We start from the raw sequence: 114,410 nt of genomic DNA on the forward strand, positions 1-114,410 counted from the left end.
GCACGCGGGATGTTCTCGCCCTTCACGATCGCCTCGTAGGTCTTCGCGCGGCCGATGATGTCATCCGACTTAATCGTGAGCAGCTCCTGCAGGATGTTGGCAGCACCGTACGCCTCGAGTGCCCACACCTCCATCTCACCGAAACGCTGACCACCGAACTGGGCTTTACCACCGAGCGGCTGCTGCGTAATGAGGGAGTAGGGTCCGATCGAACGGGCGTGCATCTTGTCGTCCACCATGTGGTGCAGCTTGATCACGTAGATGATACCCACGGTAGCCTTCTGGTGGAAGCGCTCACCGGTTTCACCGTCGTACAGGTGCGTGTGACCGAAGGTCGGGAGGCCAGCCTGCTCGATGTATCCGGCGATGTCGTCTGTCGACGCACCGTCGAAGATCGGCGTGGCAAAGCGCAGCCCCAGCTTCTCACCGGCCCAGCCGAGAACGGTCTCGTAGATCTGGCCCAGGTTCATACGCGAGGGTACACCCAGCGGGTTCAGCACGATGTCCACCGGTGTGCCGTCTTCGAGGAACGGCATGTCTTCGTGGCGAACGATCTTGGCAACGATACCCTTGTTACCGTGGCGACCGGCCATCTTATCACCCACCTTCAGCTTGCGCTTCACGGCGATGTATACCTTGGCCAGCTTCAGTACGCCCGCGGGCAGTTCGTCACCGATGCTGATATTGAATTTCTCGCGCTTGTAGCGACCGAGTTCTTCGTTGTACTTGATGCTGTAGTTGTGCAGCAGGATGTTGATCTGCTCGTCTACCTTGGCGTCGCCGGTCCAGCCGAGCGGGTTCACGTTCTGGTAGTCGAGGCCGCTCAGGTTCTTTTGCGTGAACTTGGCGCCTTTGCCGATCAGCATTTCACCGAAGTTGTTGCTGACACCCGTCGACGGGCGGTCTTTCAGCAGCGTCAGGAGCTTATCCATCAGCACTTCCTTCAGGTCGCTCTCGTTCTTCTCGTGAACTTTCTCAAGCTTCTCGAGGGCGGCCTTCTCGCGCACCTTGGCGTTCTTGTCTTTCTTGGCGCGCTGGAACAGCTTCTTGCCGATCACCACACCTTCCACACCGTTGGGTGCTTTCAGCGAGGCGTCTTTCGCATCACCGGCCTTGTCGCCGAAGATGGCGCGGAGGAGCTTCTCTTCCGGCGTCGGGTCGCTCTCGCCTTTCGGCGTGATCTTACCGATCAGGATGTCGCCTTCTTTGATGTGGGCGCCGATGCGGATGATACCGTTCTCGTCGAGGTCTTTGGTGGCCTCTTCCGATACGTTCGGGATATCCGGCGTCAGCTCTTCCTCACCCAGCTTGGTGTCGCGCACTTCGAGCTCGTATTCGGAGATGTGCACCGAGGTGAACATGTCTTCTTTTACTACGCGCTCGGAGATTACGATGGCATCCTCGAAGTTGTAACCCTTCCAAGGCATGAAGGCCACCTTCAGGTTTTTACCGAGTGCCAGCTCACCATTCTTGGTGGCGTAGCCTTCGGTGAGGAAGTCGCCCTCTTTCACCTTCTGGCCTTTCTTTACGGCGGGCTTCAGGTTGATTGAAGTCTCCTGGTTGGTCTTGATGAACTTCGTGAGGTTGTATACTTTGAGATCTTCTTCAAACGAAACAAGACGCTGGTCTTCGTTACGGTTGTAGCGAACGTGGATCTCGTTGGCATCCACGAATTCGACAACACCGTCACCCTCGGAGTGGATCTGGATCCGCGCGTCGCGGGCGGCCTTGCCTTCGAGACCCGTACCTACGGTCGGGACGTCGGGGCGCAGCAGCGGTACGGCCTGGCGTTGCATGTTCGATCCCATGAGCGCACGGTTGGCGTCATCGTGCTCAAGGAACGGAATGAGCGATGCGGACAGACCCACGATCTGGTTCGGGGCCACGTCCATGTATTGTACTTCGTTGCGGTCGAGGATCGGGAAGTCACCAGTTTCGCGGCTCACGATACGCTCCTCGGCGAAGTGGTTGTTCTTGTCGAGGGGCACGTTGGCCTGGGCGATCTTGGCGCTGTCTTCTTCTTCGGCGCTCAGGAAGGTCAGTTCCTTCATGTTCACCTTGCCATTATCCACCTTGCGGTAGGGCGTTTCGATAAAGCCCATCTCGTTGATCTTCGCGTGAACGCAAAGCGTCGAGATAAGACCGATGTTCGGACCTTCCGGCGTTTCGATCGTGCAAAGACGACCGTAGTGCGAGTAGTGTACGTCACGAACTTCGAAGCCGGCGCGCTCGCGGCTCAGGCCACCAGGTCCAAGTGCCGAGATACGACGCTTGTGCGTGATCTCCGACAGCGGGTTGGTCTGGTCGAGGAACTGCGACAGCTGCGAGGTACCGAAGAAGGAGTTAATAACCGAGGAGAGCGTACGGGCATTGATAAGATCCACCGGGGTGAACACTTCATTGTCACGCACGTTCATACGCTCGCGGATGGTGCGGGCCATACGGGCCAGGCCCACGCCGAACTGGGCGTAGAGCTGCTCACCCACGGTACGCACACGGCGGTTCGACAGGTGATCGATGTCATCGATCTCGGCCTTGCCGTTGGTAAGACGCACGAGGTACTTGATGATCTCGATGATGTCTTCCTTCGTCAGGGTCTTCTGCTCCATCGACGCATTCAGACCAAGCTTGCGGTTGATCTTGTAGCGGCCAACCTCGCCGAGGTCGTAGCGCTTGTCGGAGAAGAACAGCTTGTCGATGATACCGCGGGCGGTCTCGTTGTCCGGCGCATCGGCACCACGCAGCTGACGGTAGATCACCTGCACGGCCTCGAGCTCGGAGTTCGAGGTATCCTTGTTAAGCGTGTTGTAGATAATTGCGTAATCGCCACCTACGTCTTCCTTCTGAACGAACACCGACTTGATGTCCATTTCAGAGATGGTGTCGATGGCTTCTTCGTCGAGGATGGAGTCGCGCTCGAGGATCACCTCGTTACGCTCGATGGAGACCACCTCACCGGTGTCCTCGTCAACGAAGTCTTCCACCCAGCTGCGGAGTACACGGGCGGCCAGGCGGCGGCCCAGGTAACCGGCGAGGGCTTTCTTCTCACCCTTCACCTCGTCGGCCATGCCGAAGAGCTCAAGGATGTCTTTATCGGTTTCAAAGCCGATCGAGCGAAGAAGGGTCGTTACAGGGAACTTCTTCTTACGGTCGATGTAGGCATACATCACGTTGTTGATGTCGGTGGCGAATTCCATCCACGCACCCTTGAAGGGGATCACGCGGGCGGAGTAGATCTTCGTGCCGTTGGGGTGAACCGACTGGCCGAAGAATACGCCGGGGGAGCGGTGCAGCTGGGATACCACGACGCGCTCGGCACCATTGATTACAAAGGTGCCGCGGGGGGTCATGTAGGGGATGTTGCCCAGGAACACATCCTGCACAATGGTCTGGAAGTCGATATGCTCCTCGTCGTTACAGGAAAGGCGCAGCTTGGCCTTCAGCGGAACGGCATAGGTGAGGCCGCGCTCCATACATTCTTCGATCGTGTAGCGCGGGGGATCAATAAAATAATCCAGGAATTCCAGTACGAAAATGTTGCGGGTGTCTGTGATCGGGAAATTTTCCTTGAACACGCGGAAGAGGCCTTCTACGTTACGCTTGTCCGGCGTGGTCTCTAACTGGAAAAACTCTTTGAACGACTGGATCTGAACGGCGAGCAAATCCGGGGTATCGGCCAGGTTGCCAATTTTCCCGAAATTGATCCGTTGATTCGTTGTTGCTGCGGGCATAGGTAAATAACCGGTTTAATGAGTTTTAGACGCGGGCAATGAGCTACCAGGCCTCTTTCTTGGAAAAGAAAAAAGCGATGATTTTCAATGAATTAAGCTCGAATTACCGACGTCAAAATTGTTTTTGGCCAAAACTTAAGGAGGGCAAAAGTACGGAAAAAGCGTTTAAGAAAAAGTTTTTCGCGTCCGCAAAGAGTGTGCCTGAGTTTTTTTTGACTATTTTGTGAGAATCGTTCCAGCCGGGGAAAAAACCAGCGATTCCTGTTCTTTTTCCCATGGCCGCTCCGGGCGGCCCGGCTAGCTTTCCGGGATGAACCCGAAGCGCGTCCTTGCCGACTATTTTACCTTCGCCAAAAAAGACCGCCTGGCGGCGATCCTGCTCGCCGCGGTCGTGGGTGCCCTGCTGGCAGCCCCTTCCTTTTTCCCGGATCGTCCCCTGTCGCTGCAGCCCCTTCCTGACTCCTTATTGCGTCGCCCGGCCGACAGTCTCCGCTCCGACGGTTACCGGCAGGATGATCCGGAGCGACGGTACCGGTCCCGGTACCCGAAAACGGAGGGGGACCGTGACGCCTGGCAACGGGCGCCGCTTTTTGCCTTCGACCCCAACAGCCTCGATGCCGCCGGCTGGGCCCGGCTCGGTTTGCCCGCCCGGACCGTGCAGACCATCCTGAAGTACCGGGATCGGGGTGGACGCTTCCGCCAGCCCGACGACCTCCGGAAGATCTGGAGCCTGCCGCCCGGCTTCGTCGACCGGGTGCTGCCCTTTATCCGGCTGCCGGAAAAAGACGCCGCCGGGTTTGCCGCCACCGCCGGCGGCCCCCGGTCCTACCCCCAAGCCGGCGACCGGGCCGGGCCCCGGAAGCGCTGGGCGCCTGCCCCCATTTCCATCAACGAAGCCGACTCGGCTGCCTGGGAAGCCCTCCCCGGAATAGGTGCCAAACTGGCAGGCAGGATCGTCCGATACCGGGAACGGCTCGGTGGTTTCGGGTCGGTGGAACAGGTGGGGGAGACCTGGGGTGTACCCGACTCCACTTTTCAGAAAATAAAACCGCTTCTCAAAGCAGATGGAGGTGCTGCCGGCGTCCGCAAGTTAAACTTGAACAGCGCGAGCAAGGACGAACTCAAAAATCACCCATACATCCGCTGGAAGTACGCCAATGCCATTGTGGAATACCGCGAGCGGCACGGAAAATTCGGATCGGTGGAGGAGCTGCGCCGCCTGCTCATTTTGCCCGATTCAACCCTAAAAAGGCTTCTTCCGTATCTAAGCGTAGAATGACACCTATTATTTGGCTTTCAATTAAATATAAGGACCAACTAAACCATTTTCTAGCACTTTTCCGATGGGTCGTGGAACATTTTTTGTCATTTTGTCATTTATTTTCTGTAGTACCATCATTTATAATTGATTATTGTATTTTCCTTACATTAATTGGCTAAGAGTAGGATGATGTTCGTACTCTAATAAAAGTTGAGATGTTTTCCACATCGTTGATGGGCAGCTTCAGCTTCGTTACTGGATCGTCGCTCAGTACCAGGTCCGAGGAGCCAAGGACGTGTCTTTACATTTATCTATTCTATAATTTGACGTACTACCATATTGGTTTCTTGTTGATTATCTATTTAGACGAGAATGTTAGAAGATGTTTCACGTTCATCCTTTTATTTTCGAAATAGTGTCTATAATATCCTAACTAATATTACGTTACGTGGTTTTAAGGACAATTATGGCTCTTCTTCGGCACCTTGCTCCACTTAAAGTTGAAAACCCATGTTGGATTACCCGAAAATTGCTTCTAAGCGCTCCCCTACCCCACCTTCGGCAAGGAGGTTTAGATGCGCAATACAGCCCTCTGTCGGCCGGGCAGCTCTTGCTATTCGGGCTGATCAGACCGCCTAAAACAGGCTGTAAATGCCGTTCAAAGCGATCGCCCGGGATCGCCAGTTCGCCTGCAATATTGGCACTTTTTGCTGCCTGGACGAGTTTAATTTCACTGGGAAGACCCGATCCCAACAGCTCATTACCCTTACTTTTTACCTGGGTTATTCATGGCTGCCCGTGACCAATCCGGGTCAAAAAGCCTTTTCTGAAGCCGCCCCTCCTCCTGGAAATGCGGGTTTTTTATCACCTGGAGGGATGTTGGCTACCGCCCCGGTACCGGGCAAAAACGCGAAGACTCCTACCTCCTTCCGACGCGTTTTCGGGCACTTTTTCCAGGCCCGTCCGGGACGGAGCCGACATGCCCGGGAGCCTGTTTTAGGGGGCAGGCGGGAAGCAGGTACCCCGCACAAATCCGGTTGATCCGGGTTGAGAAACTGCGGAAACCGGGCGGCCACTTCCCTTTTTTCTGAGCCCGACCAGGTAGTTTGGGTGCGCTGCTTCCGATCCCGTTGTTCCTAAAAAGCAGCCCTCCGAGGTACGTTCGTGACGATGGAAGTCGCAGCCGATCCGGGCAGTCGGGCCACCTTTTTGTGATAGTGATGCTGCGAATCGTCGTGAAAATATGGGGGCACCGGAGCCCGGGGGGCGTGAAAAACCGCCGGCAAATTGGAAGGAATGGAACCTGGGTAGCCCGATGCAGGTCGAAGCTTATGCTGCGGAATTGGGGGGCGCTGGACGGCTTATTTTCCATTTGTTGGAGACGCAGCTCCTGCAGGAGACAGGACATATTAGCCCCGGATGGCACGCTTGGGAACAAACGATCCTGCTGTTCGCCGGGCGGACGGCAGAGGGAATTCGGTGGGTCCGGTGGGCCGCAAGAGGATCGTTCCGGGGTTGCGAACGGCAGCTCCGACGACCGGGCCCGCCCCTACCGGACCCCGGGGCGTTCGTCACGCCAGGTGCTGGTTGTAGCGGGGTAAGCGTCGTAGAGAGACTCCGGATCAGGGGATGGGTGGTGCCTGTCTGGTGAACCGGCCATTCCCCCCGCCGCCTCCCGATGGGATGCAAGCTTGGTGGCCGGGAAGCTGCTCTATGTGGTTGCTGGCCTTCAGGGACACAAAAAAGCCCCCACCTTACGGCGGGGGCCCTTTATCGTTACGATGCAGGATGCAATTAAGCGATCTCTACGTCGGCACCAGCTTCTTTCAGCTTGGCGGCGATGTCTTCGGCAGTAGCCTTGTCAACGCCTTCTTTAACGGGCTTCGGAGCGCCGTCTACGAGGTCTTTGGCTTCTTTCAGACCGAGACCGGTGAGGTCTTTAACGATCTTAACCACGTTGAGCTTGGAAGCACCACCGCTCTTCAGGATTACGTTGAAGGAAGTCTTCTCTTCAACAGCTGCAGCGCCACCACCAGCGTCGCCGCTTACTACGACAGCAGCAGCTGCGGGCTCAATGCCGTACTCGGATTTCAGGAAATCAGCCAGCTCTTGAACCTCTTTAACGGTCAGGCCAACCAGTTGCTCTGCAAGATTTTTTACGTCTGCCATGTTGTTTAAATTTTTTCCGGCTTCATCTCCCCGGTTTAAGGAGGGGATCCGTCGGAGGATTAAAAAAATTTGCCTCTGTTGAACCCCAGAGACAGGGGACCCCTCCCCGGCCCTCCCCGGAGCGGGGAGGGAGCGGTTCAGGAGTTATGTGCGCCCCTCTCCGTTGCGGAGAGGGGTTGGGGGTAAGGTTTACTCAGCGGCCGGAGCTTCACCTTCGGCAGCGGGTGCCTCGGGAGCGGAAGCTTCGGGAGCGGCGGGCGCTTCAGCAGCAGGAGCGGCTTCAGCTGCGGGGGCAGCGGCTTCCGTACCAGGCTTGTTGATCACGCCACCTTGCTCGTGGAAGTTCTGCAGGGCAGCCAGCACGCGCGAAGCGGGCGACTGCAGCAGGCCGATAACCTCGCCAATGAGCTCGTTCTTGGTCTTGATCTTCGTGAGGGCCTTCAGGTTGTTGTCGCCGGTGTAGATGTCACCGTTGATGAAGGCAGCCTTCAGCTCCGGCTTCTCGCCTTTGGCGGCGTCGCGGAACGAGGAGATGATCAGGGCCGGCTCCTTGGGGTTCTCGGAGAACAGGAGGGCGGTTACGTTGTTGAGGGACTCGAACATGCCGCTGTAACGCTGCTCGTCGAGACCTTCGAGGGCCTTGCGGATGAGGGTGTTCTTGGCCACCTTCATTTCCACGTTCTTGTTGAAGCAAGCACGGCGCAGGTTCGAAACCTGGGCCACGGACAGGCTCTCGGTATTGGTTACATAGAAGTTGTCGTACTGGGAGAATTTCTCCTTCAGTGCGGCAATGACTTCATTTTTTTGCTCTTTGGTCATGTTAAACGCTTTTGAGTGTTATGGATTACACTCCTCAAAGCCCCCATCCTTTCGGCTGAGGCCTGCGGAGGGGCTTTTAGTGAACGAACGATTTGGTGTCGACGGGGATACCGGGGCTCATCGTGGACGCCATGGTGAGGCCTTTCAGGTAGGTACCTTTTGCCGTGGCGGGCTTGGCCTTGATGATGGCGTTGATCAGCTCCTGGGCGTTTCCGGCGATCTTGTCGGCGGAGAACGACACACGGCCGATCGAAGCGTGGATGATACCGGCCTTGTCAACCTTGAAGGCGATCTTACCACCTTTAACCTCGTTCACCGCGCCGGCTACGTCGTTGGTAACGGTACCGGTCTTGGGGTTGGGCATCAGGTTGCGGGGGCCGAGGATCTTACCGAGACGACCGATCTTGGGCATTACCGCGGGGGTAGCCACGATCACGTCTACGTCGGTCCAGCCGCCGTCGATCTTCTGGATGAACTCGTCGAGACCTACGTAGTCAGCGCCGGCTGCCTTGGCAGCAGCTTCCTGGTCGGGGCCGCAGAGAACGAGAACGCGCTTCGTTTTACCGGTGCCGTGGGGCAGGGTAACGGTACCGCGGATAGCCTGGTCGGCTTTCTTGGGGTCAACGCCGAGACGGATGTGGATGTCCACGGAAGCGTCGAACTTGCAGGTGCTTACTTCTTTCACCAGCGTAGAGGCCGCCTGGAGCGAGTAGGCTTTATTGGCGTCAACTTTACCGTTGACGGCTTTTCTTTTCTTGGGAACAAATGCCATTGTAAATTCTTTTAAGTAGTTCGGACTTTAGATTACTTCTCCCAGGGGGCGGTACCTTCTACGGTGAGGCCCATCGAGCGGGCCGTACCGGCCACCATGCTCATGGCGCTGTCGAGGGTGAAGGCGTTCAGGTCGGCCATCTTGTCTTCGGCGATGGCTTTCACCTGGTCCCAGGTTACTTTACCCACCTTCTGGCGGTTCGGCTCTTTGGAACCGCTCTGGATCTTGGCGGCGTCCTTCAGCTGAACGGCTGCGGGAGGAGTCTTGATGATAAAGTCGAACGACTTGTCGGAGTAAACGGTCAGCAGGACGGGGAGTACCTTGCCTTGCTTGTCCTGGGTGCGCGCATTGAACTGCTTGCAGAATTCCATGATGTTGACACCTTTGGAACCCAGGGCCGGACCGATCGGGGGAGCAGGGTTGGCCTGGCCACCCTTGCACTGGAGCTTTACATAGCCCGTGATTTCTTTTGCCATTTTTCTTGTGATTTATTGGTTCAAGCGACCCGTCCATCTCCGCGACGGAAGGGTCTCCCAAGTTGATCATTCCTGCTGCCTCGGGAGGCAGCGCTTCAATTTTCCCGCGTTAGCCTGGCAGCTGCGGCGGTCGATAGAAAGAACTTTTGGGAGCGCAAAGGTATGGATTCAGGCGGAATGTGGCGTTGTTGAACGCAACTTTTTTGTTAAGCCCCCGATGGTCAGCGCCCACATAGATCGTCATCGGGTCCGGGGACCCTGAATCCCTTCGGGGCGCGGGGCAAGGCCCCTCCTTTTGCCTGCGGGCGTGCCGCCCGCAGGCTACCAAACGGGCATCCCTGCGGGATGCGTCCGTACAGGATGGAATGGTAGCGATGCTGTTGCGTGCTACAAGGATGGAAACCCGATTGACCTGGTTTGCTACACGTTTCACCTCCCGCGACGCCCCGGGCGATCCGTTTCAATGCCGCCTGGCCAAATCATTCGGTAGCTCCGCATCCCCAAGGGAGGCCCGCTTGGTTGAATGGGCAATTCGAAAATACCCCCCGCATCCCGGAGGGATGCCACACTCCCCTTCCCACCGGGAAGGAGCCGGGGGATGGGTCTCCCTTCCCTTAGGGAAGGGCCGGGGATGGGTCAACAACCCGTTTCTGCAACCCGACGCTCTGTTTCTGCAACATGACAAGCTGTTTCTGCAACATGACAAGCTGTTTCTGCAACGGGACAACCCGTTTCTGCAACAGGACAACCCGTTTCTGCAACCATACAAGCTGTTTCCGACAGCCTACAACCCGTTTCCGCCAGCCGGCAAGCTGTTTTTGCATCAGGACGACTTGTTTTTGCAACGGGCCCTGCTGTATGTCAATACGTTCCGGGGCGCGGCAGGCCCGGGCGGCGGCGAGGAGCGACCCTACCTCTTGCAGGCGGGTTGGCCCTGCCGTAACTTAATGTCTTACCAAATCCTTTGCTATATGTCCCTACGTCTACGCAATCGTTACAACATGCAGATGGCCGTGAAGAGCTGTATGCAAAAGTTCAGGTCCAAATGGGAAGGCAATGAGCACATCGCCGAGTCCATGAACTACATCGAGCCCCGCCTGCAGCGGGCACAGGGGCTTTTCGATGCCCGCGAAAGCACCTACACCGAAGGGCACACCGACGCCAAGAACGCGCTGCTCGACAGCATCAGTGCCCGCGCGGCCCTCATGTCGAAACGCCTGACCGTCTTTGCGCGCAAGCGCGGCCTGCGTGTGCTGCTCGTGGAGGTCGATCACCCGAAACGCTACTACGAGAACGGCCCCGAGCTGGAGCGCATCAGCCGCTGCGCCGCCATCACCGAGCGCGCCGAGCATTACCTCCCCCAGCTCGAGCCCTACAAGATCCGCCTCGCCGATGTGGCCGCCCTCAACGCCGACATCGAGGAGCTGCGCCCGCTGTCCAGCCAGCGCGACGCCCTGGGCGATGAAAAACAAACCATCACCCAATCGCTTCCGCGCCTGCTCCAGGAGATCCAGGAAAAGCTCTACGAGCTCGACGACGAGATCTCGGCCTTCATGGACGATGACCCCGACTTCCAGGAGACCTACTTCAACGCCCGCAAGATCACCGACCGCAAAGCCACCCGCAGCGAGCAGGAGTAGCGCGATGAACAATGAGTAATGAGTAATTAGTAATGAGTAAGGCCGCTGCGATGCAGCGGCCTTTTACGTCGAGACGTTCTTACATCATCGTCTCACCTATGCATGAAAAAGGCGGCCAACCGGCCGCCCCTTCGCTCTTCGTTATTCGATATTCGATATTCGTTATTCGATATTCGCTATTCGATATTCTCCCTACTTCTTCCCCCACTTCCGGAACGTCAGGTAATCCAGGTAGTAGATCACTTTCACCGAGAAGTTGTTCAGCATCGGCGCATCGAGCGTGCGCGTCAGGTTCTTGCCGTAGCGGCTCATGTAGTCCTGGTAGTCGAAATCCTGCGTCTGGTTCTTCCACATGATGTTGAGGAAGGAGCCCGGCGCAAACTGCAGCGTATACGTGGCATCGACATTGAAGAAGTTGATGTTCTGGTTATTGAGCGCCATGCCCGTGTGCTTCGTCGGTGCCAGCGTGCCGTCCGATTGCAGGTCGTAGAGCTCTTTCACCTCCACATCGGTCCAGTAGTGACGCGCCCGGAGGTTGATGAAGGCACGGTTGGAGAAGCTGTACTTCACGCTGAACGTGTTCTCGATCGTGTTGCGGTTGCGGCGCGAGAGGAGCACGTCGGTGTAAGGACCATTCGCCACGGGACGGAAGTAGTCGTAGAATCCGGCGTTGTCGATCCAAGGGCTGTAATAGATATTGTAATCCACCGACACCTTGTCGTTGAAGCGGTAGCGCTGGTACACGGAGAAGTCGTAGCGGTGGCCGGCGAACTGTTCGTTGAAGTCGACACCGGCGTTGATGTTGACCTTGTACTTCTTGGCGTTGTTGGTCTCCACCCAGAAGTTGGTCATCAGCTTGCTCTGCGCAACGAAGTACTGCGGGTTGGCGCCGCCCTGGTAGTCGCGGGCTTCGTAGTAGTCGTGGCCATCGGCATTGTAGCCCACGTAGAAACCGGCATACCAAAGGTTCTTCAACTGGCCGTTGGCATTCACGTTCACCCAGTACTGCTGGTACGACATCGGCTTGAAGCGCATGCTGTAGCCCTGGTTGAAGTTCAGGTAGAGGCTGTTGAAATGCTTCGTGGGGCTCGTCCACTTGTACCCGACCCACATGTAGTGATCGAGGTAGTTGTTGTTGTTCATGAACCCGAGGTCGGTCTTGTCGTACTTGTCGTCGTACAGTTCCTCGCTGACGTTGAAGTTGAACCGGCCGCCGGTCTTGCCGAAGCCAAGTACGTGCGCATAGCCCGTCGTGTTCTTGCCGCCGGCGAAGATCTGGCTTACCGATACGTTGCCGTTCCAGTTGTACGTATTCTTCTTGTTGTTGATGTCGAAGAGGAAGGCGCTCACGTTGGCATCGGGGTCTTCGCCGTCGCGGAGCACGTTGGTGTTGATGAACGACACCGACGAATTGTTCTTCATTGTCTGGTCGAACACCAGCACGTTGTAGTTGGTGAGGTTGCCCGTCTTCACCTTCTCACGGTACTTGCCTGAGGAGTCGGACACGGTAGCGTACATAGCACGCTGCACGGCGTTGAATACACCGATGCCGAGGCCTTTGGTGGTGCGGCCGGAGAACTTGGTGGCGTTAATCAGTTTCGCCTGCGCGGGGTTGTCGATCACTTCGCCCTTCAGTTCGGCGGCGCGGGCGTAGGCGGCACCCATGTGCATCGGCGCATCGAGGCCGATACGGCGCGAGTAAAAGAGGTTGCCCTTGTTGAACAGCTCGGTGCCCTCGGTAAAGAAGGGGCGGTTTTCCTGGTAGCGCTGCTCAAACGGGGAGAGATTGAGCACGAGGTTGTCGGAGCGCACCTGGCCGAAGTCGGGGATCAGCGTCATGTCGAGCGTGAACGCATCCGACACGCCCCACTTCACGTCCATACCACCGGTAACCGAGCTGTTCCAGGCTTTCTTGCCGGCTTCGGGCTTCGAGTTGTTGGTGGCGTATACACCGAGGTAGGGCGAGAGCGAGAGACGCAGCGGCGGCTCGATCTTTTCGATCCCGGTCCACTCCCCTTCCTGGTTGATGAATCCGTTCTTCTGCGGGTCGACCGGGTTCCACATAAACTGCTGGCCGGTCTTGTTGCGGCGGCGCGTGATGTTGATGCCCCAGGTTTGGTTGGGCTTGCTCACGAAGCGCAGCGCCGAGTACGGGATCTCCATCTCGAAGCTCCAGCCGTCGTTGTGAATTTTCGCGGCACTGTTCCAGACGCCGCTCCAGGATCCGTCTTCACCGTTGGTGCTCGAGTACTTCGCATCAAACTGCTCGCCATGCGGCGTTACGTAAAAGCCGAAGGCGTTGATCTTGTCGTTGTAGGTATCGAAGATGACGCCTACGAAATCGTTCACGCCCACCACGTCGCGGCCTACGAGCTCGCGCGACACCGAATCACGTGTCCGCTCGTGGCAGTAGCCGCCAATGTAGATGGAAGTATTGCTGTAGAGGATGTACACTTCAGTGCCGGTGGCAGGATTCTCGGGCTTGCCGGAGGTAGGGCGCCACTCGATAAAATTGCTGGCGGGCTGCGCTTCCTTCCAGGCGGCCTCGCTCAGCTCACCATCGATTTTGAAGGCGGCCGTTGTGCGTTTCGCGGGAAGTTGCCGGGCTGTTTGAGCGGTAGCGGCAAGCGAGGAAAGGGTCAGGAGGAAAGCAAACGCGTGTCTGAGCATTGGTGTTCGGTTTGGTTCTGATCAGGAAAAACAGTTTGACGAAATTAGATGCTACGAATCCGTTCGGAGTTACCGCTTATCACAGCGGGCCGTCTTTTGGATTTCGTTAACGAATGTTATGCATTGTTACTGAACCTATACGTGCTGGGTTGCGCGAACGTTACAGGGAGCTTCGGATTTTGTTTGAGCGGCAGCGTTGTACATGCTACTTGTCGAGGTAATCCTGGTAGGTCAGCTGCTGCAGGGCCTGACCCGCGCGGATCATCCGCGGCGATGCGCCGGCGCTTTGCTCGAGCAGCTGCCGGCCAACGTTGTCGTAGAGAATGTAGCTACTGTCCTGGACATATCCGAAGCCGTTGTTGAACGAGAAGAAGGCCCGGCCGGAGGGACGGAGCAACGTGTGGCTGAACGGGAAGGCCGTTGAAGCGGTTCCGGGTGGTGCGAGCGTAGCGGCGATATCGAGCTGCGATACGTTTTGCAACACGGTTTGCGGTTGGATGCTGCCGCCAAGAAATAGTATGGGAATACGGAAGTTGTTGATCCGGCGGTCGCCCTCGGGGAGCGGGTGGCCGTGGTCGGCAACAATCACGAGTACCGTGTTCGCCCACCAGGGCTGTGCCTGGCAGCGGCGCACAAAGTGGTACAGCACGCTGTCGGTATAGTGCAGCGAGTTGAGAAACTGGTGCGTGTCGTCGTTGCCCGCGATCACCGTGGGCACGGGTGTTTCGAAGGGCTCGTGCGAGCTCAGCGTCAGCCAGGTGCGGAAGAAGGGATGGCCGCCCGCCGCGGTCTTCGTCACTTCATCGAACAATCGGTCGGCAACGACGCCGTCGTGCGCGCCCCACTTCGAGTTCTGGTCCTTCGCGGCGAAGTCGCTCTTCTCGATCAGCGGGTCGAAGCCTGCAGCCAGGAGGTACGATTTGATGTTGGCAAACTCGGGCTCGCCGCCGTAGTAAAATGAGGTACCGTAGCCAGCCGCCTTGTAAAGCGCGGGCAGGCTTTGCAGCTTGCGGGCCTTGTTGGGCAGTCGGATCACCGACGACTGCGGAAGGGCCGGGTAGCCACTGAGGACGGCGGGCAATCCTTTGTCGGTGCGGTCGCCGGAGGCCCAGGCGTTGGCGAACCAGAGTCCCTCCTGCTTCAATTGGTTGATGCCGGGTGTAACGGTTGTGCCCTCAAACACCTTGTCGATCACTTTCGCCGTACCGCTTTCCCAGATCACGACGAGCACATTGGGCCGGTTGCCAAGGTTGACGGGTAGATGGAGAGTGCCGGCCTGCGGCAGGCTGTCGACAACGCGCTGCGCTTCCGCCGCGGGCATATAGTTGTACGGGTTGACTTCGGAGCCGGCGGCCGTTTCGCTCAGCACGCCGAAGAGGAAGTTCCAGGGCACGTTGAGCGCTGCCTGGTTGGCGAAGTTGTTGGACGAAAAGTAAACCGAGCTTTGGTTGAGCGGGGTTTGCTGCAGGCCGCCGCGGGCGGGGATGATGAGCAGCGCCGTTGCGAGCAGCAGCAGCGGTACTCCGATGTACCAGCGCTCGGGGCGCTGCAGCCGCGTACAGAGGCGGCGGAGCAGCTTCACAGCACCGATACCGAGCAGCACGCAAAGCAGCAGGAACAGCAGCGTGTAGCGTACCACCGGCAGGTGGGAGATCGAAGCCCAGGCTTCGGCCGGTGCCGATAGGTACTTGAGCGGGGTGGCGTCGAGGCGGAAGCCCCACTGCCTGTACACCTCGATATCGCACACGATGAGCAGCAGTGCGGGTACGGCAACAACGATCGTGTAGACCTGGTAGATGAGTGGCTTTCGGAAGAAGGGCACAAAAAACGAAAGCAGTAGAAATACGGTCAGCGGGAGCGAGAGGTAGGCGGCCATCGAAGCGTCCATCCGCGCGCCGTACCAGAAGCTGGCGAGCGCCGTGGCCCCGGGCGTGTGCCGGAGCGCCCCCCATTGCCCGAGCAGGAAGAGCGCGCGCCCCGCTTCGAAGAAGAGGAGCCAGAGCAGGAAATACTGCAGGAGAAAGCGGAGGCGGGCGGGCATGGGGGCAAAAGTAAAAAAGCCACTCCGGAGAATGGCTTTTGAAAAATATTATGGCTTGATCTTAACCGATCTTCTCGACCTGCATGTAGTTGAGCTCGACCGGAGTGGAGCGACCGAAGATCTTTACCGTCACCTTGAGTTTCTTCTTCTCGTCGTTCACTTCCTCGATCGTACCGTTGAAGTCGTTGAACGGACCTTCGATGATCTTGATGGTTTCGCCTACGATAAACGGCTCGCTCATGGAGGCGCCACCGGCTTCGGCCATCTCGTCCATCTTGCCCAGCATCTTGTTCACTTCCGACTTGCGGAGGGCGATCGGGTTGTCCTTGCCCAGGAAGTGAATGACATTGGTGATGCCGGAGATCGTTTCGCGGAGCTCGTCGTGGAGCTTGCCGTCGGCCACTTCGATCATAACGTAGCCAGGATAGTAGTTGCGCTCGCGCATTACCTTCTTGCCGTTCTGGACCTTGTATACCTTTTCTACGGGGAGGAACACCTGCTTGACCACATTGCCCCATCCGCCGCGCGATACTTCCTTATCGAGGTATTCCTTGACCTTGCGCTCTTTACCGCTTACCACGCGCAGCACGTACCATTTGGTTTCGGGCTGGGGGGCGGATTCCGTTTCGGTCGTATTCGTCTTATTTTCTTCCATGGTAGTTCCGCTCGGTTATTTGTAGATAAAGCCCAGGCCGGTGCCGGCGATGAGGTCCATCAGGGCCACGAGGGCGGTGATGAGCAGGGTAGCAACCAGGACGATCATCGTGGACTGCTGGAGCTGCTGCCAGGTGGGCCAGGTTACCTTCTGCGTCAGTTCGCGGAAGGACTCGCTGAAGTAGTTGGATACTTTGTTCATAGAATCTTTTTAAAACGGCGAATGGCCCGGGGGAGCCATTTTGCCTCTGTTGGCACGGGCGGAGAGATTCGAACTCCCATCAAAGGTTTTGGAGACCTCTATTCTGCCATTGAACTACGCCCGTAGAAAGCTAAGAGCTATTAGCGCGGGGGCTAATAGCTCTTAGCATTATGTTGCGAAGATAAGAAATCTTGCGAATCAACAAGCTAAAAGCGGGAAGCTTACTTGATGATTTCCGTAACCTGACCGGCACCTACGGTACGGCCACCTTCACGGATAGCGAACTTGAGACCTTTTTCCATGGCGATCGGCTGAATCAGCTTCACGGTGATGGAGGTGTTGTCGCCAGGCATGATCATCTCGGTTCCTTCGGGGAGTACGCACTCGCCGGTTACGTCCGTAGTACGGAAGTAGAACTGGGGGCGGTACTTGTTGAAGAACGGCGTGTGACGGCCACCTTCCTCTTTCGAAAGAACGTAAACTTCGGCCTTGAATTCGGTGTGCGGCGTGATCGAACCGGGCTTGCAGATTACCATACCACGACGGATCTGGGTCTTTTCAATACCACGGAGGAGCAGACCGGCGTTGTCACCAGCTTCACCTTCGTCGAGGAGCTTGCGGAACATTTCAACACCTGTGCAGGTAGAAGTCAGGGGGTGCTCGATGAGACCTACGATCTCTACGGGCTCACCAACCTTGATACGACCGCGCTCGATACGACCGGTAGCAACCGTACCACGACCTGTGATCGAGAATACGTCTTCCACCGACATGAGGAACGGCTGGTCAACGGGGCGGGGAGGCAGGGGGATATAGCTATCCACGGCGTCCATCAGCTCGTTGATCTTGGCCACCCACTTCTCGTCACCAGCAAGAGCGCCGGTAGCCGAACCCTGGATGATGGGTGTATTGTCGCCGTCGAAGCCATAGGAGCTCAGGAGGTCGCGGACTTCCATCTCAACGAGTTCCAGCAGCTCGGGGTCTTCCACGAGGTCAACTTTGTTCATGAAAACAACGAGACGGGGAACACCTACCTGGCGGGCGAGCAGGATGTGCTCTTTCGTCTGGGGCATCGGACCGTCGGTTGCAGCCACAACTAGGATAGCACCGTCCATCTGGGCGGCACCGGTGATCATGTTCTTAACGTAGTCGGCGTGACCAGGGCAATCCACGTGCGCATAGTGACGGGTAGCCGTTTGGTATTCAACGTGAGCCGTGTTGATGGTGATACCGCGCTCTTTTTCTTCGGGAGCACCGTCGATATCATCATAGTTCTTTTTTTCCGCCAGACCTCTTTTTGACAAAACGTCGGTGATGGCGGCCGTCAAGGTTGTCTTACCGTGGTCAACGTGACCAATGGTACCAACGTTAACGTGGGGTTTATCCCGCTTAAAGTTCTCTTTTGCCATTGTATTTGTTTTTAGTTGTGGACTACAAATTTACGATTCCAAAAAAACCTTCGCTCTAATCAGAGGAAGGGACTCATACCAGGGCGCCCGCAACTTCCGGAAAAGCTGTTCCGCCTCAACATCATCGACCAGCCGGAGCCAGTTGTTTTGGTTGAGCCGTTGATGAGAATTGAACTCACGACCTCTTCCTTACCAAGGAAGTGCTCTACCCCTGAGCTACAACGGCTTGCTCTCTTCTGCCCGGGGGCTTACGAGAAAAACGTTCGGAGCGCCTTCGCCGAAGCTACGGCGCTCAGTGAGCGGGAGACGAGGCTCGAACTCGCCACCTATAGCTTGGAAGGCTATCGCTCTACCAAATGAGCTACTCCCGCAATTCCAATGTGCTAATGTGCTGGCCTGCTAATCTGCTAATAAACGCAGGCAACACGTAAGAACATCATCAAAGAACAGACTCAATCAGCAGACTAGCAGACTTACTAATCAGCAGATTAAGTTTGTGGGCAGGAGTGGATTCGAACCACTGAAGTCGAAGACAGCGGATTTACAGTCCGCCCCATTTGGCCGCTCTGGAACCTGCCCGTTTAACTAGGAGCCGCTTGTCGGAGTCGAACCAACGACCTACTGATTACAAATCAGTTGCTCTACCAACTGAGCTAAAGCGGCTTATTTCCTGATCGCAGGTGATGCAATCCGGCAGCCCTTCAGCCGTTCGGAGACGCGTTGACACTCAGCAATCTAGTTTTAAAAGAACTCCCTTTGTTTTCGGGATGGCAAAGGTAACGGAATTACCCATTCCACAAAAAAAAGCAGAATTTTTTATTTAGGATTTTTTTGAGCTTGCCTCCCCTTTACCGATGCCTTTGCCAAAGGCGCCATGTCCGCTGCCGTATGGGCAAAAAAAAGACCTCCCGCGGGAGGTCTCTGAATTCAGTGGGCAGGGCTAAGCAGCGAGCTTTTCTTTTTTACGCTTTATCTGGTTAACGAGCGACTCAAAAGCTTCGTCGAATGAGGCTTCGAACGACTTGCTGGTGGCCTTCACGAAAAAGTCGGCTTTCGGAACATGCACCCGTATCTCGGCGACCTTGTCTTTGATGTTATGGACGATATTATCCAGTTTCAGAAAGACATCCACTTTGATGATGCGGTCGTGAAACTGGGGGAGCTTCTCAATCTTAGCTTGTACGAATTCGATCAGTTTCCGATCAGCATCAAAGTGCACCGTTTGGATGTGAAGGTTCATAGAATCAGTATTTAGACGATGAAACAATATGTAAAAGAGCAGTTGTAACTACACCCGGGGGCTTGCCATGAAGTTAGGGCAAATGCATTGTACCCGAAAGCAATTTTTCCTGAAAATAATCAGCTCCGCAGCAGAGTTTTAACACTTCCCCCCGCGCGCCGCCTCAGGCCTTCGGATGAAAATTTTTGTGGACGTTTTTGAGCTTTTCGATGGTATTGTGCGTATACACCTGCGTCGCCGCCAGCGAACTGTGTCCCAGCAACTCCTTTACGGCGTTGAGCTCCGCGCCGGCACCCGTCAGGTGCGTGGCGAAGCTATGGCGCAGCACGTGCGGGCTTCGCTTGTCAATGGTGGTGACAAGGGTCAGGTACTGCCGCACAAAGCGGTAGACGTAGCGGGGTTGCAGCGGCGCGCCCTTTTCGCTCACGAGCAGCACGTTGCGGTCGGCAGCGGGTTGCGAGGCCTTTTCGCCGAGGTAGGCACTGATCTGCGCCAGCACAGCGTCGCTGATGGGGATGATCCGCTCCTTGTTGCCCTTACCCAGCACCTTGAGCGAGTAGGCCGACGCGTTGACGGCGCTTTCCCTGAGCCCGGTGAGCTCGCTGAGACGCATCCCGGTGTTGTAGAAAAGCAGCAGGGCCAGGCGCTCCGTGCGGCCGCGGAAGGAATCGGGAAACTCCACGTAGTCGAACAGCGTGCGGATGTCTTTTTCGGCCACGAATTGCGGGAGACGCTTTTCATTCTTGGGCGCTACCACCTTCGCCATCGGGCTTTGAGTGATGAGTCCCGTTTTCTGGCAATGCTTGAAAAAAGACCGCAGCGCGGAGATCTTCCGGTTGAGGGTCTTGGCGCTGAGGCCGGCGTCTTTGAGGGAGGCGAGCCAGCTGCGGATAAAGCTGTGGGTGATCTCGCCGGTCGGTACGGGCCCGAACTGCATTTCGAGAAAGTCGAGAAAGCCGGTCAGGTCGTTTTCGTACGACAGGAGGGTATGCCGCGAGTAGCGCTTCTCGAACTTGAGGTAATCCAGGAACGGCTGGAGCCGGGGGTGGGCTACGGGCATAAAAAAAGAATAGCTGCAAGGTACGAAACCCTGCAGCTATAAAGTATCGGCTCCAGTAGAGGTATTAAGCTTCGATCTTGCCGCTGGCAATCTGTTGCTTGTAGACAGCCTTCAGCACCTGGCCACGACGGCGAACCGACGGCTTGGTGAAGGACTGGCGCTCCCGAAGCTGCAATAAGATCTTGGCCTTTTCGAATTTCTTCTTGTACTTCTTAAGGGCCTTGTCGATGTTCTCGCAGTCTTTAGAATCGATGATTAACATGCGTTATACCTCCTTTAGTGTTTTTTAATTTCGAAGCGCGAAGATAGCCTCTTTTGGAGTTACCGGCCAAAATAAATTGCAAAAAGACGAAGTTTGCGGCATGTTTACAGGGATCATCGAAGCTTTTGGCACCGTCCGCGACGTGGCCCAGCAGGGCGCGAACAAGACTTTCTGGCTCCAATCGCCGCTCGCCGGTGAGCTGAAGGTAGACCAGAGCCTGGCCCACAACGGTGTTTGCCTGACCGTGGAAGAGGTGCACAACGAGCACTACCGCGTAACGGCCGTGGAAGAAACCCTTGAAAAGACCAACCTCCACGAGTGGGGCCCGGGCACCCTGGTGAACCTCGAGCGCTCGCTCCTCCCCTCCAGCCGCCTCGACGGGCACTTCGTGCAGGGCCATGTAGACAGCACCGGCATCTGCGAGCAGATCGACGACCGCGAAGGCTCCTGGGAAATGCGCTTCTGGTTTCCGAAGAAATTTGCGCCGCTGGTGATCGAAAAAGGCTCCATTGCGCTCAACGGCGTCAGCCTTACCATATTTGACGTCCGCAAAAAGCATTTTACGGTGGCCGTCATTCCCTACACCTTCTCGCATACCAACCTCCACGCGCTCAACGAAGGCTCGCTTGTCAACCTGGAGTTTGACCTGCTCGGCAAATACCTGCAGCGCCGCGCGTCCCTGAAAACGTCGGGCCGATGAGCGGGCGCCGCCGCGACGGCCTCCTGCTCCTCCTGCTCTTCGTGGCAGCGCACGTGCTGCTCTACCGGTCGTCGGGTATCGTGTCGACGCTTGAGGCGGAGAAATATGTACGCCAGGCTGACCTGCTGCTCAAGGGCAGTTTCCCCGGCTCTCCCAAATATTATTACTACCTGCCGATCATTTACCTGATCGCCTTTGCGCAGAAGTTCGGCCTGGGCTACTCCTTTGTTGTCGGCGTGCAAACCGCGCTGTCGCTCGCTTCGCTGCTGGCCTTCTACCGCGCCACAGAGCGGATCTTCTCCCGCGCCGCCGCGCTGGTTGGTGGTATCCTGCTGTGCGTGTTCCTCCCCTATTTCTCCTGGGACTTTTACCTCTATTCCGAGTCGCTTTTTTTCAGCGGGGCGATGCTCCTGTACTACTGCATCGCGCGGCTCGACGTGCTCCGCGCCCGCCAGGTGCTCCCTGTTTTCGGGCTGCTGGCTGCGCTGCTTTTTACGCGGCCTTTCGGGGTGCTGTTCATCCCGCCGGTATTCGTGTACCTGCTCGCCGCCCGCTACCGGAGCCGCGCCGACCGGTTTATCGCCTGGGGTTTTTCACTGGCCTTCGGGCTCGTGATGCTGCTGGTAATCAACCGGATCTTTCACGGCGGCGAAGACATGGATGCGATGAAGCCGTTTGTAGAGGAGCACGTCGTTTGCTTTGTGCCGCAGAAGCCCCAGGGCGCCGCGCTCGACCTGCACTACTACGACAACGGCCTGCGCGACATCGGCTATTATATCGTTCATAACCCCGGCCATTTTGCCCGTCTTATGGCGCTGCGCCTCTGGTCGTTTTTCAGCATGACCCGGCCCTGGTATTCGCGCGCGCACAACGTGGCGCTGGCGGCTTTTCTCATACCGGTCTATGCGTTCTTTTTCGTTGGGATCGCCCTGGCCATCAAGCGCTGGAAACGGGCCTATAACTACCTCGTGGCCCTGCTGATCCTCTACCCGCTTGCCGTTACCTTCCAGTGCGACGACTGGCATGCCCGCTTTACGATGCCGGTTCTCGTTCCGGTGTTTGCGTTTGCTGCGTTTGCGGCGACGGAGTGCTTCCGGAAGCTTCGGCAACGGCCTGTTGCGGGTTGATCCGCTTGAAGCGGTCTTTTAATCGCAAGAAAGGTGTTTCCACCCAGCGATACGACAGCCAGCCAAGGCCGGTAGCATAGCCTGCCGCCAGCAGCAGCAGTACGCCGAAGCGAATCGATCCGCTGAGCGGCAACAGCGCCACCGTGCGGACTGCCAGAAGCAGCGCAATAATGTGAAAGAGGTAAATCCCGTACGACCGGTTACCCAGGTACACAAGCCAGCGGCTATGGTACCGGACAAGGCTTCTTGCCGGGAAAGAGGCGACGAGCATAAGCCCGCCGGCAAGTAGCGCCAGTAGCTCCAGGTGCACAACGGGCAGCACAACCTGCGTTGCCACGACGGCAAGCAGCAGCGCATAAAGCAACAGCTGCACATCGGTACGCTTGAAGATGCCGAGCCAGCGTCTCCCGCAGAAATACGAGTATCCCAAAAAGGACCCGATCGCGAAAGTCGAGAAGCGGCTGTATTGCAGGTAGGTGATCGCTTTCAGTGCATAGGCGAACGCGGTGCCCGAGTACTGGAGCGCCGGGTTGCGGGCATAAGCCCAATCGTGCAGAAGCCCGAGCAGCGGCATGCCGATGGCGATGGCCAGGAAGACCCCGGCCCGCCGGCGACGCACGAGCAGGAAGAGCAGGCCCCAGAGGAAGTAGAATTGCTCTTCAATCCCGATCGTGTAGGTGTGGTGCAGGTAAGGCACCATCGCGTGGTAGAAGGGAACGATGTGCGGCAGAAAGGAAAAGTAAAGCGCGTAGCAGCGGGCCGGGTCTGCGGCAAAAAAGGCGTCGCTGACATGCGGGATGTTGAAGAAGGCCGTGCGGTTGACGAAGCCCCAGACGATCAGCAGAAGGAGGAAGTAGGCCGGCCAGATCCGCAGAATACGGCGGAGAAAGAAGTTGCGCAGGCTGAGCCGCCCGAGCTTGCGCTCCTCGGCGAGCAGCAGGAAGGTGATGAGGAAGCTGCTTGCCACGAAGAAAAACTGCAGCGCCACGTTGCCGAGCGCCTGCAGGTAGCCATAGCCGGCGTGGCATTGGCCGAAATCGCAGTCCGTCATGAACAGGTGCGCCAGCAGGATCACAAGGATACTGAGGTAGCGCAGCCCGTAGAAGCCATCGAAATCGCGTTCGTGGGAATTGGAGGTCGGCATGGTGCCCGATGAAGTTACCGGTTTTGGACGCAACCTCAGATCTTCTTCCCTTTCATCGCCTCACCGATGGCGTTGTCCATCAGGCGCTCGGCATAGGGCCGCGAAATGTTATTGAGGGCCTCGATGCCGCCCTGGATCGCATCCTTGTCGGTGCCGGCGATACGGGTTTCGAGTTCCTGCATGGCGCTGCGTGTCGCAGCCAGTTCCTCCGCCGTTACAAAGCCTTCATTTTTCCGTAAAAAGTTTTCCGTGGTTTCGAGCAGCAGGCGGGCTTCGGTCTGGGCCTCCACCAGCGCGCGTGTTTCCATGTCGGCACGCGCATTCTGCAGCGAATCGAGCAGCATCGACTCCACCTCGCTGTCGGTAAGGCCGTACTGCGGGCGCACTTCCACCGATTGCTCCACGCCGCTGCGCAGCTCGCGTGCTTTCACGAGCAGGATGCCGTCGGCGTTGATCAGGAAGGACACCTCCACTTTCGGCAACCCCGCCGGCATCGATGGAATGCCGGTCAGGTTGAACTCGGCGAGCTTGCGGTTGTCCTGCACGAGGTCGCGCTCGCCCTGGTATACGGAGATGCGCATCCCGCTCTGCCCGTCTTTCTGTGTCGTGTACTGGCGGCCGGCCTTCGTGGGGATTTTTGCGTTACGCGGAATCAGCACGTCCATCAGACCTCCCATCGTTTCGATGCCGAGCGACAGCGGCGTTACATCGAGCAGGAGCACATCCTTGTTTTTACCGGCAAGGATATCGGCCTGGATCGCGGCGCCGAGGGCCACCACTTCGTCGGGATCCACTTCGTCGTGTACGGCACGCCCGAAAAAGGAAGCGACACTGTTCTTCACCAGCGGCACGCGCGTGGAACCGCCTACGAGCACTACTTCCTGGATATCGCCCACCGTCAGTTCCGCGTCGGCAAGTGCCTGGCGGCAGGAAGCGATGGTACGGTCAACAAGCGGCTGAACAAGGCTCTCAAAGCGGGCGCGGCTCAGCGTCAGAGTATGCCCGGCTATGCTGCGGGTGAAGCTGTCCTCGCTGCCCAATGCCTTCTTGGCTTCTTCGGCCAGCAGGCGCAGCTCCTGCGCAAGCGATTTGTCCTTTTCAAGCTGTGCGTCGCTGATGCCGGCCTCTCCCATCCAATGCTGCAGGATCGCGCGGTCGAAGTCGTCGCCGCCGAGGTAGGTATCGCCATTGGTGGAAAGCACTTCAAATACGCCACCTGAAATGCGCAGGATAGAAATATCGAAGGTGCCGCCACCGAGATCGTACACGGCTACCGTTTTTTCCTCGTTGCGGTCGATGCCGATGCCATAGGCGAGCGAGGCCGCCGTGGGCTCGTTGACGATCCGCAGCACGTCGAGACCGGCGAGGCGGCCCGCATCGCGTGTTGCCTGGCGCTGGGCGTCGTTGAAATAAGCCGGCACGGTGATCACGGCCTTATTGACCGGTGTTTTCAGGATGTGCTCGGCGCGTTCCTTCAGCGCTTTCAGGATATACGAAGACAGCTCGATCGGCGTATAGAACTTCCCGTTGACTTCTACTTTCACCAGGTTATCGCTGCCATCGTCGATGACGTTATACGTAACGTATTGAGCGGCCGTGGCGACATCCTTATAGGATTTGCCCATCAGGCGCTTTACAGAAAAGATGGTGTTGTGCGGCTCGGTCACGAGGTGGCCGCGCGCTTCTTCACCCACCGATATCGTTCCACCCGGTCCGAAATGAACGATCGAGGGCACGAGCCGCGAGTTATCGAATTCGCGGAGAACGGTGGGCTTACCGGTTTCCGGGTGAATGATGGCAATCAGGCTGTTGGTGGTGCCCAGGTCGATGCCCACGATTATTTCCTCCTGCTGCAGGGTACCGGTAGTGAGATTGATGCTGATCTTCGCCATGAGAGAAAGAAGTATTTACGGTTTATTGCGTGGTGGAAGGCGCCCTGCGGCGCTGCGCCACGCTTAAGATTTGCGTACGATCCAGGTGTCCTGCTCCGGACCCCAGTCGTGGACTTTTCCGGCCGCAAAGTTCAGCACCTGCCAGTCACCGGAAAAAAGAGTTTGCATGAAGGCCTCGGGTTGGTAAGCGCTGTAGGAACGGTGGCCTTCTTTTTCAACCGCATGAACCACGGCTGCGCCGCTGTCGAAGCGGGCCCGCTCGGGGGCCGTGAGCTTGCCCCGGAAGGCGTGGCCATGGGTCGTCAGCAGCAGCAGGCCGCCGGGGCGAAGCACGCGTTGCAACTCGCGGAGCCAGCGTGCATGGTTTTCCTCGGAGAGATGCGTCAGCACGGACAGCGCGTAGGCGGCGTCGAAGGATGCGTCGGCGAAGTCGAGTGGCGGCAGCACGCCGTTGCGGCGGAAGTCGATACCCGACAGGTGCGTGCGGCACCAGGCGATGGTGGAGGCATTGTAGTCGGACCCGGCAAAGGCGGCCGACGGCAGCAGCGCCGGCAGGTGGCGCAGCACCCGCGCGGGTCCGCAACCCCAGTCCAGGATGTGGGCGCTTTCGAGCGGCGCGTACGCCGACAATTGCTCCAGCACCCATTGGGCGGTAGCACGGCCATCGTGGTAGTAAAGCTCCTGGTCCATCCGGTACGACTCATACAGCATGTAATCGGGCGGCAACGCGAGCCCGGGGTGCGCGGCCCGGAAGCGGCGGTTGCGCCCGCGGAAACGCAGGCGATTGACGCCGAACCAGATCCGGTCAACGAGGGGCATGAGGCCGGCGGCGCGCACGCCGCGCAGGAAAAGGCTTTTCAGCATAGTACCGGCGCAAAAGTGCCGATTAATCGGGACTCGCGGAAAGAAAAAAGCAGCAGCCCGGGAGGACTGCTGCTTTCGAAAAGTATCGGGGCTGATCAACGCATCAGGTACATCTTGCCGTAGCCCTTGTTGAAGTACTTGTCGGTCTTTTCGCCCTGCGCCTTGTTGGTGAACTTCTCGAGCGATTGCCCGTTGAGGTTCGTGATCACGCGGTACAGGTAAACGCCGTTGGCCAGCTTGCCGCCGTACTGATCGGTGCCGTCCCACTTGAACTCGGTGATGTTGGTGCCGATATGCAGCGGGCCCAGTTCTTCCTTCGTGATCTCGCGCACCACTTTACCGGTGATGGTCAGGATCTGGATCCGGATATTCTGCGGCACCTCCGAGCCCGTGATGGTAAACACGAAGGCGGTCGACGTTGTAAAGGGATTGGGATAGTTGAGCATGTTGGAGATCATCGGCTTGTTGATCACCTGGAAGCCGATCTTGTACTCCATGCGCCCGGCGCCGTTGCCGCTCTTGTCCTTACCCGATACGACCAGCTGGTAATCGCCGTCGAGGAGGAAGTTGGGATGGAAGCGCACCGTTGCCTGGTTGTTCGATCCGCTGGTAGCCGGCTCGAAGCGGAGCGTGTCGTTGTCGAAACCATAGCTGTGGCTGACGCCGTCGGGATCGATCACCTGCAGCGACACCAGCGACGTGTCGTCGAGAAGGCGCCACTTGGCTTCGTCCTTCAAGCGGATGTCGATCGAAGGCCGCGCCGATACGATATCGCCGTTGAGGATATGGCGGTTGTCGAAGGTCACGTCGAGCAGCGGGTTGAGTGTATCACCGCGGACGTAGAAATTCTTGTAGATAAAGTTGTTGAAGTGATAGAGCTCCGGCTGGTCGTTGTCGGGGTTGACATCGACATACAGGGTGTTGAGTCCCACGAGGCGACGCGAGTCGATGGGGAAGCGCACATTCAGCGTATCACCTGCCGGCAGCGGCTTGAAGCGTCCGAGCTGGATCACCGTCGCCACGTTGTTGCGGTCGGTGACGATGGCCTTCACGCGGAGGCTGTCGAAGCCCACCTCGCTGACGTTCTTGAAGGCAAGTCGGAAGTTGATCGGCTCACCCACATCGAAGGTGTCGCGCATCTCGAACAGCAGGTTCGGCGCTACGGCGCCCTCTGCCCGCGGCGAGTAATAGATCCGCCAGTAATCGAGTTGCTGGGGCGTGTAATTGGCCGTATCCGACGTAACCATCCGAAGCTTCAGGTACGGGTATACCGAGGCATCGATGCCCGATACGTCCACGCTGTTCTGACCGGGGCGAATATCCCGGATAAGGGTATCGACCGTATTGTTGAGGCGTACGCCGAGGACGCTGACCAATACCGAATCGGGGCGCGAAGGCTCGAGATTGCTGCCGCTCCACTGCATCGTTTTCCAGCGGGCCGCGGGTCCGAAGAGCGGGCTCGTGATGCTGCCCGTAGAGTCGCTTGCCGGCGCCAGCGCAGTGAGGCTCATGACGTCGAAGCCACCTGCTGAAAGGCCTTGAACGGGTATGAAGTTGCTGTTGCCTTTCTGGAACACGAAGGCAAATACGCGCTTGCGGTTCATCGAGTCAATGAGCGTGAAGCCGGCGTTTTTCAGCACGTCGTAGAAGGTGTTGCCGGCGCCCTGGATGGCGGCGTCGGAAGCCCAGTTAGCGGCGTAGTTGGCGCTGGGGCTCACATCGCGGAGGATGTAGCGTACCACGATAAAGTCGCCATTGGGAATGCCGCGGATGAAATCGCGTGCCTTCCGGCGGCCCGACGTATCGTCGTTATACTGGAAGGTATACATCCGCTTGGGGCTGCCGCAAACGGTATTGCTTCCGTAACTGCCGGCGCTGTTGGGCAGCGCGTTGAACATCGGGTGGAAGGTGCGCCCGCTGAACACGTTGATGGCAAAGCCCACCTGGCATACGTTGCGGATATACGAATCACCATCTACGTTCACGACCATATCGCCCTCCTGCGTGGTGGCGCCGGCCGAGCCGAACGCGCCATTACGCACATAGAGCTCGTGCTGCACCTGGTTGTACAGGAAGCGGCGCGACGCCGAATCGAGGTGAATGCGCTCGTAATCGGAGTAGCGGTGCTGGTAGTAGTGCGACTGGTTGAAGCCGGTGTCGGAGCCCGCTTTGTACAGGAACGAGGACTTGGTCCAGTTGGGAATGCTGGTGCCCGTGATCTCGGCCACACGCCAGTAGTATACCTGGTTGTCGAGGAAGGTGATGGCGGGGTTGAATTCGAGCACGCCACCAGGGCCCGTCAGGTTCGTGGTCGTCTTCAGCGGCGAGTTGAACAGCTCGGTGGTATCGAGCTCCATCCGGTAGTTGCGCGTTGCAGCGAAAGGATTGGCCGTCGAGGCAACGAAGCGGATGTTCTGGCGCGATACGATGGCGTAGTTATACGGGTACACCGGGCGTGCCTCATCCTCGTAAATAAATACGTCCTTGCTGATGCTGTTGTTGGTCTCGAATTTCTCGGCGATCTCGTTGTCGGGGTCGATCGTGACCGTGATGCGGTTCAGGCCCTTGTCGCGGTTCGGGTCGATGGGGATGTCGAGGCCGATGGAGTCGATATAGCGGATGCCTGGCAGTGTATCGCGGAGCACCAGCGCGGTGCTGCCGTTGGGATACTGGCGCGTTACTTCCACCACTACCGGGTGGTCGATGGCGCGGCCCATGTTGATCATCTGCGCGGTAAGGTGAAAGTCGTTGTCGGCTACGGATACAAAGCCCGGAGACACGCGCACCAGCTGGTCTTCGATCACGTAATCGGGCTTGGCGTGCGGGTTGATGCGGAGCACAGGGTCGCCGTCGAGGTTGGCTTCTTCGGCCGTTGCGCGGGCGTAGAAGTCGCCTTCCGTATACACCGAGAACATATCGGCCACCGATCGGTTCATGATGGCGCCGATCGTTTCGCCGTACATCTTCGCGCTCAGGTTGGCGTAGAAGGGCCGCGAAAGGTTCTGCAGGTAATCGGTGATGCCGAAGTGGCTCGAGGCGATAAAGCCGATGGAGCCGCGGTTGGGCGCAAGCGTGTACTGCTCCGAGATCGTCTCGAGCGCGTTGAGGCGCGTTCCATTCAGGTTATACACGTTGCCCACGTTGCAACCCAGCGCCACGAACAGCGGGTACTTGCCCGGGTTGTTGTACTGATCGGGGTTATTGAGGTTGTATTCGAGGTGGCTGGAAGCCGAGTGACCGAAATAGGTAATCAGCGACAGGCCTTCGGCAAAGAGTCGGTCGAGCTCTCCGTTGTTGATCTGCTCGATGGTGTTGGGACTGTTCTTGATAAAGGTAGTGACCTTGGCGCCAAAGAGTGTATCGGAGATCGTTTGCTTGAGCTGGTCGAGGTACACCGACAGCGTGTTGATCAGCGCGGGCTCCGTGGAGCCGGCCAGGTGCACGACGTTCTTCATCCAGGCCTTGTCGGCGATCAGCGGCGACTGGAACTGCTGCGCCGCTTCGAACTGCCGCACCTTGGCGAGGTAGTTGGCCACCTCGTAGGGCCAGACCACCGACAGGCGGCCGATGGGCGTCTTGGGCTGGCTGGAGCCGGCGTCTGCCGTCAGCAGGTTGTCGGAAGCGGGGTAGCCCCAGGTCGGCACCAGGTTGAGCTGGTAGACCACCGGGTTGTTCTCGCCCACGCGTGCCTGGTTGTATACTACGCCCTTGCCGATGATGAAGACGCCCTGCGGCGCTGTCGGGAAGCGGTTGCGCGCATAGCGGATGAAGTTGGCGATGCCGAGCGGGTGCATCTTGATACCGAAGGCAAACTGGTCGATCAGGTCTTCGGTATAAAACGTCTTGGCGTTATAGCTGCCGCCGGCGCTCGAGGCGCGGTAGGCGCGGTACTCTTCTACCGGGTTGCTGCCGTTGGCGCCCTGCGTCATCGACGGGTGGGTGATGATCAGGTAGTCGCCGGCATTTTGCGCGAGCGCATAGTCGGTGAAGGTGCGCGACTGCAGCGCGGTTACGGGTGTCACCTGGGTACCGTCGGCGCGCACGAGCACCAGCCTGCGGCTGTCGGCCGAAGGAGGCAGCACAAAGCGGAACTGGCCGTTGACGTCGGTATTGGCAACGAGGCGAAGGCCGTTGGTAAGGTCGTAAAGAACGGGGGCGGCGCCTCCGTTGCTGAAGTTGGTCACTTGGATGTATTGTCCTGTGGCCGTCGCGGGCAGGCTGAATTCAAAAGAGCTGGCGCCGCCGAAGTTGAACTGCCGCGGGTAGGTGATCTCGTAGCGGTGGATCGCAAGGCGGTCGCTGCTGTACGTGGTATTGTTGAAAACAGTAACAGCAGCATTGCCCGTAGCCAGCCGGCTGATTGGGAACGTGGTGCTGTCGGTGAGCTCGTTGAAATAGTTCACCGGCCCGCCGATGGTGCTGTCGCCGTTGATGGTAACGCGGTAGCTCCGCGGGTTGGTAGCGCTGCCCGAGAGGGCGATGACGAATTTCGGCAGCGGAGCTGCGCCGGTATAGGGAAAGAGGTTGCTGAAGGTGGAACTGTTGGAGCCGTTGGTCGGAATGTACGCCGATGTCCAGCCCTCGCCGCGGTCGTAGCTCGACGAGTACATGTAGTCCCCCACGTTCACCGCGTAGCCGTTGTTGATCTGGTCTTTGAAATACCGGCCGGCCGTATAGAGGAAATAAGGCTCCGGCGAGAGGGCGGTGCCCGTAACGTTGTTGGCGGTCGTGGCGAGGCGCAGGTTCGGACCGTTGTTGACGGTAAGGAAATAGACGGCCGTATCGGTCTGCAGGCTCCAGCGGTTGGCCAGCTGGTAGTCGTGCTCGCGGTACAGCAGCGAGTCGGGGGCGCCGTCGTTCATCTCGCCCCAGAATTCGATATAGTCGGAAGCACCGAGCGTGCCCGAGGTCACGGTCGTATACAGGGGCACCTCGCGGCCATTGCGCCACAGCTGGAATCCCTGTGCGGGCGCCGCGCCGAGGCCGGCAGCCTGGAGCGTTGCCTGCGGAATGCGGTACAGGCCCGTAGCACCTACCTTGAACTTGTAGTAGGTCTTGCTATAGTCGATCCACTCGTTGTAATACGGCTGCGCGAAGGCCGACAGGCCCAGGAGCATCAGTAAACCCAGCAGAACTTTTTTCATAATGATGCAGTTTGGAGGATATGGGATTAGCGGGTTTTGCGTTTCTTATCATTCACCAGGTCCAGCTGCAGCGAAAAAACGTGGGTGTACAGGGCACTGCTCTGGTTGGCAAGGTTGGTAAAGGCGTAGTCGATGCGCACGTTCTGGAGCTTGAATCCGGCGCCGATGCTGGGCTGGTAGATCCAGACGCGCTGCTGGTTGGTCGTATCCTTGTCGGAAAGGGCACGCTGGAAGTTGTTGATACCGGCGCGGAGAAAAACCACCTGGTTCAGGTTGGCCTCGATGCCCAGGCGCGGGTCGATGTTGATGCTGCTCGAAGATACTACGGTGTTGCGCTGGCCGTCGAAGCTGAGGTCGAAGTTGGCCTCGGTCAGCAGGCCCGCTTTTTTGCCCAGCGGGAAGTAGCGGCCGACACCGAGCACCACGCGCGGCGCGGTCATTTCGGTGGAGCGTACGGGAATGTCGTTGTTGGTAAGGTAGAGGGCTTCCTTCTCGCGCTCGGTGAACGAGAACGACCAGGTATTGAAGGTGGTCGTGATGTCTCGGCCGGCAATCCCGAAGCGCCAGTTTTTGACCTGCATCTGCAGGCCCGCGTCGATGCCGAAGCCCCAGGCCTTGGCAAAGGACCCAACGGAGCGGTGGATCACCTTGGCGTTGACGCCAAACTGCATCTTGCGGTTGCCGCGGTCTTTGAGCTTCTGCGCCAGCGAAAAGAGGAAGGCATAGTCGGCCGACGAGAAGGAGCGGATGTTATTATAGTTGATGCTGCCATCGGGCTCCACCAGGAAAAGCGTGTTGGGAATGTCGTCGACACCGAAGCGGAGGGCCGTGAAGCCGAGCACCCGCTTGCCGCCCTGCATGGGAAGGGCGAGCGAGGCGTAATCAAACTTGCCGATGCCCGAAAAATACTCGGCGTGCATGGCGTTGATGTTGGTATGCTCCACGTGGGCAAGGCCGGCGGGGTTCCAGTAGCCGGCGGTTCCGTCGGAAACGGAAGCAACCTGGGCACTGCCCATGGCGAGGCCCCGCGCACCGACACCGATGTTGAGGAATTCATTGGAATACTTGCGGAACTGCGCTCCCGCGGAAACAGAACACAGCAGGGCGCCGCACAGCAGCATACGGAAGGGATTCATTCGGACGATTTTCAGGTCTTCAATAGTTTTGGAGGCGTTCTTCCAAAGGCAGAGTTAGCAAACAAATGTACTCTTTTTCGCCCCGAATAAGGTAAACCCCTAGCCGAATTCCCCCAAAAGCTCGGTAGTAGCAAACAAACGGCATGCCTAACAGTACAGTTTGTAGTTTGGGGTCTGTAGTTTGAAGTTGGCTGGCGCCGGCAGCCTGCTGAACCCCCTTACCCCCTAAACCTCCTGAACCTCCCGAACCCCTATTTTTGCCGCATGAATCTCATCGAGGAACTGCGCTGGCGGGGTATGATCCAGGACATTATGCCGGGAACCGAAGAACAACTGCTCAAGGAGCCGACGGCCGGCTATGTGGGCTTCGACCCGACGGCCGACTCGCTGCACATCGGCTCACTGGTACCGATCCTGCTGCTGGTGCACATGCAGCGCGCCGGTCACAAGCCCGTTGCCCTCGTCGGCGGCGCGACCGGGATGGTCGGCGATCCCTCGGGCAAAAGCTCCGAGCGCAACCTCCTTGACGAGGCCACCCTCGAAAAAAACGTCGCCGGCATCAAGGCGCAACTCTCCCGCTTCCTCGACTTCAGCGGCAGCGACGCCAACAGCGCCGAGCTGGTCAACAACTACGACTGGTTCAAGGGGCTTGAATTCCTCACGTTCATCCGCGATGTGGGCAAGCATATCTCCGTCAACTACATGATGGCGAAGGACAGCGTCCGCAAGCGCCTCGAGGGCGAGTCGGGGATTTCCTTCACGGAGTTTACCTACCAGTTGATCCAGGGCTACGACTTCTACTGGCTCTATAAAAACAAGAATTGCAAGCTGCAGGCCGGCGGCTCCGACCAGTGGGGCAACATTACCACCGGTACCGAGCTCGTTCGCCGCAAGGCCGGCGGCGAAGCGTTTGCCTTTACCTGCCCGCTCATCAAGAAGGCCGACGGCACCAAGTTCGGCAAGTCGGAAGGCGGCAACGTGTGGCTCGATGCGTCCAAAACAACGCCTTACCAGTTCTACCAGTTCTGGCTCAACGCCTCCGACACGGATGCCGAAAGCTGGATCAGGATCTTCACCTTCCTCGACCAGGCCACCATCAACAACCTGGTCGACGAGCACCGCGCCGACCCGGCCAAGCGCGTCTTGCAAAAGCGGCTCGCCGAGGAGCTGACGGTATTCGTACACAGCAGGGAGGAACTGGAGAAAGCGCTCGAAACAACGCAGAAGCTGTTCGCCAACGCCAGCGCGCCCGCCGAAAGCCTCAGCGAGCAGGACCTCGAAAGCCTTGAAGGCATCGTGACCATTTCGTATGAGCGCGGCAAGATCGACTCGGGTGTCGACGTGGTGAGCTTCCTTGCCGAAACCGGCATCTTTCCCAGCAAGGGCGAGGCCCGCAAGATGGTCCAGGGCGGCGGCGTGAGCCTGAACCGCAACAAGGTGACCGACGTGGCGCAGCCCGTTGATGCCTCCCTCCTGCTGCACGGCAAATACCTGCTCGTGAACAAGGGGAAGAAGAACACCTACCTCGTGCGTTGCTGAAGGTTGTAGCTTAGCGGCATGCAGAAGATCTTTCGTGTGCTGGCGTTGCTGCTGACCGCCGCTTCCTCCGCCTCCGCGCAGGCGCCGCTTACCCTCTTTGTCGGTACCTATACCCGCACGCCCGGCGCCGCCGGCCTGTTCGTGTACCGCTTCAACCCCGTCAGCCTCGAGGCCACGCTCCTCGACTCGGCGATCGCCGTAAATCCGTCCTACCTGGCGCCCAGCGCCGATGGGAAATTCCTGTACGCCGTCAGCGAACAGGGCAAGGGTCTCGGCAGCGTCCGCTCCTACCGCGTGCGCGGCGGCAAACTCGAGTTTATCAACGAGGTGTCGTCGGAAGGCGACGATCCCTGCTACGTAACCGTCGACCATAAGGGCCGCAACGTATTTGCCGGCAACTACAGCGGTGGCTCGCTGGCCCTCTTTGCAATTGCACCCGATGGCGGCCTCGCGCCGGCCGGAACGGTGTACCGGCTCACCGGCTCCGGGCCCAACCGCGAGCGGCAGGCTTCGCCGCATGTGCACAGCACCGTGCTGAGCCCCGGCGAAGACTACCTGCTGGCCGCCGACCTCGGCACCGACCAGGTGATCACCTATTCGTTTTCGCCGAAGAAGCACCGGCTTTCCGAAACGGGCCACGTTGCGCAGCTGCCCCCGGGCTCGGGACCGCGGCACCTCGAATTTCACCGCAACGGCAAGTGGGTGTACGTGATCCAGGAGCTGCGGGGGGCCATCAGTGCCTGCACCTTTGAGAAAGGCAAGCTCACGCCGTTCCAGGACATCAGCCTTATGCCCGAAGGCGCCAGCGCGCCGCCGCACAGCGCCGACATCCACCTCTCGCCCGACGGGAAATTCCTGTACGCCTCCAACCGCGCCCCGACGAACCATATCGCCATCTTCCGCATCGACGCCGCCACCGGCATCCTGGAGCGCATCGGCACGCAATCCACGGGCGGCGCCGTGCCCCGCAACTTCACCCTCGACCCAACCGGCAGCTTCCTCCTCGTCGCCAACCAGGACAGCGACCGCATCAACATCTTCAAAATAGACAAGGCCACCGGCCTCCTCAGCGACACGGGAAAGAGTATCGCCGTGCCGGCGCCGGTGTGTTTGAAGTGGCTCCGGTAGGAAGGGTTTTTGAGAAAGGTTTTGGAAGGTTTTGGAGGGTTTTGGAAGGTTTTGAAAGGCAGGAGATTTAGAAAGGTTCAGTGAGGTTTAAAAAGGTTGGGACAGATCGTCCGCGCCGGGCCCATGTGCAGCGATCGTGATTCATGTGGCTTTCCTTGTATCAACGAACCGCCCATCGGGGCGGCATGTCTGTAGCCCCGGGTGCAACCCGGGGAATAAATGTGGGATAGGCCCGATCTCCCCTCTCCTTAGGAGAGGGGCCGGGGCTGAGGTCGAGAGGGGCCGGGGTTATGGTCTACGCCCCCGGTATATCCTCCTCCGATACGAAAATCGATTTCCCCTGCGCCCGTCCCTGCGCAACCATTTCGTCGGCGCCGGCCGATGGACCGCCGATACGGAGCACGGCATCGCAATGCCCGATAAGACGGATGGCAACGGGGTGGAATAGTTCATTGAACGCATCATCCCCGATGGCCTTGGAGCCCGCCGCTTCGATCAGCGGGAGCGCAAACCATTCGCCCAGCACGGGCAGGTGGCCACGGCGATACAGCCGCAGCGCACAGTCGGTCATCGCCTGTACGTTGGCGTGGATCTTTACAGGGTCGTCGTTGGTGCCGGAGCGGTAAGGCCCGGCGACTAGGATCATCATAAGGAAAGTTTGTAGTTTGAAGTTTGGCTCTGCCCGCCGAAGCTTAGCGAAGGCGGGAGTTTGTAGTTTATAGTTTGTAGTTGGCTCCGCACGCCGAAGCTTTAGCGTAGGCGGGAGTTTGTAGTTGGCTGACGAACGCCATTGACCTGAGCATCCCTTTCTGCTCACCGCTCACCGTTCACTGCTCACCGCTCACCGCTCACTGCTCATTACTCATTACTCATTACTCATTACTCATCGCTCATCACGCCGTTCAGCGCAGCCCATTGGAGGAGCATGATCGTCTTGCCGTCCTGGATGGCGCCGGTTGTGATCATCGAAAGGGCTTCGCGGAAGGGCAGCTCGATCACTTCGATCTCTTCCTGCTCGTGGGCAAGCCCGCCGCCGTGCGCCACCTTCATCGAGTCGTCGTATTCGGCGGCGTAGAAATACACCAGCTCGGTGAGCGATCCCGGCGACATATACGCGGAGAAAAGTTGCTTCACTTCCCCTACCCGGTAGCCGGTCTCTTCCTCGGTTTCACGGCGGATGCCTTCATCGGGATGCTCCTGGTCGAGGAGGCCGGCGGGCACTTCGAGGATGCTGCCTTCGGCATTACCATGTAGGTAGGAAACGATGCGGAACTGGCGCGTCAGCAGCACGGTACCGCGGCCGGGGTGGTACAATAGAATCGCGGCGCCGTTGCCGTGGTCGTAGGTCTCGCGCTGCTGCCGCTCCCAGCTGCCATCGCGGCGCCGGTAATCGTAGGAAACGCGGCTTAGCGTCGACCAGCCGCGGGAGAGCAGCTCGGTGCTCATATTTCGGATACGTTCGTTCATGGGTTGCATTGCCCGTCAAGATACGTTGCGGGCCGCGGGCGGCGCGTTATTCCGGAAGAAACGTTGGCGCAACTGCATGAACCCGCCCAAAAGCCGGCGAAAGCATCACCAGCCGCCCATGACGGCGTGAAGCTTCGTCCACAGCTCATTGTCAAAGCCGGAGGAAGCCGACGTGGATGCACCTGCTGCATCGCCCAACCGTATAACTACAAGTCCCTGCGCGCGCGACACGTAGATCTTCTGGTCGTTCTTGCCAAGCGCCGCGAACAGATCCGCCGGCGCCTGCGGGATCAGCGAGGTCGGGAACACCTGCTGCGAGCCGGGGATCATCGCACTAGCCTTGCCATTGAGCCAGGTAAGATAGCCGTACGAAAGATTTATATTCTGCGAGGTCGCCACCTGCGTGTTCCACCAGGCTTCGTTGACGATCGCGGTTCCATTCCAGTTGCCCTTGTTGTACAGCAGCAGCCCGAACCGGGCAGCGCTCCGCGCGGTGCTGTAATACACTTCGTTGTAGCCGCCCGTCAGCCAGGTGCCATTCATCCCGATGCGGTCGCGCACACGGGCCGCGAAGGCGGCATTGTACGTCTGCCCGGTCGCTGCTTCGATCACCGCGTGGAGCTTCGTATGCGCGCCGTTGTGGTAGGCCCAGCGCGTACCCGCATCCGCCTTGTATTGCAGGCAGGACGGCGCCGTGCAGTCGTTGTCGGGCACCGCGTCGTCGAGGCCGGAAGTCATCGTGAGGAGATGCCGCACCGTGACCAGGTTTTCCTTCGCCAGCGGCTCCGAGGTCCAGCCCGTACCGATGTATTGCGCCACCTTGTTGCTGATATCCACGCGGCCTTCCTGCACTACTATTCCCGTCAGCAGCGCCGTCGCCGTTTTGCCGGCGGAGGCCCAGTACCAGTTGGAGTCGGCGGTAAAGCTGCCGAAGTATTTCTCGTAGGCGATCCGCCCGTTTTTGAGGATGATGAACGCCTTCGTGTTTTGCTGCTGCAGCCAGGGGGCCAGCGCATCGAGCTCCGTCCCGTTCCAGCCGAGGGAAGCCGGCGTCACGGTTTCCCAGCTGCTGCTCCCGGTGGGCGGGAAATAAAGCGTTGCCGGTGCGGGTTGCGGCGCCGGTGCGGGTGCCGGAGCCGGGTCGCTGGATGTATTCTTTTTACAGGACAGGAGCGCGGCGAGAAGGACGACGGGAAGCAGTAATCGGGGTTGCATGCAGGTAGGACGAATGGTTAGCCAGTTAGTTTAAACGATCGGGATTTACGGGGTTGCGGTGAATTTCCAAACTTCCTGCCTGCTGCCGCGGACCAGCACGAGCTCCGAAGCGGTTACGCGGCTGATGGTCCAGAACTGCTGGTCTTTGCCCGTGCTGACGACGATGCTGCGGTTGCCCTCGCCGAAGGTCCAGGTTCCGTCCACTTCGAGCTGGCCGATCTTTCCTTTGTAGCCGCCGTCGGGGCGGAACTCGAGGTAAGAGCCGGCCACGAGCTCGCTCAGCATGCGGATCTGCTCCTCGGTTCGGTCCGGCACCTCGCGCCGTTTCAGGTACCAGCGTTTGGCCACTTCCGCCTTTGTCGCCACTACGGAGGGGGGCTGCTTGTACGCAGCTGTGGGAACGAGGCTGCTGTCGCCGGGCACGCGCTTCAGGGCGTAGCCGCCCTTGCTGTCCATCCGGAGCAGCAGGCTGCTGTCTGTAAGGGCCAGTACGCGCAGCTCCGAGGTACCCGAACCGTCGATGCGTATCGTCAGGATTGGCGGGGCGTAGGTCCAGCTGCCGTCCTCCGGCCGCCCTGTCAGCGAGGCCCGGTAGCGGCCATTTTCCGCGAATACAAATACCAGGTCGGCAAACATCTTCCCGGCGCTGCGGAGGTCTTCGCGCTCACGGCCGCTGCTGTCGACGAGGTACCGGAATTTCCACGTACCCACGAGCGAGGGCTGCTGGGCGATAGCCGGCACGGCGAGTGCGAGCAACAGGGCGAACAGGAGGATGCGCATGACACAAAAATAAGCGGCCCGGCGAACCGGCAAGGGGCACTTTCCCGGCGCGACAGAAGGCTCCTTTCCCGAGACGGCCGCCAGCGGCGTTAAGACGTCCGCCAGCGTCATTAAGAAGACCGGCAGCGAAGCTGAGACCATTGCCAGCGAGGCTGAGACGACCGGCAGCGACGCCGGGAGCACCGGCAGCGGTTTCGAGACGACCGCCAGTTGGACAAAGAGTCAGTTCAGCGGCTTCGAGACGACCGCCAGCGGACCAAAGAGTCAGGTCAGCGGCCTCGAGACGACCGCCACTGTCGCAAAGAACCCGGTCAGGGCGCTGTTTTGCATATTATCCCGTCCCGCGTCCAAAGAAAAATCCCGGCGGGGAGGCCGGGACTTACTTATCCAATATTCAATAATCAAAATTCAATGCTCAGGGCTTATTCCACATGCACCTGCTTGCGGATCAGCGCGCCTTCCGATGCTTCCTGCAGGAAGGTCCGCTCGCGGAGCAGGTAGCCGTTGCCCAGCTCGCAGAGGTGCACCTTGAGGTTTTCGATGGAGATGGGGTTGCCGTCGGGGATGTCGGCGATGTTGGAGTGGCGGATGTCGTGGCCGTCGAGGATCATCACGAGACCCGAGCCGATGGCTTCCATCTTGTTGCCGCCGGTGATGAGCATCCCGGTGTCTTCACCGAGGCCGATACCGATGCAGCTCGGGTTGCCCGCGATCGCCTGGGCGAGGCGCCCGAAGCGGCCGCGTTTTTCGAAGTGCGAATCGATGATCACCGAGTCGACAAAGCCAAGACCGCTGGTCATTTTCACTTCGCCTTTGAGGTGGGCCTGTGCGGCATTTCCCTCGTAGATCATCGTGCCGCTCATAGCCATGGCGCCCGCGGAGGTGCCGGCGATGACGAAGTTCTCGTGGCGGTAGCGGTTCTGCAGGATGTTTAGGAATTGCGTGCCGCCAAAGGTGGCGCTGAGGCGCAGCTGGTTGCCGCCGCTGATCATCACCGCGTCGCAGTTGAGGAGGCGGTCGATGTACTCGGGCTGCACGGCGTCGGCGCGGTCGCGGATCCGCATCACACCCACGTTGGTGCAGCCGATCTTACCAAAGGCATGGAGGTAGTTGGCGCCCACTTCGTCGGGGATCATCGAGGCCGTGGTGACGACTTCGATGCGGGCGTCGGTGCCGCCGGCTTCTTCCACGATGCGGCGGAGAATGCCGAGGGCAAAAAAGTTGAGGTTGTTGCGCTTGATCTCGCCCTTTTCGAGGTCGGTGCCTTTGTCTTCGGCGCCGCCGACGGCGATGAGTTTTCCTTGGGGATATTGTTGGGTCATGTGGATGGCTTGCTTCGGAGACCCATCCCCTAACCCCTTCCCAAAGGGAAGGGGAACAGCCGCGGCTCCAAACTCCTCCTTCCCTTAGGGAAGGAGGCTGGGAGGATGGGTCTCGCGCAAAGCTACCGTTTCAGCCCATCCGCGCCGCCACTTTTCTGTTAAATAGAACACCAGCACGCCGAGCAGGGCGATTCCCGTGCCCCAGAGCGCGAAGCGGCCGGTGGAATAGAGCACAAAGAGCCAGATCGCCACCGATACGATCACCGGGAGCGGGTGGAGCGGCATCCGGAAGGGCAGCTGCTCCGCCCCCCGCCGCGACCGCAGCAGCACGACGCCGATCGCCTGGGCTACGAACTGCACCAGGATCCGCATCGCGAGGATGGCGCTGATCACTTCCTTCAGCGAAAACGTGAACAGGAACAGGAGCCCCAGCGCCAGGATGAAGAGCAGCGACACGTAGGGGAAATCGCGCTTCGGGTGCAGGCGTGCGAAGACCGGGAAGAAGGCGCCGTCGGCCGCAGCCGCATAGGGCACACGCGAGTAGCCAAGCACCACGGCGAAGAGCGAGGCGAAGGCGATCCAGAGCACGAGCACCGTAGCCACCTGCCCCGCCGCCGGCCCGTACACCCGCTCGATGGCCACCGACGCTATGTATTTATACTGGCCCGCTTCCTGCCAGGGCACCACGCCGGCCACCGCCCAATTGAGGCCGAAATACAGGAGGCTGATGCCCGCGATCGACAGGAAGATGCTCCGCGGGATGTTGCGCCCCGGGTTGCGGATCTCGCCACCGAGATGGCACACGTTGTAGTAGCCCAGGAAGCTGTAGATCGTTTTGACCGAGGCGCTGCCAAGTGCGGCCCAGAAGGCGACGCTCAGGAAATCGCCGCCTTCTGTCGGGAAGAGGCGCACGGGCAATCGCGGGTGCGTGAGGCCGCCGATGATGATCCAGCCGATGGTGCCGATCACACCGATCCACAGGGCCACCGACAGCTTGCCGATCGACTCGATGCGGCGGTACAGCAGCACGCCGATGCAGGCGATCAGGATCGTACCGATCGCCTTCTGTTCCCACCAGCCCAGCCCGTGATGAAAGTATTTGACGTACTCGATAAAGCCCAGCGCGCCCGAGGCCACCACGAGCGGCGCCTGTATGGAGGTTTGCCACACGAAGAGAAAGGACATGAGCTGTCCCCAGCGCCCGGGATAGGCCACCTTGTGAAAGTTGTAGGTGCCGCCGGCGAGCGGGAAGGCCGCGCCGAGCTCGCTCCAGATACAGCCATCGAGGAAGGCGATGACCGCGCCGAGCACCCAGGCCCATATATAAAAGGGGGAGTTGAAAATGCCCATCACCAGCGGCAGCGTTACAAAGGGCCCGATACCCACCATATCGATCATGTTGATAGCGGTGGCCTGTATCAGCGTCAAGCGGCGGTGGAGCGACATGGATGCAAGATAGGGAGGGGTACCGCGAGAATGGAAAACGGACACGAATAGCCAGGTCAGTCGCGGGCTTCCGGTAATGGACAGCCGCTCCCTCAACAGGCGGCATCATCGAAGATCCCGGCGCGGGCGCCGGGATGACGGGCTCCCGTTGGGGGGGGATGAACGGCGCGGCCACGAGCTGCAGTGTGTTGGCCAGCCCTGAGAGGTCCCCGCATGGGCCCTTGACCCAGAGTAGCGGGCAGCCCTTTAAGATCCCGGCGCAGGCGCCGGGATGACGGGCTGCCGTTGGGGCGGATGAACGGCGCGGCCACGAGCATGTCCCGCACGACGACTGCAGCCGAGGCCGCGCCGCCGTACTTCTCCTTCGCCTGCATCGTCATCCCGTACGCTTGCGTACGGGATCTTCTCGCCGCGTCATTCGGCGCTCAGGCGGAATCCGCCGCAGCCCCCACGCGTTTCTTCAGCACCTTATCAGCGCATTACCACATCACCACATTACCACATCAGCACATTATCCCTGCTGTTTCAGGTAACTACGTATCCCCTCCACCAACACATCAAGATCCCGCGTAAGGGTGTACACATTCGGCGTGATGCGCACACCGCTGATGCCGCCCCAATCGGTAACGGTGCTGTGCACGCGGAATTTGTTGTACAGGAAGCTTTCGAGCTCGAGCGGCTTCCTGCCGTCGATGGAGAGGAGGCCGATGGCGCAGCCCCACTTCGGGTCGGGGGAGGAATGCAGGCGCAGGCCGGGGAGGTCGCGCACCTTATCCATCCAGTAATTCTTGAGAAAGTTGAGGCGCTGCTGCTTGCGCTCCAGGCCGATCATCTCGTTGAAGTCGAGGGCGCGGCCCGTTGCCTGCTCGATATAGAACGGGCGCGTGCCGAGGCTCTCGAATTTGCGGATGTCGGCGCTCTGCGCGTCGCTGCTCCCGTGCAGCGGATACAGCTTCGCGATCTTTTCCTTCCGCACCCAGAGCATGCCCACACCGATCGGTGCGTAGGTCCACTTGTGCAGCGAGCTTACGAAGTAATCGGCATGCAGTCCCGGTATCGTGAAGGGAAACTGGTTGAACGAATGCGCGCCATCGACCAGCACCTCGATGCCGCGCTTTTGCGCTTCCGCAGCGATGGCGGCCACCGGCAGCACTTGCCCGTTCCAGTTGATGACGTGCGTGAGCAGCACCAGTTTCGTCTTCGGCGTGAAGGCTTGCACGTATTGCCGCACGAAGTATTGCTCGTCTTCGGAAGGAAGCTTCAGGTCGACCCAGTTGACCTTGATGCCGTCGCGGCGCTCGCGTTGCTGCAGCGTGAAGATGGCGTGGTTGTAATCCTGCCGCGCCGCTACAATTTCGTCGCCGGCTTGCAGCGGCAGGCCGAGGAGCACGGTATCGAGCCCTTCGGAAGCATTGCGGTTGATGGCCACTTCGTCGGCGCTGCAGCCGGCAACGGCCGCAAGGCGCTTGCGGAGCGGCTCGCGGCCCTGGTCGAGGATGCGCCACATGTACAGGCTCGGCGCCTCGTTGATGAAATCGAAATTTTGCTTCATCGCCTCGGCCACGATCCGCGGCGCCGGCGACACGCCGCCGTTATTCAGGTTGATGATGTTGGGTCCGCTGGTAAATGCCTGCTGCACGGTGTACCAGAAGTCCTCGTCGCCCGCAAGATCGACCGGCGAAAGCCCGGCCCCGCGTTTCAGCGAATGATCGAGGTTGCGGCTCCAGGCGGGCTGCCACAGGCCACCGAAAACGGCACCGGAAAGGAGCGATACATCACGGAGAAAGGAACGACGTTGCACGTGGTAGGAAGTTTGGGGTTTGCAGTCTGGAGCTTTGGTTTTAGGCTTACGCTAACAATGCTTAAGCTACAAACTATGCTTCACACACAACAAACTTTTCCGGCGGCTCCCGCTTTGCACAAGATGGACGGCTAAAATGCTATATTGCTGCAGACTAATTATCGCCCATGAAGATTCTTGAATTGAAGGTGCTCCGGGGTCCGAATTACTGGAGCGTGCGCCGGCCCAAATTGATCCAGATGAAGCTCGATCTCGAAGAGCTCGAGCAACGCCCCACGAACAAGATCGAGGGATTCCGGGAAAGGATCGAGGCGATGCTTCCTTCCATGATCGCGCACCGCTGCAGCGAAGGCGTGCGCGGCGGCTTTTTTCACCGCGTGGAGGAAGGCACCTGGATGGGACATGTGGTGGAGCATATCGCCCTGGAGCTTCAATCGCTGGCGGGTATGAACACCGGCTTCGGCCGCACCCGCGGCACGGGCGAGCGCGAAGGCGTTTATTATGTCGTATTCAATTACGAGGAAGAAGAAGCGGGCGTATATGCCGCGAAGGCGGCCGTGCGTGTAGCCGAAGCGCTTACCGCCGGCGAAGCCTACGACGTCGAAAAAGACATCCAGGAGCTCCGCGAGATCCGCGAGGAAACGCGTCTCGGGCCTTCCACCGGATCTATCGTGGCGGAAGCCGCGAAGCGCAACATTCCCTTTATCCGGCTCAACAAGCACTCGCTCGTGCAGCTTGGCTACGGCGTGCACCAGAAGCGCATCCGCGCCACCATCGCCTCCACCACATCGAGCATCGCCGTGGACCTCGCCGGCGACAAGGAAGACACGAAGAACCTGCTCGGCGCCGCCGAAGTGCCGGTGCCGAAAGGGGTCATCATCCGCAACGAGGAAGAACTGAAGGAGGCCATCGACGAAGTAGGCTACCCGCTGGTGCTGAAGCCCGTCGACGGCAACCACGGCAAGGGTGCTACCACCAATATTACTTCCTGGGAAGGCGCGCTCAACGCGCTTGCCGAAGCGCAGCGCTACGGCCGCTCCGTCATCTGCGAAAAGTTCATAACAGGCTTCGACTTCCGCCTGCTGGTGATCAACTACAAATTCATCTGCGCCGCGCGCCGCACGCCGGCCGCCGTTACCGGCAACGGCCGCAGCACGATCCAGGAGCTGATCGACGAGACCAACAAGGACCCGCGCCGCGGCTACGGCCACGAGAAGGTGCTGACGCAGATCACTGTCGACAACTTTACCTGGAAGATGCTCAACGATAAAGGCTACACGCTCGAAACGGTGCCCGCCGCCGGCGAGCTCGTGCTGCTGAAGCCGACCGCCAACCTGAGCACCGGTGGCACCTCCACCGACGTCACCGAGGAAGTGCACCCCGCCAACATCTTCATGGCCGAGCGGATCGCGCAGATCATCGGCCTCGACATCTGCGGTATCGACATCATGGCCGAAACGCTCTCCGAGCCGCTCAGCGAAAGCGGCGGCGCCGTGCTCGAAGTCAACGCGGCACCCGGCTTCCGGATGCACGTGGAGCCTTCCGAAGGCATCGCCCGCAACGTGGCCGAGCCCGTGGTCGACATGCTCTTCCCGCAGGGCGGCGACGGGCGCATCCCGATCATCGCCATCACCGGCACCAACGGCAAGACAACCACTACGCGCATCACCGCCGCCATCGTGCGCGCAGCAGGCCGCAAGGTGGGCTACACCACGTCCGACGGCATCTATATCCAGAACCAGAAGATGATGGACGGCGATACCACCGGGCCTGTGTCGGCGCAGTTTGTGCTGAAAGATCCGGCGGTTGATTTCGCGGTGCTCGAATGCGCCCGCGGCGGTATCCTCCGCGGCGGCCTCGGCTTCCAGCAGTGCGACGTGGCCATCGTTACCAACATCGCCGAAGACCACCTTGGCCTCGGCGGGATCAATACCATCGAGCAGATGGCGCGCGTGAAGCAGGTGGTGCCCGAAACCGTGTCGCGCCGCGGCTACGCCATCCTCAACGCCGACGACGACCTGGTGTATAAAATGAAGAATGACCTCGATTGCCATATCGGCCTTTTCTCGATGCGCGAGGACAACCCGCGGGTGCTCGAGCACTGCGCCAAAGGCGGCAAGGCCTGCATCCTTGAGAACGGCTATGTAACGATCATGAAGGAGAACTGGAAGGTGCGCGTGCTGCCGTTGAAAGACATTCCCGTTACCTACTTCGGTAAGGCGGCGCACAACATCGCCAACGTGCTGCCGGCGGTGCTGGCCACCTACCTGTTCAAGGCGGTGAGCATCGAAGACATCCGTCATGCGCTGCGCACCTTCGAGCCCTCGAGCGTGCTCACCCCGGGACGCCTCAACTTCTTCCACCTCCGCAAGTGCACCTTCCTCGCCGACTTTGCCCACAACCCGGCCGGCGTGCAGCTGCTTTGCGATTTTGTAAGCCAGCTCGATTACCCCGAGAAGATCGGCATCATCACCGGCACCGGCGACCGCCGCGACGAGGACATCCGCAACATCGGCGCCACCGCGGCGCGCTATTTCGACAGCATTATCGTGCGTATGGATAAGAACCTCCGTGGCCGCAGCGCGAGCGAGATCGAAGGACTCCTGCTCGACGGGATCGGCTTGGTAAACCCGGCCCTCCCTGTTACGGTCATCGCCGACGAAGCCGAGGCCCTGCGCCATGCTTACGAGCATTGCCAGCGCGGCGCACTGGTGACCGCCCTCTGCGACAAGGTGGAGGGTACGCTGGCCAAGATCCGCGCCCTCCAGGAGCAGGAGGAACTCGGCGGGAAAATGCAGTTTGCCTAGCAACCGCCCTTCTCCCTCAATGGATTAGAACATTTTTTTAAAAATTATTTTTGACGAAAACATCTCGACCCTTATTTTTGCACTCCTTTACGGATTGAGCTATGGTGTAACGGTAGCACTACAGATTTTGGTTCTGTCTGTCTAGGTTCGAATCCTAGTAGCTCAACAAAAAGCAAAGGCCTCCATTCGGAGGCCTTTGCTTTTTGAACAGCAGAACAGAGAACAGCAGAACAATAGAACAACAGAATGTTGAAATGGGGTCAGCCTGAGGGGGCAGTGGGCAGTTTGGGAACGTTTTTCGCCTGAGCGGTTTTGATGCTTTTCACGAATATGGAAATGAGCTCATTATTTTCTTTTACCAGCGCAGGTACTTCTCCATCATTCATCCATCCACACTTCGCAATAATCCGGAGCGCATTATAGGTTTCCCGTAGTTCCTTGAGCGCAACTTTCATTTTATGAACAAAATCGGCGCGGCTCTCGGCAGCTTGCGCCTCGCCGTACTGCAGTGCCGGTGCGGTTCCGCTCCGAGTAATTTGCCCGGCCATGTAATTACCCGCAAGCGTTGCCGGGAGCCGTTCTGCCAGCTTGATAATCCGAGCTGAAAAATCAATCAATCGCTCATCAAGGTCGAATGCTTTGCTGTAGTTCACAAATACGTTTTCGCAAAGCTTATCGTTCCCGACTTTCTGTCCATGTGATTTTCACCAATCTCCCACGCTGTTTTTCTCCCCTTATTCTGTTGTTCTGCTGTTCGATTGCTCTGTTGTTCTGCTGTTCGTTATGCGGGCAGCCACACAAAAAACGCCGCTCCTTCACCCGGGCGGCCTTCGGCGCGAACGACGCCGCGGTGCTGGTCGACGACCTTCTTGACGATGGCGAGGCCGATACCGGTGCCCTGGTAGCTGTGGTTGGGATGAAGCCGCTGGAAGATCTCGAAGATCTTTTCGGAGTAGGCCGGGTCGAAGCCGATGCCGTTGTCGCGCACGCAGAGCTCCACCCATTGCTGCGGCAGGCGTCCGCCAAAGCGGGCATGGTCGCGGCTGACAGTGGCCCGGACGGCCTCGGGGAGCTCCGCCTCCGCCAGCCGGCGGCAGCGTACCTCGATCAGCGGCGGCACGCCGGGACGCTGAAACCGGAGTGCGTTGCGCAGCAGGTTCTGCAGCAGCTGCCCCATTTGCGCGGGCACCGCGCGGATCACCGGGAGCGGGTCGGCCTCGATGCGCGCACCGCTCTCGCGGATGCTGATCGCGAGCTCCTTCAGCTCCTGCTGCAGGAGCCGGTCAAGGTCGGTATCGACGAAAGCGGCATCATTGTTCTGCAAGCGGGAGAAGCGAAGGATGTCGTCGATCAGCACCTGCATCCGCTCGGCGGAGCTGCTGATCTTTTCAAAATAGGAACCACCCGCCGAGCCAACGACACCCGGCTGCTGCTCGAGCAACGAGATGAACGTGCGGATCTTGCGCAGCGGCTCCTGCAGGTCGTGCGACGCCAGGTAGGCAAACTTGCGCAGTTCGGCGTTAGACGCCTCGAGCTGCGCGGCGTTCTCGAGGAGCGCGCGCTGCACCTCGCTCTGCTCGGTGATGTCCTGCGAGGTTCCGATCATCCCGGTAACGGTCCCCGCGGCATCAACAAGCACTTCACCGCGCGACTGCACAATGCGCAGAGCGCCCGAGGGCGTAATGGTCCGGTAGGTGAACGACTCGAAGCGCTTCTTGGCCATCGCTTCGCGGATCGTTGCATCCACAAAGGAACGGTCCTCGGGATGCAGCCGCGCAAGGAACTCCTCGTAATGGCCAACGGGCTCCGAAGGACCGATACCGAACACACGGTACATCCCCGGCGACCAGGATACGATATTGCTCCGCACATCCCACTGCCAGTGACCGAGCCGCGCGATCTCCTGGGCGACGGTGAGCTGGCTGACCGCCACGCGCAACTGCTCCTCGGCCTTCTCGCGCTCCTGCACCTCCCGCTCGAGCTCCTCGGCGGAGCGAAGGCTGAGGGCCAGGGGCATATAACGCACCAGGTAGAAAACAGTGATCCAGCTGATGATGCCCGTGATGAGCCGCACCAGCGCGCTGAGCCGGTAGGCCGGGAACCAGAAGACGAGGGCATCGAGCAGGTGCGTGGATCCGCAGGCCAGGATGAAAGCGGCAAACAGGAAGTAGATCCGCATAAACCGGGCATGCGCCCTGCGCGACGCGTAGCGGAGGATGGCCAGCGGGATGGCGAAATAAGCCGACCAGATCAGCAGGTCGCTGATGATGTACAGCCATCCATGAAATTCAGTCCAATTGCCGCAATGCCAGCGGGGCGGCCAATCGGATGTATCAAACAGTTTGCGGAAAAAGTCTACAACCTCGTTCATGCAGTAGCCAGCGGGTACATCTTAAAGATAGGAAAGACCGGCCTATCTGTAAAGTCCCGGTGCTTCTCTCCCGGCCTGGCGCACACGAAAGTGCCCTTCGGTACGGAGGGCGTCACCAAAGGGCGCTACACGCCGAAAGGATTCGGGGGATGGGTCAGGCTTCCGGCAGCGCGCCGAGCTTCCGCAGGCATTCGTCCAGGCACTCCTGCCAGGGGCGTATGCGGAGGCCCCAGGTGGCGCGGATCTTCGCGGTGTCGAGCACCGAGTAGGCCGGGCGCTTGGCCGCGGTCGGGTACTGGTCGGTCGTGATGGGCTGCACGGTGCAGGCAAAGCCGCAGCGCGCCCGGATCGCCTCGGCGAAATCGTACCAGGTGGTCGGGCCCTCGTTGTTAAAATGGTAGATGCCCGGCTCCCATTTGCCGGAGTCGACGATATGGAGGATGGCCGCGGCGAGGTCGGCGGCGTAGGTGGGACATCCCTGCTGGTCGTTGACCACCGAGATCTGCTCGCGTTCGGGCATCAGCCGAAGCATCGTCTTTACGAAGTTGTGGCCGAAAGAAGAATACACCCAGGCAGTGCGGAGTACGATCGCATCGGGATTCGCTTCGAAGCAAAGCTCCTCCCCTTTTCGCTTGGAGGCGCCGTAGATACCAACCGGTGCCGCCGGGTCTTCCTCGCGGTAAGGTCGCGTGCCGTTGCCGTCGAAAACGTAATCGGTCGACACGTGAAGGAAGCGCACGCCGCGCGCGGCGCAGGCTGCGGCCAGGAAATGCGTGCCCTCGGCGTTGACACGAAAAGCAGTGTCAGCGTCGGATTCAGCTTTATCGACAGCTGTATACGCTGCTGCGTTAATGCAATACTGGGCACCCGAATCGGCAATGGCTTTCCACACTGCTTCGCCATCCGTGATGTCGAGATCAATCACGGAAAGGAATTCGAAAAGATCGCCGGGACGGCCCGCAGCAAGCACTTCAAGCTCGGAGGCGAGTTGCCCGCCGGCGCCGGTCACGAGGAACTTCATCCTTCAAAAGTAAAATTGTGAATGCAATCGGCGAGCAGCGGCAGCGAGCGGTCGCGATCGGAAGTTATGGCTTCCGACAGGCTTACGCCCCAATCGATACCCAGGGCGGGATCGTCGAAGCGGATGCCGCCTTCGCTTTCCTTATGATACAGCTGGTCGCACTTGTAGAGAATAACCGCGGTGGGCGACAGTACCGAAAAGCCATGGGCAAAGCCGGCAGGGATAAAAAGCTGCAGGCGGTTCGCTGCCGACAGCTCCAGCGCGTAGTGCTGCCCGTACGTCGGCGACCCCTTGCGGATATCCACCACCACGTCACGGATCGTTCCCTCGAGGGCGCGGATCAGTTTCGCCTGCCCGTACGGTTGCTGCTGGAAGTGCAGGCCGCGGATGACGCCGTAGGATGATTGCGACTGGTTGTCCTGGACGAAGCGGTTCGGCAGCCCGTTGGCGCCGAAGACCGCTTCGTTGTAGGACTCAAAGAAATAGCCGCGGCTGTCCTCGAACACACGGGGCTCGATGATGAACAATCCGGGGAGTGGCGTTGCTGTTACAGTCATGGTTAGAAGCTCCAGTACTGGCGGCTTTTAATGCTCTTGCGGAAAACACCTTTGATATCGGCGATGATCGCGTTCGGCTTCGTGATCGATGCGAAGTATTTGTCGTCGTAGGCGGCGTAGGGCTCATGGCAAACCGTTACGATCACGGCGTCGTAGTCCTTGCCGATCTCCGGGGTGAGGCCAAAGCCATATTCGTGGCGCAGCTCTTCGTCTTCGGCATACGGGTCGTGCACGTCAACGTTGAGGAAGAACGACTGCAGCTCTTTCACCACGTCGGCAACCTTCGAGTTGCGGATGTCGCTCACGTTCTCCTTGAAAGTGGCACCCAGCACCAGCACGCGGGCCGACTTCACGTCGCTTACGTTCTTGATGATGTGCTGCACCACCTTGCGGGCGAGGTAGAGCGACATGTTGTCGTTGATATAGCGGCCGGCGAGGATCACACGGCTGTTGTAGCCCAGCTCGGATGCTTTGTAGGTAAGGTAGTATGGGTCGACGCCGATGCAGTGACCGCCCACGAGGCCCGGGGAGAACTTGAGAAAGTTCCACTTCGTGCCGGCGGCCTCGAGCACCTCGTAGGTGTTGATGCCCATCTTGTCGAAGATGATGGATAGCTCGTTCATCAGGGCGATGTTGAGGTCGCGCTGCGTGTTCTCGATGATCTTGGCGGCTTCTGCTACCTTGATCGAAGAGGCGCGGTGCACACCGGCATCCACCACGAGCTCGTAGGTCTTCGCGATCTCCTCGAGCGATTCGGCGTCGCAGCCGGCGGCCACTTTCACCACCGTGCGGATCGTGTGCTTCTTGTCGCCCGGGTTGATGCGCTCGGGCGAGTAACCCAGCTTGAAATCAACACCCATCTTGAGGCCCGAGAGCTTCTCGATGATGGGGAGGCAGTCTTCCTCGGTGCAACCGGGGTATACGGTCGATTCGAAAACGACATAGTCGCCTTTCTTGATCACCTTGCCGATCGTTTCGGAGGCTTTCTTTACCGGCGTCAGGTCGGGCACGTTGTGCTCGTCGACGGGTGTGGGCACGGCCACCACGAAGAAGTTGGCTTCGCGCAGCTCGTCGATCGAGGCGGTGAACTGGATGTCGGTGCCTTCGAAGGCGGTTTTATCGAGCTCGTTGCTGGGGTCGATGCCCTGCTTCATCAGCTCCACGCGCTTGGCGTTGATGTCGAAGCCGATCACGGAAATGCGGCGCGCGAATTCAAGGGCGATGGGAAGACCCACATAGCCGAGGCCAACTACGGCCAGCTTGGCCTTCTTATCGAGAAGTTCCTGATACATGATCTTGGTTTGTGCTTAATGCGATTTCGTGAATTCCTTGGGTTGCTTGCTCCATTCCTCGCGGGGGAGGCTCTTGAAATAATCGTAGGTGATGCGGAGGCCTTCGCTGCGGTGCACTTTCGGCTCCCAGCCCAGCAGCTGCCGCGCCTTCGTGATATCGGGCTTGCGCTGCTTCGGATCGTCCTGCGGCAGCGGCTTGTACACGATCTTAACGTTGTCGCCGGTAAGCTTGAGCACTTCTTCGGCAAAGTCTTTCAGCGAGATCTCGTCGGGGTTGCCCACGTTGACGGGGTACGAGTAGTCGCTGAGGAGGAGGCGGTAGATGCCTTCAACCAGGTCGTCGACATAGCAGAAGGAGCGCGTTTGCGAGCCGTCGCCGAACACGGTGAGGTCTTCGCCGCGGAGAGCCTGGCCGATGAACGCCGGGAGGGCGCGACCGTCGTTGAGTCGCATCCGCGGACCGTATGTATTGAAGATGCGGACGATGCGCGTTTCCACGCCGTGGAAGGTGTGGTACGCCATCGTGATCGACTCCATGTAGCGCTTCGCTTCGTCGTATACACCGCGCGGCCCTACGGGATTCACATTGCCCCAGTATTCTTCTGTCTGCGGGTGCACCAGCGGGTCTCCATACACTTCGGAGGTCGAAGCCACCAGCATGCGGGCGCCCTTGGCCTTTGCCAGGCCGAGGCAGTTGTGCGTGCCCATGGCGCCGACCTTCAGCGTCTGGATCGGGATCTTGAGGTAGTCGATCGGCGAGGCGGGCGAGGCGAAGTGCAGGATATAATCGAGGCGGCCCGGCACGTGAATGAACTTCGTCACATCGTGGTGGTAAAATTCAAACTGCGGCAGCGGGAACAGGTGCTCGATATTTTTAAGGTCGCCGGTAATGAGGTTGTCCATCCCCACCACATGGTAGCCTTCCTTGATAAAGCGGTCGCAGAGATGCGAGCCGAGAAAGCCGGCGGCGCCGGTAATGAGTACGCGTTTCGATTCCATGGTTACAGGTTGATGGGTTTACGGCCGACGCTTTCGTAATGGAAACCGAGCTTGTTCATTTCGGCGAGGTCGAAGAGGTTGCGGCCGTCGAAAACGACCTTGTTCTTCAGCAGCGACGCGATCTTGTCGAAGTCGGGCGTCCGGAACTCGTTCCACTCCGTGGCGATGATCAGCGCATCGGCGTCCTTGAGCGCGTCGTACTGGCTCTCGGCATAATCGATGGTGCTGTCCATTTGGCCGCGCACATTGGCCATCGCTTCGGGGTCGAACACGCAAACGGTTGCGCCTTCACCGAGCAGCGCCTTGATGATGTAGAGGGCCGGTGCCTCGCGGATATCGTCGGTATTGGGCTTGAAGGCCAGTCCCCACAGCGCGAAGCGCTTGCCGATCAGGTTGCCTTCGAAGTAATTCTTGATCTTGGGTACGAGGAAGGTCTTCTGGTCTTCATTCACGGCCATCACGGCTTCGAGGATCCGGAAATCATACTGCACCTCGTGGGCGGAGTGAACAAGCGCCTGCACATCTTTCGGAAAGCAGGAGCCGCCGTAGCCGATACCGGGGAAGAGGAAGCGCTTGCCGATGCGGTCGTCGGAGCCGATGCCGCGGCGCACCATGTCGACGTCGGCGCCGAGCTTCTCGCAGAGGCGGGCGACCTCGTTCATGAAGGAGATCTTGGTGGCGAGGAAGGAGTTGGCGGCGTACTTCGTGAGCTCGGCGGAGGCCTCGTCCATGAAGATCACCGGGTTGCCCTGGCGTACAAAGGGCGCGTAGAGATCGCTCATCACCTTGCGGGCGCGCTCGGAGGTAGTGCCGATCACGACGCGGTCGGGCTTCATGAAGTCTTCAACGGCCACGCCTTCGCGGAGGAACTCGGGGTTGGAGATGACGTCGTATTCGCCGCTGTAGTTCTGGGCGATGGCGTCGCGTACCTTCTTGGCGGTGCCCACCGGTACGGTGCTCTTGTTGATGATGACCTTGTAATCGTTGAGCAGCTTTCCGATCTCGCCGGCAACGCCAAGCACGTATTTAAGGTCGGCCGAGCCGTCTTCGCCGGGAGGCGTCGGGAGGGCGAGGAACACGATCTCCGCGTCGCGGATGCCATCGGCAAGGTTGGTGGTAAACTGGAGGCGCTCCTCCTTGAGGTTGCGCTGGAATATCTTTTCCAGACCCGGCTCATAAATGGTGATGCGGCCGCTCTGGAGCTTGTTGACTTTTTCCTGGTCTATATCGACGCAGGTTACCTTGTTTCCCGTTTCGGCAAAGCAGGTGCCGGTAACGAGGCCCACGTAGCCTGTTCCTACTACAGCAATTTTCATGTCAGTGGTTTATTGGTTTATATAGTTAAGGACAGATTTGATGATGTGCTGCTGCTGCTCCGCTTCCATTTCGGTGTGGATGGGCAGCGACACTACGCGCTCGGTAAGCCAGTCGGTAACGGGCAGGTCGAGCTCGCCGATGTTGAACGAAGAGAACATCTTCTGCCGGTGTGCCGGCACAGGGTAGTAGATCATCGCCGGAACGCCCTGCGTGGCAAGGTATTCCACGAGGCCGTTGCGGTCAACGCCTTCGAGTACGAGCGTGTACTGGTGAAACACGTGCTTGTTGTTGGCGGCGCGGAAGGGCGTCGTAATCTTCGGGTGATTTGCGAAGGCGGCATCGTAGGTATCGGCCACTTTGATACGCGCGTCGATATAGGCATCGAGGTGCTTCAGCTTGATCTCGAGGATCGCGGCCTGGATGGTATCGAGGCGGCTGTTGCAGCCCACTACGTCGTGGTAGTAGCGCTTGCTCTGCCCGTGGTTGGCCACCATCTTGAGCTGCTCGGAGAGCGCGTCGTCGTTGGTCATGATGGCGCCGCCGTCGCCGTAGCAACCGAGGTTCTTGGAGGGGAAGAACGAGGTGCCGCTCACGTTGCCGATGGTGCCGGTCTTCACCGTGCGGCCGTCGGAGAAATGGTAGTCGCCGCCGATGGCCTGCGCGTTGTCTTCGATCACGAAGAGGTTATGCTTTTCGGCGATCTTCATGATGGCCTCCATGTCGGCCGACTGGCCATAGAGGTGCACCGGTACGATGGCTTTTGTTTTGGGCGTAATGGCGGCTTCGATCTTCGCCGGGTCGATGTTGAATGTTTTGGGATCCACGTCCACGAACACGGGGCGGAGGCGCAGCAGCGCGATTACCTCGGTGGTGGCGATATAGGTAAAGGAAGGCGTGATCACTTCGTCGCCCGGCTCGAGACCGAGGGCCATCATGGCGATCTGGAGGGCATCGGTACCATTGGCGCAGGGAATCACGTGCTTGTTACCGTTATAGGCGGCGAGGGCCGCGGCGAAGCGGGCTACCTGCGGGCCGTTGATAAAGGCGGTGCTCTCGAGCACACCCAGCACGGCTGCATCGATTTCCGATTTGATCTTCTGGTACTGTAGCTTCAGGTCGACCATCTGGATGGGGCGCATATCTCGTAAAGGGGGTTTGGTAAAAGTGGCGCAAAAATAGGTAAAAGGCGAGTTGGAAGGGCGGCAGCACCTACATTTGTCCCCTACACTTCCCTGTCGACCCACCGTGCTTTTCTACAACCTCATCATCCTTCTTTATGGCTTCCTGCTGCGGCTGGCGGCTCTTTTCGTGCCGAAGGCAAAAGCCTGGCGCGCGGGCCGGCGTCAGTGGGCAACCCGCCTGGAGGCCCAATGTGCCGAAGGCCGCTGGATCTGGATGCACTGCGCGTCGGCCGGTGAGTTTGAGCAGGGAAAGCCGCTGCTGGAAGCCCTACGCAAGCAATACCCGGGCCACCGCCTGCTGTTGTCGTTCTTTTCGCCTTCGGGCTACGAGGTGGGCGTGAAGTACAAGGGCGTCGACGCCGTGACCTACCTGCCCCTCGATACGGCGGCCAATGCGCGGCGCTTCGTATCGATCGTGAAGCCCGAACTCGTCGTCTTTATCAAGTATGATTACTGGTACCAGCACCTGAAGGCCATCGCCGACCGGAAGACGCCGCTGCTGCTGGTGTCGGCCATCTTCCGGCCGCAGCAGGCCTTCTTCCGCCCCTGGGGCGCCGTGTACCGCCGCCTGCTGCATTTCTTTACCTGGCTTTTTGTACAGGATGATGAGTCAGTGGCGCTGCTCGAAACCATCGGGGTGCGGCACTGCAGTGCCAACGGCGATACCCGCTTCGACCGCGTGGCCAATATCACCAACAACCCCGCCCCGCTACCCCTCGTCGAGGAGTTCGTAAAGGGTGCCGCGGGTGTGCTCGTGGCGGGCAGCACCTGGAAAGAAGACGAGGACCTGCTGTCGGGTGTGATGGGGCTTGACCTGCGGTTTATCATTGCGCCCCACGAGATCGGGGCCTACAACGTGGCGCGTATCCGCGGCCTTTTCCCGGCCGAGTCGGTCACGTATTCGGAGCTGGAGCGGAAGGGCGAGCGCCCCCCCGATGCGCGGGTGCTCATTATCGATAATTTCGGAATGCTCTCGCGGCTGTACCGCTATGCTACGATCACTTATATCGGCGGCGGATTCAACAAGAGCGGGATTCACAATACGCTGGAAGCGGCTGCCTGGGGCAAGCCCGTTTTCTTTGGACCCAACTACCAGAAATTCCGCGAGGCCAAAGGGCTGATCGCTTGCGGCGCGGGCCAGTCGGTGCAGGATCCCGACAAGCTGGCCTACCTGGTCGACAGTCTGCTCGGGCACCCCAATGCGTGCCTGGCCGCAGGAGCCGCTGCGGCGCAGTACGTGCGCGACAACCTCGGCGCTACCGGCCGCATTATGGCATTCATTCAGGAAAAGCGCCTTCTCACCAGCTGATCGAAGTGGCGCACGGTGGGCCCGTCGTCCCAGCCCAATTTCACCTTCAGCTCGCGATTGATCCAGTACTCGGCTTCCGGGAGGATATGAAAGGCGTTGATCGTCTTGATGCTCCGCTCGTACATCGACTCGTCGCCGCGGAACAGCTCACTGATAAACAGGTAGCGGTCGTTGATGCCGATGCCTTTGCGCAGGTCTTTGATCGGCGTGTCGACCAGCTTGTGGGCGAGCTCGGTTTCTTCGCGCTTGAGCCGGTCGTTGAGCGACTCGCCGGGTGTATGCAGCTCGAAGACTTCCTTCGACGGAGGCGGCGGTGTTTGCTGCGCGAGCGTGGGTACTTCGGCAAGTGCGTCGAAATGCGGAGTCGCCGGGGGGCGGATGGAATACGTTTCGGGTTGACGGTTTTCGGTTTCCGATTTTCGGTTTTCCGTTTCCGGTTGCCGGTTTTCGGTTTCCGGTGCGGGAGTGGCGGACGCCTCGACGGAGACCTCGGGCGCGGGGGTTGGCTGCGGCTCGGGAATCGGGGCGGGTGGCTCCGGCACGGGCGCCGGCTCGGGTTGCGGGGCCGGCCGGCCGGGAAGATTGGAGGACGGGAGCGGCGTGCCGGAAGCCGCGCCGGCTGTGTGCAGCGGGGCGGGCATCAGCACGGTTACGCGTCCGCCCGGGGAGACGGGGCGCGGCAGGAGGGCGTCGAGTTCGGCGGCCAGCGCCCGCACTGTAGCCAGGAGCGCTGCGGGCGCTTCACCGGCGGCTTCCTGCACACTCAATTTGTGGATTAAATCACGAACTCGTTCCATTTGTTTACCCTAGTTTTGGCAGCCTTCGCAGCACCCGAACGGGGCTGCTGTGGCGCGCGGGCTTAAAAGTACGTACCGCTGCACAATTTACCGGCACAAAGCACCGACATGTTTATTGAACCCCATATTAAAGGCGAATACGGCGGCTGGATCGAAGTGGTTTGCGGCTCGATGTTCTCCGGCAAGACCGAAGAGCTTATCCGCCGCCTCAAGCGCGCCAAGATCGCCAACCTCAAGGTCGAGATCTTCAAGCCTTCCATCGATACACGCTACGATGAGGTCAACATCGTATCGCACAACGAAAACCATATTCACTCCACGCCCGTCGATCACTCCAACAAGATCCTGCTCATGGCGCAGGACTGCGACGTGGTGGGCATCGACGAGGCGCAGTTCTTCGACGACGGACTTCCCAACGTGTGCGACATGCTGGCCCAGAAAGGCATCCGCGTGATCGTGGCCGGACTCGACATGGACTTCCTCGGCAAGCCCTTCGGGCAGATGCCGTTCCTGCTGGCCAAGGCCGACTATATCACGAAGCTGCACGCCATCTGCATGAAGTGCGGCAACATCGCCTCCTACTCCTACCGCAAGATTCCCAACGAAGACCGGATCATGCTCGGCGAGAAAGACGTGTACGAGCCGCGCTGCCGCCGCTGCTACACCCTCGACGGGGAGATCGAATAAGCTGCAAATCGCTAAAAAAAAGCCGGCACGATGCCGGCTTTTTTTTTATTTCTCGCGACCCGAGTAGGTCACCTTGTTGTCTATCCTGGCAGCACCCTCGAAATGCTGGAGCATATTGCCACTGATGATAAGACCCGTGGCCTGTTCGATGAGCAGGGTGCCGGTCTGCGTTCCTTTTACCGAATCGTTGCCGATATCGCCCTTGACATCCAGCGTTACCTTGCCGCCTTCTACCGAGCGGACGGTGTAGGTGTTGCGCATGTTCACACCCGACGCCGTGGATTCGCGCACCCAGCTGTCGCCCACCTTCACGGCCTTGTCGGGGTAGATGTAATAGGCCTGGAAGGTCTGCATCATCTTTGTTTCGTCGAACTGGCTGCTGAACGACTGCTGCACCGCGCCTTTGAGCTCGTCGGCTACGTTCATGCCGTTGGCCATATCATCGGCCAGCGCCTGCATGCCTTCCACCGCCAGCACCTTGCCTTCGCGGTTCATCTTCATGGTGAAGCTCTTGCCTTTCATGGCGCGGAACATCCCGCCCATCATCGACTGCATCGCCTTCCCGGGGTCGTCGCCCATCGCTTCCATATTTAGCTTGGCGCCGCCGCTGCTGTCGGGCTCCTCCGAATCAATGTGCAGCTGCATCCCGGGCATGTTCATGTCCATCCCGATATGATCGAAGGTGGTGCGTATCGTTTTGAGCGAGTCCTGCTCGCCGGTCACTTCCATCAGGTAGGCCGCCTTCATGGAGGTCGTGCCTTTTTGCCCCTGCGCTTCCTGGGTCATATCCATCGTCATATTGTATTCATACACCTTTCCCTTGGGGAAGTTGAACGCGAGACGCGTGCTGTTCTTCGCGGTGTTACAGGAAAGGAGCGTGACGAGGGCGAGTGCGGACAGTATTCGTTTTGACATAGCGTTGGTTTTGCTGGTCGCCAAAATAGTCTTTTTTCACGGGCGCCCCGGCTGCCGTACTTTCGCGGCAGTACGCATTGTGCAAAACTTTAAGTACCCCCGGAACGTTAAGAACCCTTCAATTCTATCAAAAGCCTGTCCACCATAACGTCGCTGTTCAAAAAAGACCTGCTGCTGGAGATCCGCCAGCAATACAGCTTCTACGGCATCGTGCTGTATATCGGCGCTACCATCTTCGTGCTGTTCATGGCGATGGAAACGCCCGACAGCCCCGTGTGGAACGGACTCTTCTGGGTAGTGCAGCTTTTTATCTGTATCAATGCGGTGGCCAAAAGTTTTTTGCAGGAAGCGCCGGGGCGGATGCTGTATTACCAGACGCTGGTGAGCCCGCTGGAGTTTGTGCTCTCGAAGCTGCTGTTCAACGCGCTGCTGATGCTGCTGATGAGCAGCCTGAGCTACGGGCTCTTCGCGCTGCTGCTCGATCACCCGGTGCTGCGGCCCGGGCCTTTCTTCGGGCTCGTGCTGCTTGGCGGGGTAAGCCTGTCGCTGGTGTTCACCTTCCTGGCGGCCATCGCGGCGCGGGCGCAGCAGAATGCCGCCATCATGGCCATTCTCGGGTTCCCCATCATCATCCCGCAGCTCGTGCTGCTGATGAAGATCTCGTCGGCGGCCTTCAGCACCGTCGGCGCTTTCCCCCTCGCCCCTATGGCCCTCCTCGGCGTCATGGATATTCTGGTGATCCTGCTGGCCGGGATCCTGTTCCCGTTTCTCTGGAAAGATTGAATTTTTAAGGTACGTCATTGCGAGCGTAGCGAAGCAATCGGCTTCCGGTAAGCAGAATGGACGGACATGGCCCAAACCCGGAACAGATTGCTTCGGGGCGCTCCGCCTGCGGCGTCCTGCCCCTCGCAATGACGGCCTCCAGCCGACTTCCGACTTCCAACTTCCGACTTACCAAGTTATTCTCCCTATTTTTGCGCCATCATTTACAAACGGCCGCCTTTTATGCGCAAACGTTGGTGGAAAATTCTGTGCGTCTTTTTATTGCTGTACACGCTTACGGCCGGCCTGAATGTGTTTAACCTGTCGCTTTTCCGGGTGCCGGCGCGGCCCATCATCCACGAAACGATCCGCAACCTTTATTTCCACGTGTGTATGTGGTTCGGGATGATGATCCTCTTTATCATCTCCGTGGTGCACGCGGTGCAATACCTCCGCAAGGGGCAGCTGCGCTACGACATCCTCTCCCGCCAATACGCGGTGGTGGGGATGGTCTACGGCGTGCTGGGCTACAGCACCGGGATGATCTGGGCCTCCTACACCTGGACGGATCCGAACCAGCAGTCGGCGGCTTCCTTCAGCGCCCTGGCGCGCGAGCCCAAGCTGATCGGCGCGGCCATCGCCCTGCTCATCTACGCGGCCTACCTCGTGCTCCGCGACTCCATCAACGACATCGACAAGAAGGCGCGTATCTCCGCGGTCTACAACATCTTCGCGTTTGCCTTCCTGTTCCCCTCCATCTGGATCATCCCGCGCCTCCTGCCCAGCCTCCACCCAGGTGGCGACGGCAACCCGGCACTGAACTATAAAGACATCGACGCGCGGATGCGTCTCGTGTTCTACCCCGCCGTTGCCGGCTGGACCCTCCTGGGTGTCTGGATCGCCACGCTCAAGGTGCGCCTGCAGTTTCTGAAGCAGCGTTCCCTCCTCGAACACGACCCCGTAAACGACTTAATCAACGACTGATGAAAAAAGCTTTCTTCGCGCTGCTGCTCACGCTTGCCTGCGGCTTTGCCCGGGCCCAGGGCGGCACTCCCGAAATGGCGGATGCCTTCCGCAGCAATGGAAAAATTTATGTCGTTTTTGCCGTCATCCTCACCATCTTTGCCGGGATCATTTTGTACCTGGTACGGCTGGACCGGAAGATCAGCAAGCTGGAACGCAACCCGGGCCTCTAACAACAAGAAACAATCCTTTCAATAAACGATTCGCTTATGTCTACTACCGGCTACAGCTTCTTCGAAAGCGTCGTCAAAAGCTTCGATAAGGCTGCCAAATTCACCAAATGGGATCCGGGTATCCTCGAACAAATCAAAGAATGTAACTCCGTGTACCAGATGCGCTTCCCCGTTCGTATGGACGATGGCCGCATCGAGGTAATTGAGGCCTACCGTGTGCAGCACTCGCAGCACAAGACGCCCACCAAGGGTGGCATCCGCTTCGCAGCCGAAGTAAACCAGGACGAAGTAATGGCCCTCGCCGCCCTCATGACCTACAAGTGCGCCATCGTGAACGTTCCCTTCGGCGGCGGCAAAGGCGGTATCAAAATCTCCCCGAAAAAATACACCGTATACGAGCTCGAGAAGATCACGCGCCGCTATACCGCCGAACTGGTGAAGAAGAACTTCATCGGCCCCGGCACCGACGTACCGGCACCTGACTACGGCACCGGCCCCCGCGAGATGGCCTGGATCGTAGACACCTACCAGAGCCTGCGCCCAGGCGAGATCGACGCTGCCGGCTGCGTTACCGGTAAGCCCGTTACCCAGGGCGGCGTACGCGGCCGCACCGAAGCCACCGGTCTCGGTATCTTCTACGGTATCCGCGAAGTGTGCTCGATGCCCGACGTGATGGACAAGCTTGGTCTGCCCACCGGCATTGAAGGCAAGCGCATCATCGTGCAGGGCCTCGGCAACGTGGGTTACCACGCCGCCAAGTACTTCCAACAGGCTGGCGGCAAGATCGTGGCCCTCGCTGAATACGAAGGCTCCATCTACAACGACGCAGGTCTTGACGTTGAAGCTGTATTCAACCACCGCAAATCGACCGGCTCGATCCTTAACTACCCTGGCGCGCAGAACTTCGCCAAGAACACCGATGCCCTCGAGCACGACTGCGACATCCTCATCCCCGCCGCCCTCGAAAACGTGATCAACGGCGAGAACGCCCTGCGCGTGAAGGCCCGCATCATCGGCGAAGGCGCCAACGGTCCCCTCACCCCCGAGGCCGACGAGGTATTCATCACCAAGGGCACCCTCGTGGTTCCCGATATGTACCTCAACGCAGGTGGCGTTACCGTATCGTACTTCGAGTGGCTGAAGAACCTGAGCCACGTTCGCTACGGCCGTATGGAGAAGCGCTTTACCGAGAACATGAACCATCATATCCTCGGCCAGATCGAGGAGCTTACCAGCAAGAAGGTGAGCGATACGGAGCGCAAGTTCATCATGCACGGACCCGAGGAAGTGGACCTGGTGTACAGCGGCCTCGAGGAAACGATGATCACCGCCACCCGCGAGATCATGGAGGCCTGGAAAGCCAACCCGCAGATCCCCGACATGCGCACCGCGGCCTTCGTGGTAGCCATCAACAAGGTGGGTACGGCCTACGCCGAGCTGGGTATCTTCCCGTAATCCTTCGACTGCGCTCAGGATGACAAGTCCTGATTCAGCATACTCCAAAAGCCCTGCAGCAATGCGGGGCTTTTGCTTTTGATCGATAAAGTGGCGGATGCCGCAACTGAAACCAACGACCCAAAACCTTTTTCAAAACCCTCCAAAACCTTCCTGAACCTTCCTGAACCTTCCTGAACCTTCCTGAACCTATTCCGAACCTATCTTTATCCGATGACAGCCGACGAAATGCGCCAGCGTTTACAGGAATTGCAGGAAGAGTGGAAGCAGTACGAGTACCTCGTGAAGGCGCAGTTCCCCACGGAGACGGAATGGAAAGCGTTCCAGGCTGCCAACCGCAGCCAGCTGGAGCGGGCGCGGGCCTTGAAGGAAGAGCTCATCCGCCTCCGCTGGTCGCTGCTCAGCGAAGAGGATAAGAAAAAGGCGCAGGACATCAACCGCGCTATTAATGAGGATGACGCGACAAAGGAGTGAGAACCTGCGGTTCTCTTATTCACAAAGAAAGGAAGGCACAAAGGCACAACGAACCCATATTCGTTTCAGGATCGGATTTTCGTCGTGCTGTCGTGCCGTTGTGCTGTAGTGCGCTGAAGCCGCCTGCGGCTTGCTGCAGGTTTGGCAATTGACTTCCGCTACCAACTGCTTTTGACCCGCCAGTAACTTTACCCGGCACAATCCGTGCACTCCAGACCCATGCCCAATCAATTAAACAACGCTACGTACAAGCAGGACTTTACCGCGCAGTTTCCCGGTGACGATTCCGGCGACCTTCGACCCAGGCAGACACCCGGGAAGTTCTGGGCAAAGGCGGGGCCAACGCCCGTTCCGGAGCCGAAGCTGCTCGCGTGGTCCGACGAGCTCGCCACGGAGCTCGGCATCGAACGCCCCGATGCGACATCCGTAGAAATACTGGGCGGCAACGCGCTGGCAACAGGCATGCGTCCGTACGCCGCCTGCTACGCGGGGCACCAGTTTGGCAACTGGGCCGGGCAGCTTGGCGACGGCCGCGCGATCACGCTGGGTGAGCTCGTTACACCCACGGGCACCGTACAGGAACTGCAGCTGAAGGGCGCCGGCCCCACGGCCTACTCCCGCCGGGCCGACGGCCGTGCGGTGCTCCGCTCCTCGCTGCGCGAATACCTCATGAGCGAGGCGATGCACTACCTGCGCGTGCCCACAACGAGGGCGCTCAGCCTCGTGACCACCGGCGAGCCCGTACTCCGCGATATGTTTTACGACGGCCATCCCGCCCACGAGCCCGGTGCTATCGTGGCCCGCGTGGCGCCAAGCTTCCTGCGCTTCGGCTCCTTCGAAATGCCCGCCGCGCGGGGCGAGAAAGAGGGACTGCAGTCGCTTGTCGACTGGACGATCGCGCGGTATTTTCCCGAATACAACAGCAGCGAGGAGAAGATCCTTCTTTGGTTTGGCGAGGTCGTGCGGCGCACCGCGTTCCTGATGGCCGAATGGCAGCGCGTGGGCTTCGTGCATGGCGTGATGAATACCGACAACATGTCGATCCTCGGGCTAACGATCGACTATGGACCGTACTCGTTTGTGGATGCCTTCGAGCCCAACTTCACACCGAACACCACCGACCTGCCGGGGCGCCGCTATGCCTTTGCGAAGCAGCCTGCCGTGGCCAAGTGGAATCTCGGTTGCCTCGCCGGTGCGCTCCTGCCGCTGGTCGAAAGCCAGGAGCCGCTGGTGGCCCTGCTCGACACGTACGATGGCGCGTACTGGAAATACTGGTTCCGGATGATGGGCGACAAGCTTGGGCTCAGCGAGCTCACGGGCGACGACCAGGCGCTGATCGAGCAGTGCGAGCTGATGCTGGCGACGCTGCAGCCCGATTACACGATCTTCTTCCAGTTACTGGCAACCTGGCTCGGGAGCGAGGAAGACGCGCTGGCACACTTTACACCCTCCTTCTACGGCACGCCCACCGACGACCAGGAAAGCCTGCTCCTGGAATTTTTGCAAAACTGGCGCGAGCGCGCCGCCGCTGAAGATGCGGCCTCGGTGCGGGCCCGGATGCAGGGCGCCAACCCGCGCTTTGTGCTCCGCAACTACCTGCTTTCGCAGGCGATCGAAGGCCTCGAAAAAGGGAATGAAACGATGCTCCGCGAGCTCGAGGCAGCGCTCAGAGAACCCTACAGCGACAAGCATGATAAGTTCCTGGAAAAACGGCCCGACTGGGCCAATGCAAGGGCGGGATGCTCGATGTTGAGCTGCAGCTCGTAGTCAGGAGAGATAGAACGCAGATCGCGCAAGCGCGATACGCAGATTTATTACGATTGATTATGATTTGCTGACGCACGGCGTCAGGCTGACCAGTTCGGCTATGCTCACTGTGACACTGTCATCCTGAGCGCAGACGAAGGATGTCATGGTGAGCTTGTCGAACCCATGCGCTGATCGAATAAATCATAGAAAACCTGCGTTCTTTCTCTCCCTGCCGCCCATTACTCCGCCACCAAGCCATCCACCAACGCTTTCCACTGCAGCTTCGAGGCACCGGCGATGGCACCGCTGCCGACGACGGTATTGCGGGCTTTGTCTACCAGGCTGTCCGCACCGGAATTGGGCTTTTCATTGCGGCCATATACGGAGGCCGTAACGCTGCTGCCATCGCGGCGCACGAGGAAATTGGAGGTCGCATCTCCGGAGAAGAAATGCGCGACGTCCGATTTATCATTCGTGGGATTTGTTGCGGGGCGCACACGGATGAGCGTAAACGGCGAGCCATCTTTCTCGCCTTCCTCCACCGCTTCGACCTGCACCCAATCAAAGCCTTCGCCGCTGGCGTTGCCGGGACCGGGAATATCGATCTTGACGTGGTCGCCCGGCCGAACGCCGCGGTCGACGTCCTGGCCGGATGCATCAGTTAGCTGGAAGCGTGCCGTGCCCGAACCGGCCAGCCCCTGCCAGCCGTTGACGTGCAGCAATCGCTTGCGCAGCGTTTCATAAAAATTTTCGGCCTCCGCTTCGCTCGCGAAGCTGCGGCTTGCTTCCGTGTTACTCTGGCCTCCCGTTTCCTGCGGGGGGAGCAGATCATGTTGCTCGGGATCCATACATTATTCAAACGAAAAGTCGTGCCGGAGGAAACTCGACACGACTTTTCTGTTCGCCAAACAAAAGGAATTTATCGTCAATCGTCCTTGCAGGAGAAGCGAAGCAATCTCTTCCAATCTCTTCCAACTACTATCGAAGAGGCTTTGCTGCCAACCTCCAGCAGATCGCTTCCTCAGCCAGCGCTTCACGCTGTCCTCCTCGCAATGACGCTTCGAATGAATTTTAGAGCTGACATCCGGGATCAGATCGCCAGCTTGCCTTCCGTTCCGTCCGAAATCTTCGGGTTGCCGGTAACGGCGCCGACGGCCATCTTGAAGAACTGGACCATCTTGCCCGTTTCGGCATCCCAATAGTAGCAACGCTCGGGGTGTACGTGCAGCAGCGCCACGTTGGGGTCTTCCACCCCTCCCGGGAACCAGGCTTTCACCATCGGGCTCCACTTTTCCTTGATCAGCTCGCGGTCGGTCACCACGTGGGCCATGCCCCATAGGTCGAGGTAGCTTTCCTTGCCGGGGTGCGCGAAGGTGAGGTGCACCTTGCGGGCCTTGCTGACTTCCTCCACCTTGATGGAGCGGATATCGGTAAAGAACCAGAGCTTTCCGTCTGCGTCGATCGAGGCGACCGACATGGGGCGTGTGTGATCCACCGCATCGTCGGCGTTGGTGATGAACATACACACGCGGATCTCCTCGGCCAGCTTCTTGAGCTTGGACAGGGCCTCTTCATTCTGCAAATGCTTTTCCATACTGGGGGAATTTTTTAATCTGCCGATAGGGGCAAAAACATCGTGCCACAAGTCGCACGGGGAGCGGAACTAATCCGTTTTCTTTTCGCTGCCGGACCGCAGTTCGGGCAGGCTGGCCGCATCATCTTCCTCCCCGTCATCACGACCAAGCTCAACCGAGGAAATCGCTTCCTGCGCGATCAGGCCGACCTTGATGGAGTGAAGGATGGCGTCGGCGCTGTGCTTGAAGAAACAGCAGGGAACACCGTGTCCCTCGATGCTCGTGAGAACGGTCGCTACCTTGTCGTAATTCGCGGCATGGACGTCGCGGATGTATACCGCGTGGATGCGCCCCGGAAAGTGCTTCACGATCGACTCGTAGATATACGGGTCGTGCTGCGAGGAGTCGCCGAGGAGCACGAAGCGCTGCTTCGGGAAACCCTCGATGATACGCACGATCCGCGCGAACTTTCCCTGGTGGTTGTTCTGCCCCGTCTTCAGCAGCTCGCGCGCCTGCTTGAGCACGTTCAGGAGGAACACGCCGCCCGGCATTCCCTGCACCCGCGTGAATTCAACGAGGTAATCATACAGGTTCCACTCCGAGCTCGACACGTAAAAGAACGGATTGGGCGCGTCGGGCGAGGTGTTGCCCAGCGAGAGGAGCCGGTAGTGGCGCACGACGCCTTCGAAAGGCTGGCGGCTGCGGGCGTTCTGCGTAAACAGCACAAAGAGGCGCTTCCGCATATTCGCCGAGTGCGATATCAGGAAGGTATCGTCCACATCCGAGATAAAGCCGTACTGGGTGGGGTAGGGAATATACAGCGACCCTTTCCCGGTGGCGAGCACCTTGTGGTCATCGTCGATGAGCTCGACGCTGATCTCGTTCCAGCCCTGCTCCAGCGGCGGCTGGTCTTTCCATTCGAATTTGAAGAAGCCGGCGTTATCGGCCTGGGCGTAAATCACCTGCCCGCCCCAGTGCGTACGTACGCGGGCGCAGGGCCAGGGCTTCACGAGGAACAGCCGCAGCAGCGCCCAGCTATTGTGGATGAACCGCTGCCGGTAGCGCCGCCTCGGGAGCGCGCTCTGCCGGAATACATGCCCGTAGATCACGAGTTGCTCTGCGTGCCCGTACCCATGGTACACTTTTATTACGGTATGCCGCGTAAGGCCCAGCCTGTGGAAGGCCCAGTTCTTCAGCCGGTGGTAAAGCCCCAATAATGCCATACATCCCATCTATGCAGAAAGAAGGCCAACTCCGTATCCTGTTTATCATTAACCCCGTGTCGGGGGGCAAAGCCAAGACCAACTGGGAAGAACAGATCCGCAGCACCATCAAAGACTCGGTGCACGAGATGGAATTCTTCCTGCTGACGGGCGAAGAAGACGAGAGCTCCGTGCGTAACCATATTGAGCGGGTGAAGCCTGACCGGGTGGTGGCGGTGGGCGGCGACGGCACCGTGAAGCTGCTGGCAGGTCTTCTTCGCGGCCGCAACATCCCGCTGGGGATCCTGCCCGCCGGCTCGGCGAACGGCATGGCCCGCGAGCTCGAGATCCCGCTCGACGCCGAAGGCGCGCTCCGCGTGGTGCTCGAAGGAACACCCCGCGCCATCGACCTGCTCCTCGTTAACGACGACGACACGTGCATCCACCTCTCCGACCTGGGGCTCAACGCCATGCTGGTCAAATATTTCGAAGGCTCCGAGAAGCGGGGGATGTGGGGCTACGGCCGTGCTGTGCTCCGCGTGCTGTGGCAAAAACAGAAGATGCACGCGACGATCCAGACCGAAAAAGATACCGTGCGGCGCGGGGCGTATATGATTGTGCTGGCCAATGCGCGCAAGTACGGCACCGGCGCCAACATCAACCCGGAGGGCGATCTGTCGGACGGCTATTTTGAAGTGGTCATCGTACGCAAGCTCAACCTCGTGGAGATCCTGAAGGCGCTGTTTACCAACCGGTCGTTCCGCCCCGAAAAGATCGAGGTGCTCCATGCAAAGGCAGCGACCATCGAAACCCGCAAGAGTGCCTACTTCCAGGTGGACGGCGAATACCGCGGAAAGACCCGGCGCGTTACGGCGCAGGTATTGCCCGGTGCCATCCAGGTGCTCGTGCCAAAGCCGGTCGCTCCCACTAAATAGTCCGACGGAGAAAGTGCCTCCGGGTTTGTCGTTGCCCCGCCTTGTGCTGGCTTACAGCGGCGCTTGCGCCGGGCAGCTGCCGACCCGTTTTTCGTAAAAGAAGCGGCCGCCGGATAGCGTATTGGCACAATTCTTTTCACTATCCGGAAAACGACTACCATGGACAGACTAGAACTCAAAGGCAAATGGAATGAGTTGAAGGGCAAAGTCAAGCAGGAACGTGGTGACCTCACCGATGACGACCTCGACTACCAGGAGGGCAAGGAAGATGAGCTCTACGGTCGCCTGCAACAGAAGCTTGGCAAGACCCGCGACGAGGTCATCAGCTGGCTCCGTGGCCTTGGCTGATACACCCCGGCGACTTGTATTTGTTTACCGCCCGCGCCCTGCGCGGGCGTTTCTGTACCGGTAGGCCCGCCCATGGATTGTACCGGTCGATCGAGGAAGCAAGCCAGTAGCTTCGTGGCAAACACATCCTGCCATGAACTTTTCCACCGACCGATCGATCGAATTGCTGGAGCGCACGCCTGCCGTGTTGCGCAGCCTGCTCCGGCAACTTTCCGAAAACTGGACGAGCGTCAACGAAGGACCCGACACCTGGAGCGCCTTCGATGTTGTGGGCCATCTCGTGCACCTCGAGCGAACCGGCTGGATACAACGTGCGCAAATCATCCTGTCGGATGGCCCCGACAAAAACTTTCCCTCGATCGATCGCTTCGCGCAGTTTGAAGAGAGTAAGGGCAAATCGATGGAGCAGCTGCTCGACGAATTTGACGCACTGCGCTCGGCCAACCTCGAAGCGTTGCGACAACTGCCTGCCGACGATGCCGGCTTGCAACGAACCGGCATTCACCCGCAATTCGGCAACGTGACCCTGGCGCAATTACTCGCAACATGGACCGTGCACGACCTCGATCATTTGAGCCAGATACTGCGTGTGCTTGCGAAGCAATACAGCGATGCCGTGGGTCCGTGGAAGGAATACCTGCGCATACTCCGTTGACCGATGGCTGTGCGCGATGACGACGCTTCACCCGTTCAAGAAAGCGCTGTATAAACCGGAAAGAAAGCAGTAGATATACCTGTCTGCCCGTGTAGTACAAAAGCTACAGAACCCTTGCCCCGCCTGCGTTTGCGCGTACGCACACTTGTTAGTTTTTCGCTGCAAGCAACAAGAATGCCCCGGCCAAAACAGCGCCCGTAGGTGGAACTCCTGCCACAAAACGGAAGGCATGTAACAGCGCCCGCAGATCCATTCAGAAGCGATCGCGAAAACTAGCGGGCTGTGAATCATCCTGTTAGTGTGCCAGTACCCGTTCCTGGTCCTTTCGCTAGTCATATTGATTTTAGAGGGAATGGTTTTTTTGTGTTCCTGTATACCAGCAGGCACGGTTCACTGCACCGTGCTTTACCGAAACAACTTACATACACCTTCAGACCAACAAAGAGTAGACTACTGCAAAGCCGTCCCCCGGCTACAGCATACTTCTTTTAGTAAACCATAAACCGTTCAATCATGGAACACAATTCCCGTAAGTACCAGTACTGCATCGAAGCTTGTCTCCGCACCGCCACGCTCTGCCAGCAATGCGCCAGTGCCTGCACGAAAGATCAGAACATTGCGCAGATGGCCCGCTGCATCCAGCTCACGATGGAGTGCGCTGCCCTTTGCACGGCTACTGCCCAAATGCTTTGTATGAACAGCAGCATGGCCCTGGAGCTGTGCAACCTGTGCAGCGAGCTCTGCGAGCAGTGTTGTGCCGAATGCGCTTCGTGCAACTCGGATTATTGCCGCGCCTGTGCAGAAGCCTGCAAGCGCTGCGCCGAAGAGTGCCGTCAGCTGGCCGCTGTGGCTGCCTGAACCATTCGATGTTCGAAACAACATGCAGGCCCCGTGCCTGCATGTTGTATTGATTGCCACCGATCTTTATCCCACCGAAAAAAGATTCGCCATGCCTTCCTCTTACCTCGAAAGCGTTACGAAGCAATTTGAATACTACAAGCTGCTCGGCGAAAAAACCTTCGCCCAACTGCGCGATGAAGACCTGTTCTGGCGCCCCAACGAAGAAAGCAATTCGATCGCCGCGATCGTCAAGCACCTGTGGGGCAACATGCTGAGCCGCTGGACCGACTTCCTGGATTCGGACGGCGAAAAGGAATGGCGCGACCGCGAGGGCGAGTTTGCCAGCGAGCCCACCGATGCCGCCGACCTGCGCGCCAGGTGGGACGCGGGCTGGAGCCTGCTGCTCCAAACGCTCCGCTCACTTACCGATGAAGACCTCGACCGCATTGTATACATCCGCAACCAGGGCCACACGGTGCTCGAAGCCATCAACCGGCAGCTGGCGCATTACCCCTACCATGTCGGGCAGATCGTATATATCGGGAAGATGCGCGCGCAGCACTGGAGCTCGCTATCGATACCACGCGGCGCCTCGCAGGCCTACAATGCCGACAAGTTCGCGCAGCCCAAAGAGCGCGCCCACTTTACCGACGAAGTGCTGGGCAAGCAGAAAAAATAATGGATAGGTTCATGAGGCAAGGCCGGTCGAAAGGACCGGCTTTGCTATTCTATCCATACAGGAAAATCGACGATTCATGCGCAACGGGATCGGTGTTGCCGGCCGGATAGCGAACCTTCGCTGCCGCAACTGCAACGAAACCGAAAAACACCGATCATGAAAAAAGTCCTGCGCTACCTGCTCTACACGCTGGTTGTAGTGGTAGCCCTTGTGAGCCTTGCCGCCGCCTTTATCGCGGTTCGCGGCATCCCGACCGAAAAAGCCCGGCACATCGACCTCAAAGTGGAAGCAACACCCGCGCGGCTTGCGCGTGGCGAGAAGCTGGCCTCGCTGCTTTGCAAGTCCTGCCACCTCGACCCGAATACCCACAAGTTCACCGGCCGCCGCCTCGACGACGTGCCGCAGTTCGGCACGATCTACTCGGCCAACATCACCCAGCACGAAGAGGCAGGCATCGGCAAGTGGAGCGATGGCGACCTCGCCTACCTGCTCCGCACCGGCGTCAAGCCGGATGGCACGCACCTCCCGCTGATGGTGAAGCTCAAAGAAAGCTCCGACGAAGACCTGTATTCCATCATCGCGTTCCTGCGCTCCGGCCACACCTGGGTGCAGGCCGACAACACGCGGCAACCGAAATCGCAATACTCGTTTCTTACGAAGTTTCTCAGCAACGCGGGCATCCTGATGAAGCCCCTGCCCTACCCGACGGCGCCGATCCCCGGCCCCGATACCAGCAACAAGCCCGCCTGGGGCCGCTATATCGCGCTGCAGCTCGATTGCTGGATGTGCCACTCGAAGGACTTCCTGAAGCTCGATGCCGACCATCCCGAAAAATCGGTTGGCTACTTCGGTGGCGGCAACAAGCTGCAGACAGCCGACGGCAAGGATATCTTCAGCCGCAACCTCACCATGGACACCGAAACGGGCATCGGCAACTGGAGCGACAGCGATTTTATCCAGGCCGTGAAGTTCGGGCAGACACCCAACGGCGGGCCCGGTCTCCGCGACCCGATGCCCAAGTTCTCCAACCTGTCCGACGCCGAGGCCAGGGCGATCTGGGAATACCTGAAGACGCTCCCGAAGATCAGCAACCGCGTCGAGCGTTGAGGCAGCGGAAGCCCCGGGCTTTCTTTGGATGATCAGGATGTGCGCCGATCGCTACCCGGGTGCGATCGGCACGAATCGGCATCCATCTGCGTTCTCGCTCCCCCGCCTGTGCGGCGTATCTTTGCGCCATGCATTATGTGACGGCGCAGGCTTTGGCGAAATCTTACGGTGTAAAGCCGCTTTTTGAAAACCTTACTTTCCATATTTCCGAGGGCGACAAGATCGCGCTCGTGGCCCGCAACGGATCGGGCAAGTCGACCCTGCTGAAAATCGTCGGCGGACAGGATGTGCCCGACTCCGGCACCGTGTGGATCAACAAGGACGTGGACGTCGCCTTCTTCGAGCAGGAGCCGCGTCTTATCGAGGGCGCCAACATCCTCGATAACATCTTTTACCACGACAACCCGGTGCTCAACTGCATCAAAGCTTATGAAGATGCGCTCGATGCCCGCGACGAAGCCCGCAGCAACGAGCTGCTGTCGCAGATGGACGAGCTCGGCGCCTGGGACTTCGAGGCCAAGGTGAAGCAGATCCTCGGCAAGCTCAACATACACAACCTGCAGCAGCCTGTGGGCACCCTCAGCGGCGGCCAGAAGAAGCGTGTCGCCCTTGCCCGCACCCTCATCGATATCGGCTTTGAGCATAAGCACGTGCTGCTGATCATGGACGAGCCCACCAACCACCTCGACGTGGAAATGGTGGAATGGCTCGAGCACTACCTCAACAAGGAGAACACAACCCTCCTCATGGTCACCCACGACCGTTACTTTTTGGACTCTGTGTGTGAGGAAGTGTGGGAGCTCGACAACGGCGTGCTGCACATTCACAAGGGCGACTACGCCAACTTCCTCGAAAAGAAGGCAGCACGCGAAGAAAGCGAGGCGGCCTCGGTGGAGAAAGCCCGCAACCAGTACCGCAAGGAGCTGGAGTGGATGCGCAAGCAGCCGAAAGCACGTTCCAGCAAAAGCAAAAGCCGCCAGGACAATTTTTACGAAGTGGAAAAGCGCGCGAAGCAAAAGATCCAGGAGCAGCAGCTCGAGCTGCAGGCCAAGATGAGCCGTCTCGGCGGCAAGGTGGCCGAGCTCAAGAAAGTCTACAAAAGCTACGGCGAGCGTGTTATCCTCAAAGGGTTCGACTATACTTTCAAGAAGGGCGAGCGCGTTGGTATCGTGGGAAAGAACGGCGCAGGTAAATCGACCTTTGTAAATATCCTGCAGGGGATCGAGCCGTCCGATTCGGGCAAGGTAAATATCGGCGACACCGTGGTGTTCGGCAATTACTCGCAAACCGGTCTCGAGATCAAGAGCGACCTGCGGGTGATCGAGTTCGTGAAGGGCATTGCCGAAAACTTCCCGCTGGCCAACGGGCGATCGCTCAGCGCGGCGCAGTTCCTCGAGCTGTTCCTGTTTACCCCCGACCAGCAATACACCTACATCAGCAAGCTGAGTGGCGGTGAAAAGCGGCGCCTGCACCTGCTTTCCATTCTTTTCCGCAATCCCAACTTCCTGGTGCTCGATGAGCCGACCAATGACCTCGACCTCCCGACGCTGTCGGTGCTGGAGAACTTCCTCCTCGAGTTCAGTGGCTGCCTGCTGATCATCTCCCATGACCGTTATTTCATGGACCGCCTCGTGGATCACTTGTTTGTCTTCGAAGGCGATGGCGTTATCCGCGACTTCCCCGGCAACTTCTCCCAATACCGCGAGCAGCAAAAGCTGGAGCAGGAAGCGGAGGCAGAGGCTCGCAAGGAAGAGCGCGCCGTTTCCGCCGCTGCCCCGTCGGCCTCGACGGCCGCGGTGGAGAAGAAACGCAAGCTTTCGTTCAAGGAGCAGCGCGAATTCCAGCTGCTGGAGCAGGAGCTGGCAGCGCTCGATAAGGAACGCACCGGCCTGACGGAGCAGATGGCAGCGGGCCTCGCCTACGAAGAGCTCCAGAAGGCGGCCGACCGCATCGCCGCCATCAACGCGGCGATCGATGAGAAGGAAATGCGCTGGCTTGAGCTGAGCGAGCTGGCTTGAGAGAAAGAACGCAGATCCACCTGCGGTGGATACGCAGATTATAAGATAGGTTATGATTTGCTGACGCAAACACGCTACCAGTTCTAATCATAAAAATCATAATAGATCTGCGTTCTTTCTCCCTGTCCGTAGGGTAATTTTATCGATGCTCTCCTGGCAACAACTCCTCGGACAACTCCTGATGGTCATCGTAGTCGGTGGCCTCATTGGCGCGGAGCGGGAGTTTCGCAGCAAGTCGGCAGGCTTCCGCACGATGATCCTCATCTGCCTGGGCTCCTGGATCTTTACCACCGTGTCGATGAGCATCGGTCACAGCTCCAACGACCGCATCGCTTCCAACATTGTTACCGGCATCGGCTTCCTGGGTGCCGGGGTTATTTACAAATCCGACAACCGCATCAACGGCATCACCACCGCTACGACCATCTGGGCAACGGCGGCCCTCGGCATGGCCATCGCCGACAAGGCCTACTTACTCGTCGCCTGCAGCACGGTGCTCGTGTTGCTGGTGTTATGGCTGCTTACCCGCCTGGAAGTATGGATGGACCGCGTCAACCAATCGCACACCTACCGCATCGTGTCGGAGTACCGCGACGACCTGCTGAACGAATACGAGGGACTCTTCGACGAATGCCACCTTAGTTACAAACGACTCAGGCGCACCAAGAGCGGCAACAGCATCGTAGGCACCTGGTACGTACAGGGCGCGGAAAAGAACCACAGCCAGATGACGAAGCTGCTGATGCATCATCCGCTGGTAAAAGAATTCGAGTTCTGACCGAACCATGTGGCGGAAGCGTTGTTGATCGGGTAGCCTCCTCTAACAGCCAACCATGAAACAGCGCATTCTCTTCATTCTCTCTCTTTTTCCCTTACTGGCCTTCGCGCAGAACGGACGCATCAACGGTATCGTTAGCGACCGCAGCAGCCAGCGACCGCTTGCGGGAATTACCCTGACACTCGTTCCCGGCGGTAACACGGTGAGCGATACAGCCGGCAATTTCGCGTTTATCAATATGGCACCCGGCACGTACACGGTGCAGGCCGCTGGCGTGGGTTTCGCGCCGCTTGCACTCCGCAACATCGTTCTGACCACGGGGAATGTGCAGACGCTGTCGCTTGAACTCGAACCCGTAGCGAAAGAACTCGAGAATGTAGTCGTCCAGGGCAACCGCGCGAGCGTGCGGGCTGCCACACTCGAAAGCCCCCTGAGCGTGCAGCGGCTCACTACGGAAGAAATCCGCGCCAACCCTGGTGGCAACTTCGATATCAGCCGCGTCATCCAATCGCTTCCCGGTGTTGGCGGCGGCGCCAACGGCGGCTCGTTTCGCAACGACATCATCATCCGCGGCGGTGCGCCGAGCGAGAATGTGTTTTACCTCGACGGGATTGAAGTGCCGGTGATCAACCATTTTTCCACGCAGGGCAGCGGCGGCGGCCCGCAGGGCATCCTCAACGTGAGCTTTATCGAAGATGTGAAATTGACTACATCGGCCTTCGACGCGCGCTACGACAACGCCCTGAGCTCCGTATTCCAGTTTCGCCAGAAAGCCGGCAACCGCGAGCGCCTCCAGGGCAACCTGCGCCTGAGCGGCACCGAGGCGGCCGCCACCTCCGACGGTCCACTCTCCCGGAAAACAACGTTCCTGGCTTCCGCGCGACGCTCCTACCTTCAACTGCTGTTCAAGGCGCTCGACCTTCCGATCCGTCCCAACTACTGGGACTTCCAATTCAAAACCGTAACTAGGATCGATGCGAAAACGACGCTCAGCGTGCTGGGCCTCGGGGCAATCGATGAATTCAGGTTTGCCGCGCCGCGCAAGGCCACACCGGAAAAGCTTTACGCCATTTCCTCGAATCCATCCATCAACCAATGGACCTATACGGTCGGCGCCACGCTGCGCCGCCTGACGGCCCGGGGCTATTGGAATTTGTCGCTAAGCCGAAACACGCTCGACAACCGCGCCGACGGCTATGAAGACAACCTCAACCCCAGCGCCGGAGCGCAAACGCTTTCGATCCGCAGCCGGGAAACGGAGAACAAGCTGCGCTTCGATGCCACCCGCAATTTCAGCAACTGGAAATTCAGCTGGGGCGCCGTGGCCCAATACGTGGAGTTCGGCAACCGCTTTTACCAGCTGTTTCGCCCGCTTGCCACCGACCCGCAAGGCAACAGCCAGCCGGCGCAGGTATTCAGCGGCAACAGCGCCGAAAACTTCCTGCGCTACGGAGCCTTTGTGCAGGCGGGCACACGGCTGCTCCGGCAACGCCTTGCCCTGAGCGGCGGGATCCGGGCCGACGCCAATACGCTCGGCAACAGCGAAGGCAACCCGTTGCGGCAGCTGAGCCCACGGATCAGCGCATCCTATGCGCTCAGCAGCTACTGGAACGTCAGCGCCTCCTTCGGACGCTACTTCCGCCTGCCCGGCTACCCGCAGCTCGCCTTCCGTGACGGCAGGGGGCCCAACCCCGGCGCCTATATCGCCAGCACCCATTGGGTGGGCGGCGCCGAATACCTCCCTTCGGGCAGCACACGCATTACGCTGGAGGGTTTCTGGAAGCAATACAGCCGTTACCCGGTAAGTACCACGGAGGGGATTTCACTGGCCAACAAGGGCACCGAGTTCGGCGCCATCGGTAATGAGCCCGTTACGCAAACGGGACGCGGACGGGCATACGGGATCGAACTGTTTGCCCAGCAGAAATTAAGCAAGCGTTTCTTCGGGGTCTTCAGTTACACATGGTACCGCAGTGAATTCAGTAATCGTGATGGAAACTATGCGCCCGCTTCCTGGGACAACCGCCAGCTGCTGGCCCTTACGGCAGGCTACAAGCTGAAACGCGACTGGGAGCTGGGTGTGAAGTTTCGCTACCAGGGAGCCGCGCCCTATACGCCGTACGACACCGAAGCAAGCCGGCTCAATTATATCCCGCTCGAAAAAGGAGTGCTGGATTATGCACGCATCAACAGCGAACGGCTTCCGGCCTTTCACGCCGCCGACATCCGCATCGACAAGAAATGGAATTTCAGGAAGGTCTCGCTCGACCTGTTTCTCGACATACAGAACCTGTACGCGGCGCCGGCTTCCCAGCCGCCGATCTATACGTTCCAGCGCAATGCCGCCAATACAGCCTTCGCCAGTACCGATGGACAGCCCGTGGAGCGCAACGGAAGCAATGCCATTCCGGTCCTTCTGCAGGACAACGAGGGACGGCCCCTGCCGACGCTCGGTTTCATCGTCGAGTTCTGACCAGCCACGCTGCAGGATCATGCGCGCATTTATGGAGCTGGGATTTGGCTACCGGAACAGGCGCGCTTCCGCTTTCTGTACGAGCTCGTCAATGTTGATATTCTTCATGCATTTGAAATGCCCCTGCGGGCACTTGTCGCGGCCGATCTTGGTGCAGGGCCGGCACCACAGCTTGTGCACCTGCACATCGTCGTAAGGACGGCCTTGCTGGAGCAGGTAGTTGTCGCCGTAGTAAGGAGTCATGCCGAAAGAAGGCGTAGTGCTGCCCCACACGGCAATGACCTGCTTTTTCAGTGCGGCCGCAATATGCATCAGGCCGGTATCGTGCGCGATCACAAGCTTCGATTTCTTTACGAGGTCGACGCTTTCATTGAGCTTGAATTTTCCGCAGGCGTTGTATACCTTGATGGGATGGATGGACGCGATCTCCTCACCCTCGGCCACTTCCTCGGGGCCACCCAGTAGAATTACGGGATACGGGATCTTCCGGCAAAGCTCCTGCAGCTTGTAGATGGGCAGCTTCTTGGTCTTGAACGAAGCCCCGATCACTACGGCTACAAATCCCAGCTGGTGCGAGGTAGGGATATCGGTGTAGGGCACTTCATCTTCCGGCGCCAGGAAATAGTCCATCCCCTTGCCGTCGTTCACCACGCCGAAGGGCTTTACCGTTTCGAGGTAGCGGTCGATGATGTGCACTTTCGGCATCACGTTCCACTTCAGCTTTACGAAGATGAATTTCTCTACATTGAGCTTGTTGAATGAAAACGCCGGCACCTTGAGGCTGCGCTTCAGCCGCAGCGTGCGCAGGTTGTGGTGCAGGTCGATGATATAGTCGAAGCCCTCGGCCTTCAGCTCCCCGGTCATCTTTTCCCAGTCTTCCTGCAGCACGTGGATCTTGTCGATGTAGGGATTGTTCCGGATCACCTGCCGGAACTGTGGCTTCACGAGGTAATGAACCTCGGCCCCGGGCACCTGCGTCTTAAGGCAGCGGATGACCGGCGTCGTCAGCACGATGTCGCCGATGGAGGAAAAGCGGACAATGAGGAATTTGGGCATCGCGCAAAAATAAACCAGGAGAAGGGTTTTGAAGGGTTTTGGAAGGTTTTGGAGGTTCTAAGGGTTTTGGAAAGTTTTGGGAACCTTATGATCCGATGACCCCTCACCACATTACCACATTACCCAATCACCACATTCCTCATTCTTCCACGTAGTTAAGATCCTTGTGAAAGGTTTCTTCGGTGAAGAAGGCGGCGATCACCGTAACCGTCATCACGATGATGCCCGTGACCATGCCGGCGCGGAGAAGCGTCCAGCCCCAGCTGTCCTGGAACACATCCTTGAACAGCATGTTGATGAGCGGAAGGGCGCCGCGTACCATATTGGGGATCGTGGTGGCAGCCGTGGCGCGGAGGTTCGTGCCGAACTGCTCGGCGCCCATCGTTACGAAGATGGCCCAGAAGCCCGTGCTGAAGCCCAGGAAAGCGCAGATGCCGTACATCCGCGTGTCGTTGTGGTTCCAGGGACTGAAGAACAGCACACCGCCCACGATGCACAGCGCGTAGAAAAGAAAAAGCGCCTTTTTCCGGCTGCGGAAGGCCTGGCTCACGAAGCCGATGAGGATATCGCCGATGGCGATGGCTGCGTAGGCATACATAATGGCCTTGCCGCCGACGATCCCGTTATCGCCATAAAGTGCTGTAGCAAAGCGGTTACTCAGGTTTACCAGTACCCCGATCACATACCAGGTCGGCAGGCCGATGAGGATGGCCAGGATGTATTTGCGGAAGCGGCTTGCCTTGTTGAAGAAGAGGAGGAAATTGCCACGGGCCGCGCCGGTTGCCTTGACTTCATGAAACATCCCGCTCTCGGCAACGCGGATGCGGAGCAGTAGTAATACGATACCGAGCCCGCCGCCGATCTTGTAGCAAAGCCGCCAGTTCTCACCGGTAAAGTGGAAGGTGTAGTACGCCGCCACCGCGCCGAAGAGACCCACACCCGCCACGAGCGATGTGCCGATGCCGCGCTTGTTCTTCGGCAGCAGCTCGCTTACCAGCGTGATGCCGGCGCCGAGCTCGCCCGCAAGACCGATACCGGCCACGAAGCGCGCGCTGGCATATTGCCCCACCGTTTGCACGTAGCCCGTAAAGAAGTTGGCCACGGAGTAAAGCAGGATTGATCCGAAGAGTACGCTGAGACGTCCCTTTTTATCGCCCATGATGCCCCAGCCGATACCGCCGATCAGGAGTCCCAGCATCTGCCAGTTGATGATCCGCGTGGACGAGGCGATCACGGCCTTCGCGTTGTTCATATCAACGCCGATGCCGCGGAGCGAGGGTTCGCGAACGATCGTGAACAGCAGCAGGTCGTAGATATCGACAAAGTAGCCCAGGGCGGCCACGATCAGCGCGAGGCTGAAAAGCGATGTTTCTTTGCGCGGCATCATAGCGGTTTATTCGGATCCCGGTTGTCGTCCGCCTTGACGCTTTTTTTTGTGACAAACAGCTTCCAGAGCACGGGCAGCGTCGTGACCATGATGATGCCGATGGCGATCATTTCGATGTGGCGGGCAAGGCTGAAGCCAAAGCGCGACGACACCCAGGTTTCGAGGTAATAGCCGCCGAGCATCATGGTGCTCACCCAAACGATCGAGCCGAGGATGTTGTAGAACAGGAAGCTGCGGCGGTCCATTTTCACAATGCCGGCCACGATCGGCGCGAAGGTGCGGATGATGGGCAGGAACTTGGCCAGGAAAATGGTGCCCTTCCCGTTGCGGTCGTAAAACTCCTGGGCCCGCATCAGGTGCTTTTTGCGGAACAGCCAGGTTTCCTTGCGCTCGTAGATCAGCGGGCCCGTTTTGTAGCCGAACCAATAGCCGACGATGTTGCCCAGCACGGAAGCTACGATCACGAGGCAAATAATCGCGAGTACCTTTTGAAACGAGGGCGTGCCGTCGCCGATCTGCATGCAGAACTTTTCGAGCTTGATGCCGGCGGCGAAAAGAAGCGAGTCGCCGGGCAGGAAGAAGCCGACGAAGAGACCCGTTTCGGCAAAGACGACAAACAGCAGGATGAAGAGCCCGCCGTTTTCAATGATCCAGTCAATAAGATTATTCAGCATTCTAAAAAGTTCTGCGTTTTACGTTTTACGTTTTTACGTTTCGGGTTTCGGGTCATCAACCAACCTTCAGTCTTCCTTCCTTGTTCCTTGTTCCTTGTTCCTTGTTCTTTGTTCTTTGTTCTGTATTCACGCATCTGCCAGCTCTCCTTCCCACTTGCTCACCACGCTTGTGGCGATGCTGTTGCCCACCACGTTGGTCGCCGTGCGGAACATATCGCAGAAGTGGTCGATCGGCAGGATGAGCGCCACGCCTTCGGGCGGTATCTTGAACATGGCGCAGGTAGCCAGCACCACTACCAGCGAGGCACGCGGCACGCCGGCAATGCCCTTGCTGGTCAGCATCAGCACCAGCAGCATCGTAAGCTGCTCGCCCAGCGGCATGTGGATACCGTAGGCCTGCGCGATGGCCAGCGAGGCGAAGGTCATATACATCATCGAGCCATCGAGGTTGAAGGAGTAGCCAAGCGGCAGCACAAAGGCCACGATGCGGTCGCGGCAGCCAAAGCGCTCGAGCTCCTCGGTCAGTTTCGGGAAAACGGCTTCCGACGACGTAGTGCTGAACGCCACCAGCAGCGGCGACCCGATGCGGCGCAGGAGCTCCACGATGCGGCCGCGGAGAATCAGCGCGCCGGCCGACAGCAGCAGGATCCACAGCAGCAATATGCCGAGGAGGAACAGCAGGTAATAGCGCCAGTAGAAGCCTAGGATCTCGGTGCCGTTGGTGGCGATGACGCCGGCAATGGCGCCAAACACCCCGATCGGCGCGAAGCCCATGACGTAGTTGACGATCTTGAGAATGATATGCGACAGGCGCTCGAGCGCAAGAACGACCGGCTTGGCGTAGTCGCCGATGGAGGCCGCCGCGACGCCGAAGAAGATCGAGAATACCACGATCTGCAGGATCTCGTTGTTGGCCATCGCCTCGAGAAAGCTTTTGGGAACGACGTGCTCCACGAAATTCTGGAGCGAGAAGGTCTTGCCTTTCGACACCAGGTCGCTGAGACCGGCGGTATCGCCTTTGCCCAGGTTAATGTACTGGCCCGGCTGGAAATAATTCACCAGCAGCATTCCCAGGAGCAGCGAGGCGAGGGAGGCCGTGATGAACCAAAGGATCGCTTTGCCGCCCACGCGGCCGACGGCCTTGAGGTCGCCGAGCTTGGCGATGCCCACCACCAGCGTGGAGAAAACGAGCGGCGCAATGATCATCTGCACGAGGCGGATGAAAACAGTGCTCAGAAGCTTGATGTTCCTGCCGAAGTCGGAGCGGAATTCGGGTGATCCCGTTTTATATACATAAAGCCCGGTAGCGAAACCAAGCACCATCGCAAGCAAAATAAACAGGGTAAGCCGGGTTCCTTTACTCATAAACAGGCATTCGGAGCGCCGAAAATCGGTAAAAAACAGGAGGCGGCAAACAATCGACACAAATTGACCCGCGCCCCGCTTGTATAAAACCGGCCGGTGCGGTATTGGTTAATTGCTTTATTTTACGACCCGATAGAAAACGCAAAAGCAATTATGAGCATATTTATCAGAAAGCCCATGTCCGTCCTGATGAACGAGGCGGAAGAAACAGGTACACACACCCTTAAACGAACGCTCGGTGCCGGCGGCCTCATTGCACTGGGTATTGGCGCCATCATCGGCGCCGGTCTCTTTTCGATCACGGGTATGGCAGCCGCCAACCACGCCGGGCCGGCCATCACCATTTCGTTTGTTGTGGCAGCCCTCGGTTGCCTTTTCGCAGGATTGTGCTATGCTGAATTCGCATCGATGATACCGGTTGCGGGCAGCGCCTATACTTACAGCTATGCCACGATGGGCGAGTTCATCGCCTGGATCATCGGCTGGGACCTTGTGCTTGAATACGCTGTGGGCGCCGCAACGGTCGGCATCAGCTGGAGCCGCTACCTGATCAAGTTTCTGGAAGGCTTTAATATACATCTCCCCCATGCCCTCACGCTCGGCCCCTGGGATGGCGGCGTGATCAACCTCCCCGCAGTTTTCATCATCGTGCTTATGAGCCTCCTGCTGATCAAGGGAACCAAAGAGAGCGCGCTGGTGAACGGTATCATCGTCGGTCTCAAGATCGCCGTGGTGATCATCTTCATCTTCCTCGGCTGGAAATACATCAACAACGACAACCTCAATCCCTACATTCCTGAGAACACGGGCACCTTCGGCCAGTTTGGCTTCAGCGGCATTATCCGCGCGGCTGCCATCGTGTTCTTTGCCTACATCGGTTTCGACGCGGTGAGCACGGCAGCACAGGAAGCCAAGAACCCGAAGCGCGATATGCCCTGGGGCATCCTCGGCTCGCTGGCGATCTGCACGGTGCTGTATATCCTCTTCGCCCACGTCATGACCGGTGTCACCAGCTACACCACCTTCGCCGGCAAAGACGGCATTGCACCCGTAGCCGTTGCCATCGACCACATGGGAACGAAAGGCCCGGACGGTGTTATCCACGCCGACTATCCCTGGCTTAACCGCGCCATCATTGTAGCGATCCTCGCCGGTTACGCCTCCGTGATCCTCGTGATGCTGATGGGCCAGAGCCGCGTCTTCTTCAGTATGAGTAAGGACGGCCTGATCCCGAAGATCTTCTCGACCGTTAACCCCCGCACGCAGACGCCTGCGAAGAACAACCTGCTCTTCATGGCCTTTGTAAGCGCCTTCGCTGCCTTCGTTCCCGCCCGCGTTGTGGGTGAGATGACCAGCATCGGTACGCTGTTCGCCTTTATCCTGGTTTGCATCGGCATCTGGGTCATGCGCCGCAAAATGCCGGAACTGCCCCGCGCCTTTAAAACACCGCTCGTGCCGCTGGTGCCGTTGCTCGGCATCGCCACCTGCCTGTTCATGATGGTGTTTCTCCCGATGGACACCTGGATCCGTCTGCTGGTCTGGATGCTGATCGGCATGGATGTGTACCTCGCCTACGGAGCGAAGCACAGCACATTCGGCAACGGAACGACCAGCCGCCGCGGAATGCGCATTGCCCGCATCACCGGCATGGGCCTCGCGCTGCTGCTGGTAGTGGTTGGCTTCCTGCACCAATCCATTGAAGGCTTTGATGCCGACCGTACCCTGTTTTACATCTCCCTGATCTTCGCGGCTGTTCACCTCGTGGTGTTCGGCATGCGGATGGGACGCCCCGAGCCGCTCACCGACGGCGAACCGGCGAACCCGATCGAGAACAGGTAATCTTTTTACGACAGACGAGCAAAGCCGCCCCCGGGCGGCTTTTTTCATGGGCCATTAATTCGTAATTTCGCCCGCCTACGCTCACGCTTCGGCGGGCGGTGCCCGCCAACAGCGAAACGCAGGGCAGCGCCGACAGCCAGGTTGCGGCGTCAGCCAACGTCAAACTACAAACAACAAACTACAAACTCGTACTATGGGTCGCATATTTGAAGTACGCAAATCTGCCATGTTCGCCCGCTGGGACAAGATGGCCAAGAACTTTACCCGTATCGGTAAGGAGATCATCATTGCCGTGAAGGCGGGTGGCCCCGATCCCGGCACCAACGCCGCGCTTCGCCGCTGCTTCCAGAATGCCCGCAGCGTGGGCATGCCCAAGGACCGCGTGGAGGCCGCCATCAAGCGCGCACAGGGCAAGGAGCTGATCAACTATGATGAGATCCTCTACGAAGGCTACGGCCCGCACGGCGTCGCCATCCTTGTGGAAACAGCCACCGACAACCACGTGCGCACCGTTGCCAACGTGAAGTCGATCTTCAACAAGGGCGGCGGCACCCTCGGCAACTCGGGCTCCGTAGCCTTCCAGTTCAAGAAGATGGGTGTGTTCAAGCTGAAGCCCGAAGGCCTCAGCCAGGAAGACCTTGAGCTCGAGCTCATCGACTTCGGCCTCGAGGAGCTGGGTGAAGGCACCGGCGAGAACGGCGAAGACGTACTCGTGCTGCGCTGCGCCTTTGCCGACTTCGGCAACCTCCAGAAAGCCCTCGAGGAAAAAGGCATCGCGCCCCTCAGCGCCGAACTGGAGTGGATCCCCGGCACCACGGTGCAGCTCGATGAAGAGCAGGCCCAGGACGTGCTGAAGCTCGTAGACAAGCTCGAGCAGGACGAGGACGTGCAGAAGGTGTTTCATAACCTCCAATAACGATCTAGGATGTCGGATCTCTGATGTCTGACGTAAAAACGGATCGCGTTGCGATCCGTTTTTTTATTACATCCGACATCCTGCATCCGAGATCCTACATAGCGCATCCGGCTTACCTTCATCCAATGGAGCCCCCGGTGATTCTCTTCGATGGTGTGTGCAACTACTGCGACTCGGTGGTCAACTTCCTGATCCGGGCCGACGGGAAGCGCCGCCTGCGCTTCGCCGCGTTGCAGTCCGGTGCCGGCCAGGAGCTGCTTCGCCGCTACGGGCTGCCGCAGGAGCATTTTGATTCCTTTGTGTTCATCGAGAACGGGCAGGCCTGGAACCGGTCGACGGCCATGCTCCGCGTGCTCCGTTACCTGCCCTGGTGGCTGCAGCTGGGCCGGGCCGGCTGGCTTCTCCCCCGCCGCCTCCGCGATGCCTTGTACAACTGGGTCGCCCGGAACCGCTACCGCTGGTTCGGCCGCCGCGATTCGTGTATGATCCCGACATCCGATGTCCGAAGCCGCTTCCTCGGGTAGGCGCGTAGCGAGAGAACGAGCCTTCGACGTGCTCAGGCTGACCGTGCAACACGTTGTCATAGTGAGCAAAACCGAACCATGCGCTCTTTCCCTGTTGCCTGCCTACAGACTGATCTCGCCTTGCAGGAACAGCGCGCATTTACCGCTCATCAGCACCCGGTCGCCGTCCAGACGGCACCAAAGGTCGCCGCCGCGGGCCGAGAGCTGACGGCAGTGCAGCTTTGTTTCGCCCAGCTTCTGCGCCCAGTAGGGCACGATATTGCAATGAGCCGAGCCCGTTACGGGATCTTCGGGGATGCCCGCTCCGGGATAAAAACAGCGCGATACTACATCTGCGGACCGGCCCTTCGCGGTGACAATGACACCAATGGTATCGAGCTCCTTCATCAGTGTATAATCGGGTTCCACCGCCAGCACCGCATCCTCGTCGGGCAGCACCACGAAGTAGTCGCGCGAGCGCAGTACTTCTACGGACGTCGAGAGCCCGAGGCTGGGAAGCAGCTGCGGCGGGAGCTCGCATTCGACGGGCATACGGGCCGGGAAATCGAGCGTATAGAGGCCGTCGGCGGCGCTTGCTTTGAGCACACCGACCTTCTCGGTTGTAAAGTGGATATCCTGCACGTGCGGCTCGAGAAAGTTCTTGATCACATACGCCGAGGCGAGCGTTGCATGACCACAGAGATCGATCTCGTACTCCGGGGTAAACCAGCGGATATGGTACGAGCCTTCGAGTCCGGCCTGCGCGTCCTCGTTCTTGACGAAGAAGACGGTCTCGCTCAGGTTGTTCTCCAGCGCGATCTGTTGCATCAGCGCCGCATCGATCCACTCATTCAGCGGGATAACGGCAGCAGGGTTGCCTTTGAATACCGATTCGGCAAAGGCGTCGATTTGGTACACGGGAAGTTTCATGGCGTAAAAATACAAGGACGCAACCGCGCTTCTCCGGTACAATTATGCACGCGGAACGCCCGTACAGAGCGCCGAAAGGGGCACTCAGGTTGGACGGTTTTTATTTCCTGGAACATTCCAAACGTTGTTTTACACAAAAGCCCCGCCGGTGGCGGGGCTTTCTGCTCCAAATTTTCAATGTTCAATATTCAATGCTCAGGGGAGGGAGGAAGTGCTCCCGACACCAGGAACTACTTCTTCTTGAACACGACCTTCAACTGGCTGAACTTGTAGGCCGGCTCCAGGAAGGCGAGGTAGTTGGGCCAGTTCTCCTTGGGGTCGAAGGTTTTCTTGTACACCTTGTGCGTCGTCACGATCAGCTTGTCGCCTTCCACTTTCGCGGTGCTGATGAACGAGCCGCTCTCGTTGTCGACATTCATATTGAGCTCGTTGAGACCTTCGACCGTGTAGCCAGCAGGGATCGCAACGGTGATCGTGTTGTCGATCGTTCGGGCATTGGGATAATAGATATCGGTGGCGCGGGTCTTTAGCTCCGATTCCTCGAGCTTGATCTGCCCGCCGATAAGCTTGCCGATGTCGAAGAGGAAGTTGCGGCCCGCGCGGCTCGTAAGCTTCTTGAGCGAGAACTGCTCGCGGAACTGCAGGTAGGCCGTATCCCCATAACGGCCATCCTGCATCAGGGTGAAATCGCTGTACTTGTCCAGGTCGAACTCACCTTTCACTTCCTTCTCGAAAAGCTCCCGGCGCTCTTTCACGCGAAGCTCCTTGTCCGGATCGTCGTAGCTCGGCGCCACGCCGTCCTTCTTCTTGCTCTTATCGTAGAAATACTTGCGGAGGTCGGTGTTGAGGTAGTCGCGATCGAGGTTGGCGGCGCCAATAAGCGCGCTCTTCTCGGAGCCGAGGTAGCTGCTCACGCGCTCCACCTTCGAAATGTCAAGGGCATCGTTGAATTGTATCGCGAAATCCTTGCGCTCAACGTTGTCTTCGGGCTTCGAGATCGTTGCCGTAGTGCGGTAGTAGCGCCCGGCCTCGTCGTAGGCAATGCTGTAGCCCTCCACCCCTTCGAGGTACGGGTAGGGTGTGCCGAAGGCGTCGAAGTTGTTGAAGGCTTCGAGGTAATACCAGCGCTTGCGGGTTTTCACCTTCATCACGAAGTCGAGCTCCTCCATGAAGATCGCGTCGCGCCAGGTACCCAGCTTGCGCGGGAGGTACACAAAAAGCTCGGCGGGCAGCTTCTGTGCCGCCAGCGCCGCGCGCAGCGCGGTGGCAAAGGTGAGCGGGCTCATGCGGATCTCGTCCTCGCGCTCCTCGCGTTGCGAGGCGTCCTTGGCCTCCTGCTTCAGCACCTGCTTGTACAGGCGCTTGCCGGTCATGTACTTCTCCAGGTCGGAATGCACCGGCCCCTTGTAATACATCTCCAGGAACGATTTGCGCAGGCAGTAATAAGTTTCCTTCACGATGTCGTCGTCGTTCTTCAGCGTGCCGTCGGCGCGCTTGGCCAGCACGTACTCGGTGGTAAGGGCCACGAGGTTGTTGACTGTGGGTGTGTTGTACACGGCAGCGCCGCCGAAGTAGCGGTACACGTCGTCGGGTTGCAGGCCCGAGCGGTCAACGGTTGCCTCGCCAAGCCCCTTCGAATCGGGGTCGTTGTCGGCCAGGAGCACCACGCGGAACTTCACGCTGGGCGTGCTGCGCAGCTCGTAGCTCCAGCGCTCGTCAACGCTTTTCTCACGGTCCTTGTCGAGGAAATAGTAACTGAGGTAAGAGTTCTTGTCGCCATACACGGAGGCTTTTCCGTCGAAGCGGATCTGCGGGGCCCCGTTGAAGGCGCGGTAGCGAACCTTCATCCCGTTGGCCATCGTGAAGCGGTACTGCTGGTACATCGTAGGGTAGCTGTTGGACAGCGAGAAGATGAACGGCGTAAACTGGATGCCGTCGTTCTTCATGTCCCAGTCGAAGGTGGAGCGCACGGTGTAATCGATGATGTCGCCTACCTCGAGGTTGGGAATGGCGATCTTCATCGACTTCACCTTCAGCTTGTAGTAAATGGGGCGGTACATCGCCGGCACGTCTTTCTCCTCCTCGATGGCGGTCGCCATATCCACATCCACCGACTTGCCGTTTGCCTTCACCACCTTGTAGGCCGCCTTTCCGTCGGCGCCCATCGTAACGTAGAAGAAGGTCGAGAACTTGTCGAGCGCGGCCTTGTCCTGCAGCCGCACGCGCTTGTGGATATACTCCTGGATCCGCACGGCATAGGCGCCGGCGCGGCCGCCGGGGCGCGTAAACAGGTACTCCTGCTTGGAGCCGATGATGACGGCGCTTTCCGTCTTCCACTTATCGGGCACCTCGGAGGACTCAAATTCTTTCTCAACGGTCACCCCGAGCTCGGGGGCCTGGGCGCGGGCCGCAGCGGTCAGCAGCGTGACGCCGAGCAGCAGGCAAAAGGAACGCAGCATAGTATGTGTTTTGGAATCGTATTAATTAGTGAGCACGATCTGGTCGTTGTAAAACTTGCTGATGTCGGCCACAAAGGCGTTCCAGGCAGCGAAGTCGGCCTTGCGCAGCAACGTCTTGTTGATGCTGATGGTCTTGGTATACACGATGGTCTTTCCCTTGACGACGTAGCTTCCTTCGAAGGAGTATGCCGGCGTTGCTTTCTTCAGCGCCGCGGGGAGGTAGTCGACCTTGTAGCCCTCCGGAATGGCCAGCTCCTTGGTTACGCTGATGTAAAATTTCTGGCTGAACTCGTAGTCCTGCACACGGTCGGCGGGGATCTCCATCGAGCCGAATTCTTTTTCCCAGTCGAGCACAACATACAGCTCCTTGCCGGTGCGTGTTACCTGGTTGTTGGCTTTCAGGCTGTACGACACCTGCAGCGGCTTAAGGCGGTCGGTGAATTCGGAGTGCTTGATGTCGGTGATCACGAGGTTGTCGTCGCCCTTCTTGAGGTAGGCAGCGAGCGTCTCGTCTTTCTTGTCGTTGCGCTGTACCGAGTAGCCGCTTTGCAGCCAGCTTTTCGACTCGCCGTTGAACTCCACCGATGCGGTTCCATTCAGCGCGCTCTCGCCGATGGCGAGCTTCATGGCATGCTTCGTTTTATTGTGGTCGGCGCTGAACACCGGTACGCGATCGACGATATAATTCCTGCCGTCTTCGATCAGAACTTCTTTCCCCTGGATCCGCTCGGCGTAGTCATTAAGCGCCATGTAGTATTCGGTGCCGTCGAGGAAGTAGCGCTTGCCCGCGATGATGACGGTGCAGATCATGTGGTTATCGACGGCCAGCGAGGGCAGGCTGTAGTCGTAGGGCAGGTCGGCGGTGCCGATCCACGTTAGGCGCGCGTCGAAGCCGGCAAGCTTGAGCATTTCCTTCAGCAGGTTAGCCTTGCCCTTGCAGTCGCCGTATTTGTTCCTGAGCACGTTCTGCGCCGCGTCGGGCTTGAAGCCCATGATGCCGTTCTCGAAAGCGATGTAACGGATGTTATCCTGCACCCAGTAAAAGATGGATTCAACTTTTTCGAGGTCGGTCTTTTTTCCGGCAATGAGCGCGTCCACCTGCGGCTTCAGCTCTTCGGGCTTGTTGCCGATCTGCGCGGTGAGGCTGCTGTACCAGCCGTAGAGGTCTTTGACGCTTTCAAAAAGCGGCTGCCGGTTGGCCCCGTCCCGGTACGCCTTTGTAACGCACACGAGGTGCGGCAGCGACTGCGCGCGGTTGGGCGCATTCGACTCGCGCGGCAGCGCGGCCACGTCCTTCATCGTGAAGGTTATCGTTTTGCCGTCGCCCTCCTGCTTTACCGATTTTTCCACGCCGGCGCCGGCGAAGTTGAACTCGCGGAGATCCAGCTCCAGCCAGGCGGGGATATGAAACTCGAGTACCCGCTCCACGGCCGGGAAATGGTGGTTGAAATAAAACGAGGTGAGGAACTTGACGTCGCGGTATTGCTCGGTGTAGCTGTAGGTAAAGGGCTTTCCCTTTTCGGCAAGCGGGAACTTCACCACGCACAGCTTGAGATCGCTGTGAAAGATGTCTTCCTCGCGGTAGGAGCCGCAAAGCTTGTCCACAGGCACGTTCTTGCCATCGGCATTGCCCGCCTTGAGGGCATCGATGGTCATCTCGTCGTAGTAGAACAGGCCGTCCTCGAACTTGAGAAAATCCTTGAGCGGCACGAGCTGGAAGGAGGAGGAAACCGAAGCCTGGACCTTGCCCTCGCCCTCCTTCGGCGCCGGGTTGAGGCGGAAGTCGATGACCTCTTTGTACGTGTACGCAACGAGGTCGCGCTTCGGGAACTGGATCTTCCAGCCTTGAACTTTATCGGCAAAGAGGGCTTGTGAAAAGGCGGGCGCTGAACAGAGCGTCAGCAACGCGAGGACATAGGTACGCATGCAGTCAGATTTGGTATCGGTGATCGGTATCAATTAAAGATAGGAAAATCTTCAAATCCAAAAAAGGCTTCAGGACTGCGGATCTCGGTAAAAACGGGGGAGGCCGAGGGCATAGCGAACGGCAACGAAGCGGATGAAAAAGATGAGGAGGATGCAGGCGATCTTGCTCAGGTCTTCATCGAGCGTCGTCTTGCGGAGAAAGTAGTAAGCCAGCGCCCCGCCGATGGAGGCGAGGGCGTAGATCTCGCGGCGGAACAGCAGCGGCACCTTGTTGAGGAGCACATCGCGGAGTACGCCGCCGAAGCAGCCGGTGACGGTGCTCAGCGCGATACAGCTCGAGGCCGGCAGGCCGCTCTTGATGGCGATCTCGAGGCCGATGATGGTGAAGAGCCCGAGCCCGAGCGCATCGAACAGGAAGAGCGCGGTTTGCAGGTGTTTCAGGTACGACCCGAACAGCATCGTGGTCAATGAGGAAAGAAAAATGACAAGGATGGCCGTTTCGTTGTGCAGCCAGCTCACGGGGAGGTTGCCCACGAGCAGGTCGCGGAGCGTACCGCCGCCCACCGCCGTTACGAAGGAGATGATGAGCACGCCAAACGGATCGAGGCGCCGCTCCATGGCGGAAAAGGCCCCGGCAATGGCGAAGGAGGCCGTGCCGAAGATGTCGATGAGGAAAAGGAACTGGTTGTAGTGCATGAAGGAGAGCAGGTGAGCAGTGAGCGGGTGAGCGGTTCTAAATTAGCTAAGTATAGATTGGATGCAAACAAAAAGTGTGGCATTGCCACACGTTTGGTATTGCTTGCGCGCTCACCGGTCACCTGCTCACCGCTCACCCTATTCCGCCATCATCTCCAGCACAACTTCCTGGATCTCCTCGGCATTGGGCTTGGAGAAGTAGTCGCCGTCGGAGCCGTAGGCGGGACGGTGGGCTTTCGCCGTAATGGTGCGCGGGGCCACATCGAGCCAGCGGTAGCCGCCCTGTTCTTCCATGACCTTGGTGAACATGAAGGCCGCGGCGCCACCGGGAACGTCTTCGTCGATAAAGGCGATTCGGTTCGTCTTCTTCAGCGAGTCGAGGATCTTGTGGTTGATGTCGAAAGGCAGCAGCGTCTGTACGTCGACCACCTCGCAGCTAACGCCCTGCTGCTCGAGCAGCGCCGCCGCGTCGAGCACGATGCGGAGGGTGGAGCCGTAGGTTACGAGCGTGATGTCGCTGCCTTCGCGCACCACTTCGGGAACGCCGAGCGGCACGGTGTAGTCGAGCAGGTTGGCCGGCAGCTTTTCCTTCAGGCGGTAACCATTGAGGCACTCGACCACGATGCCGGGGTCGTTGGCGCGGAGCAGCGTGTTGTACATACCCACGGCCTGTGTCATGTTGCGGGGCACGCATACATGCATGCCGCGGAGCGCGTTGAGCACCATGCCCATCGGCGAGCCCGAGTGCCAGATGCCTTCGAGGCGATGGCCGCGCGTCCGCACGATGAGGGGGCAGCTTTGCTGGCCGCGGGTGCGGTAGTGCAGCGTGGCCACGTCGTCGCTGAGGGGTTGGAGGCCGTAAAGCAGGTAGTCGAGGTACTGGATCTCGGCGATGGGGCGCAGGCCACGGAGCGCGAGGCCGATGCCCTGGCCCATGATGGTCAGCTCGCGGATGCCGGTGTCGAAGATGCGCTCGGCGCCGTACTTGGCCTGGAGGCCGGCAAAGCCCTGGTTGACGTCGCCGATGTAGCCGAGGTCCTCGCCGAAGGCGAAGACCTTCGGGTTCGACGCGAACAGCTGGTCGAAGTAGTTATTGAGCACCTCGAAGCCGTTGAGCACCGGTGCGTCGGCGGCGAAACCGGCTTTCACCTCCGCAACGTTCACCGCGCTCTTCGGGCCCTCATTGTATAAATACGTATTGTATAGTTCCTTGTTTTCCTTGCGGAGGTCGTTGTAGTAATCGCGGAGCCAGTAAGCGGCTTCGTTGTTGCCGGTTTGCAGGAGGGCAACGTTGAGCGTGCGGAGCACATCGCGGCGGAGCGGCTCGCGCAGGCCCTTGAGCTCACTGGCAAGGCCCTGGAGGCCTGCTGCGAGGTCGGGCATTTTCGAGGCCACATCCTGGAGCAGGTCGGCGGCGCGGGCCACCTGCGCCTTGATCGGGGCCAGGTAGCCGTCCCAGGCCTTTTGCTTGGAGGCACGTACTTCCTCGCGCACTTCGGTATCGATGGCATCGAGCTCCTCTTCGTTGGCCAACGCATTGGCGAGGATCCACTCGCGCATCTTTACGAGGCCGTCCCACTGGCGCTCCCAGTCGAGGCGCTCGGCGCCTTTGTAGCGCTCGTGCGAACCCGAGGTGGAGTGCCCCTGGGGCTGCGTGATCTCCTCCACGTGGAAGAGAACAGGCGTATGTGTTTCGCGGGCGATGCGGATTCCTTCCTCGAAGGTCTCGCAGAGGGCCGCATAGTCCCAGCCCTTTACCCTGAAGATCTGGAAGCCATTCGTACCGTCTTCTTTCTGGAAGCCGGCGAGCGCCTCGGAGATGGAGGCTTTTGTTGTCTGGTATTTTTTCGGAACCGAGATGCCGTAGCCGTCGTCCCACACAAACACCGCAAGTGGCACCTGGAGCACGCCGGCGGCGTTGACGGTCTCCCAGAACTGGCCTTCGGAGGTGGAGGCATCGCCGATGGTGCAGAAGCAGACCTCGTCGCCGTTGTGGGAAAGGGCCGTTTCGGAGGCGAGCTCGGGTACGTTGCGGAAACACTTCGAGGCGAAGGCGAGGCCGAGGCCGCGGACCATCTGGCCGGCAGTCGGTGCGATATCCGAGGAGATGTTGCAGCGCTCCGCGAGGGGCAGCCAGTTGCCGGCGTCGTCGACGAAGCGGGTGGCGAAGTGACCGTTCATCTGGCGGCCGGCGGAGAAGGGCTCGCGCTCGACGGAGGGGTCGGCGTAGAGCTGGGCGAAAAACTGGTCGACGGTGGCGAGGCCGGTGGCGAACATAAAGGTCTGGTCGCGGTAGTAGCCGGACCGGAAGTCGCCGGGCTGGAAGAACTTGGCCATGGCCACCTGGGCGATCTCCTTGCCGTCGCCGAAGATGCCGAACTTGGCCTTGCCCGTCAGCACCTCCTTGCGACCCAGGAGGCTTGTCTCACGGCTGAGCACGACCCAGCGGTAATCCTGCAGCACTTCTTCACGGAAATTGTCGAAGGACAGTGCCTCCGCAGACTCGTTTCTCGGTTCCATGCGGCAAAAATAAGCGCTTCGGTCCTTGCCGTTAAAAAAAGCCTATCGGTTTGAGGGGTGCTCGGCTTTCCGGCGCAAAGACGTATTTTTGGAGCCATCTCCTTGTTATGAAGCGACTTCTGACCTTTGCCCTCTTCCTGTTGCTGGCCGCTGCCGGCCGGGCACAGACCGCTCCTGCCGCCGACGTGCTCCAGGTGAAGGAAGCGGAATTCAACTTTGGCAAGATCCCCCAGGGGAAGCCGGTATTTCACCTGTTTGAAGTGCAGAACACGGGCACGACTCCGCTGGTGCTGAGCAACGTGCAGGCTTCCTGCGGCTGCACCACGCCGGAATGGGACAAGGAGCACCCGATCGCACCGGGTGCCAAAAGCATCATCAAGGTGGGGTATAACGCCGCTGCCGGTGGCTCCTTCGAAAAATTTATTACGATCTCATACAACGGATCGGAATCGAAAATCATCAAGATAAAAGGGGAAGTGTGGCAGGCTCCGGCCGGCGCCGCCCCCGCAAACGCATCGATCGATTTTTTAAAAGAGCAAATCAGTAATTAAAAACAAATATCGCAAAATGAGAAAGCTCCTCCTCGCCGCCGCCCTGATCGTTGGTGGCTTCGCAGCCAACGCCCAGGACGTAAAAGTTGACCAGGCCGTTAAAATCAACACCGACAAGTATGACTTCGGCAAGATCAAGCAAGGCGTTCCGGTGAACACGGCCTTCGAGATCAAGAACATCTCCGACAAGCCCCTCGTGATCGAAAGCGCTACCGGCTCCTGCGGCTGCACGACGCCGACCGTTCCGAAAGAGCCCATCGCCCCCGGCGCCACGGCCAAGCTTCCCGTTAACTACAACGCCGCCGCTATGGGTGTCTTCACCAAGACGGTAACCGTTAAGTTTGCCGGCATCAACGAGCCCAAGGTGCTCACCATCACCGGTGAAACGGTTGACGCTGCTGCCTGGGATGCTTCCCACGCCGCCAAGCCTGCCACGCCGGCTGCCGCTCCCGCCACGGAAACGAAGACCAAGGTGAAAACAACCGCTACCAAGACAAAGACGAAGTCTTCCAAGAAATAAGCCACGATCCCACAAAAGAAAGGCCCCCGAGACTCGGGGGCTTTTCTTTTGAACAGAAGAACAAGGAACAAGGAATGTTGAACGTTGAAGGGAAGGGCGAATTCTGAATTCGTTGTTCCTTGTTCCTTGTTCTGCGGTTCCCTAGCTTTGCGCCATGCTGCAAATTTCCCAGCGCGGCCAGCAAATGCCGCCCTCTCCCATCCGGAAGCTCGTACCCTATGCCGAAGCGGCCAAGCGCTCCGGCGCACATGTGTTTCACCTCAACATCGGCCAGCCCGACGTGGAGACACCGCCGGCCATCCTGGACGCGGTGCGCCATGCCGACATCCGCGTGCTCGAATACAGCCACAGCGCGGGCAACGAAAGCTACCGCCGCAAGCTCACGCAGTATTATAAGAAAGTCGGCATCGACGTAACACCCGAGGAGATCATCATCACCACGGGCGGCTCGGAAGCGATCCAGTTCGGCTTCTTCACCTGCCTCAACCCCGGCGATGAGGTGATCGTTCCGGAGCCTTATTACGCCAACTACAACGGATTTGCCGTCGCAGCCGGTGTCACGGTGGTGCCCATTACGGCCCGTATCGAGAATGGCTTCGCGCTGCCGCCCATCGCCGACTTTGAAAAGGTGATCACGGAGAAGACGCGCGCCATCATCGTGTGCAATCCCAACAACCCCACCGGCTACCTCTACAGCCGCGAGGAAATGGAGGCGCTCAAAACGATTTGCCTGAAGCACGACCTGTACCTGTTTTCCGATGAGGCCTACCGCGAATTCTGCTACGACGGGGCCTATATCTCCGCGCTGCACCTCGAGGGCATGGACCAGCACGTGGTGCTGATGGACACCGTAAGCAAGCGTTACAGCGCCTGCGGTGCCCGTCTCGGTGCTTTTGTTACGAAGAACAAAGAAGTGCTGGCCGCCGCCATGAAGTTTGCCCAGGCCCGCCTCAGCCCCCCGGGGCTTGCCCAGATCCTGGGTGAAGCCGCCGTGGATCTCCCGGATTCGTATTTCGATGGACCGAAGGCCGAATACATGGCCCGCCGCGACCTGCTTGTGCGCCGCCTCAACGCGATGGAAGGCGTCTTCTGCCCTACGCCCGGCGGCGCCTTTTACGCCATCGCCCGCCTGCCCATCGACGATGCGGACCGCTTTTGCCAGTGGCTGCTGGAGTCGTTCCGCCACAAGGGCAACACGGTGATGCTTGCGCCGGCCACCGGCTTCTACGGCACTCCCGGCCTTGGCAAGAACGAAGTGCGCCTCGCATATGTACTTAACCGCGGCGACCTCGATGCGGCCATGGATTGCCTGGAGGAAGCCCTGAAGGTGTATCCCGGTAAGACAGCTTCGCTTACGACAACGGCATCGACCGTATAACATCCACGCGGATAACGCGGATATTTTTGTGCAAAGGCCTCGCAATGCGAGGCCTTTTTTTCTGCGCGGCCGGCGCTGTCTGCGTGCGGGCCCAGCGCTCAACTGTACAAGGCATAAGAATTGCAAACATCCTGGTATCACTTCATTCTAAAACCCTATTGAGTTATGGCTAATACCGAAAATTACGGCAGCTGGCATGCCGATAACGAGTTCACACCCCAGGAAGGTCAGAGCGGCGTTGTGAACGTGGGACAGACCGAGCGCCTGTTCAGCACAGCCATGGGAGCGTTCCTGCTTTCTTCGGGACTGAGCAACCTGTTTCGTCACCCCGTTAACGGACTGCTGAAGACCGCCATCGGCGGGCTCCTGCTGTACCGCGGCACTTCGGGCCACTGCCCGGTGTACTCCGCCATCGGCAAGCAAGCCGGCGTGGAGCGCACCGATGCGATCAACATCCGCACAAACCTTATCGTGAACAAGCCAAAAGATGAAGTGTACAGCTTCTGGCGCAAGCTTGAAAACCTGCCCCTCTTCATGAAGCACCTCGCCGCCGTTACCGAGATCGACGAGAAACATTCGCATTGGGAAGCCACGATCCCCGGCGGCATCGGCAAGATCAAGTGGAACGCCGAGATCGTGAAGGAAGAAGAAGGCTACATGATCGGCTGGCAGTCGATTCCCAACGCCACGATCTCCAACGCGGGCAAGGTGGTCTTCCACGACGCGCTGGGTGGCCAGGGCACCGAGCTGGAAGTGATCATCTCCTACCATGCGCCCGCCGGCGAGCTGGGTGCGGGCCTGGCCAAAGCGCTGAACCCCGTGTTTGAGCGCATGATCCGCCAGGACGTCATGAACTTCAAGGAATACATTGAAACGAAGCACAACCCCAACGCCGGCCAGGGCAGCAATGCCACGTCGGGCGGTACCACGCAGGGCGCTTCGGCACAGAATACCGGCGCCGGCTCGGGTGCAGCCTACGGCAATACGCCGCAAGACAGCCAGCCCGCGGCCTCGCGCGGCAACAGCGATACGCCCAGCATGCACGCTCCCGGCAGCGGCGACAACAACGGCAACCGCGGCCAGTAAGCCAGCGCAGCGCACTTTAATGGATCCATACGGGTCGCCCCAGGGCGGCCCGTATTTTTTTTGCGGCCAGGAAAGATGAGCGTCGTCATATGCTCCGCTACGCAGAGTTAGGCGCAGGCCGGCGGCGGGTCATAACCGTGGCCGTCGGGAACGAGGAGCTTTGTGGTACAAACAACGCATATGAACCGCATACTTGTACCCACCGATTTTTCGCCCGCCGCACTGGCGGCTCTTGATTACGCCGTGCAGCTTGCTGCCCGCAGCGGCGCCGAAGTGATCGCGCTGCATACCATCGAGCTTCCCCTGCCCGAATACGCCGTGCAGCCCGAGGGGATGCAGGAATACAACCAGTGCCGCGTGGCGGAAGCCCGCCTGCGCCTCGAGGCCTGCTACAGCTGCTACCTCGATGCCAACCTCCGCACCGTGCTGGTGAATGGCGAGCTGCGGGATGCCGTACCCGACAAGGCGCTGCAGTACGACGCCGACCTGGTTGTGATGGGCACCCGCGGAGCCGAAGGGCTGCGGTCGCTGCTCGGCACCAATACCAGCGAGGTGCTGGCCCGCTGCCCGGTGCCGGTGCTGGTCGTACCCGGGGCGTATACCGGCAGTCTGCCCAGGAAAATGGTACTGGCCGTCGAGCATGAAGAAAACGAGTTTCTCCTCGCCCCGCTTTTCCGCCTGCAGGCGCTTTGCGGCGCGTCGCTGAGCACCGTGCATTTCGCCGATGAGGAGCTGCCGACACCCCGCCGCGCAGAGCGCGCCGGCGAGCTGGAGCTGCTGCGCAGCAAATGGCAGCAGGACTTCGGAACAGAGGTGCAGGTGGCTGAGGTCATCAGCGGCAAAGGCTTTCACGAGGCGCTCGACCAATATGTGCGCGAGCAGGGAATCGACCTCGTGGCCATGGTCACCCACCGCAAGTCCGGGCTGGGCGGCGTTTTCCGCAAGAGCGACACCCGTACCCAGGCTATCCATACCCGCGTGCCGCTGCTCTCGCTGCACGTGTGAGGAACGATAAAAGTCAACCGGTTGATTACTTGCTGTATTGATCGGTAAGAGGCGCTACTTGCGCCTTTTCCTTTTGGTCCTTCGACCGGATCAGGCGCTGCAGGCGGCGCGGAGGGCGGCCTCCCCGCCGGCGAGGATCCGGTCTTTTTCGGTTGCCGCAAACTGTTGAAAGGGCACAGGCGGCGGCGGGCTGTCGGGGAAGCCGGCCAGGTCGAGGCGCCACCAGCCCACCTCCTGCCAGTGGCCGAGCTTGAAGCCGATATTCCCGAACACCGTAAAGGGCCGGAAGCCGCAGCGCTCATGGAGCCGCACGCTCGGATCGTTGGGCAGGGTGATCAGCGCAAATACGCTGCGGTAGCCCTGTGTGCGGAGCAGCGTGAACAGCGTCTCGTACAGCGGCCGTGCGATGCCCTTTCCCTTGACATCATCGGCCAGGTACACCGACGAGAGGCAGGCCCACTGGTAGGCCGCGCGCTCATTGTACGGTGCCGCATAGGCATAACCGGCGGCAACGCCATCGATTTCGGCCACAAGCCAGGGATAGCGCCGGAGGCAGGTTTCGATGCGGGCGGCAAAGGCCGCTTCCGTTGGCACCTCTTCCTCGAAGGTGATGGCCGATTGCTCGATATAAGGCCTGTAGATGGCCAGCAGCGCCGCAGCATCAGCGCTGGTAGCCGGTCGGAGACGGATAGCGTTCATGCGGCGAATTTCGGGCTTCGCGCGCGTTGCGGCAAAATCCCGCGGGCTGAAGCATTCACCCCAAACTTGCATAATGAAAAAAGGACACAAAGCTGCCGGCGAGCATGTATGTCGACTACGTGCGGGTGTACCAACTGCAATAAAAAGCCAAATCTTCCCCGGGAAAAAGGACAGTCGGAAAAATAGCGGTAAAATGTAGCCGAAATACGACACCGGTGCTATATTTGTTTGGAACCCTAGCCAACGCCGTTGTTTCCCGACGCCCTTGCCGGCGGTTCCTGCCTTTCGCATCAAGTTTTCAGAGCCTCGCATTCAGACGCCTTATTCGTTCACCACGTTTAAATCATCTTATTATGCTGCTATCTGACTTTTTTGGTTTGTCCGCGGAAGAAAAAATGGTGATTTTACTGCACGACGGTACCGTCGTGGCGCGACGCCGCTCGAAAGAGGGCTTGTGCTTCCTGTTCCAGATGGAGTTTTTTTATGCCGAGGCCTTCTTTCCTGCCGGCAGCTCCGATGTATCGGAATTCCGCTGTTTTACCGGCACCGGCCCCCTCGCACCCTATCTTGAAAGCATCTCTCTCGAAGGAATCCTGGAATAATGGGCTTCCTACCTGTTAAAGCCGCCCCCTCCGGGCGGCTTTTGTTTTTTTAGCAGTTGAGAAGTTGGGGAAAGGAATGCTTTTTGGACCTGGTAGGGTCAATAACCTATTCATGCAGCAAGCACCCGTCGAATTCGACGCCCTCAAACTATTATACCGTCAGGAAGCCAAGAAGCTCTACCAGGGCCTCCGGCAAGGACTGCCCCTTGGCCAGCTCGAGCCGCAGCAGCAGCTTGTGGCGCAGCTCTGGTCGCGGCTCATGGCGCGGCGCGGCGCCGCAAACGGCCAGCCGGCCCTGTGGATGAATTAAGCAGCGCCCCCTACTCGTACAATTCGTCGCTGATCGCGAGCAGGCCGTTCGTCCGGAAATCAGCCAGCGTTCCCTTCCAGCGCCCCGGCAGGGCACGGATATCGGTTTGACGCCCCCGCTTGCTGTCGATCACCTTGATACCCACGTTTGTCTTCCCCGTCACCGCATAGTAGCTGTTGTACAGCACGTACCGGATCCCGTTATTCACGAAGGTCACCTGATCGAGGTCCATGCCTTCGTTGCGGGCTCCGCCACCGCGCAGGTAAAACGAATAGGTGAACTTCTTCCAGCTCTCCCGCTCGCGCGACGGATATTCCCATTCGATCCTGCCCGCTGTGCCGTAGCGGTATACGATATAGTGGTTGCCACTGTCTTTGACGAGGCAGGCCTCGCGCCCGTTCCGCGTAACAAACCCGAAAAGCAGCACTTTGTTCCGGCGTACCATCTGGGCATGCACCGGCTTCGCAGCGATCGCCAGCAGCAGCAACAGGAGAAACCGGCTCATAGGCACAAATGTCTGCACTATCTACCTGAGAACAACAGTGCCGCGGCGAAATGCGCTCATCAGCGCTGCATCAGCCGGAAATAGAAAAAGGGTGCGATGGCCACCCACAGGGGCACCAGCAGCCAGAGCCGTCCGCGGAGGAGGTTGTAGTCGGCCAGCAGGTCGGACCAGCTGTGGCCGCGCCAGCGCCCGAAGCCGAATTCGAAGGCCAGGGTAGCGAGGAGCCAGAGTACCCCGATGCCAAGCGCCTGCGCAGCGGAGGCCGGCGGGTAGCGCCGCAGCACGAACCCGATGTAGAGGGCCAGCAGGAGGAGCAGCGTCAGCGTCGACAGCTGTTGCGCACGCAGCTCGCCGAGCACCCGGCGGTAGCCGAGGTCGCGGAGCGTGCCGTTGAGGATGGCGATGAGCAACAGGGGAAACCAGAGCAGCAGGTAGCGAAACATGGCGGGCATATTTTGTGATGCGTAGGAGCGTAAAACTAGCCGGCACAATAGCTGTCCGGGCTGATTGTCGTCAGCCCGGTCCGCGAGTTGCGTCAGCGCCTGCTGTCGGTGGCAGCGTCAACTTCGCCGACGGCATTTACTCACCCCGCTTTCGCTGGCAATCATGAACTGGCACTTACTTACGACCGAAAAAGTTTTTGAGCTGACCGGTTCCTCCCCTGCCGGGCTGAGCCGCGCCGAAGCGGAAGCGCGCCTGCGTGACCAGGGCCCCAACGAGCTCGTGGAGAAGAAGAAGCGCAGCGTCCTGCTGCTCCTGCTGGACCAGTTCTCCGATTTCATGACCCTCGTGCTGGTGGCCGCGGCGATTGTATCGGGTATCGCCGGCGACCGTACCGACACCTTCATCATCCTTGCCATCGTGCTGCTCAATGCGCTGCTCGGATTCGGGCAGCAGTACCGCGCCGAGAAAGCGATGGACGCCCTGAAGCGCATCGGCGATCCAGCATGCCTGCTATGGCGCGCGGGCGCCGCGGTATCTGTCCCGGTAAAGGACGTAGTGCCCGGTGATATCGTGTTGCTCGAGGCGGGCAACCTGGTTCCCGCCGACATGCGCCTGCTGGACGCTCATTCGCTCACGATCATGGAAGCGTCGCTCACCGGCGAGTCGGTGCCGGTGCAAAAGTCCGCGGGGGAGCTGCCGCACGACGCGCCGGGACTCGGCGACCGCGTTAACATGGCTTACCGCGGCACGCAGGTGACCGGCGGCCGCGGCCGCGGTATCGTGGTGGCTACGGGGATGAACACCGAGATCGGTCTCATCGCGCGGCTGCTGCAGGTGCCCGAGTCGCCGACACCGCTGCAGGTGCGCATGCGCGACTTCGGCAAGAAGCTTAGCTACGGCGTGCTCGCGATCTGCGCCGTGCTTTTCCTCGTTGGCCTGTTGCGCGGCGAAGGCCTGCTGGCGATGCTGCTGCTGTCCATCTCGCTGGCCGTGGCGGCGATACCCGAAGCGCTCCCGGCGCTCATCACCATTGCCCTGTCGCGCGGGGCCTCGGTGCTCGCGCGGCAGAAGGCGCTGATCCGCAAGCTGACGGCCGTGGAAACGCTCGGATCGATCACGTATATCTGCACCGACAAGACCGGCACGCTGACGGAAAACCGCATGCTCGTTACCGATAGTGAAGCCGTCGACACGCCGCTCGACGAGGCGGAAGGCATGCCGCTCCTGCATCTTGCCATGGGCCTCAACCACTCGGTGCGCTGCCAGGGCGAAGAGCTCACGGGCGACCCTACAGAAACGGCCCTGGTGCGCCGTGTGCTCGACACGCATGGCCCCGGCTGCGTGCAGCGGCTTGGCGAAAAATACCCGGTGCTGCGCGAGCTGCCCTTCGACTCGGAGCGCAAGATCATGACGACAGTGCATGGCTGGGGCGCGGGCTACCTTGTGCTGGTGAAGGGGGCCGCCGAATCGGTTGGCGAGCGCCTTGATGCGGACAGCGATGCGGAGGCGGCGACAGAGCGTGTTGCCCAGTGGTCGGACGAAGGGAAACGGGTGCTGGCCTTCGCGTACAAGCTGGTGGAGGCCTTACCCCCGAAGGGCGCCGAGGCCTCGCTCGAAAGCGGCCTTCGACTTGCCGGCCTGGCAGCGCTCCACGATCCGCCGCGCGCCGGCATCGAGCGTTCGATCGCAGCCTGCAAAGCCGCGGGGATAAAGCCCGTGCTCATCACCGGCGACCACCCGCATACCGCCGCCGCCATTGCCCGCCACATCGGCCTGCTTGACGACCAAAGCCGCGTGGTAACGGGGAAGGACATGGCCGCGTGGACGAGCGCCGAATTCGAGGATCAGGTGGAGCGGATCGCGGTGTACGCGCGTGTTTCGCCGGGGCAGAAGCTGACCATCGTCGAGGCGCTGCAGCGGCGCGGCCACTACGTGGCCATGACCGGCGACGGGGTCAACGACGCGCCCGCACTGCGCAAGGCCAATATCGGCATCGCCATGGGCATCAGCGGCACCGATGTGAGCAAGGAAGCCGCGCACATGATCCTGCTCGACGACAACTTCAGCACCATCGTGCGGGCGGTGCGCGAAGGCCGCCGCATCTTCGACAACATCCGCCATTTCGTGAAGTACATCATGACCTGCAACTCGGCGGAGATCTGGACCATCTTCCTGGCACCGCTGCTCGGGCTCCCGCTGCCGCTGCTGCCGGTACACCTGCTCTGGATCAACCTCATCACCGACGGGCTTCCCGGCATCGCGCTGTCGGCCGAGGGAGCCGAGAAAAACGTGATGCAGCGGCCGCCACGTGGCCCGAGCGAAAGCCTCTTCGCGCATGGCACCGGGGCGCATATCATCTGGGTAGGCCTGCTGATGGCCGCGCTCACACTCGGCACGCAGGCCCTCGCGCTCACCCGCGCGCTGCCGCACTGGCAAACGCTGGTGTTCACCGTTCTATCGCTTTCCCAGCTCGGGCATGTCTGGGCCATCCGCAGCGAAGACGAGTTCATCTTCCGCAAAGGCATTTTCTCCAACCCGATGCTTACGATCACGCTGCTGCTTACCGTGGGGCTTCAGCTATGCGTGATCTACCTCCCGGCAGCCAATGCGTTGCTGCGGACACAGCCGCTCACATTCCGCGAGCTCCTGGCCTGCATCGGTATCTCCGCCATTCCCTTCCACGCCGTGGAGCTCGAGAAATGGATCCGGAAATTGCGCGCGCGCCCTGCCCCGGCGGCCCGGTGACGAGCATCACCCATCGGCACAACCGGTATCAGCGGCTGCGGGCGGCTTCGTGTGTAGACTTGTGGGGTACGAAAAAACAACAGCCATGCGCCTGCCCATCCACGATAACCTGTCGATCGCCGACCTGCAGGAACGCTTCCAGAAAGCATTCCCGAACCTTACTATCGAATTTTACAAGAAGCCGCATCGCGCCCGTAAAGGCAGCGCCCTGGAAGATATGCTCGACAAGCAAAAACGAATAGGCGAGATCCGGCGTTCCGGCGAGGAAGGCGAGCTCGAGATCCTGTCGAGCACATCGGTGCGCGAGCTCGAGCAATGCTTTCACGACCAGTACGGGCTGAACGTACAGGTGTTTCGGCGTGAGCCCTCCTGCATGGTGCAGACAACGGCAACCGACCGCCTGACGCTTGCCGAGCAAAATGCGCTGGCGGCGAGCTCCGGCACGACGCTCTTCCCGACGCAGCGCGAGCAGTCGGAAGAATACGACGCGCTTTGAGTGCCGCGGGCTTTCGTAAAAACGTATGTATGGACCAAGAACAGATCCTGACCGCAACCGACCGGAAAGGCCTCAGCTCCAGGGAAGCGGCGCTCCGTCTCGAGCGCACGGGCCCCAACAGCTTCCGCGATACGGGCCCGGGCTTCTGGCGACGTGTTCGCTCCACGCTTTTCGACCCGATGCTGCTGCTGCTCGTCGGCGCGGCGATCCTTTACTTCGTGCTGGGCAAGGGGGGTGAAGGTTTCCTGATGATCGGCGCCATCATCATCATCACATCGGTTTCGTTTTACCAGCAATACCGCAGCGGGCAAGCCCTCAAGGCACTGCGGGCACTCGTGGAGCCGCGTGTGCGCGTGCTCCGCGATGGCAGTGAGACGAACCTTCCTTCCGCGAACCTTGTTCCCGGCGACGTCATCCTGCTGAGCGAAGGCGAAAAGATCCCTGCCGATGCGCGCGTGCTGCAGGCCAACGACCTGTCGGTTAACGAAAGCCTGCTCACCGGTGAGGCCTTTCCGGTAGAAAAGGGCAGCAGCGACGGGCAACTGTTCCAGGGCACGCTGATCAACGCGGGCCAGTGCGTTGCCGAAGTCACCGAGACCGGTATGCAAACCGCGCTGGGCAAGCTCGGAAAGACCGTGACTGATATGCCACAGCAGCAAAGCGCGCTGCAGCAAAGTACGTTTACGGTGGTGCGTCGACTGAGCCTGCTGGGACTCGGTGTTTTCGTGGCCGTATTCGTCATCAACCTGCTGCACAGCCAGGACTTCCTGAGCAGCCTCCTCGCCGGCCTGGCGCTGGCGATGGCCGCCGTGCCCGAGGAAATACCCGTTGCCTTCAGCACGTTTCTGGCACTGGGCGCGGGGCGGCTTTCGCGGCAGGGCATCATCACCCGGCAGCCGCAGACACTCGAGAAGCTAGGCGCCGTCGGCGTGCTCTGCCTCGACAAGACCGGTACGATCACCGAGAACCGCATGGAGCTCCGCTTCGTGTACAATGCCGACGAGGGCCGGCTGCAGGATACGCGGGCACTAACGGGCCCCATGCCGCGTCCGCTGCTGTTCGGCACACTGTCGAGCGAGATCGATCCTTTCGATGAAATGGAAAAAGCCATCTGCCGGCTCTTCCGCGCCTGCGGCGGCGTGCGCACGGCAATGGTGCACGAGTACCCGCTCGCGGGACGGCCGCCGATGATGACGCACGTATACGGCGCCGAAGGAGCGTATACCGCCGCCGCAAAAGGAGCGCCCGAGCGGATACTTCCGCTGTGCGGCCTCAATGAGCAACAACGTATCGAAACCGGTCGCATTGTCGACCAGCTCGCCACGCAGGGATTCCGCGTGCTCGCGGTGGCGAGCGCCGAGAACGTAGCCGCACTGCTGCCCGCACAGGAAGACTACAACTGGCGCTTCGAGGGACTGCTTGCGCTCTATGACCCGCCGAAGGCTGGCGTTGCGGTATTGCTGCAGCAGCTGCGTACGGCGGGCATCCGCATCATGCTCCTTACCGGCGACCACCCGGCAACCGCAGCCTATATCGCCAATGCTACCGGCATCGCCGACGAAAGCGCGCCCTGCACCGGCGAGGAGGTACTGCACGCAGGCAAGAACGAGCTGACGGGCCTGGTACGCTCGAGGCAGGTATTTGCGCGGATGACACCCGAAGCAAAGCGGAGCGTCATCGAAGCCCTGCGCGCCGACGGGACCGTCGTAGGGATGACGGGCGACGGCGTGAACGATGCACCCTCGCTGAAAGCCGCCGATATCGGCATCGCGATGGGGCACCGCGGCACGGAGCTGTCGCGGCAGGCCGCCGACCTCGTGCTCTCGGACGACCGCCTCGAAAAGATCCTGTACTGCATTACCCTTGGCCGCACCATCTTCGAAAACATCCGCAAGGTGGCCCGCTACATCGTGGCCATCCACCTGCCGATCTTCCTCGTCGCCCTCGTGCCGCTGCTGGCAGGCTGGCGCTACCAGAACATCCTCTCGCCGATCCACGTCATTTTCCTCGAGCTGATCATGGGGCCCACCTGCTCGCTATTTTACGAGCGTGAGGAGCCGGCGCGGCTGCAGATGGAAACCCCGCCGAGGCACCCCGAAGAAGGCCTGCTGGCGCGGTCCGACTGGTACAAGAGCATCGGGCTTGGTGTGGCAGTGGGTACCGTACTTCTACTGATGTACTACTGGCTGATGCAGCGCGTATCGATCGGGGAAACGAGGACCTGTGTGTTTGCCGGTATGCTGTTCTGCAACGTGCTGCTCACCTTCTGTAACCGATCCACCGTTGAGCCGCTGTGGCGCACCTGGCCGGCACCGAACCCGCTGAAGTGGCCGGTACTGCTCGGCTCGCTGTCGTTCATCGCAGCGATCCTCGCGCTGCCCCTGCTGCGGCGCCTGTTCGAGCTGGAGCCGATACCACTCTCCTACCTCGCGGGCACTGTGCTCGTGGCGCTGGCCGGCACCCTCTGGCTGGAGCCGCTGAAGCGCGGGGGCACGCAGCCGGCGCACTGACCAACAACAGCGCCTGCCCCTGACCGGCGTCGTTTACAGGACGCTTCGCGCAACCCATATTTACAAACTTCAATTACTCACTTAAAAACCCTTTTTATGGCAACCAATGCATTAACAACCTTCGCCACGCCCTCGTTGTTCGCCGACCTGGTTCGTCCGTGGAACGATTGGTTTCAAAACGACCGGGAATTGTTCCGCAGGAACGTTCCGGCGGTAAACGTCAAGGAAACCGAGCAGCAGTACGAGCTGAGCATGGCCGCACCCGGTCTCAGCAAGGACGACTTCCGCATCGATGTCGACGACAACCTGCTGACGATCCGCTCCGAGAAGGAAGAAAACAAGTCGAAAAAAGAAGAGCGGTTCACCCGCCAGGAATACAGCTACTCGTCGTTCACCCGCAGCTTCAGCCTCCCGAGAGACGTGCAGGCCGATGCCATCAGTGCCACCTACAAAGACGGTATTTTACAGGTCAGCCTGCCGCGCCGCACGGCGAGCAACAACGCCGGCAACGGCAAGCAGATACCGATCAAGTAAGTTGCCGCTACTGGGCCGCAAGGTCTCGCAACGCGTACCGAATCGCAAGCTCCTTATGGCCGGGCAGCTGCTGAGCAACCCAACGAAGGGGTTGCTTTTTTGTGCCCTTCCGGTGACGTTGCAGGCCGCCGGCAATTGGTAACGACGGTCACCATTGGCCGTGCCCGTAGTCATTACAGGAGCGGGGCGCGGCGGATAGCTTTGATCCCATTATGGAAAGAATATTGCTCCTGCTCAACGCCAACCGGCCGGATATATCGTGCATCGATTTTGCCTGCCGCGTAGCCGATTTCCACAAGGCCTTCGTGTCGGGTATCCTGGTGGAGAACATGCTCGAGGAAGAATCGTCGTCGCACGGCAGCCGCCGCGACAGCGACGTGATCAGCATGGACACCGACCAGGCCGTGCGCATCTTCGAAGACACCTGCATCCGCAAGGGCCTGGAGCAGGAAACCCTGCTCATCGATGGCGGACCGCTGCCCTTCGCAGTACGCGAAAGCCACTTTGCCGACCTCATCATCCTGAGCCCGGAGACGACCTTCAGCACCGATGGCAATGGCATACCCTCGACCTTCACGCGCGACCTGCTGCGCTCGGCCGCCTGCCCTGTAATGCTGGCGCCGCGCGAGTTTGACGGCATCAGCGAAACGATCTTCTGTTACGACGGAAGTCCATCGTCGCTGTTCGCCATTAAATTATACACGTATCTCTTCCCGGGTCTTTGCGGCGAAAAGCTGACCATACTCGAAGTAACGCGCAGCGAGGACGCCCTCCTCGATGAAGCCCAGCAAAGCCTGCTCAAGTGGGCGCGCTGTCACTACGAGGATGTGCGGTTTCAAACGCTTGTTGGCGATGCCCGCGAGGAACTGCTGCAATACCTGTTCATGAAGCGCGGGAAGATGGTGGTGCTGGGTGCTTTCGGCCGCTCGCTGCTGTCGATGCTCTTTCACGAAAGCACGGCGGAGCGGCTGACGGAAACCGTCGACCTGCCCATGTTCATCACCCACCTGTAAGTCATGAAAAAGTTCATCGCCGCATTCGACAGCCTGCATTTCTCGGAGAGTACGATGAGCTACGCCATCGACCTGGCCCGCCGTGCCGATGCGCACCTGGTGGGCGCCTTCCTTGAAGATCCGAACCTCCACAGCTACAGCGTGTCGGAGATGATGCAGTACACCGGCGCGAGCTACGACGAGCACCTGGAGGGGCTGAACCGCAAGGACGAAGAAACGCGGCGCACCTGTATCGAAACCTTCCGGCAGGCCTGCCGCTCGGGTCATGTGCCCTGCTCCGTTCACCACGACCGCAACGCGCCGCTCCGCGAATTGCTGCACGAGTCGATCTACGCCGACCTGCTTCTTTTGGGCGCCAGCGAGGCGCCGGGTGAAAAGAGCGGGCCCGTTCCGCCGCCGTTTGTGCGGCACTTGCTGCAGGAAGCGCAGTGCCCGGTAGTGCTGCTCCCGGCGCGCTACCAGCATATCGGGCGCATCGTGCTGCTCTACGACGGCGCGCCTTCGTCGGTGCACGCACTGCGCGCATTCAGCTACCTGTTTGAGAACCTCAAGAATCTTGAAACCGAAGTGATCACGGTCAAGGATCCGGATGCCGACCTGCACGTGCCCGACGGGCGCCTGATGAAGGAATTCGTGAAGCGGCATTTTCCCGGCGCTTGCTATACCGTGCTCAAGGGAAATCCCGACGAGGAGATCCTCCGTCACCTGAAGCACCTCCCGGCACAAGCGATCGTGGTGCTCGGCGCTTACCGGCGCGATGCGCTGTCGCGGCTCTTCCGGCCCAGCACGGCCGATGTGCTGCTGCGCCATGTGAAGGTGCCGCTCTTTATCAGCAACTACTGAAGCATCATCCAAACAACCTAGTTATGGCCACATTCATCAGGAAATTTTCCGAGCTCGGGCTCGACGACCTGCCTGCCGTCGGCGGCAAGAACGCTTCGCTGGGCGAGCTGACACGCGCGCTCGGCACACGGGGTATCCGCGTGCCCGAAGGCTTTGCCATTACCGCGGATGCCTTCTGGCTGTTCCTCGACGCCGGCGACCTGCGGCCCAAGCTGCGGCAGGTGCTCGACAACCTGGACCGGGGCGCATTTACCAACCTGGCCCAAACCGGCGAAGCCGCCCGCGCGCTCCTGCAGCAGGCAAGCTTCCCGGCATCGCTGGCCGAAGAGATCAGGGCCGCTTACGCCGAGCTCTGCGACGGCAATTGCGCCGTGGCCGTGCGCAGCAGCGCCACCGCCGAAGACCTGCCGACGGCCAGCTTCGCCGGACAACATGATTCCTTCCTCAACATCCGCGGCGATGCGGCGCTGCTGGCAGCCGTGCAGGATTGCTTCGTATCGCTGTTTACCGACCGCGCCATCAAGTACCGCGAGGACAAAGGCTATCTCCACGAAAAAGTAGCCTTGTCTGTTGGCGTGCAGCGCATGGTACGCACCGACCGAGGCAGTTCCGGGGTTGCCTTCACGCTCGACCCCGAATCGGGCTTTCGCGACATCGTGCACATCAGCGCCGTCTGGGGCCTTGGCGAGAACATGGTGCAGGGCACGGTAACACCCGACGAATACTGGGTGTTCAAGCCGACACTGAAGCTCGGGTTCAACGCGATCCTTCAAAAGAAACTGGGCGCTAAGGAAAAGACGATGGTGTTCGGTGATCCCGGGAGCAAGACGTATAACGTGGCAACGCCCGAGCACCGCCAATCCCGCTTCGTGCTGCCGGGTGAGCGGGTGCTGGAGCTGGCGCGCTGGTGCCTTAGTATCGAGGAACACTATGGCAAGCCGATGGACATCGAATGGGCGGTAGACGGCACCGATGGCCTGCTGTACATATTGCAGGCCCGGCCGGAGACCGTTCAGTCGGCGCGAAAGCAACAACTCGTTACGGAATATCATCTCGAGCGGAAAGGTCATTTGCTCGCCTCCGGACAGGCCATCGGGATGAAGGCCGTGTGCGGCAAAGCGCGCGTGATGCATTCGGTAAAAGACCGCGAGGCATTGCGGCCCGGGGAGATCATCGTAACCGACCTGACGCAGCCCGACTGGGACCCCGTGCTGAAGCACGCCGCCGCGATCGTTACCAACAAGGGCGGCCGCACGAGCCATGCCTCGATCGTAGCGCGCGAGCTCGGTGTGCCTGCGGTGGTGGGCTGCGGTCATGCCACCGAGACGATCATCGACGGCGAATGGATCACCGTGTCGTGCTGCGAGGGTACAACCGGAAACGTATACCGGGGCCAGCTTCCGTACACCGTAGTGGAGCACGACTTCTCGGACATGAGGCTGCCGCAGAAGACCGAAGTGAAGCTGATCGCCGGCGACCCCGACAGCGCCTTCCGCCTTTCGTTCTATCCCAATGCCGGCGTGGGGCTTATGCGGCTTGAATTCATCATCAGCCATTCGGTTGGCGTGCACCCGATGGCGCTGGTGCGCTTCGGGCAGCCTACCGACAACGACGTCTCCCGGCAGATAGCGGCGCTGACGGCCGGCTATCCCGACAAGAAAGAATTCTTTATCGACAAGCTGTCGCAGGGTATCGCCATGATCGCCGCGGCTTTTTACCCGAAGGAAGTGATCGTGCGGACCAGCGACTTCAAAACAAATGAATACGCCGGTCTTATCGGGGGCATCGAGTTTGAGCCCAAAGAAGAAAACCCGATGCTTGGCTTCCGCGGCGCGGCGCGGTATTACCACCCGCTGTACCAGGAAGGCTTTGCACTCGAGTGCGCGGCCATCGTGCGGGTGCGCCGCGAAATGGGACTGGGCAACGTCAAGGTTATGATCCCGTTTTGCCGCACCGTGGAAGAAGCCGAGAAGGTGGTCAACGTGATGGCCGCGAACGGCCTCGACCGCCGCAGCGACAAGGGACTCGAGCTGTACATGATGGCCGAGATACCGGCCAACGTGCTGCTGGCCCAGAAGTTCGCGCGTTATTTCGACGGCTTCTCGATCGGCTCCAACGACCTCACGCAACTCACACTCGGCATCGACCGCGACTCGACGCTCGTGGCCGACCTGTTCAGCGAGCAGAACGAAGCGGCCCGCATGATGATCGCCAACATGATCGCGGCGGCGCATGCCGCGGGCAAGAAGATCGGTCTCTGCGGCCAGGCGCCCAGCGACGATCCTGCCTTCGCCCGCTTCCTCGTTGAAAAGGGTATCGACAGCATTTCCTTCAACCCCGACAGCCTGCTCAGGGGCATCGAGCAGGTGCTCCGCGCCGAGGGCGGCGGCGGGGCCGAAGGACAAACCGAGCCATCCGTGTCACCAAACATACGGACGGTAAGTTCCCTGACCGAATAGGGGAAATGAGAAGACGGCCCTGCCTTCCGGCGGGGCCTTTTGCTGACGATTACGGGTAGCCGAACTGACAGGCATCATGGGCATGCGGCCCTGCGCCCGGTAGCTTTATGGACTAAACAACGGACTATGAACGTTCTCCGCGGAGCGCTCTTCCTGGCGCTCACCTGCTTTGTTCCGGCCTGCCGGAGCACCCACGTTACAACGACCTGGACGGCGCCGGAACACACGGCAAAAACCTATCATAAGATCATGGTCGCCGGGATCATCCGCGAATCGGACCGGAGCCTGCGCGCCGCTATGGAAGAACACCTCACGGGTGATCTCACGAGCCGCGGCTATACAGCATTTTCCGCCCTGCAGCACTATGGCCCCGGGCGATTCAAGGGGCTCAGCGAGCAGGAGTCGGCGGCGCTGCTGAAAGCCGATGGCGTCGACGCGGTGATGACGATCGTGCTGCTCGACAAAAAACAGGAGCGCTACTACGTGCCGTCGCAGGTAACCTACACGCCCTATGGCCGCTACCAGAACCGCGTGTGGAGCTACTACGGCATTCTCTACGACCGCATCGAAACACCCGGCTACTTTACCGAGTCGACCCGCTATTTCTGGGAAAGCAATTTTTACGACCTCGCGGATAACAAGCTGCTGTACTCGGTGCAGACCGAAAGCTTCGACCCGCCGTCGACGCAAAGCGCTGCGCATGAATACGGGAAGCTGATCGTGGCCAGCCTGATGAAAAGCGGCGTACTCGCACCGGCAGCTGCGGCGGCACACTGACAACCGGGAGGTGCATGAAAAAGAGAGGCACTAACGTTACCTGATAACCGAAAAACCCTGGAAGCAGGCTGCTTCCTCCCTTCGCAGGATCTCATCCCTGCAGACTGGGCGACAGCGTTTCGCGTTCGTAGCGGCCGGAGCGCTCGCGCACCTGGATGCGGAATACCTGGCCGCCGATCTCAGCGAAGTTTTCGGGATGAAAGGGCCAGTGCTCGCCGAGGTGCATCGTGCTGCTCGTGAGCAAGGGCAGGTAGCGCTCCAACAGTTTCCGCATCGCTTCGTTGCGGGCATCCGCATCGGTCACTTCCTCGAACAGTCCCTGCACGATCACGCTTTTCCAATGCCCAAGATCGGTAACGTCGTCGAGCTGAAAGCAGACCCTCGGGTTCTCGCGCATCATGCGGATCTTCTTGCCTTCCTGCGTATGACAGATGATGTACTCGCCATCATACACGTAGCTGATCGGAACCACGTACGTCTCGCCGTCCGCATGGCAGCCGATGCGGCCCACGAGCTGCGCGTACAGCACCGATTCAATTTCCTGGAGCGTTAGTTTACCCAGCATTTTTTTTGGTAAAAATGGCCGGCGCCGGGGCGCGGAAAAATGACCGGCACTGCAAGCCCGCATGATCGCCATCAGCCGCGTCAGGGGCCTGCGTATGAGCTTAGAAACCCGGGATTGATTGAATGTATTGGGCTACCTTTACAGAGAGCAGTTTGAAGCCGGACGGCAACCCAATCATTCTATGAAAAAGATCCTCCTAATCGACGACAACCCGGTGATCCGCGAGAATATCGCGGAGCTGCTCGAACTGTCCCGCTACCAGGTCGTCACGGCCAGCAACGGGCGCCAGGGTGTTGCGGAAGCCATCGCCCAAAAGCCCGACCTGATCCTCTGCGACATCATGATGCCCGAACTCGATGGCTACGGTGTGCTTCACCTGCTCCAGCGCAACCCCGAGCTGCAGCAGATCCCGTTTATCTTCCTCACGGCGAAATCGGACCAGTCGGATATCCGCACCGGCATGTCGCTCGGCGCCGACGACTACATCACGAAACCATTCGACACCACCGACCTGCTGAAGACCGTCGAGAGCCGGCTCCGCAAATCGGAGCTCCTGCACAAAGGCAGGCCCGACAGCGCTGATGTCGCCGCCGATGGCGGGGCCGAGACCGATGCCGAAGAAATCCTGCGGGCCTTCGTGCAGGGCCGGCACCTCGATCACTACAAGAAAAAGCAGCGGATCTTCACCGAAGGCAATCATCCCATCCGGCTTTACTACGTGCAGAAAGGAAAGGTCAAAGTGTACAAGACCAACGACGACGGCAAGGAGCTTATCCTCAAGATCGTTGCCGAGGGCGATTTCTTCGGCTATATCTCGCTGCTCGAGAACACCGTGTACCGCGAGAACGCCGATGCGCTCGAAGACTGCGACATCGCGGCCATCCCGCGCAGCGAATTCGAAGAGCTCATGAATGCGCACCCGCAGGTCACGCGGCGGTTCATCAGCCTTCTTTCCAAAGACGTGCACCAGAAAGAAGAGCAACTGCTCCGGATCGCGTACAACTCGCTTCGCCGCAAGGTGGCCGACGCATTGCTTGCCGCCCAGGAGCGCTTCCGCCACGGCGATGAGCGGCTGCCCATTCACCTCACCCGCGAAAACCTCGCGGCCATGGCCGGCACCGCCACCGAATCGCTCATCCGCACCCTTACCGATTTCAAGACCGAGAAGCTGATCGACATCCACGACGGCAGCATCAGCATCCTTCAATACGACAAGCTCGTACGCATGGTCAACTAACGCGGCGCGCCCCTTTGGCAGCAGGGGGCTGCTGACAACGATCACTCTTCCGGCCATCCACCATCAGCGGCAGCAGCGGCAGCGGCAGCGGACCTTGCAGGCAGGTTCCGGTAAAACATCCGCTATGAAAAAGATCGTCGCCGCCCTTTCCGAAGAAACATTTCCGGAGAACGTGTTCCGGTTTATTTCCGACCTGCAGCAGGAAGGCCCGTTGCAGGTAACGTTCGTCTACGTGTCGGAAGATCCCATCATCACCGCCTGGTCGGTTACGGGGATGCCGCCTGACCCGATGTGGTTCCCGGTGCTGGAGGAGCGCGACCCGCAACTACTGGCGCAAACCCGCCGGCAACTCGTGGAGCGCTGCGCCGCACAGCATATCAGCTACCGCATCCGCGAGCAGGGCGATGAAGGCTCCGTGGCGCAACTGAAAAAAGAATCGCGCTTTGCCGACCTGCTGGTCGTGGGTCATGATCTGTTCTTCGGGTCGCCGGTGGGCGGGATGGACTGGGATCATTTTGCGCGCACCGTGCGCGAGCTCGAATGTCCCACGATCGTGCTGCCCGACGACTACCAGTTTCCGAAGCAGAACATCATCGCCTACGATGGCAGCTCCTCGTCGGTATTTGCGCTGAAGCAATTCTATACCGTGCTGCCCGAGCTGTCCACGCATCCCACCTACCTCGTATACCGCCAGGGCAAGAAGGACGAGGGAATCCCCGACCGCAACTACATCGAGGAGCTCGCCTCGCCGCACTTCCCCGACCTCGTGATCACCGAGCTTACGGGCAGCGACCCCGATGCCTTCAGCAACTGGGTGGGGCAGTACGCAAGCCCCCTGATCATTTGCGGCGCCCTCGGCCGCGGCGCCTTGTCGCGGCTGTTTCACAAAAGCTTTTCGTACCAGCACCTGGCCGACCAGCGTGTGCCGGTATTCATTGCCCACAAATAACCCCCGTGAACAAGGAACTGACAGAGCTGCTGGATACGGAAAACCAGTACATCCTGAAGCTGAACGAGATCGTGCTGCGCTCCATCGAGGAGGAAAAGCTGATCTCGCAAAAGCTGTTTGATTACGACGAGCGCCAGCCAAATTTCCGCGAGCGGATCGAAGACCGAGTGTCGAGTTTCGGCGGGAGCTGGACCTTCATTATTTTTTGCCTGCTGCTGATGGTGGCCTGGATGGGCACCAATTATTTTTTGCTGAAGCGTCCCTTCGACCCCTACCCGTTCATCCTGCTCAACCTCGGATTA

Annotated in this window: 96 protein-coding genes and 6 tRNA genes (2 of these 102 running past the window's edge); 46 read left to right on the plus strand and 56 right to left on the minus strand. The window is 59.4% G+C overall.

The annotated features are described in order from the left end of the window. Positions 1–3,731 carry the 5' portion of a DNA-directed RNA polymerase subunit beta gene (gene rpoB / locus ACYU7Z_RS07045; protein WP_460568793.1) on the minus strand. Its footprint begins 76 nt before the window's first position, so the window shows 3,731 of its 3,807 coding nt (coding positions 1–3,731); the start codon lies at positions 3,729–3,731; its stop codon lies off the left edge, out of view. Positions 3,732–4,041: 310 nt separating this feature from the next. Between rpoB and ACYU7Z_RS07050 the strand changes: the two genes are divergently transcribed. Continuing rightward, positions 4,042–5,010, plus strand: a complete 969-nt coding sequence (locus tag ACYU7Z_RS07050; protein ID WP_460568795.1) for a ComEA family DNA-binding protein — start codon at positions 4,042–4,044, stop codon at positions 5,008–5,010. 1,776 nt (positions 5,011–6,786) lie between these two features. Here the strand turns inward: ACYU7Z_RS07050 and rplL are convergent. The 4 genes from rplL to rplK form a co-directional block, all read right to left on the minus strand. Further along, entirely contained in the window at positions 6,787–7,161 is a 375-nt protein-coding gene (rplL, locus tag ACYU7Z_RS07055; RefSeq protein WP_460568797.1) for a ribosomal protein bL12, read from the minus strand. 189 nt (positions 7,162–7,350) lie between these two features. Continuing rightward, on the minus strand, positions 7,351–7,980 hold the full coding sequence (gene rplJ, locus ACYU7Z_RS07060; protein WP_460568799.1) for a 50S ribosomal protein L10: 630 nt from the start codon (positions 7,978–7,980) through the stop codon (positions 7,351–7,353). A gap of 76 nt (positions 7,981–8,056) precedes the next feature. Continuing rightward, the gene (gene rplA / locus ACYU7Z_RS07065) at positions 8,057–8,752 is read right to left on the minus strand and encodes a 50S ribosomal protein L1 (protein WP_460568800.1); all 696 of its coding nucleotides are present in this window, start codon (positions 8,750–8,752) and stop codon (positions 8,057–8,059) included. Between the two features lie 32 nt (positions 8,753–8,784). After that, positions 8,785–9,228 (minus strand): 50S ribosomal protein L11, encoded by a 444-nt coding sequence (gene rplK, locus ACYU7Z_RS07070; RefSeq protein WP_460568802.1) that lies wholly within the window; start codon positions 9,226–9,228, stop codon positions 8,785–8,787. Positions 9,229–10,199: 971 nt separating this feature from the next. On the opposite strand from rplK, the gene ACYU7Z_RS07075 reads away from it, so the two are divergent. Continuing rightward, positions 10,200–10,868 carry a hypothetical protein gene (locus tag ACYU7Z_RS07075; RefSeq protein ID WP_460568804.1) on the plus strand — a complete coding sequence of 223 codons (669 nt, stop codon included), beginning with the start codon at positions 10,200–10,202 and terminating at the stop codon, positions 10,866–10,868. Between the two features lie 192 nt (positions 10,869–11,060). Here the strand turns inward: ACYU7Z_RS07075 and ACYU7Z_RS07080 are convergent, their stop codons facing one another. The 13 genes from ACYU7Z_RS07080 to rpsU form a co-directional block, all read right to left on the minus strand. Then, positions 11,061–13,538 (minus strand): DUF5916 domain-containing protein, encoded by a 2,478-nt coding sequence (locus ACYU7Z_RS07080; RefSeq protein WP_460568806.1) that lies wholly within the window; start codon positions 13,536–13,538, stop codon positions 11,061–11,063. Positions 13,539–13,743: 205 nt separating this feature from the next. Continuing rightward, positions 13,744–15,579, minus strand: coding sequence for an LTA synthase family protein (locus tag ACYU7Z_RS07085; RefSeq protein WP_460568808.1), 1,836 nt, complete (start codon positions 15,577–15,579; stop codon positions 13,744–13,746). A gap of 61 nt (positions 15,580–15,640) precedes the next feature. Next, a complete protein-coding gene (gene nusG, locus ACYU7Z_RS07090) occupies positions 15,641–16,234 on the minus strand; it encodes a transcription termination/antitermination protein NusG (RefSeq protein WP_460568810.1) in 594 nt (197 codons plus the stop codon). A 15-nt stretch (positions 16,235–16,249) separates the two neighbouring features. Beyond that, the gene (gene secE, locus ACYU7Z_RS07095) at positions 16,250–16,435 is read right to left on the minus strand and encodes a preprotein translocase subunit SecE (protein WP_460568812.1); all 186 of its coding nucleotides are present in this window, start codon (positions 16,433–16,435) and stop codon (positions 16,250–16,252) included. 50 nt (positions 16,436–16,485) lie between these two features. Further along, positions 16,486–16,559: transfer RNA gene (locus ACYU7Z_RS07100), tRNA-Trp, on the minus strand. 97 nt (positions 16,560–16,656) lie between these two features. Continuing rightward, a complete protein-coding gene (gene tuf / locus ACYU7Z_RS07105) occupies positions 16,657–17,844 on the minus strand; it encodes an elongation factor Tu (RefSeq protein WP_460568814.1) in 1,188 nt (395 codons plus the stop codon). Between the two features lie 154 nt (positions 17,845–17,998). Continuing rightward, positions 17,999–18,070: transfer RNA gene (locus ACYU7Z_RS07110), tRNA-Thr, on the minus strand. Positions 18,071–18,142: 72 nt separating this feature from the next. Then, positions 18,143–18,215 (minus strand) — tRNA-Gly (locus tag ACYU7Z_RS07115). Between the two features lie 126 nt (positions 18,216–18,341). Then, positions 18,342–18,423, minus strand: a tRNA-Tyr gene (locus tag ACYU7Z_RS07120). Positions 18,424–18,434: 11 nt separating this feature from the next. After that, a tRNA-Thr gene (locus tag ACYU7Z_RS07125) sits at positions 18,435–18,507 on the minus strand. Between the two features lie 277 nt (positions 18,508–18,784). Beyond that, a complete protein-coding gene (hpf, locus tag ACYU7Z_RS07130; RefSeq protein WP_460568816.1) occupies positions 18,785–19,084 on the minus strand; it encodes an HPF/RaiA family ribosome-associated protein in 300 nt (99 codons plus the stop codon). A 163-nt stretch (positions 19,085–19,247) separates the two neighbouring features. After that, positions 19,248–20,144: a site-specific integrase gene (locus ACYU7Z_RS07135; protein WP_460568818.1), complete on the minus strand. Its 897-nt coding sequence runs from the start codon at positions 20,142–20,144 to the stop codon at positions 19,248–19,250. Between the two features lie 64 nt (positions 20,145–20,208). Continuing rightward, a complete protein-coding gene (gene rpsU, locus ACYU7Z_RS07140) occupies positions 20,209–20,406 on the minus strand; it encodes a small ribosomal subunit protein bS21 (protein WP_460568820.1) in 198 nt (65 codons plus the stop codon). 100 nt (positions 20,407–20,506) lie between these two features. Between rpsU and ACYU7Z_RS07145 the strand changes: the two genes are divergently transcribed. Both ACYU7Z_RS07145 and ACYU7Z_RS07150 read left to right on the plus strand, forming a co-directional pair. Next, positions 20,507–21,106, plus strand: coding sequence for a riboflavin synthase (locus ACYU7Z_RS07145; protein ID WP_460568822.1), 600 nt, complete (start codon positions 20,507–20,509; stop codon positions 21,104–21,106). Continuing rightward, entirely contained in the window at positions 21,103–22,233 is a 1,131-nt protein-coding gene (locus ACYU7Z_RS07150) for a glycosyltransferase family protein (RefSeq protein ID WP_460568824.1), read from the plus strand. Before ACYU7Z_RS07145 ends, ACYU7Z_RS07150 begins: the two co-directional genes overlap by 4 nt. Here the strand turns inward: ACYU7Z_RS07150 and ACYU7Z_RS07155 are convergent. The 5 genes from ACYU7Z_RS07155 to ACYU7Z_RS07175 form a co-directional block, all read right to left on the minus strand. Continuing rightward, positions 22,139–23,377, minus strand: coding sequence for an acyltransferase family protein (locus ACYU7Z_RS07155; RefSeq protein WP_460568826.1), 1,239 nt, complete (start codon positions 23,375–23,377; stop codon positions 22,139–22,141). The genes ACYU7Z_RS07150 and ACYU7Z_RS07155 overlap by 95 nt on opposite strands. A gap of 35 nt (positions 23,378–23,412) precedes the next feature. Further along, positions 23,413–25,269, minus strand: coding sequence for a Fe-S protein assembly chaperone HscA (gene hscA, locus ACYU7Z_RS07160; protein ID WP_460568828.1), 1,857 nt, complete (start codon positions 25,267–25,269; stop codon positions 23,413–23,415). 63 nt (positions 25,270–25,332) lie between these two features. Next, the gene (locus ACYU7Z_RS07165) at positions 25,333–26,133 is read right to left on the minus strand and encodes a methyltransferase domain-containing protein (RefSeq protein WP_460568830.1); all 801 of its coding nucleotides are present in this window, start codon (positions 26,131–26,133) and stop codon (positions 25,333–25,335) included. A 95-nt stretch (positions 26,134–26,228) separates the two neighbouring features. Beyond that, positions 26,229–31,277 (minus strand): putative type IX secretion system sortase PorU2, encoded by a 5,049-nt coding sequence (gene porU2, locus ACYU7Z_RS07170; RefSeq protein ID WP_460568832.1) that lies wholly within the window; start codon positions 31,275–31,277, stop codon positions 26,229–26,231. A gap of 26 nt (positions 31,278–31,303) precedes the next feature. Continuing rightward, positions 31,304–32,413, minus strand: a complete 1,110-nt coding sequence (locus ACYU7Z_RS07175) for a PorV/PorQ family protein (protein WP_460568834.1) — start codon at positions 32,411–32,413, stop codon at positions 31,304–31,306. 264 nt (positions 32,414–32,677) lie between these two features. Here ACYU7Z_RS07175 and tyrS point away from each other — a divergent pair, with 264 nt between their 5' ends. Beyond that, the gene (gene tyrS, locus ACYU7Z_RS07180) at positions 32,678–33,952 is read left to right on the plus strand and encodes a tyrosine--tRNA ligase (protein WP_460568836.1); all 1,275 of its coding nucleotides are present in this window, start codon (positions 32,678–32,680) and stop codon (positions 33,950–33,952) included. A gap of 18 nt (positions 33,953–33,970) precedes the next feature. Further along, positions 33,971–35,080, plus strand: coding sequence for a lactonase family protein (locus ACYU7Z_RS07185; protein ID WP_460568838.1), 1,110 nt, complete (start codon positions 33,971–33,973; stop codon positions 35,078–35,080). A 295-nt stretch (positions 35,081–35,375) separates the two neighbouring features. Here the strand turns inward: ACYU7Z_RS07185 and ACYU7Z_RS07190 are convergent, their stop codons facing one another. The 7 genes from ACYU7Z_RS07190 to ACYU7Z_RS07220 all read right to left on the minus strand — a co-directional run bounded on the left by ACYU7Z_RS07190 (position 35,376) and on the right by ACYU7Z_RS07220 (position 43,111). Then, positions 35,376–35,729, minus strand: a complete 354-nt coding sequence (locus tag ACYU7Z_RS07190; protein ID WP_460568840.1) for a hypothetical protein — start codon at positions 35,727–35,729, stop codon at positions 35,376–35,378. Positions 35,730–35,959: 230 nt separating this feature from the next. Next, positions 35,960–36,547: an NUDIX domain-containing protein gene (locus ACYU7Z_RS07195; protein WP_460568842.1), complete on the minus strand. Its 588-nt coding sequence runs from the start codon at positions 36,545–36,547 to the stop codon at positions 35,960–35,962. A 105-nt stretch (positions 36,548–36,652) separates the two neighbouring features. Continuing rightward, positions 36,653–37,762 (minus strand): serine hydrolase domain-containing protein, encoded by a 1,110-nt coding sequence (locus ACYU7Z_RS07200; RefSeq protein ID WP_460568844.1) that lies wholly within the window; start codon positions 37,760–37,762, stop codon positions 36,653–36,655. A 45-nt stretch (positions 37,763–37,807) separates the two neighbouring features. After that, positions 37,808–38,542 carry a hypothetical protein gene (locus ACYU7Z_RS07205; protein WP_460568846.1) on the minus strand — a complete coding sequence of 245 codons (735 nt, stop codon included), beginning with the start codon at positions 38,540–38,542 and terminating at the stop codon, positions 37,808–37,810. A 422-nt stretch (positions 38,543–38,964) separates the two neighbouring features. After that, positions 38,965–39,864, minus strand: coding sequence for a cyanophycinase (locus ACYU7Z_RS07210; RefSeq protein ID WP_460568848.1), 900 nt, complete (start codon positions 39,862–39,864; stop codon positions 38,965–38,967). An 84-nt stretch (positions 39,865–39,948) separates the two neighbouring features. Beyond that, positions 39,949–41,310 (minus strand): APC family permease, encoded by a 1,362-nt coding sequence (locus ACYU7Z_RS07215; RefSeq protein ID WP_460568850.1) that lies wholly within the window; start codon positions 41,308–41,310, stop codon positions 39,949–39,951. 511 nt (positions 41,311–41,821) lie between these two features. Next, positions 41,822–43,111 (minus strand): aminotransferase class V-fold PLP-dependent enzyme, encoded by a 1,290-nt coding sequence (locus tag ACYU7Z_RS07220; RefSeq protein ID WP_460568852.1) that lies wholly within the window; start codon positions 43,109–43,111, stop codon positions 41,822–41,824. Positions 43,112–43,278: 167 nt separating this feature from the next. On the opposite strand from ACYU7Z_RS07220, the gene cphA reads away from it, so the two are divergent. Both cphA and ACYU7Z_RS07230 read left to right on the plus strand, forming a co-directional pair. Beyond that, a complete protein-coding gene (cphA, locus tag ACYU7Z_RS07225) occupies positions 43,279–45,918 on the plus strand; it encodes a cyanophycin synthetase (RefSeq protein ID WP_460568854.1) in 2,640 nt (879 codons plus the stop codon). Positions 45,919–46,013: 95 nt separating this feature from the next. Then, positions 46,014–46,084 (plus strand) — tRNA-Gln (locus ACYU7Z_RS07230). 94 nt (positions 46,085–46,178) lie between these two features. On the opposite strand, the gene ACYU7Z_RS07235 is transcribed toward ACYU7Z_RS07230, so the two are convergent. From ACYU7Z_RS07235 to ACYU7Z_RS07270, 8 genes are all read right to left on the minus strand, one after another. Then, the gene (locus ACYU7Z_RS07235) at positions 46,179–46,571 is read right to left on the minus strand and encodes a four helix bundle protein (RefSeq protein ID WP_460568856.1); all 393 of its coding nucleotides are present in this window, start codon (positions 46,569–46,571) and stop codon (positions 46,179–46,181) included. A 128-nt stretch (positions 46,572–46,699) separates the two neighbouring features. Then, complete coding sequence (locus ACYU7Z_RS07240) at positions 46,700–48,289, minus strand: sensor histidine kinase (protein WP_460568858.1); 1,590 nt, start codon at positions 48,287–48,289, stop codon at positions 46,700–46,702. Positions 48,290–48,443: 154 nt separating this feature from the next. Next, entirely contained in the window at positions 48,444–49,310 is an 867-nt protein-coding gene (rfbD, locus tag ACYU7Z_RS07245) for an SDR family oxidoreductase (protein WP_460568860.1), read from the minus strand. Then, positions 49,307–49,867, minus strand: coding sequence for a dTDP-4-dehydrorhamnose 3,5-epimerase family protein (rfbC, locus tag ACYU7Z_RS07250; RefSeq protein WP_460568862.1), 561 nt, complete (start codon positions 49,865–49,867; stop codon positions 49,307–49,309). Before rfbC ends, rfbD begins: the two co-directional genes overlap by 4 nt. A 2-nt stretch (positions 49,868–49,869) precedes the next feature. Beyond that, on the minus strand, positions 49,870–51,159 hold the full coding sequence (locus ACYU7Z_RS07255) for a nucleotide sugar dehydrogenase (protein WP_460568864.1): 1,290 nt from the start codon (positions 51,157–51,159) through the stop codon (positions 49,870–49,872). A 15-nt stretch (positions 51,160–51,174) separates the two neighbouring features. Then, positions 51,175–52,158, minus strand: coding sequence for a UDP-glucuronic acid decarboxylase family protein (locus tag ACYU7Z_RS07260; protein WP_460568866.1), 984 nt, complete (start codon positions 52,156–52,158; stop codon positions 51,175–51,177). Between the two features lie 2 nt (positions 52,159–52,160). Then, positions 52,161–53,474 (minus strand): UDP-glucose dehydrogenase family protein, encoded by a 1,314-nt coding sequence (locus ACYU7Z_RS07265; RefSeq protein WP_460568868.1) that lies wholly within the window; start codon positions 53,472–53,474, stop codon positions 52,161–52,163. Positions 53,475–53,483: 9 nt separating this feature from the next. After that, positions 53,484–54,614 carry a DegT/DnrJ/EryC1/StrS family aminotransferase gene (locus ACYU7Z_RS07270; protein ID WP_460568870.1) on the minus strand — a complete coding sequence of 377 codons (1,131 nt, stop codon included), beginning with the start codon at positions 54,612–54,614 and terminating at the stop codon, positions 53,484–53,486. A 76-nt stretch (positions 54,615–54,690) separates the two neighbouring features. Between ACYU7Z_RS07270 and ACYU7Z_RS07275 the strand changes: the two genes are divergently transcribed. After that, a complete protein-coding gene (locus ACYU7Z_RS07275) occupies positions 54,691–55,965 on the plus strand; it encodes a 3-deoxy-D-manno-octulosonic acid transferase (RefSeq protein WP_460568872.1) in 1,275 nt (424 codons plus the stop codon). Here ACYU7Z_RS07275 and ACYU7Z_RS07280 read toward each other — a convergent pair. Beyond that, positions 55,938–56,762, minus strand: coding sequence for a hypothetical protein (locus ACYU7Z_RS07280; protein ID WP_460568874.1), 825 nt, complete (start codon positions 56,760–56,762; stop codon positions 55,938–55,940). The genes ACYU7Z_RS07275 and ACYU7Z_RS07280 overlap by 28 nt on opposite strands. A 108-nt stretch (positions 56,763–56,870) precedes the next feature. Here ACYU7Z_RS07280 and ACYU7Z_RS07285 point away from each other — a divergent pair, with 108 nt between their 5' ends. Beyond that, complete coding sequence (locus tag ACYU7Z_RS07285) at positions 56,871–57,449, plus strand: thymidine kinase (protein ID WP_460568876.1); 579 nt, start codon at positions 56,871–56,873, stop codon at positions 57,447–57,449. 45 nt (positions 57,450–57,494) lie between these two features. Here ACYU7Z_RS07285 and ACYU7Z_RS07290 read toward each other — a convergent pair whose 3' ends face one another. Beyond that, positions 57,495–58,364, minus strand: coding sequence for a DUF6263 family protein (locus ACYU7Z_RS07290; RefSeq protein WP_460568878.1), 870 nt, complete (start codon positions 58,362–58,364; stop codon positions 57,495–57,497). Between the two features lie 153 nt (positions 58,365–58,517). On the opposite strand from ACYU7Z_RS07290, the gene ACYU7Z_RS07295 reads away from it, so the two are divergent. From ACYU7Z_RS07295 to ACYU7Z_RS07320, 6 genes are all read left to right on the plus strand, one after another. After that, positions 58,518–59,147 carry a heme exporter protein CcmB gene (locus tag ACYU7Z_RS07295; RefSeq protein ID WP_460569150.1) on the plus strand — a complete coding sequence of 210 codons (630 nt, stop codon included), beginning with the start codon at positions 58,518–58,520 and terminating at the stop codon, positions 59,145–59,147. 222 nt (positions 59,148–59,369) lie between these two features. Further along, positions 59,370–60,110, plus strand: a complete 741-nt coding sequence (ccsA, locus tag ACYU7Z_RS07300; protein WP_460568880.1) for a cytochrome c biogenesis protein CcsA — start codon at positions 59,370–59,372, stop codon at positions 60,108–60,110. Continuing rightward, the gene (locus ACYU7Z_RS07305; RefSeq protein ID WP_460568882.1) at positions 60,110–60,322 is read left to right on the plus strand and encodes a CcmD family protein; all 213 of its coding nucleotides are present in this window, start codon (positions 60,110–60,112) and stop codon (positions 60,320–60,322) included. The genes ccsA and ACYU7Z_RS07305 overlap by 1 nt, the downstream gene beginning before the upstream one ends. 36 nt (positions 60,323–60,358) lie before the next feature. Then, positions 60,359–61,777 (plus strand): Glu/Leu/Phe/Val family dehydrogenase, encoded by a 1,419-nt coding sequence (locus ACYU7Z_RS07310; RefSeq protein WP_460568884.1) that lies wholly within the window; start codon positions 60,359–60,361, stop codon positions 61,775–61,777. Between the two features lie 213 nt (positions 61,778–61,990). Continuing rightward, positions 61,991–62,251 carry a hypothetical protein gene (locus tag ACYU7Z_RS07315; protein WP_460568886.1) on the plus strand — a complete coding sequence of 87 codons (261 nt, stop codon included), beginning with the start codon at positions 61,991–61,993 and terminating at the stop codon, positions 62,249–62,251. 219 nt (positions 62,252–62,470) lie between these two features. After that, positions 62,471–64,018: a protein adenylyltransferase SelO gene (locus ACYU7Z_RS07320; RefSeq protein WP_460568888.1), complete on the plus strand. Its 1,548-nt coding sequence runs from the start codon at positions 62,471–62,473 to the stop codon at positions 64,016–64,018. A gap of 221 nt (positions 64,019–64,239) precedes the next feature. Here ACYU7Z_RS07320 and ACYU7Z_RS07325 read toward each other — a convergent pair whose 3' ends face one another. The 3 genes from ACYU7Z_RS07325 to ACYU7Z_RS07335 all read right to left on the minus strand — a co-directional run bounded on the left by ACYU7Z_RS07325 (position 64,240) and on the right by ACYU7Z_RS07335 (position 66,797). Continuing rightward, positions 64,240–64,848, minus strand: coding sequence for a hypothetical protein (locus tag ACYU7Z_RS07325; RefSeq protein ID WP_460568890.1), 609 nt, complete (start codon positions 64,846–64,848; stop codon positions 64,240–64,242). 242 nt (positions 64,849–65,090) lie between these two features. Then, positions 65,091–65,594 (minus strand): pyridoxamine 5'-phosphate oxidase family protein, encoded by a 504-nt coding sequence (locus tag ACYU7Z_RS07330; protein WP_460568892.1) that lies wholly within the window; start codon positions 65,592–65,594, stop codon positions 65,091–65,093. 69 nt (positions 65,595–65,663) lie between these two features. Continuing rightward, on the minus strand, positions 65,664–66,797 hold the full coding sequence (locus ACYU7Z_RS07335) for an App1 family protein (protein WP_460568894.1): 1,134 nt from the start codon (positions 66,795–66,797) through the stop codon (positions 65,664–65,666). 11 nt (positions 66,798–66,808) lie between these two features. Between ACYU7Z_RS07335 and ACYU7Z_RS07340 the strand changes: the two genes are divergently transcribed. From ACYU7Z_RS07340 to ACYU7Z_RS07380, 9 genes are all read left to right on the plus strand, one after another. Further along, the gene (locus ACYU7Z_RS07340) at positions 66,809–67,711 is read left to right on the plus strand and encodes a diacylglycerol/lipid kinase family protein (protein WP_460568896.1); all 903 of its coding nucleotides are present in this window, start codon (positions 66,809–66,811) and stop codon (positions 67,709–67,711) included. Positions 67,712–67,870: 159 nt separating this feature from the next. Continuing rightward, positions 67,871–68,059, plus strand: coding sequence for a CsbD family protein (locus ACYU7Z_RS07345; RefSeq protein WP_460568898.1), 189 nt, complete (start codon positions 67,871–67,873; stop codon positions 68,057–68,059). A gap of 133 nt (positions 68,060–68,192) precedes the next feature. After that, positions 68,193–68,714, plus strand: a complete 522-nt coding sequence (locus ACYU7Z_RS07350; RefSeq protein WP_460568900.1) for a DinB family protein — start codon at positions 68,193–68,195, stop codon at positions 68,712–68,714. Between the two features lie 513 nt (positions 68,715–69,227). Then, a complete protein-coding gene (locus tag ACYU7Z_RS07355; protein WP_460568902.1) occupies positions 69,228–69,572 on the plus strand; it encodes a four-helix bundle copper-binding protein in 345 nt (114 codons plus the stop codon). A 91-nt stretch (positions 69,573–69,663) separates the two neighbouring features. Next, a complete protein-coding gene (locus tag ACYU7Z_RS07360; protein ID WP_460568904.1) occupies positions 69,664–70,233 on the plus strand; it encodes a DinB family protein in 570 nt (189 codons plus the stop codon). Positions 70,234–70,389: 156 nt separating this feature from the next. Then, positions 70,390–71,340, plus strand: a complete 951-nt coding sequence (locus tag ACYU7Z_RS07365; RefSeq protein WP_460568906.1) for a hypothetical protein — start codon at positions 70,390–70,392, stop codon at positions 71,338–71,340. 128 nt (positions 71,341–71,468) lie between these two features. Next, the gene (locus ACYU7Z_RS07370; protein ID WP_460568908.1) at positions 71,469–73,358 is read left to right on the plus strand and encodes an ABC-F family ATP-binding cassette domain-containing protein; all 1,890 of its coding nucleotides are present in this window, start codon (positions 71,469–71,471) and stop codon (positions 73,356–73,358) included. A gap of 145 nt (positions 73,359–73,503) precedes the next feature. After that, positions 73,504–74,136: an MgtC/SapB family protein gene (locus ACYU7Z_RS07375; RefSeq protein WP_460568910.1), complete on the plus strand. Its 633-nt coding sequence runs from the start codon at positions 73,504–73,506 to the stop codon at positions 74,134–74,136. 55 nt (positions 74,137–74,191) lie between these two features. Beyond that, positions 74,192–76,609 (plus strand): TonB-dependent receptor, encoded by a 2,418-nt coding sequence (locus tag ACYU7Z_RS07380; RefSeq protein ID WP_460568912.1) that lies wholly within the window; start codon positions 74,192–74,194, stop codon positions 76,607–76,609. Between the two features lie 48 nt (positions 76,610–76,657). Here the strand turns inward: ACYU7Z_RS07380 and ACYU7Z_RS07385 are convergent, their stop codons facing one another. From ACYU7Z_RS07385 to ACYU7Z_RS07400, 4 genes are all read right to left on the minus strand, one after another. Beyond that, positions 76,658–77,665, minus strand: coding sequence for a glycosyltransferase family 9 protein (locus ACYU7Z_RS07385; protein ID WP_460568914.1), 1,008 nt, complete (start codon positions 77,663–77,665; stop codon positions 76,658–76,660). A gap of 139 nt (positions 77,666–77,804) precedes the next feature. After that, positions 77,805–79,049: an MFS transporter gene (locus ACYU7Z_RS07390; protein ID WP_460568916.1), complete on the minus strand. Its 1,245-nt coding sequence runs from the start codon at positions 79,047–79,049 to the stop codon at positions 77,805–77,807. Next, positions 79,049–79,726 (minus strand): DedA family protein, encoded by a 678-nt coding sequence (locus ACYU7Z_RS07395; protein ID WP_460568918.1) that lies wholly within the window; start codon positions 79,724–79,726, stop codon positions 79,049–79,051. Before ACYU7Z_RS07395 ends, ACYU7Z_RS07390 begins: the two co-directional genes overlap by 1 nt. Before the next feature lie 126 nt (positions 79,727–79,852). Next, positions 79,853–81,091 (minus strand): dicarboxylate/amino acid:cation symporter, encoded by a 1,239-nt coding sequence (locus ACYU7Z_RS07400; RefSeq protein ID WP_460568920.1) that lies wholly within the window; start codon positions 81,089–81,091, stop codon positions 79,853–79,855. 177 nt (positions 81,092–81,268) lie between these two features. Here ACYU7Z_RS07400 and ACYU7Z_RS07405 point away from each other — a divergent pair, with 177 nt between their 5' ends. The 3 genes from ACYU7Z_RS07405 to ACYU7Z_RS07415 all read left to right on the plus strand — a co-directional run bounded on the left by ACYU7Z_RS07405 (position 81,269) and on the right by ACYU7Z_RS07415 (position 84,370). Beyond that, entirely contained in the window at positions 81,269–82,930 is a 1,662-nt protein-coding gene (locus ACYU7Z_RS07405; protein WP_460568922.1) for an amino acid permease, read from the plus strand. A 193-nt stretch (positions 82,931–83,123) separates the two neighbouring features. Then, entirely contained in the window at positions 83,124–83,846 is a 723-nt protein-coding gene (locus ACYU7Z_RS07410; RefSeq protein WP_460568924.1) for a YebC/PmpR family DNA-binding transcriptional regulator, read from the plus strand. Between the two features lie 125 nt (positions 83,847–83,971). Continuing rightward, a complete protein-coding gene (locus ACYU7Z_RS07415; protein WP_460568926.1) occupies positions 83,972–84,370 on the plus strand; it encodes a thiol-disulfide oxidoreductase DCC family protein in 399 nt (132 codons plus the stop codon). Positions 84,371–84,472: 102 nt separating this feature from the next. Here ACYU7Z_RS07415 and ACYU7Z_RS07420 read toward each other — a convergent pair whose 3' ends face one another. The 5 genes from ACYU7Z_RS07420 to ACYU7Z_RS07440 form a co-directional block, all read right to left on the minus strand. Continuing rightward, positions 84,473–85,279: a PhzF family phenazine biosynthesis protein gene (locus ACYU7Z_RS07420; protein ID WP_460568928.1), complete on the minus strand. Its 807-nt coding sequence runs from the start codon at positions 85,277–85,279 to the stop codon at positions 84,473–84,475. 230 nt (positions 85,280–85,509) lie between these two features. Continuing rightward, entirely contained in the window at positions 85,510–87,738 is a 2,229-nt protein-coding gene (locus ACYU7Z_RS07425) for a DUF3857 domain-containing protein (protein WP_460568930.1), read from the minus strand. Positions 87,739–87,759: 21 nt separating this feature from the next. Beyond that, positions 87,760–89,664, minus strand: a complete 1,905-nt coding sequence (locus ACYU7Z_RS07430) for a transglutaminase-like domain-containing protein (RefSeq protein WP_460568932.1) — start codon at positions 89,662–89,664, stop codon at positions 87,760–87,762. A 69-nt stretch (positions 89,665–89,733) separates the two neighbouring features. Next, positions 89,734–90,360, minus strand: a complete 627-nt coding sequence (locus ACYU7Z_RS07435) for a trimeric intracellular cation channel family protein (RefSeq protein ID WP_460568935.1) — start codon at positions 90,358–90,360, stop codon at positions 89,734–89,736. A gap of 138 nt (positions 90,361–90,498) precedes the next feature. Beyond that, positions 90,499–92,880, minus strand: coding sequence for an alpha-ketoacid dehydrogenase subunit alpha/beta (locus ACYU7Z_RS07440; RefSeq protein WP_460568937.1), 2,382 nt, complete (start codon positions 92,878–92,880; stop codon positions 90,499–90,501). 107 nt (positions 92,881–92,987) lie between these two features. Between ACYU7Z_RS07440 and ACYU7Z_RS07445 the strand changes: the two genes are divergently transcribed. The 5 genes from ACYU7Z_RS07445 (at position 92,988) to ACYU7Z_RS07465 (ending at position 97,420) form a co-directional block, all read left to right on the plus strand. Continuing rightward, positions 92,988–93,431 (plus strand): DUF1573 domain-containing protein, encoded by a 444-nt coding sequence (locus ACYU7Z_RS07445; protein ID WP_460568939.1) that lies wholly within the window; start codon positions 92,988–92,990, stop codon positions 93,429–93,431. 16 nt (positions 93,432–93,447) lie between these two features. After that, a complete protein-coding gene (locus ACYU7Z_RS07450; RefSeq protein ID WP_460568941.1) occupies positions 93,448–93,951 on the plus strand; it encodes a DUF1573 domain-containing protein in 504 nt (167 codons plus the stop codon). A gap of 154 nt (positions 93,952–94,105) precedes the next feature. Then, positions 94,106–95,329, plus strand: coding sequence for a pyridoxal phosphate-dependent aminotransferase (locus ACYU7Z_RS07455; protein ID WP_460568943.1), 1,224 nt, complete (start codon positions 94,106–94,108; stop codon positions 95,327–95,329). A gap of 165 nt (positions 95,330–95,494) precedes the next feature. Further along, entirely contained in the window at positions 95,495–96,415 is a 921-nt protein-coding gene (locus ACYU7Z_RS07460; protein ID WP_460568945.1) for an SRPBCC family protein, read from the plus strand. A 180-nt stretch (positions 96,416–96,595) separates the two neighbouring features. Further along, entirely contained in the window at positions 96,596–97,420 is an 825-nt protein-coding gene (locus ACYU7Z_RS07465; RefSeq protein ID WP_460568947.1) for a universal stress protein, read from the plus strand. A gap of 90 nt (positions 97,421–97,510) precedes the next feature. On the opposite strand, the gene ACYU7Z_RS07470 is transcribed toward ACYU7Z_RS07465, so the two are convergent. Beyond that, complete coding sequence (locus ACYU7Z_RS07470; protein WP_460568949.1) at positions 97,511–98,119, minus strand: GNAT family N-acetyltransferase; 609 nt, start codon at positions 98,117–98,119, stop codon at positions 97,511–97,513. 353 nt (positions 98,120–98,472) lie between these two features. Between ACYU7Z_RS07470 and ACYU7Z_RS07475 the strand changes: the two genes are divergently transcribed. Continuing rightward, on the plus strand, positions 98,473–98,721 hold the full coding sequence (locus tag ACYU7Z_RS07475) for a hypothetical protein (protein ID WP_460568951.1): 249 nt from the start codon (positions 98,473–98,475) through the stop codon (positions 98,719–98,721). Between the two features lie 112 nt (positions 98,722–98,833). After that, complete coding sequence (locus ACYU7Z_RS07480) at positions 98,834–99,031, plus strand: hypothetical protein (RefSeq protein WP_460568953.1); 198 nt, start codon at positions 98,834–98,836, stop codon at positions 99,029–99,031. Positions 99,032–99,041: 10 nt separating this feature from the next. Here the strand turns inward: ACYU7Z_RS07480 and ACYU7Z_RS07485 are convergent, their stop codons facing one another. Beyond that, complete coding sequence (locus tag ACYU7Z_RS07485; RefSeq protein ID WP_460568955.1) at positions 99,042–99,536, minus strand: hypothetical protein; 495 nt, start codon at positions 99,534–99,536, stop codon at positions 99,042–99,044. Positions 99,537–99,595: 59 nt separating this feature from the next. Then, positions 99,596–99,979, minus strand: coding sequence for a hypothetical protein (locus ACYU7Z_RS07490; RefSeq protein ID WP_460568957.1), 384 nt, complete (start codon positions 99,977–99,979; stop codon positions 99,596–99,598). A gap of 163 nt (positions 99,980–100,142) precedes the next feature. On the opposite strand from ACYU7Z_RS07490, the gene ACYU7Z_RS07495 reads away from it, so the two are divergent. From ACYU7Z_RS07495 to ACYU7Z_RS07530, 8 genes are all read left to right on the plus strand, one after another. Continuing rightward, positions 100,143–102,725, plus strand: coding sequence for a cation-translocating P-type ATPase (locus ACYU7Z_RS07495; protein WP_460568959.1), 2,583 nt, complete (start codon positions 100,143–100,145; stop codon positions 102,723–102,725). A gap of 85 nt (positions 102,726–102,810) precedes the next feature. Continuing rightward, entirely contained in the window at positions 102,811–103,221 is a 411-nt protein-coding gene (locus ACYU7Z_RS07500) for a hypothetical protein (RefSeq protein ID WP_460568961.1), read from the plus strand. 29 nt (positions 103,222–103,250) lie between these two features. Further along, positions 103,251–105,731 (plus strand): cation-translocating P-type ATPase, encoded by a 2,481-nt coding sequence (locus tag ACYU7Z_RS07505; protein ID WP_460568963.1) that lies wholly within the window; start codon positions 103,251–103,253, stop codon positions 105,729–105,731. Between the two features lie 96 nt (positions 105,732–105,827). Further along, complete coding sequence (locus ACYU7Z_RS07510; RefSeq protein WP_460568965.1) at positions 105,828–106,265, plus strand: Hsp20/alpha crystallin family protein; 438 nt, start codon at positions 105,828–105,830, stop codon at positions 106,263–106,265. Positions 106,266–106,477: 212 nt separating this feature from the next. Continuing rightward, positions 106,478–107,278 (plus strand): universal stress protein, encoded by an 801-nt coding sequence (locus ACYU7Z_RS07515; protein ID WP_460568967.1) that lies wholly within the window; start codon positions 106,478–106,480, stop codon positions 107,276–107,278. 3 nt (positions 107,279–107,281) lie between these two features. Continuing rightward, positions 107,282–108,121, plus strand: a complete 840-nt coding sequence (locus ACYU7Z_RS07520; protein ID WP_460568969.1) for a universal stress protein — start codon at positions 107,282–107,284, stop codon at positions 108,119–108,121. A gap of 23 nt (positions 108,122–108,144) precedes the next feature. Further along, on the plus strand, positions 108,145–110,580 hold the full coding sequence (gene ppsA, locus ACYU7Z_RS07525) for a phosphoenolpyruvate synthase (RefSeq protein ID WP_460568971.1): 2,436 nt from the start codon (positions 108,145–108,147) through the stop codon (positions 110,578–110,580). A 126-nt stretch (positions 110,581–110,706) separates the two neighbouring features. After that, complete coding sequence (locus tag ACYU7Z_RS07530) at positions 110,707–111,357, plus strand: hypothetical protein (protein ID WP_460568973.1); 651 nt, start codon at positions 110,707–110,709, stop codon at positions 111,355–111,357. Positions 111,358–111,448: 91 nt separating this feature from the next. Here the strand turns inward: ACYU7Z_RS07530 and ACYU7Z_RS07535 are convergent, their stop codons facing one another. Then, positions 111,449–111,922 (minus strand): pyridoxamine 5'-phosphate oxidase family protein, encoded by a 474-nt coding sequence (locus ACYU7Z_RS07535; protein ID WP_460568975.1) that lies wholly within the window; start codon positions 111,920–111,922, stop codon positions 111,449–111,451. Positions 111,923–112,103: 181 nt separating this feature from the next. Between ACYU7Z_RS07535 and ACYU7Z_RS07540 the strand changes: the two genes are divergently transcribed. The 3 genes from ACYU7Z_RS07540 to ACYU7Z_RS07550 all read left to right on the plus strand — a co-directional run. Then, positions 112,104–113,159 (plus strand): response regulator, encoded by a 1,056-nt coding sequence (locus ACYU7Z_RS07540; RefSeq protein ID WP_460568977.1) that lies wholly within the window; start codon positions 112,104–112,106, stop codon positions 113,157–113,159. A 124-nt stretch (positions 113,160–113,283) separates the two neighbouring features. Further along, positions 113,284–114,108: a hypothetical protein gene (locus tag ACYU7Z_RS07545; protein ID WP_460568979.1), complete on the plus strand. Its 825-nt coding sequence runs from the start codon at positions 113,284–113,286 to the stop codon at positions 114,106–114,108. Between the two features lie 5 nt (positions 114,109–114,113). Further along, positions 114,114–114,410, plus strand: partial view of a DUF1003 domain-containing protein gene (locus tag ACYU7Z_RS07550; protein WP_460568981.1) — the 5' portion only. Its footprint extends 261 nt past the window's final position; 297 of the gene's 558 nt are visible here — the first part of the coding sequence; it begins with the start codon at positions 114,114–114,116; its stop codon lies beyond the right edge, outside the window.

The organism is Flaviaestuariibacter terrae (genome assembly GCF_054777635.1).

Excerpts from the sequence above, each read along its gene's own strand:
- ACYU7Z_RS07050 (WP_460568795.1), top strand. The coding sequence starts at position 4,042 with ATGAACCCGAAGCGCGTCCTTGCCGACTATTTTACCTTCGCCAAAAAA.
- rplL (WP_460568797.1), bottom strand. The coding sequence starts at position 7,161 with ATGGCAGACGTAAAAAATCTTGCAGAGCAACTGGTTGGCCTGACCGTT.
- rplJ (WP_460568799.1), bottom strand. The coding sequence starts at position 7,980 with ATGACCAAAGAGCAAAAAAATGAAGTCATTGCCGCACTGAAGGAGAAA.
- rplA (WP_460568800.1), bottom strand. The coding sequence starts at position 8,752 with ATGGCATTTGTTCCCAAGAAAAGAAAAGCCGTCAACGGTAAAGTTGAC.
- rplK (WP_460568802.1), bottom strand. The coding sequence starts at position 9,228 with ATGGCAAAAGAAATCACGGGCTATGTAAAGCTCCAGTGCAAGGGTGGC.
- ACYU7Z_RS07075 (WP_460568804.1), top strand. The coding sequence starts at position 10,200 with ATGTCCCTACGTCTACGCAATCGTTACAACATGCAGATGGCCGTGAAG.
- ACYU7Z_RS07080 (WP_460568806.1), bottom strand. The coding sequence starts at position 13,538 with ATGCTCAGACACGCGTTTGCTTTCCTCCTGACCCTTTCCTCGCTTGCC.
- ACYU7Z_RS07085 (WP_460568808.1), bottom strand. The coding sequence starts at position 15,579 with ATGCCCGCCCGCCTCCGCTTTCTCCTGCAGTATTTCCTGCTCTGGCTC.
- nusG (WP_460568810.1), bottom strand. The coding sequence starts at position 16,234 with ATGGAAGAAAATAAGACGAATACGACCGAAACGGAATCCGCCCCCCAG.
- secE (WP_460568812.1), bottom strand. The coding sequence starts at position 16,435 with ATGAACAAAGTATCCAACTACTTCAGCGAGTCCTTCCGCGAACTGACG.
- tuf (WP_460568814.1), bottom strand. The coding sequence starts at position 17,844 with ATGGCAAAAGAGAACTTTAAGCGGGATAAACCCCACGTTAACGTTGGT.
- hpf (WP_460568816.1), bottom strand. The coding sequence starts at position 19,084 with ATGAACCTTCACATCCAAACGGTGCACTTTGATGCTGATCGGAAACTG.
- ACYU7Z_RS07135 (WP_460568818.1), bottom strand. The coding sequence starts at position 20,144 with ATGCCCGTAGCCCACCCCCGGCTCCAGCCGTTCCTGGATTACCTCAAG.
- rpsU (WP_460568820.1), bottom strand. The coding sequence starts at position 20,406 with ATGTTAATCATCGATTCTAAAGACTGCGAGAACATCGACAAGGCCCTT.
- ACYU7Z_RS07145 (WP_460568822.1), top strand. The coding sequence starts at position 20,507 with ATGTTTACAGGGATCATCGAAGCTTTTGGCACCGTCCGCGACGTGGCC.
- ACYU7Z_RS07150 (WP_460568824.1), top strand. The coding sequence starts at position 21,103 with ATGAGCGGGCGCCGCCGCGACGGCCTCCTGCTCCTCCTGCTCTTCGTG.
- ACYU7Z_RS07155 (WP_460568826.1), bottom strand. The coding sequence starts at position 23,377 with ATGCCGACCTCCAATTCCCACGAACGCGATTTCGATGGCTTCTACGGG.
- hscA (WP_460568828.1), bottom strand. The coding sequence starts at position 25,269 with ATGGCGAAGATCAGCATCAATCTCACTACCGGTACCCTGCAGCAGGAG.
- ACYU7Z_RS07165 (WP_460568830.1), bottom strand. The coding sequence starts at position 26,133 with ATGCTGAAAAGCCTTTTCCTGCGCGGCGTGCGCGCCGCCGGCCTCATG.
- porU2 (WP_460568832.1), bottom strand. The coding sequence starts at position 31,277 with ATGAAAAAAGTTCTGCTGGGTTTACTGATGCTCCTGGGCCTGTCGGCC.
- ACYU7Z_RS07175 (WP_460568834.1), bottom strand. The coding sequence starts at position 32,413 with ATGAATCCCTTCCGTATGCTGCTGTGCGGCGCCCTGCTGTGTTCTGTT.
- tyrS (WP_460568836.1), top strand. The coding sequence starts at position 32,678 with ATGAATCTCATCGAGGAACTGCGCTGGCGGGGTATGATCCAGGACATT.
- ACYU7Z_RS07185 (WP_460568838.1), top strand. The coding sequence starts at position 33,971 with ATGCAGAAGATCTTTCGTGTGCTGGCGTTGCTGCTGACCGCCGCTTCC.
- ACYU7Z_RS07190 (WP_460568840.1), bottom strand. The coding sequence starts at position 35,729 with ATGATGATCCTAGTCGCCGGGCCTTACCGCTCCGGCACCAACGACGAC.
- ACYU7Z_RS07195 (WP_460568842.1), bottom strand. The coding sequence starts at position 36,547 with ATGAACGAACGTATCCGAAATATGAGCACCGAGCTGCTCTCCCGCGGC.
- ACYU7Z_RS07200 (WP_460568844.1), bottom strand. The coding sequence starts at position 37,762 with ATGCAACCCCGATTACTGCTTCCCGTCGTCCTTCTCGCCGCGCTCCTG.
- ACYU7Z_RS07205 (WP_460568846.1), bottom strand. The coding sequence starts at position 38,542 with ATGCGCATCCTCCTGTTCGCCCTGTTGCTCGCACTCGCCGTGCCGGCT.
- ACYU7Z_RS07210 (WP_460568848.1), bottom strand. The coding sequence starts at position 39,864 with ATGACCCAACAATATCCCCAAGGAAAACTCATCGCCGTCGGCGGCGCC.
- ACYU7Z_RS07215 (WP_460568850.1), bottom strand. The coding sequence starts at position 41,310 with ATGTCGCTCCACCGCCGCTTGACGCTGATACAGGCCACCGCTATCAAC.
- cphA (WP_460568854.1), top strand. The coding sequence starts at position 43,279 with ATGAAGATTCTTGAATTGAAGGTGCTCCGGGGTCCGAATTACTGGAGC.
- ACYU7Z_RS07240 (WP_460568858.1), bottom strand. The coding sequence starts at position 48,289 with ATGAACGAGGTTGTAGACTTTTTCCGCAAACTGTTTGATACATCCGAT.
- rfbD (WP_460568860.1), bottom strand. The coding sequence starts at position 49,310 with ATGAAGTTCCTCGTGACCGGCGCCGGCGGGCAACTCGCCTCCGAGCTT.
- rfbC (WP_460568862.1), bottom strand. The coding sequence starts at position 49,867 with ATGACTGTAACAGCAACGCCACTCCCCGGATTGTTCATCATCGAGCCC.
- ACYU7Z_RS07255 (WP_460568864.1), bottom strand. The coding sequence starts at position 51,159 with ATGTATCAGGAACTTCTCGATAAGAAGGCCAAGCTGGCCGTAGTTGGC.
- ACYU7Z_RS07260 (WP_460568866.1), bottom strand. The coding sequence starts at position 52,158 with ATGGAATCGAAACGCGTACTCATTACCGGCGCCGCCGGCTTTCTCGGC.
- ACYU7Z_RS07265 (WP_460568868.1), bottom strand. The coding sequence starts at position 53,474 with ATGAAAATTGCTGTAGTAGGAACAGGCTACGTGGGCCTCGTTACCGGC.
- ACYU7Z_RS07270 (WP_460568870.1), bottom strand. The coding sequence starts at position 54,614 with ATGCGCCCCATCCAGATGGTCGACCTGAAGCTACAGTACCAGAAGATC.
- ACYU7Z_RS07280 (WP_460568874.1), bottom strand. The coding sequence starts at position 56,762 with ATGGAACGAGTTCGTGATTTAATCCACAAATTGAGTGTGCAGGAAGCC.
- ACYU7Z_RS07285 (WP_460568876.1), top strand. The coding sequence starts at position 56,871 with ATGTTTATTGAACCCCATATTAAAGGCGAATACGGCGGCTGGATCGAA.
- ACYU7Z_RS07290 (WP_460568878.1), bottom strand. The coding sequence starts at position 58,364 with ATGTCAAAACGAATACTGTCCGCACTCGCCCTCGTCACGCTCCTTTCC.
- ccsA (WP_460568880.1), top strand. The coding sequence starts at position 59,370 with ATGCGCAAACGTTGGTGGAAAATTCTGTGCGTCTTTTTATTGCTGTAC.
- ACYU7Z_RS07305 (WP_460568882.1), top strand. The coding sequence starts at position 60,110 with ATGAAAAAAGCTTTCTTCGCGCTGCTGCTCACGCTTGCCTGCGGCTTT.
- ACYU7Z_RS07310 (WP_460568884.1), top strand. The coding sequence starts at position 60,359 with ATGTCTACTACCGGCTACAGCTTCTTCGAAAGCGTCGTCAAAAGCTTC.
- ACYU7Z_RS07315 (WP_460568886.1), top strand. The coding sequence starts at position 61,991 with ATGACAGCCGACGAAATGCGCCAGCGTTTACAGGAATTGCAGGAAGAG.
- ACYU7Z_RS07320 (WP_460568888.1), top strand. The coding sequence starts at position 62,471 with ATGCCCAATCAATTAAACAACGCTACGTACAAGCAGGACTTTACCGCG.
- ACYU7Z_RS07325 (WP_460568890.1), bottom strand. The coding sequence starts at position 64,848 with ATGGATCCCGAGCAACATGATCTGCTCCCCCCGCAGGAAACGGGAGGC.
- ACYU7Z_RS07330 (WP_460568892.1), bottom strand. The coding sequence starts at position 65,594 with ATGGAAAAGCATTTGCAGAATGAAGAGGCCCTGTCCAAGCTCAAGAAG.
- ACYU7Z_RS07335 (WP_460568894.1), bottom strand. The coding sequence starts at position 66,797 with ATGGCATTATTGGGGCTTTACCACCGGCTGAAGAACTGGGCCTTCCAC.
- ACYU7Z_RS07340 (WP_460568896.1), top strand. The coding sequence starts at position 66,809 with ATGCAGAAAGAAGGCCAACTCCGTATCCTGTTTATCATTAACCCCGTG.
- ACYU7Z_RS07345 (WP_460568898.1), top strand. The coding sequence starts at position 67,871 with ATGGACAGACTAGAACTCAAAGGCAAATGGAATGAGTTGAAGGGCAAA.
- ACYU7Z_RS07350 (WP_460568900.1), top strand. The coding sequence starts at position 68,193 with ATGAACTTTTCCACCGACCGATCGATCGAATTGCTGGAGCGCACGCCT.
- ACYU7Z_RS07355 (WP_460568902.1), top strand. The coding sequence starts at position 69,228 with ATGGAACACAATTCCCGTAAGTACCAGTACTGCATCGAAGCTTGTCTC.
- ACYU7Z_RS07360 (WP_460568904.1), top strand. The coding sequence starts at position 69,664 with ATGCCTTCCTCTTACCTCGAAAGCGTTACGAAGCAATTTGAATACTAC.
- ACYU7Z_RS07365 (WP_460568906.1), top strand. The coding sequence starts at position 70,390 with ATGAAAAAAGTCCTGCGCTACCTGCTCTACACGCTGGTTGTAGTGGTA.
- ACYU7Z_RS07370 (WP_460568908.1), top strand. The coding sequence starts at position 71,469 with ATGCATTATGTGACGGCGCAGGCTTTGGCGAAATCTTACGGTGTAAAG.
- ACYU7Z_RS07375 (WP_460568910.1), top strand. The coding sequence starts at position 73,504 with ATGCTCTCCTGGCAACAACTCCTCGGACAACTCCTGATGGTCATCGTA.
- ACYU7Z_RS07380 (WP_460568912.1), top strand. The coding sequence starts at position 74,192 with ATGAAACAGCGCATTCTCTTCATTCTCTCTCTTTTTCCCTTACTGGCC.
- ACYU7Z_RS07385 (WP_460568914.1), bottom strand. The coding sequence starts at position 77,665 with ATGCCCAAATTCCTCATTGTCCGCTTTTCCTCCATCGGCGACATCGTG.
- ACYU7Z_RS07390 (WP_460568916.1), bottom strand. The coding sequence starts at position 79,049 with ATGCCGCGCAAAGAAACATCGCTTTTCAGCCTCGCGCTGATCGTGGCC.
- ACYU7Z_RS07395 (WP_460568918.1), bottom strand. The coding sequence starts at position 79,726 with ATGCTGAATAATCTTATTGACTGGATCATTGAAAACGGCGGGCTCTTC.
- ACYU7Z_RS07400 (WP_460568920.1), bottom strand. The coding sequence starts at position 81,091 with ATGAGTAAAGGAACCCGGCTTACCCTGTTTATTTTGCTTGCGATGGTG.
- ACYU7Z_RS07405 (WP_460568922.1), top strand. The coding sequence starts at position 81,269 with ATGTCCGTCCTGATGAACGAGGCGGAAGAAACAGGTACACACACCCTT.
- ACYU7Z_RS07410 (WP_460568924.1), top strand. The coding sequence starts at position 83,124 with ATGGGTCGCATATTTGAAGTACGCAAATCTGCCATGTTCGCCCGCTGG.
- ACYU7Z_RS07415 (WP_460568926.1), top strand. The coding sequence starts at position 83,972 with ATGGAGCCCCCGGTGATTCTCTTCGATGGTGTGTGCAACTACTGCGAC.
- ACYU7Z_RS07420 (WP_460568928.1), bottom strand. The coding sequence starts at position 85,279 with ATGAAACTTCCCGTGTACCAAATCGACGCCTTTGCCGAATCGGTATTC.
- ACYU7Z_RS07425 (WP_460568930.1), bottom strand. The coding sequence starts at position 87,738 with ATGCTGCGTTCCTTTTGCCTGCTGCTCGGCGTCACGCTGCTGACCGCT.
- ACYU7Z_RS07430 (WP_460568932.1), bottom strand. The coding sequence starts at position 89,664 with ATGCGTACCTATGTCCTCGCGTTGCTGACGCTCTGTTCAGCGCCCGCC.
- ACYU7Z_RS07435 (WP_460568935.1), bottom strand. The coding sequence starts at position 90,360 with ATGCACTACAACCAGTTCCTTTTCCTCATCGACATCTTCGGCACGGCC.
- ACYU7Z_RS07440 (WP_460568937.1), bottom strand. The coding sequence starts at position 92,880 with ATGGAACCGAGAAACGAGTCTGCGGAGGCACTGTCCTTCGACAATTTC.
- ACYU7Z_RS07445 (WP_460568939.1), top strand. The coding sequence starts at position 92,988 with ATGAAGCGACTTCTGACCTTTGCCCTCTTCCTGTTGCTGGCCGCTGCC.
- ACYU7Z_RS07450 (WP_460568941.1), top strand. The coding sequence starts at position 93,448 with ATGAGAAAGCTCCTCCTCGCCGCCGCCCTGATCGTTGGTGGCTTCGCA.
- ACYU7Z_RS07455 (WP_460568943.1), top strand. The coding sequence starts at position 94,106 with ATGCTGCAAATTTCCCAGCGCGGCCAGCAAATGCCGCCCTCTCCCATC.
- ACYU7Z_RS07460 (WP_460568945.1), top strand. The coding sequence starts at position 95,495 with ATGGCTAATACCGAAAATTACGGCAGCTGGCATGCCGATAACGAGTTC.
- ACYU7Z_RS07465 (WP_460568947.1), top strand. The coding sequence starts at position 96,596 with ATGAACCGCATACTTGTACCCACCGATTTTTCGCCCGCCGCACTGGCG.
- ACYU7Z_RS07470 (WP_460568949.1), bottom strand. The coding sequence starts at position 98,119 with ATGAACGCTATCCGTCTCCGACCGGCTACCAGCGCTGATGCTGCGGCG.
- ACYU7Z_RS07475 (WP_460568951.1), top strand. The coding sequence starts at position 98,473 with ATGCTGCTATCTGACTTTTTTGGTTTGTCCGCGGAAGAAAAAATGGTG.
- ACYU7Z_RS07480 (WP_460568953.1), top strand. The coding sequence starts at position 98,834 with ATGCAGCAAGCACCCGTCGAATTCGACGCCCTCAAACTATTATACCGT.
- ACYU7Z_RS07485 (WP_460568955.1), bottom strand. The coding sequence starts at position 99,536 with ATGAGCCGGTTTCTCCTGTTGCTGCTGCTGGCGATCGCTGCGAAGCCG.
- ACYU7Z_RS07490 (WP_460568957.1), bottom strand. The coding sequence starts at position 99,979 with ATGTTTCGCTACCTGCTGCTCTGGTTTCCCCTGTTGCTCATCGCCATC.
- ACYU7Z_RS07495 (WP_460568959.1), top strand. The coding sequence starts at position 100,143 with ATGAACTGGCACTTACTTACGACCGAAAAAGTTTTTGAGCTGACCGGT.
- ACYU7Z_RS07500 (WP_460568961.1), top strand. The coding sequence starts at position 102,811 with ATGCGCCTGCCCATCCACGATAACCTGTCGATCGCCGACCTGCAGGAA.
- ACYU7Z_RS07505 (WP_460568963.1), top strand. The coding sequence starts at position 103,251 with ATGGACCAAGAACAGATCCTGACCGCAACCGACCGGAAAGGCCTCAGC.
- ACYU7Z_RS07510 (WP_460568965.1), top strand. The coding sequence starts at position 105,828 with ATGGCAACCAATGCATTAACAACCTTCGCCACGCCCTCGTTGTTCGCC.
- ACYU7Z_RS07515 (WP_460568967.1), top strand. The coding sequence starts at position 106,478 with ATGGAAAGAATATTGCTCCTGCTCAACGCCAACCGGCCGGATATATCG.
- ACYU7Z_RS07520 (WP_460568969.1), top strand. The coding sequence starts at position 107,282 with ATGAAAAAGTTCATCGCCGCATTCGACAGCCTGCATTTCTCGGAGAGT.
- ppsA (WP_460568971.1), top strand. The coding sequence starts at position 108,145 with ATGGCCACATTCATCAGGAAATTTTCCGAGCTCGGGCTCGACGACCTG.
- ACYU7Z_RS07530 (WP_460568973.1), top strand. The coding sequence starts at position 110,707 with ATGAACGTTCTCCGCGGAGCGCTCTTCCTGGCGCTCACCTGCTTTGTT.
- ACYU7Z_RS07535 (WP_460568975.1), bottom strand. The coding sequence starts at position 111,922 with ATGCTGGGTAAACTAACGCTCCAGGAAATTGAATCGGTGCTGTACGCG.
- ACYU7Z_RS07540 (WP_460568977.1), top strand. The coding sequence starts at position 112,104 with ATGAAAAAGATCCTCCTAATCGACGACAACCCGGTGATCCGCGAGAAT.
- ACYU7Z_RS07545 (WP_460568979.1), top strand. The coding sequence starts at position 113,284 with ATGAAAAAGATCGTCGCCGCCCTTTCCGAAGAAACATTTCCGGAGAAC.